Origin of the sequence: Botrimarina sp. (assembly GCF_040219535.1) — a bacterium.
In the GTDB taxonomy this organism is placed as follows: domain Bacteria; phylum Planctomycetota; class Planctomycetia; order Pirellulales; family Lacipirellulaceae; genus Botrimarina.
Genome location: NZ_JAVJSH010000037.1, coordinates 1 through 108,634, shown reverse-complemented (window position 1 = coordinate 108,634; position 108,634 = coordinate 1). Strand labels below are relative to the sequence as shown.

Below are 108,634 nucleotides of genomic sequence, written 5' to 3'. Positions count from 1 at the left end.
CCTGCAACTCGTCGAAGAACTCGTTGGGCATCCTTGAATCGGCCATCGCTGGGCCCTCCGTCGTGAGTCGTCGTACCAATAACTCACGCACGGCGCAAAACCCGTGCCGAAATCGGGTGGGGTTTTGTCTGGGCTTCTAAGTCGTTGTCGTGCAAACGCTTAACGCCGTTTTCGGCACGTTCAAGCGTGACAACGCGTTTGCGGGCGCGCCGCGTTTGTTTCAAACGAACTCGGAGCGGAAGTCAGCCTTTCCTCGAAGCACGAGCCGCCGCAAAGGGGCGCCGCAGCAGGGCCCCCCCGGGGGGGGCGCCAGCAGCCTTTGTTCCGCCGCTGCTTTGTGGTGAACTGTTGTGCGTGCCCGACGACGCCCACACCGCCGCCCTCCGCGACGCGCTCCAGCGTTACTGGGGCTTCGACGACTTCCGCCCGCTGCAGCGGCAGGCGATGGCCGCCGTCATGGAGTCGCGCGACTCGGTCGTGGTGCTGCCCACCGGCGGCGGCAAGTCGCTCTGCTTCCAGGCGCCCGCGGTGGCGATGGGCGGGATGGCGCTGGTCGTTTCGCCGCTGATCGCGTTGATGAAGGACCAGGTCGACGCGCTGCGCAACTGCGGCGTGCCGGCCGCGTACCTGAACAGCACGCTGTCGGCCGACGAGCGCCGCGAGGTGCTGGACGACGTGCGTGAGGGCCGGCTGAAGCTGCTCTACGTGGCGCCGGAGCGGCTGCTGACCGACGGCACGCTCACGCTGCTGGCGAACTCGAACGTGTCGCTCGCGGCCATCGACGAGGCCCACTGCATCAGCAGTTGGGGGCACGACTTCCGCCCCGAGTACCGCGGCCTGGCGCGGCTCAAGGAGGTCTTCCCGCATATCGGCGTGCACGCGTACACGGCCACCGCCACGCCGGAGGTCCGGCAAGACATCGCGCGGCAGCTCGGCCTGCGGGGCGAGGAGGGCGGTCCGCCGGAGGTGCTGGTCGGCTCGTTCGACCGGCCGAACCTGACCTACCGCGTGCTGCCCGCGAGCGGCAAGCTCGGCAAGATCGAGCAGGTGGTCCGCCGCCACGCGGGCGAGTCGGGCATCGTGTACTGCATCAGCCGCAAGGAGGTCGAGAAGACCGCCGACGCGCTGGCCGCTCTGGGCGTGAAAGCGAAGCCCTACCACGCGGGCCTCGACGACCAGACCCGCCGGCGCACGCAGGAAGACTTCCTGCAAGACCGGGTCGAGGTGATCGTCGCCACGGTGGCTTTCGGCATGGGGATCGACAAGCCGGACGTGCGGTTCGTGGTGCACGCGGGCATGCCCAAGTCGCTCGAGGCCTACCAGCAAGAGGCCGGCCGCGCGGGCCGCGACGGCCTGCCGGCCGAGTGCCTGCTGCTGCACTCCCGCGGCGACGTGCTCCTCTGGCGGCGGATCATCGAGTCGCCGCAGGGCGACCAGTACGGCAACGAGCCCTCGCCCGAGGCCGTCGCGGGGGCGCTCCGCGCGCTGGACGGCGTGGCCGGCTACGCGGCCGGCGTCGCGTGCCGCCACGCGGCGCTCGTGGAGCACTTCGGCCAAGAGCTCGGGGGGGACGACTGCGGCGCGTGCGACGTGTGCCTCGGCGAGCTCGACCTGGTCGACGAGCCGCTGGTGCTCGCGCAGAAGATCGTCTCGTGCGTCGCGCGGCTGGAACAACGCTTCGGCGCCGACTACACGACCAAGGTCCTCGCCGGCTCGTCCGAAGAGCGGATCCTCTCCGCGGGCCACGACCGGCTGAGCACGTACGGCCTGCTCAAGGACAGCCGCACGAGCGACATCCGCGACTGGATCGAGCAGCTCGTCGGCCAGAAGTTCCTGGTCAAGGCGGGCGAGTACGGCGTGCTGCACATCACCCCCAAGGGCCTCGCGCTGCTCAAAGGCGAGGGGCGCCCCAAGCTGCTCCGCTCGGCGAAGAAGAAGGCCGCATCGGCCGGCGGGAGCCGGCGCGACAACGAGAGCTGGGAGGGGGTCGACCGCGAGCTGTTCGAGTCGCTCCGTGCGCTGCGCAGCGAGATCGCCGCCGAGCTGAGCGTGCCCGCGTACGTCGTGTTCGGCGACGCGTCGCTAAGGGACATGGCCCGCCGCCGCCCGTCGAGCGTCGAGGGCTTCGCCGCGGTGCACGGCGTGGGCCAGAAGAAGCTGCGCGAGTACGGCGAGACCTTCCTCACCGCGATCCGCGAGCATTGCAACGAGAACGGGGTCGCCATGGACACGGCCGGCGAAGAAGCGGCGCCGACCAAGCCACGCTGGGACCCGCCGGAGAACGGCCTGCGCGCGGCGGCCGCGGCGGCGTTCCCGCTGTTCCGCGAGGGCGTCGCCATCGACGACGCGGCCAAGCGGCTCGGCCGCGCGCGCTCCACGACTATCGGCTACCTGAACGACTACCTGCGGCACGAGACCGTGACCGACCCGTCGCCGTGGGTCGAACCGGACACGGCCCGGCGGATCGAGGGGGCGATCGAAGAGGTCGGCCTCAGCGGCCTGCGGCCGATCTTCGACCAACTCGGCGGCGAGGTCGACTACGACTCGATCCGCCTGGTGGCGACGTGCGTCGCCAACCGCGAGCGCGCGTGAAGCGGGGACCTACGAGTCCTCACCGAAGGTGACGCGCCGGTAGACCTCCGCGAGCGGCAACTCGGCGTCGGCCACGTCGACGCGGATCGCGGCGCCGAGCCCCTCGGCCGAGTCGAGCGCCCAACGGCCGTCGGCCATCAGGCTGAAGCGGTCAATCCTTGGCTCGTCTTGCGCGACGAGCAGGTATTCGCGGAGGCTCGGGATTTGGCGGTAGTGATCAAACTTCCTGGTGCGGTCGTTGTTTTCGGTTGACTTGCTGAGGACCTCAACGACAAGAACGGGATTGAGGAGCATGTCTTTGTGGCCGTCTTCAAACTTCGGGTCGCCACAAGAAACGCTCGCGTCGGGGTAGGTCATCAAGCCGGTGCGCTCGACCTTCACTCGCATGTCGGATGTGTGGGTGTCGCACGGAGACTCGTCCAATGCGTTCCCGAGCAGACGGATTATCTGCGCCGAGATGGTGCTGTGAGCGAAGCTCTCCCCCGCCATGGCGAACATCTCGCCGGCGTAGAACTCGTGCTTCTGGTCGACCGACGCGCGCTCGATCCGGAGGTACTCCTGGGCGGTCAGGCGGCGGGCGGGGGCGGTGCTCATCGGGTCGCTCGGTGGGCTTAAACAGCTGTCAATGGAGTCTACCGCGCACGCCGACGGCCGCCTATTTCGCCGCCCGGCGCGGCGGGCGCCGCTAGCGGAATCGGGCCGACCCGCTTGCTAGGCGTGCGAAAGGGCGGAAAATGAGACCGCTCCGGTCCCGACTCGCGCTCAGGAGCCCCCTCCGCTATGCCCTCCCCGCACCGCCTGCCCACCGTCCTGGCTGACAAGATCGCGGCCGAAGGCCTGACGTTCGACGACGTCCTGGTCCAGCCCCGCTACAGCGCGATCATGCCGTCGGAGGTGGATGTCACCACGCGGCTCACGAAGCGGATCCCGTTGGGCGTGCCGATCCTCAGCTCGCCGATGGACACGGTGACCGAGCACCGCATGGCGATCGGCCTCGCGCAGGTCGGCGGCCTCGGGGTGATCCACAAGAACCTCCCGATCGAGGAGCAGGCCGCCGAGGTCGAGAAGGTCAAGCGCTCGGCCAACGGCATCATCACCGACCCGGTCACCCTGCCGCCGGAGGCCATGGTCGCCGAGGCCCGCGTCGCGATGGGCCAGTCGAACGTGTCGGGCGTGCCGATCACCGATGCTAGCGGCCGGCTGGTGGGCATCCTCACCCGCCGCGACCTGCGTTTTCTGGACCGCAACGACCTGCCGATCGGCGAGGTCATGACCAAGGAGCCGCTGGTCACCGCCACCGGGACCGTGACGCTTGCGGAAGCTGAAACGATCCTGATGGAGAAAAAGGTCGAGAAGCTTCTGCTGGTTGACGAAGATTACAAACTGACGGGCCTGATCACGATCAAGGACATCGACATGATGCGTCGCTTCCCGCAAGCGGCGAAGGATGATCGTGGCCGGCTCCGGGCGGGCGCCGCGGTGGGCGTGTTCGATTTCGAGCGGGCCGAGGCCCTGATCGCCAAGGAGGTGGACTTCTTGGTGGTCGACAGCGCGCACGGCCATTCCGAGAACGTCCTCCAGACCGTCAGACAAATCAAGAAACGCTGGGACATCGACGTCGTCGCCGGCAACGTCGCCACGGGCGAGGGCACGCGGGACCTGATCGACGCGGGCGCCGATGCGGTGAAGGTCGGCATCGGCCCGGGGTCGATCTGCACCACGCGCGTCATCTCCGGGATCGGCGTGCCGCAGATCACCGCGATCGCCGCCGCCGCCGAGGCCGCCGAGGGGACCGACGCGGTCGTCATCGCCGACGGCGGCATCCGCTACTCCGGAGACATCACCAAAGCCATCGCCGCTGGCGCCGACCTCGTGATGATCGGCGGCTTGCTAGCGGGACTCGACGAGAGCCCCGGCGAGCGGATCCTTTACCAAGGGCGCACCTACAAGACCTACCGCGGCATGGGGTCGATCGGCGCCATGAGCAAGGGCTCCAGCGAACGCTACCGACAAAGCGACAACGACAACCAAGCCGGCAAGCTCGTCCCCGAGGGGGTCGAAGGCCGCGTCCCCTACAAGGGCGAGCTGCACCCGTTCATCTACCAACTCGTGGGCGGCCTCCGGGCCGGCATGGGCTACTGCGGCGCCGCCACCATCCAAGAGCTGCGAAAGGATTCGCGCTTCATCCGGGTCAGCCCGGCCACGGTTAGGGAGAACCACCCCCATGACATCGCCATCACGCAAGAGGCGCCCAACTACACCACCGAGCACCTCGGCGGCGAGTCGGGCTGACGGGCGCGCGGCGGTCGCCTACCGCGCCGTCGACATGGCGACCCGCCCCGAGCGCGGGCCGCAGCTCGTGTGGCTCCCCTCCGGCTGGCTTGCCGTGGTGCTCGTGCTCACGCTCGCCGCCCAAGGCTGGGGCGCGCCGCCGACGGCCGACGGCTGGCGGCCCCGCGGCTCGGCGGCCAACGCCCAGCGATCGGCTGGGCCCTCGGGCGTGATCCGCCAGGTCGGCTACGAGGACGACATCGCCGGCCCGGCGCTGCGGACCGCGGGCCGGATCCGCCACGACCAGTACAGCGACCACGGCTACCGCGTCGCGCAGCAGCCCCAGTCGGACCCGCTCGAGGACGGCCTCCGCGAAGAGTTCGCCCAGCCGTTCGGCGTCGACACGCCCGACCCGACCGACGCCGCCGACGAGCTGTTCGACGACCAGCCCGCCGCCGCCCCGCAAGAGACCCTGCCGCCGGGCGGCTCGCTCCGGCAGCCGGAAGACCTCTTCGACGACGAGCCCGCCGACGACTCTCCGCCGCGGATCGAAGCCCCGGCGCAGTCCCCCGAGCCGCCGGCGCGTGGCTCGCTGTTCGACGACGAGCAGCCATTCGACGACGAGCCGTTCGACGACCGGCCGGCCGACGACCAGGGCGACCTGGCAGACGACCTGTCGCGGCCCTTCGCCGGGCAAGCGGGCCGCACGCGCGAAGAGTCGCAGCGCCTGGCGGTGGAGAGCTGCCAGCAGAGCCTCGCCGACCTCAAGGCGAGCCGCCTCAGCGACATCGACCTGTCGATCGAGCTGACCGGCCAGCCGGGCGAGGACTACCCGTTCAACTGCACCCTCGACGACGGCACGGTCTTCGCGCCGCGCGTGTGGTGCGACATCACCTACCACTGGAAGGCCAGCGGCCTGTGCCACAAGCCGCTGTACTTCGAGGACGTGCACCTGGAGCGCTACGGCCACTCTTGGGGCCCGTACGTGCAGCCGTTGGTTTCCGGCGCCCACTTCTTCGGCCGCCTGCCGGTGCTGCCCTACATGATGGGCCTGCAGACCCCCGACGAGTGCGTGTACACGCTCGGCCACTACCGCCCCGGCGACTGCGCGCCGTACCTGATCGACCCCATCCCGTTCACCTGGCGAGCCGCGCTGTTCCAGGCGGGCGCCACGGTCGGCGTCGCGGGGATCCTGCCCTGACCGGTCAGGCGTCAGGCTGGAGGCCGGAGGCCGGAGGGTTTAGCTTGCTCAGCGGGCAAGGGTGGCGAGCGCCATCCTCCCGCCTCTCGCCTGCAGCCTCCCGCCTGACTTGCTCGTCCGCCCCATCGAGTACGGCTCCGCCGACTACCAGGCCGCCAAGGAGCTGCGGCGGCGGTTCCTGCGCGAGCCGCTCGGGCTCGAGCTGACCGACGCCGACACGGCCGGCGAAGACCATCAGCACCACTACGGGCTGTTCGCCGCCGGCGACCCCCCCGCGCCCGACGGCTGGCTGCTGGGCGCGGCGATCGGCATGCCCGACGCGCTCGACCCGGCCACGGTCCGTATCCGCCAGGTGGTGGTGCACAGCGACTGGCGCTCGCGCGGCGCGGGGCGGCAGCTCATGGCCGAGGCCGAACGCGCGCTCGCCGCGCTCGGCTTCCAGCGGTGCGTGCTCTACGCGCGAGAGAACGCCCAGTCGTTCTACGAGCGTTGCGGGTACCGCGCGACGGGCGCGGCTAAGGAGCTGATCGGTCTGCCGCATCTGGAGTTCCAGAAGCGGTTGACCGAGAGCGCCACGAACCGCCTATGAGCAACGCCGCGGCGACGCAGCACACGAGCCCTGTCCAGCGGAGCACCGCGGCGATCAACGCCGGGCGGTCCTGCGCGTCGCGCAGCGGCTCGTTGGCAAGGGCAAGCCGCTCTCGAGATCGCCGCAGGGCCTCCGGCTCCTCTTCCAGGGGCGACCTGCCGGCGGCGCCGCGGCGGCGGTTCTCGATCAGGTAGGCCGCGTACAGCCGGTCGAAGTGATCCCGCGCTTCGTCGGCAGCCTGGCGATCCGCGTCGGACCAGAACCAGCCGGGACGAACGACCGACTCGGCCGCTGCAGCCGCCGCGATCGACACCGCGCCGACCGCTAGCAATCCTCCCGCGATGAGGCCAACGCTCCGGCCAGCTTGCGGCGACCCTCGGTCAGCCACGGCGGCGCTCGGCGGTTCCGGCCGACGCCGGTCGATCACGGACGGAAGCTGCCCACCAAGATCTCGCCCTCGACGAGTCCTTGCTCGTCGTCGATCGAGATCAAGCGCGAGTAGAGGAACACGTCGATGTCGTCGGCGAGGAACTCGACGCTCCCGTCGCAGCGGGCCGCGTTCACCCCGCCCGGGTGCAGGCTGCGGGGCGCGGCGTAGCCGCTCGTCTGCGTGCCGGTGCACGGCATGCCTTCGGCCTCGGCAACATCAGCGACGCAGTTGCGGATCCAGTCCCAACCGACCCGGTTGTCGCCCGCCTGGTTGGGGGTGTTGACACTCGACGGGTCGCTGCTCTGGAGCTTGGGCGAGTAGGCCTCGTTGAAACGCTTCGTCTGCGGCTGGTCGGCCGAAGGCTGGCAAGCAAACGTCTGAGTCGCGTTGGGGTTGTCTGGGTTTTGGCGGTGCATGTCGGCCGCGAGCAGCGTCGCCCCGGCGAGCGACAGGGCCCAAGCGCCGCGCACGTCGTTTTGGTCCTCGAGCGTGCGGACCTCGGCGATCATTAGGGTCTTGCTCACCCCGTCGGAGATCTGCGCCAGCCGGCGGGGCTCCTCGCCGATCGCGCCGCGGAACCAGCGGAGGCACTCGATGTGGACCGGCGTCACGAACGCCGCGTGGTTCCCCTTCGCGAACGGCCGGCCGTTGTTCGAGCTGACCGAGCCGAACCCGCCGCCCTCGGTCTGAAAGATTCGTCCGTCGGCCGCGTCGCTCGGGCAGAAGAGCGACTCGATGAAGGTCGCTTGCGGGTTGACCGGGTTGCCGGCTTGGTCGGTTTGGGCGTCGATCGGCTGGTCGTCGCGGATCTGGTCGGCGAGCGGTTGCTGCTCGAGGTAGGGCAGCGTCGGGATGATCCAGCTCCGCATCGCGCCGGGCCCCATCGCTGAAGCGGCTTGGCTCGGGCTGGGCACCAGATTGATACCGGCCTCCGTGAGCGGCGAGATCGGCGGCAGGCCGCCGACGGCCGACTCGAAGTTGAGCATCGCCAGCGCGTCTTGCTTGACGGCGTTCTTGCACGACGTGCGCCGCGCGGCTTCGCGGGCCGCCTGGACCGCTGGCAACAGCAGCGCGACCAGGATGCCGATGATCGCGATCACAACGAGCAGCTCGACCAGCGTGAAACCGAGCCGGTTACGGCGGTTCTCAGAGGGGGTCTCGATCCGCATTGCGCTTCCTGGGGCGACGGGCCGGGGGGCCATAGGTTGTGCGAATAGCTTGGGGAGGGGAACGGCACACCGCGACGACACACCGCCACGAGGAGTGTGGAATGCAGTCAGCGTCGGGACATCGCGCCACCGGTCGCCTGGCCTTCGGGCGTCTGGCCTCCGGGCCTAGAAGCGATGATGGCGAGGTGATCGTCGCCGCCGATTGTGCCCGCCTCCCCTGCGTGAAGTCGGTGAGCGGCCCGCCCAGCCGCTCGAAAGCACCACCCACGCGACGGCTTTCGCCGTGCGCGCGGAAAACAACGGACGGAATCCGCCCGCGGGTAGGTTGCCCTCAGTCTAGACGCCGGTCGCCGAAGCGACCCCGTTGTTAAGCGCACGCGACTCTCTCGGCCGCGAACGCCCGCAACCGATTAGCCGGCCCTGTTATTCTGGGGCCCTAAAGCCGATCGGCAAGAGCGCCGACGGGTCGGTGAAGCGGCTGGCGAGGACCGGCGTTCAAACCGCGCAAAAGGGAGGCCTCCCGTGCGCATCGCCCGTTGACGTTCCCCTGGGCGGGAACTACCGTCGCTATTGGTTGGGCCGGCGCTGCCGCATGGGGAAACTGTGCGGCTCTCGTCGCGCATTCTCGGCTTCAGGCGATCGCTCCTACCACCCACCCCCTCCGACAGCCCCCCATCGGCGGTCCCCGGCTCTGCCTGGGCGGTTCTCGGTGTCGGCTGTCCGGCTGCCACTACCCTTGACGGAGCTCCCCCATGCGAAACACGTGCGCGGCATTGGTTCTGCGCTGCAGTAGCAGCTTGGCGATTGCGGCCCTCGCGGCGAGCGTGTCGGTCGGTCAAACGATCCTCTTTGAAGACGCCTTTGACAGCGAAGTGGTCGGCACGCCAGCGGCCGGGCAGTTTGCTCCCGGGCCGGTCGGCACGACCGGCTGGAGCTTCCTGCTGGACCAGCCGAACCAGGGCGACGTCCGCTACGGCTACGACTACTCCCTGATCGGCATCCCCGAGGCGCCCAACACCGCCCCCGGCGACACCGCGACGACGGGCGTCGCGCTGCGGACCAACGTGTCGGCCGGCGCGCCGGACACCGCGGAGATCCGGTACGAGGACCCCTCGTTCACCGGGCGGTACCAGGTTCAGGTCGATATGTTCTTGAGCTGGGCCGCCGACGAGTCGCAGATCGGCACGACCGAGCACGGGGGCCTGTTCATCGGCAAGGCGTTCCCGGGTACCGAGACGCTGAATTTTCCGTCGGCCGAGGGCGCCGGGATGATCATCAGCACCGACGGGGACACCACCAACTTCGACTACGCGCTGCGCAAGAACCAGATCTACCCGACAATCCAGAGCGGCCAATACGCCGTGACCGAGTTCGGCTTCGGCACGCAGCTCGGCTGGGACAACACGGACGTCAACACCGACCCGGCGAACGGCGACCTGATCGACCTGCCGGCTCTCTTCCCCGAGAAGACGCTCGACGGCGGCGTGACGCAGTCGGCGGGCGCCGCCGGGTACCGCTGGCTGACCCTCGTGGCCGACGTCGACACCAACGCGATCGGCAACGGCGCCGGAACGGTTCCCGGCACGACGACCTTCTCGATCGAGATCGCCGAGTCGGGCGAGCGGTTCACCCTGGGAACCATCGACAACAGCGTGATCGAGGACCTGCCCGACGGCCCCGTCAACAACTGGTTGGACAGCTCGGCGACCGAGCAGGTTCCGGTGGACATGTCTGGCCGCGTCACGCTCAAGATCATTGACTTCTTCTCGTCGGTCGCTAGCGACATCAACCTGGCGACGGTTGTGTTCGACAACCTGATCGTCACGGAGCTGCCGACCGGCCTGCCCGGCGACTACAACGACGACGGCTTCGTCGACGCGGCCGACTACACGGTCTGGCGCGACGGCGACTCGCCCGACAGCAGCCAGGCCGGCTACGACCTGTGGGCGGACAACTACGGCTCGTCGGCCTCGGCGGCCGCGGGCGTGCCCGAGCCGACCGCCGCGGTGCTGCTGGCGATCGGGTCGCTCTGGCTGGCGCCCCGGCGCCGCGCGGCGTGACTTTCTACAGAAAAATTGGCATCTGCCCCACGTTGGGTGGACGTGCTTGACTACTTTGAAGTACGGCGGAGCGGAGAGGAGTAGGACACCGGCGAGCGTGGTTGGATCGCCGGCGTCGTGTGAATGACGGCTGCTGTTCCGGGCCCAACGGCCACCGGTCGTACGCCCAACCCCTTCAACTGTGGATGAGATCTCATGAAGCGGACGTTTTCTCTGGCGCTCCTCGGAGCGTGCGCCGTGGCCCTGCCGGCCTCGGCCCAATTCACTGTTCCTATCTACACCGAAGACTTCGACGACGGCCTCGCCGCCACGCGGTGGTCTGCCCCGGTCGTCGATGCCGAGAACGGCGTCTTCGACGGCTCGGTCGAGTACGCCTTCGACTACGGCGCGGTCGGCATCCCGGCCGCCCCGGGCAGTTCGTCGACGATCGGCATCCTCTTCGAGGCCAACACGACCGACCAGGGTGGCGACCAGGGCGAGGCCGTGGCGATCGTCCCGACGGTCGGCGGCACGTTGCCGGCCACCGATTACCGCCTGAGCATGCAGGCGTATTTCAACGTCGAGCGAGTCAACTCGGGCACGACCGAGTTCGGCCTGTTCGGCGTGCACGCCGCCGCGTTCAACGCCCCGGGTGACGAGGGCCTCAACGACGACGTGGCGTTCGACTTCGGTCTCAGCAACGGCAACGGCCTGACCTACCACGCGAGCGGTGACAGCGGCGCGGCGAACGACTTCCACCGCTACGAGGACCCGGGCAACGCCGGTTCGGGCTCGCAGACCGGTCTCGGCTCGTACGACGCCAGGGAGAACAACGACCCCTCGTCTTTCCCGAGCCTCGACGACCCGATCAACAATGGTCCGGACAACCAGTGGGTCGAGATCGCTATCGAGCGGGTCGGTGACCAGGTCACCTTCCTTGTCGACAGCACGGTAATCGACACGTTCGACGCTTCGGCGTTCTCCGCCGGCACGATCCTGCTGGGCTACGCCGACTACTTCAACTCGGTTGGTGTGACCACCCTCGAGGCCGGCCCGGACCCGACGCCGTTCGACGACTCGGACGGCCCCTTTGGCGACTCGATCGCGGGCTACGCCCACTTCCTCGTCATCGACAACGTGCAACTCTCGGTCGTTCCCGAGCCGACCTCGGCCGCCTTGGCCTTGCTGACGCTCTGCGGACTCGCGGCCCGTCGCCGCTGATCGATAGAGCGAGTACTCAAATGAAAGAGCCGGCGCCGGGGTTTGCCCCGGCGCCGGCTTTGTTTTTCGTAGGCAGAGGGCAGCCGGCAGAGGGCAGCCACTAGCCACCGCGCGCTAAAGACTGCCGTCCATCCCCAGCCGCATCTTGAGTTCTTCGAACTGTTCGATGTAGCGGTCGGTGGTCGAGTGCACGTGCTCGGCCTCGGTGATGAAGCGGAGCTCCTCGTCGCAGTCGACGTGGTGGTCGATCAGCACCCCCTCGTACGGTGTGAGCTCGCTGCCGTACACGATCAGCAGCTTGTGCTCGTCGAGTTGCACCTCTTGCGGCGCGCGGGGGTTCAGCACGGCCACGCCGGTGCAGCCGTCGTTGACCAGCAGGTCCTCGTAGTCCCACAGGATCGACTGCAGGATCGGCATGTCGATGTGCTCGCGGTACAGGTCGGTGTGCCCGCCGCCGGAGTGGCCGTGGCTGGTCTCGAGGACCACGTCGACCGTCGGGCCCAGGGGCTCGAGCAGGTCCATGAACGTGTCGAGCAGCTGCTCCTTGGTAGCGGCGGCCATCAGCACCGGCACGTCGCAGCGGGAGTCGTCGTCGCGGTACACGTCGTGGCGGAACCCCTGCCGCGGCACGACCTCCAGGCCGTAGCTCGGGCGGATCGCGTCGGTGAGCAAGAAGTCGCCGTACCGCGCGACCGCGAGGTGCGCCTCGAGGTCGCGCTCGGTGACGGTCTCGAAGCTGCTGGCGAGGGCGAGCGTGTCGCCGGAGTGGCCGCTTGCGGTGGCGGTGGCGGCGAGCTGCTGCTCGTCGAAGACATTGCTGAAAAAGCTTTTCAGGAAGCCCATGGCGTCGCTCGCGCTTCGGGAAGGGTCTCGGTGGCCGCTGTCGCGCGGCCCGTTGCGGGCGGGTCGGCGTAGACGCCGCCCCGTGTCCGACTCCAGGTCGGCACGCAAGCCTAGGTCACCGCGCCGCCGCGCCGGCCGCGGCCGCGCTTCCCGGGGTGATCGCCGGCGCCCGACGGCGGCAAAACCGTCACCACCCGCGGCCGGCGATATCCGCCGCGTTGCGGCCGGCCGACAAGCCGTGTTGCGTGCCCGCAACGCCCCCCCCCGCACCAGCCCCATCGGGCCGCCACGCTGGCCGCCACGCTGGCCGCTGCGGGGCACGGCCACTACGCTCTGGCGTAGCCCGTCGGCGCCACGCGACTGGCCGCCGACGAGCCCAGTCGATCGCAAAGGAACCACCCCCCGTGAAGATCTACACAAAGACCGGCGACGAAGGCGAAACCAGCCTGCTCGGCGGCCAACGCGTGCGGAAAAACCACACCCGGATCGCCGCGTACGGGGCGCTCGACGAGCTGAACGCCGTGCTCGGCGTCGCGCGAGCGGAGCTTGCGCGTCAGGCCGATTTGCCGGGAGAATTCATCGACTCGATCGACCGCTTGATCGACGAGGTCCAGAACCACCTGTTCGACCTCGGCGCCGAGCTGGCGAGCCCCTCGCCCGCGGAGAGCGGCTTGCTGCTGCTGCAAGCGGCGGACGTGGAGCGGCTCGAGGCCGCGATCGACCAGCACCAAGCGGGCCTGCCCCCCCTGAAACAGTTCATCTTGCCCGGCGGGGTAGCGGCGGCCGCCTTCCTCCACCAAGCGCGGTGCGTGTGCCGCCGAGCCGAGCGCCACGTGGTGACGCTCGCCGCGTCCGAACCGGTCCGCGAGCTGCCCGTGCGGTACGTCAACCGGCTCAGCGACTTGCTGTTCGTGCTCGCCCGCGCGGCGAACCAAGCGGCCGGCGTGGCCGACGTGCCTTGGCGGAAACCGAGCGGCTGAGCCGCTGCGAGCCAGCCGCGACACTCCGGAGGGGGTTTCCGCTCTCGCCGAGTTTGGCGGGAACCTTGGCCTTTGTCGCCGCACCTGGCCACGGGTGCTTCCGGCGGGCGAAATGTGCTACCATCCGGCCAACCCGACCGACCCGAGCGTGGCCCTCTCTTCCCCAGCGCCATGAAGAAAATCGAAGCCATCGTCCGGCACTACAAGCTGGAAGACGTCAAGAACGCCCTCACCGAGCAGGGGATCGCCGGGATGACCATCACGGAGGTCCGCGGCTTTGGTCGTCAGAAGGGCCACACGGAGATGTACCGCGGCACGGAGTACGCGGTCGACTTTGTCCCCAAGGTGAAGATCGAAGCGATCGTCGACGACGACCGAGTGCAAGCGGCGGTCGACGCGATCCTTAAGTCGGCCCACACGGGCCAGATCGGCGACGGCAAGGTGTTCGTCTCGTCGCTCGACACCGCGATCCGGATCCGCACCGGCGAGACCGGCGGCGAGGCCCTCTGAGGGCAACGCTCGGAAGGGCCCTCCGAGGGGCGTCTGCTGGCCAGCGACCCCGCCGACGGCTTCGGCCTGCCTGCCGCTGTGCCAACCGCGGTTTAGAATCGAGCGTGGCCCGACGCACGCCGCCCCGCGGGGCCGGCCGGGGGGGCGCCAAGTCGGCTAAGGGCTTTCCGCCGACAGCCGCCAGCCGCCAGCCGCCAGCCGCCAGCCGACAGCCGACAGCCACCGTCCGCTCCGGCTCCGCTGACCAACAAGGGCCAACCGCCATCTCAGTTCCCACCCGCGACGCGCACCTTTGGCTGTGAAACCCTCGGCGACCGGCGGCGAGTCCCTGCCAAGCGGTCCCCGACTGCCGCAGCACGTGGCTCGGGCGCGCGCCGACTTGGCCGAGGCGCGCCGCGACATCCGCGAGTCCCACCGCCGGGGGCTCGAGCCGATCCGCGTGGGCGCCCGCCTGTCGGCGGCCGCGGACATCGCGGTGGGCGCGTTGTGGGAGGCCGCGTTGGCCGACCTGCCGGCCGCGTCGTCGTCGGCGCTGGCCGGCGGCTGCGCGTTGGTGGCCCACGGCGGCTACGGGCGGCGGCAGCTTGCGCCGCTCTCGGACATCGACCTGATGATCCTCTACGCGCCGTCGGCCAAGGCGCCCGCGCGGGACCTGTCGCGGCGGCTGACCGGCGAGCTGTTCGACCTGGGGATGGAGGTCGGCCACAGCCTCCGCACCGTCGACGAGGCGCTCACCCTCGCGCGCCGCGACGCGGTCGTGGCCACCTCGCTGCTCGAGTCGCGGCGGCTGTTCGGCTCGCAAGACCTGTACGAGCGCTTCGCCGAAACGTTCCGCGCCGCCACCCAGCGCCGCGGCCCGTCGGCGTGCGCCGAGTTCGTCGCCGCGCGGCGCGAGGAGCGCCGCCGCTACGGCGAGACCGTCTACCTGCTCGAGCCGAACATCAAGCGCTCGCGCGGCGCGCTCCGCGACATCCACCTCACGCGGTGGCTGTGGTTCGTCCAGCACGGCGTGACCGACCTGGACCGCCTGCGGTCGCTCGGCGCGGTGTCGAAGATGGACCACCACCGGCTGACCTCGGCGCGGGACTTCCTGCTGCGGGTCCGCAACGAGCTGCACTATGGCGCTGACGTGGGGGGCGCTGACGTGGGGGGCGCCGACGTGGGGGGCGCCGATGCGGGCGCCGACCGCCCGCCGCCGGCAGGCCGCCCGCGCCGCGGCGGCGACGCGCTGCACCGCCACGAGCAGCTGCGGATCGCCGACGTGCTCGGCTACCGCGACGGCGACGGCATCCGCCCCGTCGAACGCTTCATGCGCGACTACTTCCGCCACGCGGGGTTCGTGTGGTTCCTCGCCAGCCGCCTGTCGGAGCTCACCACGCGCCGCCGCAGCGTGGTCAGGGCGCTCGAGCCGGTCCTCGCCAAGTCGATCGCCAGCGACTACCGCGTGGGCTTCGGAGAGATCTCGGCGACCGAAACGGGCAAGCAGAAGCTCGCCCGCGACACGGCCGAGCCGCTCCGCTTGCTCGACCTGGCGCGCGACCACGGCAAGCGCATCGCGCAAGACACGTGGTACGCGGTGTACCGGACCGCCTACAACCTTCCTTCGGACCTCAGCGTCGAGGCGGCACGGCGTTTCGTCGCCGCGATGACGCGCCGCGAGGGGCTGCCGCAGTACCTCCGCCGCGCGCACGACCTGACGATCCTCGAGAAGGTCCTCCCACCGTTCCGCGACGTGCGCTGCCTGCTGCAGTTCAACCAGTACCACAAGTTCACCGTCGACGAGCACAGCCTCCGCGCGGTGCAAGCGGCGGTGCAGTTCGCCGACCGCGACGACCGGCTGGGCGCGGTGTGCCGCGCGGTCAAAGACCCCGCGGTGCTGCACCTGGCGCTGCTGCTGCACGACGTCGGCAAGGCGCGGCCCGGCGACCACAGCGTCGCGGGCGAGCAGATCGCGATCGAGACCGGCCGCCGCCTGGGCCTCGGCGAGCAACGCACCGCCACGCTCGCGCTGCTGGTACGCCACCACCTGCGGATGTCGCACCTGGCCTTCCGCCGCGACACGACCCAGCCCGCCCTCGTCCGCGAGTTCGCCGAGCTGGTCGCCACGCCCGACACGCTCGGCACGCTGCTGGTGCTCACCTGCGCCGACATGGCCGCCGTCGGGCCGGGCGTGTTGAACGACTGGAAGGTCGGCGTGCTGGAGGACCTCTACCGGCGCACCTACGACCGGCTGACCGACAACACGCTGCGGATCGAAGACCGCCGCAACGCGGTGCGCACTTCGGTCTGGAAGCAACTCACGGCGGAGGAGCGCGACCGGTCCGAGCTGAAGGACCTGTTCCAGTCGTTGCCGGAGAGCTTCCTGCTGTCGCGCTCGGCGACCGCGCTGACCGGCGCGCTGCGCCGGATGGGGCGCGTGGCGACCGCCGCGCCGCCGCCGACGGGCGGGGTCGGCCGGCCGGGAGTCGACGCTTGGGGCGGCTACCACCGCGACGAGACCACCCTCGAGATGGTCGCCGCCGTGGCCGACGGCGCCGGGCGGGGGGTGTTCTCTAGTATGGCCGGCGCGCTGTCGGCCAAGGGGCTGCGGATCCTCTCGGCCGAGACCGCGTTGCTCGCCCACGGCGTGCTGCTGTTGCGCTACACGGCCGACGACCCGACCCCAGCCGCCAACGCCGCCGAGGCCAATCGCCGCGTTCAGGCGGTCGCCACCGCGATGGCCTACTCGGTCGACTCCGACGAGCCCCCCCGCCTGCCCACCGTGTGGGGCGCCGAGCGCCAGGCCGCCGAGGCGGCCCTGTCGGGCATGCCCAACGAGGTCCGTATCGACACCTCGTTGTCGGACGACTCGGCGATCGTCGAGGTCTTCACCATCGACCGCCCGGGCCTGCTGTACCGCCTGGCGCGGACGCTGCACGAGGTCGGCCTCGTGATCCGGTTCGCGAAGATCGCCACGTCGCTCGACCAGGTGGTCGACGTGTTCTACGTGACGACCCGCGACGGCGACAAACCGACCGACGACGACCAACTGGCCGAGGTCCGGCGCCGGCTGATGGCTGTCATCGACGGGGAGTCTTGAGGGCAAGACCCCACCGCACCGGTCGCATGCGAGCGGGCTTTCGCGCCTGCTTTGACACCGCCGCAATCCGCGTGGCAAAGCCGTGGCACGAGGGTGCGAATCTCAGAGCGAGTGCTCCAGGCGAAACCGGAAGTCACGCTGGATGTGTCGGCGTTGTCGGAAAGCGCCGCCCACCTCGGCTAGTGTCGTCGGCTCGGGCCCCGGGGTGAGGTGCTACGCCAAACGCTCCCGCCACTTCGCCGGATCACGGGCTGTGTGCAATACACCAGCGAAGTAGAGCACCCGCGCTTCGAGTTCGAACAGCACCACGTAAGGGAACTTCGGCACGCTCGCGTAACGGGCCTCACCCTCGAAACGAGGAAACTGCTCCGGCGCCCCCTCGACTCTTGCGACGGTGGACTTTGTCAGTCGGACAAACTCATCCCCTAGGCCAGCCGCCCGGCGGTCGTACCAATCAGCCGCTTCACGGACATCGCAGTCGAACAGCGGGTGGAACTCAACCCGCTCAGCCACGACGTGTCTCGACACGCCGCCAGACTTCATCGGCCGTCAGGTTGCCTGAGGGGTTGGCCTTCATCTCCGCCAGCCGCTGCAGGGCTTCCCGGCGGGCCCAATCCGGCAGCGGAAGGGGCTCCGATGACGCGCCGATGTCGTCCCACAGCCGCTCGACCAGTTCGAGCTTCTCCGCGATCGGCAAACCCTCAAGGCTTTCGAATTCCATCGTTGGCTAGTACTCCGATAATCGGCTCCCACCTTCTCGAGTATCGCCCAGCCCGACGCGCCGGTCAAACTCAGCCCGTGGCGACCCCCCCGGCGCCAAACTAAACTAGAGGGTTCCCCCGGGGCCCCCGACCCCCGTCCCTCGCCCCCCGTCCGCCCCGCCCCATGCTCCGCTACCAGACCGCCGGCGAATCCCACGGCCAGACCCTGATCGCGCTGGTCGATGGCTTCCCGGCCGGCGTGCCGCTCGACACCGCGCCGATCGACGCCGACCTCAAGCGGCGCCAGGGGGGCTACGGCCGCGGCGGGCGGCAACGCATCGAGACCGACAGGGTCCGGGTCCGCACCGGCATCTGGCAGGGCGTGTCGCTCGGCTCGCCGATCGCGCTGGAGGTCGTCAACAAGGACTACAAGCTCGAGCGCCTAGAAGACCTCCCCCGGCCCCGCCCCGGCCACGCGGACCTCACCGGCAGCATCAAGCACCTGGGCGGCATCCGGCCGATCCTCGAACGCTCGTCGGCGCGCGAGACCGCCGTGCGGGTCGCGGCCGGCGGGCTCGCCAAGCTGCTGCTGAAGGAGTTTGGCATCGAGGCGCTGGGCTACGTCGTCGAACTCGGCGGCGAGCGGATCGACCCGGTCGAGGGGACCGTCGAAGAGCTCCGCGCGATCCGCGACTCGAGCGAGATCTACGCGCTCAACCCCGACCGCGACGACGACATCAAAGAGCTCATCAAGAAGACCGGCAAGGCCGGCGACACGCTCGGCGGCGTGGTCGAGGTGCGCGTCACCGGGTTGCCGATCGGCCTGGGGACCCACGCCCAATGGGACCGCAAGCTCGACGGCCGGCTCGCCCAAGCCGTGATGGCCGTGCAGGCGATCAAGGGGGTCGAGATCGGCCTCGGCTTCGAGGCCGCCCGCCGGCCCGGCTCTCAGGTGCACGACCCGATCCACTACGACGCGGCCCAGAAGGACTCCCCCAACCTGGGCTACACCCGCCCCTCGAACAACGCGGGAGGGCTCGAAGGGGGCATGACCAACGGCCAGCCCCTGGTCGTCCGCGCGGCGAAGAAGCCGATCAGCACGCTCGCCAAGCCGCTGGCAAGCGTGAACCTCCAGACAAAAGAGGCGGCCGAGGCGAGCTACGAACGCTCGGACGTCTGCGCGGTCCCCGCCGCGAGCGTCATCGTCGAAGCGGTAGTCGCCTTCGAGATCGCCGCCGCCCTGGTCGATAAGTTCGGTAGCGACAGCCTCACAGAGATGAAGGCGCGCTACGAGCTCTTCCTCCAGATGGCCCGGGAAAGATAGCGATTTCGGATTTCGGATTGCGGGATCGCCCCCGGGCGGCGCCGCCACGGGATCACTCCGCATTCCGCAATCCGAACTCCGCAATCGATCGATGCTTCTCGAAAAGACCCAACGCCGCTTGTGCCGCGCGCTGTTCTTGCTCGGCTGCGTGCTGCCGACGCTAGCGGTGGCGGGCTTCGTGGTCGATCGTTGGGCGCCCGGCTACGAGCGTGAATTGCTAGCGACGCTCGGCGAGGCGCTCGAGGCCCGCGTGGAGTGCGACCGAGTGCTCACGCCCCGGCCGGGCGTGGTCGAGCTGCGCGGCGTGCGGCTCACCACGCCGACCACCGGCAAGCCGTTGGCGGATTGCACGTCGGCGATCGCCGCCCGCGACGGCGCGCGCTGGCGGCTGACGCTCGGCGAGGTCCGCGTTCCCGACGCGCCGATCGCCGCCCGCTGGCTGCAGCAACTCGTCCGCACGCCGCTGGTCGTGGACGGGCGTTGCGTGTCGCTCGAGCTGAACGGCGCCGCGCCGATCGCCAAGGCCCGGTTCAAGCTCGCTGGCGCGGCCGAGCGGAGCTTTACGCTAGCGGGGCAGGGCGCCACGCTGAGCGTCGCCCACGCCGGCGGAGCGTGGTCCGCCCGCGCGGCCACCGGCCCACTCGCCGCGCCGGCCGCTTGGCTGCCGGGCGAGCCGCTGGGCTTCGCCGCGGCGCGATCGGCTGTCTTCAACGGCGAGTGCCGATCCGATTGGTCCGACGCCGAGCCGACCCTCGCCAGCACGGCGACCGGCACGGCCCGGTTCGACGAGGTCGAGGTGGGCGGCCTCAGCGCGTCGACCGGCTCGCTACGGCTAGACGAGTTCCACTGGCGGGGCGCGCAGGTCGTGCGGCTCGCGGGGCGGCTCGACTTGCGCGACGGCAAGCTCTCGCGCGAGGTGGTGTATGGCATGCACACCGCGATGGGTTGCCAGCTCTGGGACGAGATGCACCGCCGCTACAACGACCCCAACTACGAAGCCGGGGCGCCGTTCTCGCAGTTCGCGTGCGAGGTCGAGCTCGACGCTAGCGGGCTGACGGTCGTGGCCGGTTGCGGCGAGATCGACGGCCGGTTCCGCGGCGACCGGCTGGGCCACGCGATCGCCGAGCACGACGGCGAGGCCCTCCTCCGCGAGCCGCTCACCCGCCCGCTGCCGCCCCACACGCTGGTCCGCGCGTGGCGCCCGCTCGACGCGGCCGAGCTGCCCGCCAGCCGGGCCGCGATCCACGCGGCCAGCCGCCTGCCGGACGCGAGCACGCGGTGATAGCAGCGGAAGAGGCGCTAGTTGCAAGGCGCTCGGCGCTAGTTCTTGCTGAGCAGCTCGATGCCGGCTTCAGACTGCTACCTGCCAACTAGCGCCTAGCGCCTGGCAACTAGCGCCTTCGCTTCTGTTGCCGCGGCGCTGCCGGTGCTGGTACAAGGCGGGCCCCGTCCGCTCCCAGAAGCCCCCCCTGCTAGCTCGCTATGCCGGCGCCCGGCGACCCGCTGCTGTTCTACACCGGCGCCGCGCTCTGCCTGGCGGTCGTCGGGCAAGCGACGCTCGGCTTGGTCGGTTTGCTCCGCGCGCGTGCGCAGCGACGCCAGCGATCCGACGCCGACGCGGCCGCGTTCCGCACCGAAGCGGCGGCCGCCGCCGAGTCGGCCCGCGCGCGGCTCGCGCGGCGCGTCGCTTGGGAAGGCCGCCGGCCCCTGCGGGTGTCGGCCGTGGTCGACGAGTCGCCCGGCGTGAAGTCGATCTACCTGACCGACCCGGCCGGCAACCCGCTGCCGCGGTTTTTGCCGGGCCAGTACCTCACGGTCGCGTTGCCCGCCGGCGAGGGAGGCGCCGAGGTCGTGCGTTGCTATTCCTTTTCGGACCGGCCGCGCCCCGAGTACTACCGCGTCTCCGTACGCCGGCAAGACGCGCCGAGCGACCCGCCCGGCGCGCCGGCCGGGGCGGCCAGTACGTGGCTGCACGCCAACGCGCGGGAGGGCCTTGCGCTGCTTTGCGAGGCCCCCCGCGGCGCGTTCTTCTACAACCCGGCCCAGCCCCGCGCGGCGGTGCTCGTCGGCGCCGGCGTCGGCGTGACGCCGCTCGTTGCGATGCTCGAAGCGATCCACCACGCGCGGCTCGACACTCCCACCCACGCGTTCTTCGGCTTCCGCGACGGCGCGTCGCGCTTGTGGCCCGACCGGCTGCGCGAGATCGCCGAGGCGGACCCCCGCGTGTCGGTCCACGTCTCGCTGTCGCGGCCCGCGCCGGGCGACAAGCTGGGCGAGGATTACCACGCGGCGGGGCGGCTGTCGGTCGAAACGCTGCGCCGCGCGTTGCCGTCGAGCAACTACGAGTTCTTCCTCTGCGGCCCGGGACGCATGATGCAGTCGATGGCCATCGACCTGCTCGAGTGGGGCGTGCCGGACACGGCGATCCACTTCGAGGCCTTCGGCCCTGCGAGCGTCAGCCTCGAGGCCGGCGCGATTCTCCAGAAGGCGCTCGGCAGCCCGGTCCGCTTCGCCGCCGACGCGCCGCCGCTGGTTTGGGATGGCAAGCACGCCACGCTGCTCGACCTGGCCGAAGCGACCGGCGTGCCGATCGCCGCCGGCTGCCGCGCGGGCAACTGCGGCGCGTGCCGCGTCCGCGTCGTCCAGGGGAAGGTGGCCGTGCTCCGCAAGGCGGGCGCGACGACCGCCGACGGGGAGTGCCTCGCCTGCATCAGCCTGCCCGACGGCCCCGTGTTGCTCGAAGCCTAGACCGCGTTCTCCAACGGGATGGACCCCGTGCCGATCGACCCGCGACCCCGACCCACCGCCCCCGCCCGCCTGGCCGCAGGCGGGTGGCTGCTCGCGCTAGCGGCGGGCGCCGCCGCGCAGCCGACGCAGCCCACCGGCGGCGACCCGCTGGACGCGGCCCGGGTCGTCGGCGCCGACGCGTGCACCAAGTGCCACGCGGCCGAGATGGCCCAGTGGCAGCGCACCCCCCACCACCAAACGATCGACACGCTCCACCGCAAGCCCGAAGCCGACGCGATCGCCGACCGCCTGGGCCTGCGGAGCGTCAAACGCAACGACACCTGCGTCCGCTGCCACTACACGCCTATCGAGCAAAGCGGCCGCGTGCGGATCGACTCGGGCGTGTCGTGCGAGTCTTGCCACGGGCCCGCGCGGGACTGGATCGAAGTCCACGCGGAGTACGGGCCGGGCGTCACACGCGAGACCGAGTCGCCCGAGGCCCGTCAGCGCCGCCGCCTGGCGAGCATCGGCGCGGGGATGAACAACCCTTCGAACCTGTACCTGATCGCGCGGCAGTGCCTGGACTGCCACACCACGCCCGACGAACGGCTGGTCGACGTGGGCCAGCACCCGGCGGGCAGCGGCGAGTTCGAGCTCGTGAGCTGGTCGCAAGGCATGGTGCGCCACAACTTCGTCCGCTCCGGCGGCGCCGTCAACGCGCCCAGCGCGTTGCCGCGCGTGCGGGTGATGTACGTGGTGGGCCTGATGACCGACCTGGAGTACAGCCTGCGGGCGGTCGCCCGAGCGACCGACGCGGGCCGCTTCGGCCGCACCAGCGCCGCCCGCGCAGCCGACCGCAAGCAGAAGCTGTGGGCGGTGCAGCGGCTCGTCGACGACCCGCTGGTGGCGACCGCGCTGGAGTCGGTCAGCGACCTGGAGCTGACGCTCGGCAACGCCGACGCGATCAACGCCGCCGCCGACGCGATCGGCGCCGCCGCCTACGCGTTCGCCGAACGCGCCGACGGCGCCCGCCTGGCCCCAATCGACGACCTGCTCCCGCCCCCATCGCAATACAAGTGACCCCGCTTTAGCCGAAGGCGCTAGCCTCGGGTGGCTAGCCAAACAGGCCCGAGGCTAGCGCCTACGGCTCAAGCAACTGACCGCTATTTTCCGGCAACCGCCATGCTCACTATCGCCCGCCGCCGACCCGAGCGTTGGGACAAGCCGCTCGACCCGGGCATGTCCGATCGCGCGGTGGACCGGCTGCTGCGCGTGCCGCCGTTCGTGGCGATGGACCCGGCCGCGTTCCCCCGCACGACGCCGCTGCGCGACCTGCTGAAGCACGACACGCGGCTCCTCAACCGCGAGCCGGGGCAGATCGTCGTCCGCGAGGGGGACTACGGGTCGAGCGCGTTCCTGGTGCTCGACGGTCAGGCGCGGGTCACGCTCGAGAACCTCCCGCCCGAGGCGCTCGGCCGCTCCGCGCGGCGTTCGGGCGGGCTCACACGGGCGATCGCGCGGCTCTTCAGCCAGCGGCAGACCCCCGAGGTCCGCCCCGCCGACGCCGTGCTCCCCACGCCCTCGCTGCCCGGCGGCGGCGTCTTCTTGCAAGACATGCCCGCCGTGCTCTCGTCGGCCGGCGTGGCCGCGCTGGGGCCCGGCGAGCTGTTCGGCGAGCAAGCCGCGATCACCCGCGCGCCGCACACGGCCACCGTGTTCGCCGAGACCCCGTGCGTGCTGCTAGAGATCCGCTGGCAAGGGCTCCGCGACCTGATGCGGCACACGCCCGCGCTGCGCGAGCACCTCGACACGCTTTACCGCCGCAACCACCTGAAGAACCACCTGCGAAGCACGCCGTTGCTCGCCGGCCTGACCGACGCCGCGCTGGACCGCGTGGCCGCGAGCGTGCGGTTCGCGTCGTTCGGCGAGTTCGACTGGTCGGAGCGCGCCAAGGCCGACGCCGTGCTCGACCCGGTCGAGCGCCTGCGCCGCGAGCCCCTCGTGGTTGAAGAGGGGCAGCCCGTCGAGTCCGTGGTCCTGGTGCGCAACGGCTTCGCGCGGCTAACCGTGGCCGTCGGCGAGGGGCACCGCACGATCGCGTACCTCGGCCGCGGCCGCACGCTCGGCGCGGAGGAGATCGCGCTGGCGGCCGACCGCGGCGAGGGGCCCAAGTGGCGGCGCTCCCTCCGCGCGGTCGGCCACCTCGACACGCTCCTGGTTCCGCCGGAGGCCTTCCTGAAGGAGGTCCTGCCGACGATCCCCGGCAAGCAACGCCGGCGGTGGGCCGAGCGTGCGGCGCTGCCCGACGAGGAGCACCAGCCCGCGATCGGCGCGGCCGCCGCCCGCACGCTCGACTACCTCGTCGACCAACGCCTGACCAACGGCACGCAGGCGATGGTCATCGACCTGGACCGCTGCACCCGCTGCGACGACTGCGTCCGCGCGTGCGCCGCCATGCACGACGGCAACCCGCGCTTCGTCCGCCAGGGCGACCAGCACGACACGCTGCAGTTCGCCCAGGCGTGTATGCACTGCGTCGACCCGGTCTGCATGATCGGCTGCCCTACCGGCGCGATCCACCGCGACGAAGCGACCGGCGTCGTGCGGATCAACGCCTCGACCTGCGTGGGCTGCTCGGCCTGCGCAAACAGCTGCCCCTACAGCGCGATCCAGATGGTCGAGCTCCGCGAGCCGTCCGGCGCGATCGTCGTCGACGGGGACACCGGTCAGCCGCTGTTGCGCGCGACCAAGTGCGACCTGTGCAACGGCCTGCCCTCGGGCCCGGTCTGCCAGCACGCGTGCCCGCACGACGCGCTCGTGCGGCTGGACCTCACGAACCCCAGCACGCTCGCCGCCTGGAGCCAACATTAACCGCGCGAAGCAAGTCCGCCGCCGCTACAAGAACGCCGCGTGGGCCGCCGGCGCGTTGGCCCTTTGCGCGGCGTGGGTCGCGTGGCTCGACGCGTCGCTGGCGCGGACCGCGTACGCGACCGGCTACGCGCTGTGGGCCGCGGTGCTGCTGCTGGCCGCGTACGGGCTCCGCAAGAAGCTCCCCGGCCTGCCGATCGGGGCGAGCCGCCACTGGCTGCGGTGGCACCTGGTGATCGCCGCGGTGTCGCTCGGCCTGTTCGGCTGGCACGCCGGCCTCGCCTGGCCGACCGGCGCGGTCGAGGGGGCGCTGGCCGCCCTCTACCTGGGGACGTTCGCCAGCGGCCTTGTCGGTTTCTACCTCACCCGCACGATCCCGCGGCAGCTAGCCCGCACCAGCGAGCAGTTCATCTACGAGCGGATCCCGCGACTAAAGGAAGCCGCCCGCCGCGACGCGCGGGCCGCGGTGCTCGAAGCGGTCCACGCGACCGGCGCGACCACGCTGGCCGACTTCTACGCCGACCGCGTGCACGGCTTCCTCGGCCGCCCCCGCGCGTGGCGCTACACGCTCCGCCCAACCGGCGCCGCTCGCCAGCGGCTGTTCAACGAGCTGCGCGGCGTCGACCGCTTCCTTACCGACCCGGAGCGCGACGCGGCCGACCGGTTGTTCAAGCTCGTCCGCCGCAAAGACGACCTCGACTTCCACGCGGCCCGCCAGGGCCTGCTCAAGGCGTGGCTCTTCGCCCACCTCGCGCTGACTTGGGCGCTGGTGCTGGTCGGCACGGCGCACGGCGTGCTCGCGCTCGCGTTCCGCGGGGGGCCCACGCCATGACCGCCCCCACGCCCGGCCCCGGCGGCTACGACCGCCCCAACCGCCGCTGGCAATGCGGCTGCGACGATACGCCGTGCTCGCGCGGCCCCGACCCCCACGGCCGCTGCCCCGCGCTGGGCGAGTGCGCGCCGACGCGCGACGGCGACCGCTGGCTCTGCAACCGCAGCCCGCTGCGCGGCGGCGCCTGCCCCGACGGCCCCACGCCCGACGGCCGCTGCTGCCTCGCCAAGCGATGCCGGCCGCGGCGCAGCCTGCGCGCGATCCGCGGCCGCTGGCTGCGCGGCGCGGCGGTGTTCACGCTCGGCGCCGTGTTGATGCTGCTCGGCGCCGCCGGCCGCAACGAGGTGCTCGCCCCCGGCGAGCTGACCAGCCACCACGCCCAAGTCATCGCGCGCGACGCGTGGGCCAACCGCTGCGCCGCCTGCCACCCCGGCGCCAACAACGGCCCCGGCGAGTGGCTCGCGTCCGCGATCGCCGGCGGGGGCGACGACCCGCACAACACGCAGAGCGCGCTCTGCCTCGATTGCCACAAACAGCTCGACGCCGACGGCGCCGCGCCGCTCCTCGCCCACGGCCTGCCCGCCGACACGCTGCAGCGGCGCCCGGCCTCCTGGCTCACCCCCACCGAAGCGCTGCTCGCCGCCCCGCGCGGGCGGGGCGAGGCCGATGCGCTCGCCTGCGCCGCTTGCCACCAAGAGCACCACGGCGCCGGCCACGACCTCGCCGCCATCACCGACGCGCGTTGCCAAGCCTGCCACGCCGAGCGGTTCCACAGCTTCGCGACCGACCACCCCGACTTCGGCCTGTGGCCTGTCGAGCGGCGCACCCGGATCGCTTTCAACCACGGATCGCACAGCCGCGAGCACTACGTCAAAGCGAATCGCGACTTCGACTGCCGCGCGTGCCATGTGCCTGACGCGGCGGGCGACCTCACCGCACGCGTCGACTACCACGCGGCCTGCGGCGAGTGCCACGAGGCGGACCTCAAGAACAGCTTCGGCGAGGGGGTCGACTTCCTCGCCTTGCCGATGATCGACCACGACGCGCTCGTCGACGCCGGCCACGCGCCCCCCGCGTGGCCCGACGCGCTCCGCGGCGACTTCGACGGCGGGCTCCCCCCGTTCACCAAGCTGCTCCTCGCCGCCGACCCCCGCGCGGCCGAAGCGATGACGCTGCTCGGCGAGGACTTCAGCTTCTTCGACGTCGACCCACGCGACCCGCAGCGGGTCGCCGCCGCGCAATCGCTCGCCGAGGCGCTCCGTCGGCTGCTCGACGACTTGCAAGAGGAGGGGCACGGCGCGGTCTCTTACCGGATCGGCAAGCTGTCCGGGGCCGAGCCCGACAAAGCGGCGCCGGCCAGCGAGGCCGACCTCGTCGCGCGGCTCCCGATCGAGCTGGTCGACCGCGCGCTCGCGACCTGGTTCTCCGGCGCCGAGCCGCCCGAGCCGTTCGACGCGATTGAAGACCGCCGCACCGGCGGCGCGTGGTCGCTCGACGACTCTCGGTTCACGCTCCGCTACCGCCCGTCGGGCCACGACGACCCGTGGCTCCGCGCGTGGCTCGACGCGATCGCCGCCCTCCCATCAGAGCACGCCGCCCTACAGCAAGCCTGCCTCGCCGAGTTCGCCCGCCCCGGCGCGCCGGGGGGATGTATCGAGTGCCACAGCGTCGAGCGCGACGGCGACCGCCTCACGATCAACTGGCGCGGCCGCGACCGCTTGAGCGAGCCGCGCGGCTTCACGAGGTTCAGCCACCGCCCGCACACCGCGCAGCCCGAGCTGGCCGACTGCACCGCGTGCCACCGCCTGGAAGAGCCAGCCGCCACACCGGCCACCTATGCGACGGCCGCGTACACGAGCCACGACCCGCAACAGTTCACGACCGACCTGGCGCCCATCGCCAAAGCCGCCTGCACCCCTTGCCACCGCCCCCACGCGGCCGGCGAGGGCTGCACCCAGTGCCACAACTACCACGTCGAACCCGGCGCGTTGAAAGGTCTGGCTGGGTCCGAACCCAAAGCCGCCCCAACCGTGGGAGGCCTCGCCCCACGCCGATGACGCGCCGCGCCGACTGTGGGGGGCGCCCCACGGCGGCGGAACCCGCCTGGTCGACGCGGCCCATCGTCGGAGGACCGACGGAGCGAGGGCGAGTTCAGAGAGCCACTAGCGGCCCGAGGTGAGCGGCGCCAACGCGGGCGTCGGGCGATCGGAACTCGCCGTGGTGAGCCGCGCCGCGGCGGCTTGGCAGCCTGAGAGGTGCGGCCCGACGATCCCCTGTCAGGCGTCGCTTCTCCTCGGAGGCCGTCGCGACCGCCGCGAGTCAGCCGGCCGCGTTCGGCGCCGAGGGTGAGGCACCCGCCATCTCGAACAAGAAGTCTTACTTGGGACTCACCACGTTCGTCGGCTCAACGTTGCTAGGCCGCTCAAGCCCAGCAGGACGATCGCCGTCGGCTCGGGGATGGTCATGGCTGTGGCTAGGCCCGAGTTGGTTTGCCGACCGAAGTTGTCCCGCCAGACCAAGTAGTCGGCGTCATCGATCCGGCCGTCGCGGTTGCCGTCGGCGGGGAAAAACGTGCCCGTCAGGCCAAATGTGTCTCGCCAGACGGTGTAGTCGGCGGCGTTGACGGCGCCGTCGGCGTTGTAGTCGCCGGGGATGGTAAACGTTTCGGTCAATGTCAGGCGGGCGCCGCTGCTGAGGAAATCGTCGCCCGAGAAGTCAAACGAGAAGGGGGCGCCGTCGGCCAGCACGCCCGAGAGGACCGCGTCTTGCGCGTCGTTGGTGATGAATTGGGTGGGCTGAATGAAGAGATTTGCCGGTGAGCCGTCGATCAGAAAGTCCGAGCCGAAGAGGTTCACCTCGCTGCCCGACCCGAAGAAGACCCCGTCGCCGAACGTGCCGCCGCTGATGTTCACGACGCTGTCGGACCCGGCTTCAAAATCGGGCCCGAGGTTGCCACCGGTGATGTTGACTGCGCCACCTTCGACGACGAACTCCTCAAAATCCCCGCCGTTGATGTTGACCACGCTGCCGGCCTCGGCGGTGAACTCAGTGCCGATCTGCCCGCCGCTGAAGTTGAACGTGCTGCCGCTCTGGGCCTCCGACTGGTTGCCGATCGTGCCGCCGCTGAAATTGACGACGCTGCCGGCGCCACCACTGAACGCGCGCCCCACGTCGCCGCTGCGGATGTTGACGGTGCCGTTCACCACGGCGGCATCGTCACCGAGACGGCCCCCTTCGAGGTTGAGTGTGCTGCCGTCCACCGTCTCGAAGAATTTTCCCAGCACACCGCCCTCGCGGACGGTCAGCGTCTGGCCGGCACGCAGGCCTGAGGGGCGGCCGTGGTCCGCGGTGTCGATCACCTGCGGCGTCGTGTCGAGCGTCGGCAGGGCAACCTGAGTAAGCTCCAGGCCGACGACGTCGTCGCTGCGGTTGCCGGCGAAAATAAAGGCCGAACCGTCCGCAAGCGTGCCGGTGAAGAGGTCGTCGTCGCCGACCGTGAGGGTCGATCCGGTGAAACTCTCGCCGTTCAAACGGAACTCCCCGCCGAACAACTCGGCATCGGTACCCGCTTCGAGGTCGAAGTTGAACCCGATCGCCCCGCCGGCGATATCGACTGTGCTGCCGGGCAACGCGGTGAATCGCTCTACCACGCCACCTTGGATACTGATGGTGCTTCCGGCTTGGGCTTCGAAGAAGCTGTCCAAGGTGCCGCCCATGACACTCACCACACTGCCCGAGTGGGCGTCGCTAAATCTCCCCCAGGCGCCGCCGGTGAGATTCACCACGGCACCGGCATACGCATTGGAGAAGGCGTCGACCTCGCCGCCGCTGATGTTGACCGTGCTGCGAGAGAACCCCGAGTGGTCGCCGATGAACCCGCCTTCGATGTTCACGGTTGCGTCAACGGCCTCGAAGTTGATATCCAGCTCACCACCGCTGCGCAGCGTGAGCGTTTGCCCCGCCCGCAGGCCCGAAGGGCGTACGGGCAGGGGCGTGTCGATAACGATCGGGGTGGTGTCGGCAGGGCCCGGGAGCGACGATTGCCTGAGTTGTACGTCGAGCAGGACATCGTCGACTTGGGGACTGAAGATGAAGGCCGAGCCGTCTTCCAGGACGCCGGTCAGCACGTCGTCACCGCTCAGCGAGAGGTTCAGGAGTTCCGGGGCGGTGAGGGGATTACCGTTGAGAAAGAAGTCTTGGCCGAAGACCTCAACCCCGCTCCCCGCGCGGGCTCGGAACCTCCGGCTGACGGCTCCCCCCTTTAGCAGCACGACGCTTCCAGCAAGCGCCTCGAAGCTCTGATCCACGAGGCCGCCGGTCATGGTCACGTGGCTGCCCGAGAACGCTTGAGCCGTGAAGCCGATCAGGCCGCCGCTGATATTCAGCTCGCCACCGGAACGGACGTCGAGCGACGTGTTGATCCGGCCCCCGCTGACGTTCAGCTCGGCGCCGGCGAGGACGTCGAACGAGGAGTTGATGAAGCCGCCGTCGCCCAGGTTGAGTTGGGTGGTCTGGCCGTCGCCGCCCACGCTCTGGCCGGAGCCGATATTCGGAGCGGGCGGCAGGTCGATCACCGTGTCGAACAAAGCCGGATCGGACGGGCCTGCCTCGAACACCTGGGCGCCGGCCGGAAGAGCCAGCAGCCCCGCCATGGCGATCGCCAGGCACAAGCGGGAACCGATTGCAGCGGTTTCCCGCATGAGTAGAGAAAGTTGGTTCGGCATGGTTCAGGCGGCGGGTTGGCAGCAGGCGGAGCCCAGAGAGCACAGACGATGTGGGGAGCCTGAGTCTAATCCTGCCCGCTGATTCGGATTGGACTAAGTGAGGGATTCTGTTCTTAGATGTCCCCTGGCGGCCGAACCATTGCGTGCCTGGACCAAAAAACGCCAACAACTTGACTAGGCAGAACGCCGCAAGCCAGCGTGACCACGTCTCGGCGCGACGCAGCGAGCTGATTCTTTGAGCACGGGCCAAGTGGGTACGGTTACCGCGTCGGGTGGACCACCACCAGCAAGCTCGCCGCCCCGCGAATCTGCTGAGGTCTTCCGTCGGCGAGGAGACCGCCCGCAGCTAGGCAAGTCGGTGTGAGGGTCCAGCCGTCCGTTCCGCAGCTATGGTCGGTGAACATCACGTCGTCAAGATTTTACACGCCCCAATCCGCTGAGGGGGTATCCTCCTCAACGCGTCGCGGCGGCCGACGACGTCGTGTCGGGTCGCTCCGCGCCGGCCCCCGGGCCTTACTCCTCCGCACGCTTCTTCCCCGTCAGCAGCGACACCACGACCAGCACCGCGAAGCTCAGCGGGATCGTCACCAGCCCAGGCTGGCTGAAGGGGGTCGGCGCGTCGGCGGCCGGCAGGCCGTAGACCTTCGCGTAGGTGTCGGCCGACAAGAGGATCCAAGCGAGCGAGCTGGCCATGCCGACCAGCACGCTCGCGACCACGCCCGAGCGGGTCGTCCGCGGCCAGAACAGCAGCATCACCAGCGCGGGCAGGTTGGCCGACGCGGCCACGCTGAACGCCCAGCCGACCAGGTAGCTCACGTTGAGACCCTTGAACAGCACGCCCAGCACGACCGCCGCCACCCCCACCACGACCGACGCCCCCTTGCCCACCAGGACCTGGGCCTCCTCGCTGAGCGGCTCGCGGCGGAAACTGTCGACCAGGTCGTGCGTGACCGCCCCGGCGCAAGCGAGGATCAGGCCGCTGACGGTTCCCAGCACCGTGGTGAACGCGATCGCCGAGACCACCGCGAACAGCGACTCGCCGATGCTCCGCGCCAAGAGCGGCGCCGCCATGTTGCTGTCGGTCGGGTCCATCGCGCCGGAGGTCATCGCGCCGAGGCCGATGTAGAGCGTGAGCAGGTAGAAGAAGCCGATGCACGCGATGCCGACGATCGTGCTCTTGCGCGCGGCGGCCTCGTCCTTGACCGTGTAGTAACGGATCAGGATGTGCGGCAGCGAGGCCGTGCCGCCGAACAGCGCGAGCATCAGCGACACGAAGTCGAGCTTGTCGAGCCAGTCGCCCGTGCGGATGCCAGCGAACCGCGGGTGCTCGCCGGGCCGGAGGACCTCGCTGCCGGCGGTTGGGCGCGGGTAGTAGACGGTCGACTGGCCGCCGCCGGGCTCGGCGACCACTTGGCTCCGCCACACGCGGACCTCGCTGTCGGAGACCGTGCGGAAGAACTCGATCGGTCCCAGCGGGCCGGTTTCTTCGGCGCCGTCGGGCAGCCGGCTGACCGAGCCGACCGGCTGCAAAGCGGCCTCCCCCTCGCCGCGCCCGCGCGGCAAGCCGGCGACCAGCACGCGGCCGTCGGCGGTGCGTGTGAGCAGCTGGCCCTCGTCGTAGTGGACGGCCCCGTCGGGGCCGGAGCGCCGCGCCCAAACCGAGATCCGACCGGTTGCGGGGTCGCGGGTGCGGAGGAAGTCGATCTCGGCCCAGCCGGCGTCGGCCGGCACGAGCGGTTCGTCAACCAAGTCGGAGAGCTGCTGCGAGGCCGCGGCGGGGGCGGCGGCCGAGCCGGCCAGCGGGCCGACCGTCCGCAGCTCGCCGGGCTGCGCCCTGCCGGGGGCGACCGGCGGCTCGGCGGCGAAGCCGCGCGATAGCACGATCGCCGTGAGGACCGCGCTGAACACGATCAGCAACGCGCCCTTGAGGAACTGCACCCAGGTGGTGGAGACCATGCCCGCGGTGACCACGATCAGGATCACGATCACGCCCACCAGCACCACGCCGGCCCAGTGCGGCAGCCCCAAGAGCGGCTGCACGAGCACGCCGGCGCCGACCATCTGGGGGATCAGGTAGAAGAGGCTGACCGCGAGCGTGCTGACCCCGGCGGCGAGCTTCACGCCGCGCGAGTTGAAGCGGGCGTTCAGGGCGTCGGCGAACGTGTACTTGCCCAGCCGCCGCATCGGCTCTGCCACCACGAACAGCGCGACGACCCAGCCGGCCAGGTAGCCGATCGAGTAGAGGAAGCCGTCGTACCCGTAGAACGCGATCATCCCGCAGATGCCCAGGAACGACGCGGCCGACAGGTAGTCGCCGGCGAACGCCACGCCGTTGACGGCCCACGGGATCTGGCCGTGCGCGGCGAAGTAGCCGGCCGAGGAGGTCGTGCGGCGGCCGAGCCAGAAGCTGAGGCCGAGCGTCACCGCGACGAAAACCGCGAACACCACCAGCGCCAGCGGCGAGAGGTCGTAGATCATCGCGCGCCCCCGGCCGAGGGGGCGTGGGGCGTGTCGTGCCGCTTGCCGCCGCCGCGCACGCCGTAGACCAGCGCGAGCACCAGCGCGAGCACGATCAGGCCGAAACCGCTCACGATCGCCACGTTCAACCCGGCGAAGGCCTCGCGCTCCATGACCGGCGCGGCGAACGCGCTGGTCAGCACGAAGGCCGTGTAACAGACCGCGTAAACGGCGAACAGTCGGAGCCCGAGCCGCGAGATGTTCCGCGGCGACGCGTTGTTTTCCATCGGCCCACAGCAAGAACAGGCGAGCTAGAAGCGCGGCCCCGCGTCGCCGGGGCCGGCAGCGACACAGTAGCCGCTCGGGCGGGCGGCTACAAACCCGGGGGCGCCGCCGCCGTCGCGCGCGGCTCGGCCGCAGCGGTGTGCGAAGCGGTCACAGCCCGCGCGGCCGCCGCCCCCCGCGACCCGCCTGCCGCGGCCGATCCGCCGCGCCGGCCCGCTGTGGGTACGGGCATTGCATCCTCGGTGCGGCAGGCGATTGGAAAGAAAAGCCGGCGGGCCGGGCGGCCCGCCGGCGCGGTCCCTACAGCTGGGAGGAGGTGTGCGATGACTGGCATGCTTGCGACGACGCGTCCCAACGTCCCGTCGCCACGGTTCACCCTCGGGCGTGACGTGTTCGACGACCTAGAACGCTTCGCGGCGCGGGCTTTGGGCGACCGCTTCGGCGAGTTGATCGACTCCGGGTCGATCCCGCCGATCGACGTGTCCGAGACCGACGACTCGGTCGACGTGACGATGGACCTGCCGGGCGTCGATCCGAAGCAGATCGACGTCCGCGTCAACGGCGCGACCCTCACGGTCTCTGCGCGCCGCGAAGAAGAGAAAGAAGAAGAGGGCAAGACCTTCCACCGCGTGGAGCGCCGCGTCGGCTCGTGCAGCCGCACGGTCACGCTCCCCTCCACGGTCGACGACGCAAAGGTCGAGGCCCGCTACCACGACGGCGTGCTGAGCGTGAAGCTCCCCAAGTCTGAAAAGACCAAGGCCCGCAAGATCGCCGTCCAATCGTGAATCGCTGGCGCCCGTCGCGTCACGTTCCAGCCGGTCTCGCCGACGCGGCGGGCGCGTTCTTTCGTCGGGCCCTTGGGAAGGGCCGTGCTTGGCTACGGAGGGCCGTCTTACGAGGAGGGGCTATCCGATGAACTCGCCCCATTGGCTTCTTGTTGGAGCGACCGCGGCGGCGCTGCTCGCCGCTTCGCCCGCGGTGTCGCAACGCGGCGTGGGCGAGCCGGTCGGCGTCGCCCAACAGCCGGACGCGACCGAAACGGTCTCAGTCTCTGGCGTGCTCGAGGAGGTCCGCATCGGGCCGTGCGAGCACACCACCGGCCGCTCGCCGGTCGGCGCGCACCTGATCGTCGCGCCCGACGACTCTGCTGCGGTGAACGTCCACCTCGGACCGAGCGCCGCGGTGGATCGCTACGTGCAGCGGCTGCGGGTCGGCGAGCCGATCGCCGTCGAAGGGTTCACGACGGCCCGGCTGCCCGAAGGGGAAGTCGTCGCGCAGAAGGTCTCGCAGGCCGGCACGACCTACGTGCTCCGCGACGAGAACCTCCGCCCGACCTGGGCGCGGGGGCCCGGCTGGCGGGCCACGGCCGACGCCGCGCCGCCCCGGGACGGTTACCGGTCCGGCTACGGGTACGGCTACCGCGACGCGTGCCGCTACGGCGGCCGTGGCTACTACCGCGACGGCTACGGCTATCGCCAAGGCCCGCCCCGCGGCTGGGGCCGCCGCTACTGGTGAGCCGGGCTGGCTGACCGACGACGACGAGCCGGACGCCCCAGGCGTCCGGCTCGGCTTTGCGCTACTTGATCACGCCCGCCGCGCGGGCCGCTTGGTCGTCGTCCGCGTCGTTGCCCGCGCCGCGCTTGAGCAGCTCGATCAACTCGTCGAGGTGCTCCTCGTAAACGGCCCGCGGGTCGCACCCGTGGCGCTTGCACACGCTGGCGGCCATGCCGACGACCTCGCCCATCATGCCGCACGTGCGCATCACCCGCACCGGCCCGAGCCCCTCGTGCGTGACACTGATGTCGCGCCCCGCCATGAACAGGTTGTCGACGTTGCGGCTGTACAGGCAGCGGTAGGGCGCCCAGTAGGGGCCCTTGTAGCGGAAATTGACCTTGTCTACGTGGTGGCTCGCTTGCGCGATGAACGCGTCCGGGTCCGACACGTCCGAGTAGCGCGGGTCGGGCAGGTGCAGGTCGATCTGCCACGTGCAGGGGAACGCCGCGTCGGGCCACTCGGTCTTCTGCCGGAAGTGGTCCGCGTCGAGGACGACGTCGCCCATCAGGCGGCGCGACTCGCGCTTGCCGGCGATGTACGCGGCCCACTTCAGCCGGTGGTTCGGGTACCGCCCGTCGACGTTCTTCAGCGTGTCCCACGCGCCGTACATCGCGCGGAGGTTCAGGTCGCGGACCCACTCGGCGTCGTCGATGGGGTGCTTGTTGTAGCCCGACTCCCAGAACCAACCGCCGAGGTTCTCTAGCGGGTTCTTCCGGCTGCCCCACTGCCCGGTGTGCGTCTCGCGTCCGGGGAACGGCTTGTCGGACAGGTCGACCGCCCACGGGCAGCGCGGGAAGGGCTGCGGGGTCTCGGCCGCGGTGAACGCGAGCGACAGCGGGTCGTCGTCCTCGCACAGGCAACGCAGCTCGTGCTCGTTCTGCTGGACGTCGCCGACGTTCCACAGGTTGCTCATCCCCATGTGGCCCTCGCGCGTGACCTCGTAGTCCGCGCCCACCAGCGCGCCGAGCACGCCGTCGCCGGTCGAGTCGAGGAACCACCGCGCGCGGAGGGCCGTCCGCCGCCCGCTGCGGATGTGCTGCGCGACGACCGACCGCACGCGGCCGCCGGCGAGGGTCGCGTCGTTGACGCGTTGCTCTAGCAGCAGCGTCAGGTTCGGCTCGGCGCGGGCCAGGTCGAGCTTGCGGCGGTCGTCGTAAACGGCCGCGTTCTTCGCGTTGCCGTCGCCGGGTCCCTTGGGGCGGACCAGTTCCGAGACCACATCCCCCACGCGCGGGTACGGCTCGAGGTTCGTCTGCCCCTCGGGCCACACGCGGACCTCGCTGCTGCCGTTGCCGCCAAGGACCGGCCGGTCCTGCACGAGCGCGACCGACAGACCGAGCCGCGCCGCGGTGATCGCCGCGCTCGTGCCGGCGATCCCTCCGCCGACCACCACCAAGTCGTAGGCGCCCCCGTCGCGCGGCGCGGTGTCCCAGCCGAGCAAGCCGGCGCGGAGCCCGGCGAGCGCGGCGCCGCCGTGCGGCGGCTGGTAATCGGGGTCTCTGGCGAACAGCACCGCGTCGCACCGCCCGTCGAAGCCCGTCAGGTCGTGCAGCGAGAGCTCGAAGCGCTGCGGCAGCTCGGCGGGGCCCCCGTCCTGCCAATGCCACGCTGCGCCGTCGTCGCCGAATTGGCCGATCGGCTCGCCGTCGACCAGCAGCTCGAACCGCCCCGGCGCGCCGGGCGCGTTCCAGGGGGCGACCCAGTCGCGGGTGCGGACCCACACTCGGTAGCGGCCCGCCGCGGGCAGCTCGACCCCTGTGGTGGCGTCGGCCGTGGGCACGCCGAGCCCGTGCGCGAGCAGGTACGGCGAGCCCATCAGGTCCATGAACTGCTGGTCGACGACCCACCCGCCCAGCGAGTCGAAGGCCTCGGCCTCGACCAGCACCAGCCCCTCCGGTTCGGCCGACCACGCAGCCCGCGGGATCGTCCACACGAACAGCAAGGACAAAGCCAGCACCCACCCGCCAGACCGGAGCCTCCGGCGTGAGCCTGGGTGATCTGTCGTCGTGGACTCCTCGGGCTCATGACCGAGGCTCCGGCGTGCTTCGCGGAGGCCGCCCGTTGCCGCGCGGCGCCACGTTAGTGCTCGGTTGGCCAACTTGTGCCTCCGACGATCCGTTCGGCTGTGCATGGTTCGAGAGTCATCAAGAGAAGAAGCGTCTGCCGGCGCTGCCCCGAGTTGGCGCCGTGAATTTAAGGCCGGCGAAAGCCCGCTCAGCAGAGCAGGTCAATGCCCGCGAATGACGCGAATAGGCGCGGATTGCGGATGGCTTCCGTATTTTGCTGAACCGGCCTCACCCAGCGACGACTCAACCATTCGCGCTCATTCGCGTCATTCGCGGGCCAAGACAACTTTTATAAAGGCTAGCGGCAATCTTCTAGCGCGACAGCACCTCGACGTTCTCGCCCCGCGCCACGTACACGGCGTCGACCTCGGTCAGGAACAAGCCGTGCTCGATCACGCCGGGGATCTGCTTGAGCCGGTGGGCGATCGCTTCGGGGTCGTCTATCGGGCCCAGCGGCGCGTCGAGCAGGTAGTTCCCTTGGTCGGTCGTGGCCGGCTCTCCGTCGGTGACGCGCAGCGTGGCGTCGACTCCCATCTCCTCGAGAGCTCGCTCGACCCACGCCAGCGCGAACGGCAGGACCTCGATCGGCAAGGGGAAAGCGCCGAGGCGGTCGACCGTCTTGGTGGAGTCGACCACCACGAGCATCCTGTCGGCCGCGGCCGCGACGACCTTCTCGCGCAAGAGCGCGCCGCCGCCCCCCTTGATGGCGACCAGGCGTGGGTCGACCTCGTCGGCGCCGTCGATCGCCAGGTCCAGTCGCGGCGTGGTCTGGCCGGCGAGCACGTCGATCCCGAGCGAACGGGCGAGGGCCTCGCTGGCGAGCGACGAGCCGACGGCCTCGATCCGCAGGCCGCCGGCGACGCGCTGGGCGATCGCGCGGATCGCGTGGGTGGCGGTGCTGCCGGTCCCCAGCCCGACGAGCATCCCGTCGGCGACCTCCGCCGCCACGGCCCGCTGGGCGGCGAGCGCCTTCTCGGCTTCGAGGGATGTCATGCTCATCCACGTTGAGAGGCTGGACGAAGCAGCTTGGATGTGTCTGGCAGCAACTGACAAACGTATAGGATCGATCAGCGAGCTAGACGCTGGCTATCTGGTCGGTAACCCAAGTTGATCAAAAAATGCTCTGTTTCTCTTCTTTGCAGAGTTAACCAATTGATCGAATGATATTACCTCTACGTAGGCACCAAACGTCTTGTGGTAAAAAAAATAACCCAGATGATCGCTAGTTCTTATCGCATCTTTCATCCTGCAGCGTTCTTCTACGGAGGGTGTTATGTCGCAGACGACATAACAATACCCGGGTATCTGCTTCGACTGAGGAATAGGCCTGCCAGACGCGGTCTTAACGTCGCCCTTCCGGACGCGCTGAAGATATCCAAGCGCCTGCTCGATGGGGTCCTTGTCCTCGCCCTGGGCTGCGTTGTTGCGCATCGGCCGCTTCAGTTCAACGACCACGATTGACGCCAGTGGTAGTGACGTGTCCTCAGAAACGAGAACCGGATTGTCATACACGTTTAGCGCTAGGAGATCCGGCTCTTTAGTGTCATTGCAGTCAGTTATAGGCATCGAACGAATGGGTTTGTCCGATGCTAGGTAGTTATGGAAGGCTAGGCCTTCATCGATCAACCACAGGTTGCAGCTGTCTGGATCGACTTCGTTGGAATCGGCCCGCATCGGCATGATCAATGTGTGAATCAAATCCTCGCGCGCGTAAGTGCCATCGTTTCGTTGTCGTATCGCTGCCTCTAAGAGATCAACGACTACGCGGCGGTGAGATACGTAAGCAGCTAGATCTGATTTCTTTAGGTCTTCTGCTGTCTTCAGGTATTCGCTTAGGCGATTGCGGTAATCGACAACACTTTCATCGTCCTGCGGCTGCATGTGTTCGTGCCCCTGGGAGAGCAGTTCGCTTTCCGCCTGAGCAACGTGCTTGTGAAGCAGTAAGTCGAGGTCCTTGTCGCTAATTTCTGGATCAACCCCCAGCTGCTCATCCGGTACACGGGAGAGTATGGGGCGATACTTTGGCGCCTTATGAGACACGTATTCTTCGACACGTATTCGCCCCTTTCGGCGATTCTCTGCTAAGTACTCCGAAAGATACTCTGCCGCGCGATCAGTAACGGCTTGGGTAATCTCTGCTTGTGACAGTTCGGTGCGAGTTAGTAGCTCTAACGGCTCTTCTTCGATGTCAAAGCTTGTACGCTCAGAGCGAACTCGCTCATCTAATAACGGGGAGCTTACGTAGCACTCGTAGATAAACGACGATTCGCCGGACCGCAGAGTCCCGAAAAGCCCGGGGATCTTTCCCTTCAAGCTCTCTTCTTTGACGAGCCGACTCGCGGCGCAGAATGCTAGACTGTGAGACCGTGAAGAAGTAGCGGTTAGCTGTACGTGAACTAACTCAAAATCAAATCCCTTTAGCGTGATCGTCTCGGCGGCTGACGTGGCAATCATCTGCTCGTGGTACACGACGTCCAGGTCAAGCTGTTCATCTCCGTCAATAATGTGAACCTTCGGGGCCCCACCTTCGCGTACGAAGTACCAGAGGCAGTGTTCCAATAGCTGAACGGCTATCGTGGGAGCAGTCTTCCGACACGCAGCGCGGTACTTCGCAGCGAAGCCAGTTAGTGACACGCGGGCGCCGCAGTCGGCTGATTGGGCTTCAATAAGCTTCTCATCTGAGACGCCGCGTTGGCTATCAAAAGCAAAATTTCGCCGCATTTTGGTTCCGTCGGCAGCTTGGTATACACTCTCTACGCTTGCGGATCGAAAAGCCTTCAGCCACAAGAGCCGACCTACGCCACGGCCTCCACGATTTGATTTGTGATCACTATCCAACGTCAGAAACGAACGCATATTATCGTCATCAAATCCGATTCCGTTGTCTGAGATTACGAAGCCAGTAATGTCGTTGCCAGTTGGGTTATCAACCATTGCCGAGCCATCGTCGAGAGCAAGCTCGCGCTGAGCATCACGAACGATTTCGACGGATATGCGGCCCTGTTGGAGCGGTATGGGGGCGTCCTCGATGGCGTGGATCGAGTTTGCCACCGCTTCGAATAGAGGAAGCAGCCCATGCGAATAGGGGAGCGATGTATTTCGCAATCTGCCGGCGAGATTCGTGTCGATGCTCATGCAGTGGGCACTCTCGGAGCCGTGCGTGCTGTAGGGTTCGATGCGCCGGCGTTCAGCGTAAGGTAGCGGGTACAAAAGTCCAGGCATCGGGGCGGTCGTTTGGCCAATTCCGAGGCGGCCGCCTCCGTTCGCGGCGACAATCGACAGGTTTGCCCACGAGCCGAACACGGCGCGAAACGCACCCAGAATGCACGCGGGTGGCCGCACTTTTGGCGGCGTGTAACGCTTGGCTAAGTCGTTGCTGCGTCGGCGGTTAGGTGCGGCTTGCGGGCCGCGAAGCGTTACAGTGCTATTTCGAGCGCGCAACGTAACGTTACGTTTGAAACGGCGGCGAGCCGCAGCTCCTCAGAACTTCCAGCGGTACTCGATCCGCACGCCGGCGATGTCGTCGGAGTTCTCGAGGAAGCCGACCATCGCGTCGGCCCGCACCAGGTGGGCGGTCGTGAGCCGCTTCTGCCACCGCATGCCGAGGCCGTACTGCGCGCCGGCCGCGGAGCTGGGGTCGTCGGGGTCGATCCGCGCGAGCGCGGCCGCTTCGAGGATCAGCTGCTGGTCGAACTCCGGCGACAGGAAGTCGATCCCCACCGCCGCGCCGGCCGTGTTGTTGGCCTGCGCGTCGAGCGTGGGGTAGCTCGTGAGCTGGTCGACCTGGAACAAGATGCCCGTGTTGAACAGCACGCCGCCGAACACGCCGGCGCGGACCAGCGGCTGGGGACGCTCGAATCCGGCGAACACGTTCACGTAGGGGATCGCGTTGTAGGGGTTCTTGGTGAGGAAAGAGTTCTCCACCAGCAGCAGCACGCCCTCGGCGGTCTGGAGGCCGGGGGCGTCTTGCCCGGCGTTGGCGATCACGCGGACCGAGTTGGAGATCAGGTTCGCGTAGCGGCGGGTGTAGCTGGCGCCGACGTTGTGGTAGCTGCGGCCGCCGCCGTTGTTGTCGTCGACGAAGCCGTAGCCGATCTCGAAGTAGCCGCCGCGGGCCTCGATGAACGTGGTCGCTCCGAACAGCCGGCCCCCGCCTTCCTCGAAGCCGAGCGCGCCGGTCGACAGGCGGTCGAGCCCGGTGAAGAAGGTGATGTCGTAGTTGGACCAGTCGAAGCGGGTGCTGTGCCGGGCCGGGATCGTGACCGCCGCGCCGACCACCGCGTCGAGGGCCCACACGCCGTTCTGGAACACGAGCGGGATCAGGCCCAAGGCGACCGGCGCGTCGAATGGCGCGTAGGTCCCCTCGAGCCCGCCGAGCATCGCGCCGAGGTCGCCTTCGAAGAAGAACGTGTCGGTCTCGGCTTGGAACAGGTCGAGCTCGTTGAAGAACTCGCCGTCGACGACCCGCATGAAGCGGGCGTCGCGTTGGAAGGGGCCGAGGAACGCATGGAACCGCTCGGTCGACGTGATCCAGTAGTCGAGCTCCAGGTTCAAGCGGTGGGCCAGCGTGGTCTCCTCCGAGCCGACCAGCTCCGCTTGGGTCGCGCCGATCCGGTAGTCGCCGTACACGTAGAACTTCGGGATCACGAGGTTCGTGGGCCCGAACAGCTCGCTGCCGACGGGCGTGGGGCCGGGGCCGTAGAAGGGCTGGCCCCACTCGACGAGCGGCCGCTGGGTGGCGACCTCGTGCTTGTCGTGGTACACGCCGAGCTCGTCGCAAGCGGCGTAGGGGGCGAAGAACGCGTCGGCCGAGAAGTCGCCGGTCGACGTCGGCACGCTGCCCGCGCGGGGGTCGACCAGCGGCGGGTGGTACGGGACCTCCGGCAGCGGCGGCTCGTCGGCCTTCGCGGCCTTCTTGTCTTTGCCGGGAGCGGGGTTCTCCGGGTGGTGGCCCACGTGGGGCAGCTCCGGCGCCGGCGCCGGCGGCGGTGGGAACAGGCCGAACCGCCCCACCACCGGCTGCCCCGGCGCGCTCACGCCGCGGGTCATCGCGACACGCAGGGGCCCCTCGGACCCCGCGGCGGCGGCCGGCGGGCCGAACGCCGCCTGGCCCTGCGCGCACGCGGGCCCCGCACCCGCGATCACGAGCAGCCGCAGCACGAGGCTAGCGCCGAGGGCTCTCACTTATCCGTGGTATCCGTGCGACCGGTGGTGGTGGGTGATTCGCTCCGAGGGCGGATGCCCTCGGCTCGGGTTTCAACACGCTGCTGGTCAGCGAACTTCGAACTCCACGCTCTGCGGGTGGATGTCGAGGGTCCCTTCGACCATCGCGCGGAGCATCTCGGGCGTGGCGTCGCAGAAGCGCATGAAGTACATCGGCTCGGTCCGGCTCCGCAGGCGGAAGCTCAGGCGGTAGCGGCCCGGGCGGCAGAGCAGCTCGCCGGGCACGGTGTACTTCACCCGCTTGCGACCCAGCGGGCCGATCGAGCGGCTCTCCATGCGGATGAACGGCGGGTGGTTGCTCACGGAGTAGGGGGTCGTGCCGGGGCGCAGGTGGGGCACCTGGTCGAAGTCGACGTTCACCGGCAGGAAGAACTCCCGGTCGGTCCCGGTCGCTCCGGTGATCAAGAACATCGTCTGCAGGTTGAACAGCTGCTTGTCGAACGGCAGGCGGCCGTGGCGCACGTCGACCGAGTGGATGTCGGCCAGGTCGCCGTTGGAATCGGTGTAGCCGCTCTCCCACAGCCGCCGGCCGTCGGGGCCGATCAGCACCACGTTGGCCCACAGCTGCGGCTGCGCGCCGAGCGACGCGGTCGGCAGGTTGTGGCCTTCGTTCTGGTTCGTGACCACGTACTCGAACTTCAGGTCGCGGCCCGCGGCCGGCGCGTCGCGGAAGAACGGGCCGTCGACCTTCGAGCCGTTCTCCATCACCAGCTCGCGGTAACGCCGCTTCACGGCCAGGCGCGCGAGGTTGTCTTGGATGATGTCGCGGGCGTCGTAGCGGTCGTCGGGGTCGGCCCACGGCTGCGGGAACCAGGCGGACGTGTCGACGCCGCGGTCCTCGGCCGCTTCGATCTGCTTCTCGAACGCGTCGGTCCCCCAGCCGGCCCGCCAGTCGTAAGCGAGCCACTCGTCGACGGTCCAGTCGAGCGCGTCCTTGTTCTGGGGGAAGATCCCCGGGTGCGCGATCGAGTAGCCGGGCCCGTAGAACAGATGGCTCGACTGCTTGCGGTGGTTGTTGACGGTCTTGCCGTTGAGCTCCGCGACGGGCCCGTAGTTGTAGCCGCCGGCCAGGCCGGGCACGCGGCCCATGTGGCACTCTTGGCAGGTGACCCCCTTCTTGCACGCGGGCGACGCGCGGTACTGCTCCCAGACGACCTCGAGCTTGATGCCCGGTTGCACGGCCACCTGGTGGCAGCTGGTGCACGCCTCGGCGTGGGTGAGCTGGTCGAAGAAACGCCCCTCGCTGTGGATCGACAGGCCCGGGCCCTTCTCGGCGTCGGAGGTCTTGACCTTGTAGCCGTCGCGGTCGGCGATCGCGGCGGCCACGCCGTCGCCGCCCAGGCCGCCGTAGACCGGCGCGTAGCGGTCTCCCGGCACGATCCGCCGGTCGCCGTTGCTCTTGCCCCAACGCTGGTTCACCCGGTGGCACACGATGCAGGTCACCCCTTCGCGGGCGACCAGGGCCATCTCGCCGATCGGCGTGCTGCGGGGCTCGTACATCGCCGTGGCGACCGGCGAGTGACACCGCTGGCAGAAGTGGCCGACCGTGCCCTGGCTGATGCGGGTGATCGTCTCCTCGAACTTGTGGTACATCGGCGACACGAACGCGTACGCGTGGCTCGACACGCTCCACTCGTCGTAGATCCGCTTGTGGCACTCCGCGCAGTCCAGCGCCGACGGGTAATTCTTCTTGGCGAACAGCTCCCGGTGCGACTGGTCGGCGTCGGCCTGGGAGGCCTGAGGCCTGAGGCCCGAGGCCTGAGGCTTGAGGCCGGAGGCCGGAGGGCTGTGGGGCGAAGCGACGGTGTGGGGAGCGGCCGGTTGAGCCGCCGGTCCAAAGCCTCCGGCGGAAGCCGGAGGGCCTGCGGGGGAAGCGGGAGGCGGGAAGCGGGAGGCGGGAAGCGATGGGGCCGGCGGCGGCGGGACAACTTCCTCGCTGGCCGGTTCACTCGGCGCCGTTGGCCTGGGCGTTAATTCGGTCACCTCGCTCGGCGCGGCGGCCGGCTCGCCGGGGGGCGCGGGGGGCTCTTCCCCGATCGGCGAGCCCAGCACCGGCGAGCCCAGCACCGGCGAGTCCACCACCGGCGGCGCCCCGTCGACCGCCCGGTCGCCGGCATCCCACGGGGCGGCGCCCCAGACGCCGGGCTGGGGTGCGTCGGGCTGGTCGGCGTCGAGCTGGCCAAGCTGGTCGGCTTCGGATTCGGGGGCTTCAGCCGCTGGCGGCTGGATCGGCGGCGGATCGACGGGCGTGGGGTCCGGCGCAGCCGGCGGCTCTTGCGCGGGGGGCTCTTGAGCGCGGGGCTCTGCGGCGGGGGCTTCGGTAGGGGCTTCGGTAGGGGCTTCGGTGGCGGCCGGCGCTGGCGAGGCGGCCCGCTCTTGTTGAGGCTCGCTGGCCTCGGCGGCCGGGCGGGGGTCCTCCGGCGCGTACCACTCGTCGGGGGCGACGAGCCAGCCCTCGGGCAGCGGCGTCTCGGCCGGTGGCTCGGCCGCTGGCTTGTCGGCTGCTTGGGCGACCCGGATCGGGCCGGCGACCACCGAAGGAACCGCCGACCCCCGCGAAGCCAGCCGCACGCCGGTCAGCCGGCCGCGCGGGCCGGGCGTCGGCGGCCCCGCAGCGGCTGGGGCCGCGGCGACCGAGGCCGGCAGCCACTCGTCGGGCAGCTCGTCGACGGCCGTCGGGCAGAGCCGCAGCAGAGCGGCGTACTCCTCCGGGCTCAGCCGCGCGCCGCCTGGGGATGGAGCCGGCCGGCTGCTCGTCGGCCCCGACGCTTGGGCGGCTGGGGCCGGCATCGGGTCCGCGTTCGCCGCCGGGTCCTCCGAAACCGCGGCGACCCCGCTTGGCGTCGCGGCAGACCGCATCGCTAGCCACAGCGCGCGGCCGGCGAAGACCAACGCGACCGCGCAGAGGACCGTCGCGGCTGCCCGCCGCTGCGCGGCGGCCGCGGGGCTTGGGGGCCGGTTGGGCTGGCGACCCGCGGGCTGGCGACCCATCGGCCGGCAGCCGCTGGGCTGTCGACCGCGGGGCGGGGGGCGGCGGGGCTGTCGGCGAGAACTCAACGGGCGGGCTAGCGAGGGCAGACGCAGCGAAGCGGACCGCCGCCGCCGCGCCGCGGCCAGGCTGCTATCACAGCCGGCACGGTCGCTACAAGCGGACGGTCTCCCGGAGAGGAGATCGACCGCCCAGGGGCCCGCCACCGGAAGGACCGTCATCTACCGGACGGGTCGACCCAGTCGTCAGGGCTTCCCACCGCCGGCCCGGACCTACCCCGACCGGCCCCCAGCGCAACAAAAAAGAGGCCCGCGGGCGAACCCACGGGCCTCTTTTAAACTTTCAGCAATCCGCCGACGCAAAGGCCGGCGTCAGCTCAGCGGCGGCGAGCCACGAAGCCGACCAGAGCCAAACCAGCCAGCATCGCGGTGGCGGGCTCGGGGATGAAGGTGACGGCGCCACCCTGGATCAGGCCAACCGGGAAGTTGCCACCAGGAGCGGCGACCAGCGGGTCGTCGGTGCCCGAGGTCGAACCGAAGTACCAGACCTCACCGACCGCGTCGTCGCTTAGGGTCAGGCGGGCGGTCAGGTAACCCGTGCCGTTGGGAACGTTCACGCCGGTGCCCGGGGCCCAAGCGATGTTGGCGCCGGTCGTGTCGAACAGCAGGTCCGTCGAATCGCCGGGCAGGTTCGGGGCGCCGCCGACGACCAGGGTCGCTTGCGAGCTCGAAGCCGTGGCGCCACCGACGGTGACGAACGAATCGAACGCAACCGCCGGGAACGCCGGGATCAGGGCGGCCGTCGGAGCGGTGTTGCTGCCGAAGGCGTCCTGGTACATCGTACCCTGCGACAGGGCGACGATCATCTGCTGACCGCGGAGGTTGCCCTCGAAGTCGATCAAGATGTCGTTCGACACGAAGCCGGCCGGAATACCGGCGCCCTCGGCGAGGACAGCCTGGACATTGGTCACGCCGGCGAACGCAGGCGCGGCGACTAGCAGAACAGCGAGAGAGAGGATGTTACGCATGGGAGTGTATTCCTTAGGAACTTATTTATGGGAGTTTTCTTGACGGCTTGGGCCGCCGGATCAGAAGACGCTTGCGTCGTAGGTGCCTGGCGAGAACAAACGGGCGAAAGACCGCATCTCACCACTCAATCCCATTAGCATTTCACCTCGTTTGCATACGCAGCTGTCAAGTTCACTCTCACAGCGTAAGCGGATTCAGACCTTGCGACGAGCGGCCGCACCGAGCAGACCGACCATCACCAGACCGAGGGCAGCGGGCTCGGGAACGCCAACCGCAGCGCCACCGGCCGAGGTGCCCCAAGTGTCGAGCAGAGCTGTGAGCTCCGAGTTATCGATAGCGGGCGACGTCGGCTGTGCGCCATCCCAACCAGCGGGGACCGGCGGGACCGTCGCGGCCCAGTTGTCCAAGAGCAGGGTGAGGTCGTCGTTGTCGACGTTGCCATCGCCGCTGAAGTCACCAGCGACCGGCTCAAGGCCGCCGAGAGTCAGAGTCGCCGTCAGGCCGGTGAAGTTGGCGCCGCCCTGGGCGATCAGGCCCATCACGTCGGCCGTGCCGGTGCCGGTGAAGTCCCAGAGGTCGTAGGTGCCCGGCGAGAGGACGTCCGAGCCGTAGGAGATGAAGATGTTGTTGCCGTCGACGAAGGCGCCGTTGGTCACCGTGCCGGTGAACGGGTTGTCGCCGGGGTTCGGCGTGTCAAACACCGTGTCGGCCGGCATACCCGACGCAGGCGCGATGTCGCTGCCGGTGATCGACACCTCGACAGCGACCGAGCCCATGGCGTCGACCGTGACCTGCAGGATCGACCCGTTCGTGGTAAACGACGGTTGGGCCAAGGCGGGCGCCGACATGGCGGCCACGGCGGCCAGACAAGCAAAGCTCTTCCAGGACATTCGTTTCTCTCCACCCACTTGAGAAATGAGATTCACCAGAGTTGCCGAGCGGGGAAACCTGCTCAACGCCCTGCGGTAAACTCGACGATAGGAAAACTCAATGACGTTCGCGGTAACTCTTAACTCTGAAACTCTTGACTCTGAAAATCTTGACGTGGCTGCCGTGCCGGGGCCGCTGAGCGACGACGTGGCCTAGGGAAGGCTCATCGGGGAAATTTCCCAGGGGCGGTTCGCTCGGTTGGCTCTCCGTTGGACTGGGGCCGCTCGTTAGCTGGTGGGGTTCGCTCTTCTGCTAGGAGCTTCAGAACTCGCCCGGGGTGCTTTCGTTGAGCCGTCCAGTCTGGGGCCGATTGGTTGTGTTGGTCTGCCTCCGTGGCGGGCTTTCTTGGTCTGGGGCCGGTGTTCGTCTGGGGCCGGTGTCGGACTGGTGCTGGTTCTTTGTTTGGCGGCGCCGTCTTGACGGGGACTTGCCGGCCGGCTCGGAGTCGTTCTGTCACCCGCGGGTTCCGCGGCAGGGAGCAGGAAGGTCACCGCGGAGGCGGCCGAGACTGCTCTGTGACGTATTCAACTCGGGGCAATAGGGGCTTTCAAGCGCCGGTGGCAAAAATCCTCGTTTTTGTGTCGTAATCGAGCGGTGCGTGCGCTTATGCGTGAGTTGTAGCGGGCGGCCGCTTGTGGTGGCTGGGTTAGCCGTGGTGGCTTGGATTGCAGCGTTGGCTTGGATTGCGGCGGCTTGGCTCACTCGAGACCCGCGGGGCGGATCGTAGCGGCTGATCGTTGGGATTTGATGAAGCCGCGAGCGGTGTTTCGCTTTTTTTGCTGCGGGTGCGGAACTCGTCGCGGCCGGGGCCGTCCTTGAGTCGGCAGCTTCCGGAGGCTGCGAAGGTGGCGGCCGTTGGGGTTCGGCGTGAGCAAGTCATCGCGTGCCAGTGCCGGCTAAACCGCCGGAGGCCGCTTGGTACGAGCAAGCCGAACGAATCGTTGCGAATGACAGGCTGCTGCCTTGTCAGGTCGCTGATTCACGGACCGCTGATTCACAGACCAGAGGGACGAGGTCGGCTCTCCTAGCCGGCAGTGCTGAATATGCTCCTGAGGGCTTTCGGTGTCAAGCAACGGCGGCGGTTTGTTCGGTTTTTTCCGCGCGGTGCGGCCGCTTCAGTGCTGCTAGGACTGTCGCCGCTAGCAAGGCCACGGCGGAGGGTTCGGGCGTAGCGACGGCGGTTGCCGGGGCCGTGGCGCCGTAGTTGGTCCGCCAGATTTGGTAGTCGTCTTGGTCGATGAGGCCGTCGCCGTCGCCGTCGGCGCCGGTGAGGGCCGTGACGGTGTCGCCCAGCGAGTCGCGCCACAGCGTGTAGTCGGCCGCGTCGACCAGGCCGTCGTCGTTGTAGTCGCCGGTAGCCACGCCGAACGAGAGGTTCGTGCTGACGGTCGTCGTGAAGAAGTCGGCTTGTTCGCGGGCGCCGGGCGTTTGGCTCGTGCCGATGGCCGAGAACAAGAAGCCGTCGAGCAAATCGGGCGAGCCGAACCGCGGCATCGCGTTCGGCGGGAAGCTGCCGCTGGCGACCGTGGCGGCCGTCGGGAGGGCGCCCAGGTCGCCACCCCAGGGCGAGTCTTGCACGCCGGCGAGCGTCGTGAGAAAGGGGCCCAGGGCCGTCGTGCCGGAGGGCTGGCCCGCGTAGTTCGGCGCGCCGTTCTCGAGCGTGCCGACGCCGTAAAAAACGCCTTGCTCGGTGGCGCCGCTGGGGGTGACCGCTTGGGTCGCGACGATGAACAGCCCGCCTGGTCCGATCGCGTTGGCGGTGAAGTTGGCGAAGCCGGCGTTGAGGCTGGGGCTGCTGTTCACGCGGCCGCGCGGCAATTCGTTCTGAACGCCGAGGTTCACGCCGGCCAGCGGCGCGGTGAGCGAGAACAGGCCTTGCTCGTCGGTGGCGGCCAGCAGCCGCCAGGTTCCGCCGGCCGAGGGGATGCCGCCGATGTAATTGACATCGAGCACAAGATCGATCCGCGCCGCTTGAGCGAGCGGGGCGACGAGCGCGGCGAGCGCCAGGGCGCCGAGGGCACGCGGGAGTGTCATCCGAGGGGCTCTTCTCTGAGTGGGGCGGACTCTATGGGGGGCTGACTCTGTGGGGGGCAGACCCTGTGGAGGCAGCCTCTGTGTCGGGACGGCGACGCACGCGGGGCGGAGCGGCGTCGCTCGTGGTGCGGCGCGCGGCGGCCACCGAGCGACTTAGTTTAATCGAGGTCCGGCGGACCTAGCGAGCAAACGGCGCGGCTTTCTGCGTGCGTGGGTCGGTTTTTGCCGGCCTAAATGGTCGGGCCGGATATTCGAGCCCAGTGCACGCGGCGCGCCGCGCAGGAAGGTTTCGCTGACCCGCAGGAGCCGAATTTCGCCGGCTAAAATCGGGCCGCGCCGACCCGATTTGGTCCAAAAAGCTTTGACTCGGCGATCGCCGGCCCGGTAAACCAGATCGCAGCTGAGCGGAGGCGGCGAGAGCTGGCCGGCTCACCCAGGCTCCTCGCCGAGGAGCGACGCGGCGGACGCCCTGCGGGGCCCACGCAGCGGCCACTCGGCGGGAACCTGCTCCGCTATCGACGCGTCGCAACAAGAGTGAACCCGCCGGACCGCCGCGAGCGGCCCGACGGTTTGGGTGTGAACCGTGTCATTCACAGCAACCCAGGGAGGACCCGACTGAACCGTTTGTCGTTGTCCCGTCCGTGTTCCTGCGGGTCGCGCCGTGGCTGAGGCCACCGGGGGCGACCGGCCAGAAGCGATTCGGGCGTAGCGGCGACCGTCGCGGGCTTGCCGCAGCAGCGGCCCACCGCGTTCCCCTTCCGTTGCGAGGCGCTATCCCCGGCGCCGAGGCTCGCCGAGAGAGCGGGCCCTCGCTAGCCGGGATCCAGCCGCCCGCAGGCTCAGAGCCGAAGCACGGCGCGGGGGGCTACGCAGGGCTGCGGCTTGCTCCGATAGGTTCGCCGCACGCATCCCGACAATTCAGTCTGTTCATCAAAGGAGAGCGAACTCACCACGGTCACGCCCCCGCAGAAGGGGGCCGGCCGAGCAGCTCTTAACATCCCTAATCACGGGCCAGCGGCGCGGTCTCGCGCCGCTGGCCCGTTTCTTTTTCACGTGGGGCTCGTAGAGCGCGGGTCGCCTCGGAGGGCCCGCCTGGGAGACGGTTTTGCCAGACGCCGAATGCGGCGTGGCAGCTCTGTCGGCTTGCGGCGCGTCATCGGGGTCTGGAGACCCCTCCCACAACGGAGGCGCGTCGCCCACAACGGACAGGCATCGTCCACGGAGGATGCGTCGCAACAGCCTCGGGAGAGCGCGTCGGACGCCGGACAGCCGGTTAGCGTTGCTCCAAGAACTTGCCGCACGCCGGGCACTTGGCGAACCACATCGGCACTTTGTGGCCGCACTCGCACTTCACTTGGTGGCGGATCACCGAGGAGCCGAGCAAGCTGCCGCTGGAGCTCGCGTCTTCGTGGACCGAGTCGTCGAGCACCGAGGCGGCGTGGTCCGCCGGCCCCGCGCGGTGTGCGCGGATCTCTTCGGCCACCGCGTGGCGGTAGCTGGCGTCGGTTTGCTCGGAAGTCATGATCGAGGGCACACGGACCTCGACCTGGCCGGGGCACCGCGGGCAGAGGCCTTTGCGGCCCGCGTACTTGTCCTTGACCTTGAACACGTGCCCGTTGGGACACTCGACGCGGATGCCCATAGCGAAAACTCCCCAGCGGCGGCTGCCGAAGCGGGGAGGCCCGCCTCAGGAGTCGGCCTAGACAGAAGAAAAGGATCGGTTCGGCGCGCCTCTTCGCGTCCCCGAAAGCGGCCCGGCCGTCGCCGTTGGGGGCGGTCGCCGAGCTATAGCAACGGCTCGGTAGCAACAAGGAGCCGCCGGTGTCGATAAGCTGGGGGCCCGGCGACGCTTGTCGCGCGTCGTCGGCCACTCTGACTGCAACCTAGCGATCGCAACGCGGCGATGCAACAAAAGTCGATGATGGCTTGGCTCGCATGGGGGGTGGCGCTCGGCTTTGCGCTGATCGTGGCGGGCGAGCGGGTCGGCGGCTTGTTGGCGAATTCGCTCGCCGTCTGCCTGCCGGCGGCCGCGGCGGCCCTCCTGCTGGCGGGGCCGGTGGCGGTTGTGATATCGCGGACCGAGGTCCGCGGCCGCGGACCCGCGGTCGCGCTGTTGGCCGCGATGGCCCTCGTGCCGTTGCACGTGGTCGTGGCAGGCTGGCTCGCCGCGATCGGCGACTTCGGCTGGGGCCCGGCGCTGTTCGCCGGCGACGGGCCGGTCCGCGGGTGGGTCGCCGGGCGCTCCGGCGCGGCGGCGCTGCACGCCGTGGCGGCCACGCCGCTGGCGGCCCTGTTGGGGGTGGCCGCGCTCGAATCGATCGACCGCCGGCGCGAAGAGCAGGCGCTCGTCGAGGCGCCTCGGCGGGCGGTCTTCTTCAAGGTCACGCTCTCCGAGGCCGCGCCGGCCCTGGCGGCGGCCGTGATCCTGCTGGCCGTGGTGGCGGCGACCGAGATCGCCGTGACCGACCTGTTGCGTGTGCGCACGTTCGCCGAGGAGGTCTACACGCAGGCGGCGGCCGGCACGCTGCTGGGCGTGGGGGAAGACTCGGGGGGCGCCGTGCGGCTGGCGGCCGGCGTCGCGGCGATGGCTTTAGCGGCCGCCGCGGCGGCAGCGGTCCTGGTGGGGCGGCTGGCCGCGCCGCGCGAAACCCCCGGCCGCGACGCCCGGGGGCTCGTCTTTCGGCCGGCGCCGCGGCTGCTTGCGGCTGCGGCGGCGGTCGTGCTGGTGCTGCTGTGTGCGGTCCCGGTCGGCTCGATGGTCCGCACGGCGGGGTTGGTTGTGGAGGGATCGCCGGGGCGGCCGGAGCGGGTTTGGAGGCCGGCGAAGGCCCTGGCGGCGGTCGCCGCGGCGCCTTGGCAGCAGCGGCGCGAGCTGACCGTGTCGCTCACGCTGGGGGGCGTGGTTGCTACGGCCGCTACGGCGGCCGCCGCGGGCGTCGTGTGGGGCGTGCGGCGGCGGCCGGCCGCCGAGCGGCTGGCCGCGGGGGCCCTGCTGGTCCTCGCGGCGACGCCGGGCCCGGTGGTCGGCGTGGTCGTGATCCGCTTGCTGAACCGGCCGCTCGACTCGCCGGTGTGGTGGATCGGCGAGCTGTACGGCACGTGGTTCGCGCCGGGCTTGGCTCAATTGCTTCGGATCACGCCGATCGCGGCCCTGGTGCTGTGGCCGGCGCTGCGGGCCACGCCGGACGAGCTGCTCGACGCGGCTCGCGTCGACGGCGCCGGGCGGCTGCGGCGGCTGGTGTCGATCGTCGCGCCGGGCGTGTGGCCTTCGCTGGCGGCCGCGTGGCTGACCTCGTTGGCGTTCTCGGTGGGAGAGCTCCCGGCCACGCTGCTGACGGCGCCGCCGGGCTGGTCGCCGTTGTCGGTGCGGCTGTTGTCGCTGCTGCATTACGGGGTGGAAGACCGCGTGGCGGCGATCTGCTTGGTGCTCACGCTGGGCTACGCGGCGGCCGGGTTGGCGGTCGCCCGATTGCTGCACGCCCGCGGCGATCGCCGGTAGGATGGCGGGCACGCGTGCCGCCGGTCGCCCACCGCTCCTATCTCCGCCTGTCGCCCCATGCCAGCGCCCCGACCGAACGCTTCGGCCGCCATGCGGACCCTCGCATGGCTGACGCTCGCGGCCGTGTTGGGCGTGGTCGTGTTGCAGGCGACCGGTTGCAGTTGCCGCTCGGAGACCGCCGCGGAGCGCGCCGCGCGGATCGCGAAGGAAGAGGCCGAGCGGATCGCCGAGGAAAAGAAGAAGCTCGAAGAAGAGCGGCGCCGCCAACCGATCGACCTGTCGCAGGCGCCGCGGACGCTCCCTTCGGGCGGGGAGGGGGTCTCTCTGCTGGTGAAGCCGGCGCACTGGATCGCTGTGGCCCAGTCCGCCAAGGCGAACGCCCAAGACTTCGACGGCGTGCTCACTTACGAGGTGCTCGCCAACGAGGGGCTGCGTGCGCCGGCCGCATTGCGGCTGATCAGCCGCCGGCCGCTGGTCGTTGCGCGGGAATCGGAGAAGGTCGTCGAGGCCCTGCTGTACTGCCCGCCGGTGGTGAGCGGCGTGCCGCGGCTGGAGTCGTCGGTCCGCGAGCGGCGGGGAGGGATGGTGTTGGCGCCGTCGACGATCCCGCTGCGGCCGATGCTCGACCACCAGTACCACCTCGTGGTGTTGGCCAAAGAGCCCGATCGGTACGCGTTCCTCGACGCGCTCTACTCGGTCACCGCGCCGCTGCGCGACACGGTCGACACGTCGGCGGTGAACCCGAGCCAGCTGTCGCTCGACGCTCAGAAGAACTACCGGGTCGTCGCCGTGCCGATCGACGAGCCGAGCGGCTTGGCGTTGCCAGACAACCCGCTCGCTTGGACGTCGATCGCCTACGTGCTGTGGGACGAGGTCGACCCCGAGTCGCTCCGCCCCGACCAGCGCGACGCGCTGGTCGACTGGATCAACTGGGGGGGCCAGCTGATCGTCAACGGCCCGGACTCGCTCGACCTATTGCGCGGCAGTTTCCTCGAGCCGCTGCTGCCGGCCACGTGGGGCGGGGCGCGGCAGATCCCACGGCGGGAGATCGAGCTGCTCGAGGCCAGTTGGGCGGCGGGCGACACGGGCCGGCCCCTGGCCGCCGACAGCGAGTGGACGGGCGTCGAGCTCGAGCCGGTCTCCGGCTCGGTGGCTCTGCGCGGCGCGGTCAACCTGCTCGTCGAACGGCGCGTCGGCCGCGGGCGGGTGCTCGTGTCGGGCATGCAGCTGGCCGACCGGCGGCTCGTCGCCTGGTCGCGGGGCGTGGATAACCTGTTCAACGGCGCGATCCTCCGCCGCCCGGCGCGGCGGTTCGTGCCGCGTACCACGGGCGCCGCGGTCGGCGGCGCGGGCCAGAAGGTCGCCGTGGAGTGGGCGCCGCCGCTCGAGCCGATGCGGATCGACCCCCTGCTGAACGCCAAACAGCGGTACTTCGTCCGCGACGCCCACGTCGATATGGACGCCCTGCAGCTCCGCTACCAGTCGATGGGCGTCACCTCCGGCGGGGGGCCTCCCGCTAGGCCGCCGTGGGCCCAGGGATCGGCAAACCAACCAGTCGGGGGCCCAGCAGCCGGGGGCCCAGCAGCCGGGGTTCAGGGCCCCGGCGGGCAGGGCGCGCCGTTTGGCGGCGAGTTCGGCGGCGGCGCCTTCGGCGGCGGGGCGGGCCAGCAGCCGGGCGGCTTCGTCGGCGCGAACGTCGGCGAGGAAGACTGGGTCACGCTCGCCCCGGCCGCCGTGCCGGGCGGGGTGGGCGCGATGAACGACTTCAACCTGGCCGCCACGGCCGCCCGCGAGCGGCTCAGCGACTCGGCCGGCGTGTCGGTGCCCGGCTCGGGCTTCGTGGTCGCTTGCCTGGCGGCCTACCTGTTCTTCCTCGCGCCGGCCAACTGGGCCTTCTTCGCGGCGATCCGGCGTGTGGAGCTCGCTTGGGTCGCCGCGCCGGTCATCGCGGTCGTCGGCGCCTGGGTGGTGATCCAGCAGGCGCGGCTGGATATCGGGTTCGTGCGGTCGCGGGTGGAGGTCGGCGTGCTCGAGCTGCAGCCCGACACGCCGCGCGGGCTGCTCACACGCTTCACGGCGTTGTACACGTCGTTGTCGACGACCTACGACATGGAGTTCGACGGAGCGGCGGTCGCCGCGCCGTTCCCCCGTTCGGCGGAGGGTCCGTCGAACCCGATCGGCGAGCCCCAAGCGGTTGCGTATGAGCGTATGGAGAAGACCCGCTTACGCGACATCGCGGTCTCTTCGGCGACGACCGAGTACATCCGCAGCGAGCAGGTGATCGACGTCGGCGCGTACGGCTTGCCCGGCTCGAGCGTGCCCGGGTCGATCCGGCTGGAGCCCCGCCCCGGCGGCGGCGAGCGGGTCGTCAACCGCACCGCGTGGCGCCTGGACGACGTGGTCGTCGTCGAACGCCCCGACGGTCTAGCGGGGCCGGCGCGGCTGCGGGGCTGTTGGCTCGGCGACCTCGAGCCCGGCTCGGCCGCCAGCGTGGCGTTCCTGGCGCTGCCCGCGCCGCCGGAGGGGGACGGCCAAGCGCCGCCTATCCCGTTCGCCGAAGAACGCGAAGCGGCCGCGCAGTTGCGTCGCGACGAGCAAGAGCCGATGCGGCTAGACGACCTGCTCCGTTTGGCGCTCGACGCGTCGCGGTACGAGCCGGGCGAGCGGCGCGTGGTGGCGCGGGTCTCGCAAGTGATGCCGGGGCTGACGATCGAGCCGGCCGCGTCGCAGCAGGCGGGCGCCACGCTGGTGGTGGCCCACCTGGGCTACGGCCCCCCGCCGCCGCCGCAGTCGGACGTCAACGGCCCGATGGATGTGCGGTGAGGGAAGAGGGAAGAGATCCGCGGTAAACACACAAGCCAACGCATGATCGACGTCCGCAACTTCGGCAAGACCTACGGCGACTTCGTCGCGGTCGACAACCTCAGCCTCCAGATCGAGGAGGGGGAGCTGTTCGGCTTCATCGGCCCGAACGGCGCCGGCAAGAGCACCACGATCCGCTTCCTCGCCACGCTGCTGAGGGCGTCGCACGGTCAGGCGACGGTCAACGGCCACAGCGTGGTCGACGACCCGATCGCCGTGCGGCGGAGCATCGGCTACATGCCCGACGTGTTCGGCGTGTACGACGGCATGAAGGTGTGGGAGTTCCTCGACTTCTTCGCCGTCGCTTACGAGGTGCCGCGCAACCAGCGGAAGGCCATCATCGGCGACGTGCTCGAGCTGCTGGACCTCACGCACAAGCGCGACGACTACGTGAACGGCTTGTCGCGCGGCATGAAGCAGCGGCTCTGCCTGGCCAAAACGCTCGTGCACGACCCGCCCGTGCTGATCCTCGACGAGCCGGCCAGCGGCCTCGACCCGCGCGCGCGGCTAGAGGTGAAGGCCCTCTTGAAGGAGCTCCGCAAGATGGGCAAGACGATCCTCATCAGCAGCCACATCCTCACCGAGCTGGCCGACATCTGCACGTCGATCGGCATCATCGAACGCGGCAAGCTGCTGCTGCACGGCCCGATCGACAAGGTCTACCGCAAGATCCAGCAGCACCGCCGGCTCGAGCTGCGCTTCGCGGGCGACACGACCGCCGGCGTGAGCCTGGTGCGGAGCGACCCTCACACGCGCAACGTGCAAGACAACCCCCGCGGCGTGACCGTCGAGTACGCCGGCGGCGACGCCGACGCGGCCCGCCTGCTGCACCAACTGGTCGCGGGCAAGGTGGGCCTGGTGTCGTTCGCGGAGAAAGAGCCGACGCTGGAGGACGTGTTTATGATGGTGACCAAGGGGCTGGTGACCTGATTGCGGAGTTGGGATTGCAGAGTGCGGAGTTTCCGGCAGGGAGCGACGCGGATCGCGTCCGGCATGGCTTAGAGCTGCAGGACGAGATAATGGCTGGTTCCAATCCGGGCGAGATGCGACCCGAATACGACCTAGAGGCGATGGGTCAGCCGGTCGTCGCAAAGCACTATGAGAAGTACCGCCGCTACTTGCGGACGATCCAGCTCGACGAACGCCTGGCGGAACGCTTCCCCGACGAGAGTTCGATCGTGGCGGCGCTGAACGAGGTGGCGGACCAAGAAAAAGCGGCAGGCAGTTGAAGAGGAACGGCTGCGCCGAAGGCGGGGCGCCCCAGCACAAGCGGCGAAGCGGATCGCCTCCTGTCGGGGCGCGACTCCCACAATCGCTCGGGAGAGCGGGGCGGCTGGCTTTCGCCCCTGCCGCTCCACAATGGCGCCGAGCGCTCAGTGAGTAGGTCAGGCTGTGCCTGACGCCGATGGCGAGAGGCGGTAGGGCGCGATGAGATCCACGTCAGGCACAGCCTGACCTACACAACTGAGCGTTTTTCGTTCGTCAGCAAGAGTTGCCGTATGCCGCTAACAGGCAATGAAAAGACCGTCGCCAAGCGTCGAATCATGAAACTTGCGACGACGCCGATACTCGATCTTGGCTTCACACTTGCTGCCGGCGGTAAAACAAACGGCACGTTCAAACTGAGTGACGAAGAAGGAAACGTGCTCGTCGTGCTACTTGATGTTCCGACGTTCGACACATTCTTCCGGATGGCCGCACATTGGAAAACACCAGATGGAACCGTTGTTGGCAGTGGCCTATATTCGCTGCCATTCGAGTGTCCAAACCATCCCGGAAATCGTCGATACACTTTTCGTTTTCATCGAGATTCTGAATCGCAACAACGATGCGCCGAAAACATCGTGGACTGGTTTCGCGACGTTGCAGTTGATTGGTTTCGCAACAAAACTGCCGGGAGGTGGACCAACCCGAGTGTCATCCGCACATGAACCGACAATGCTGACGAACCATACGGTGAACGGGAGCCGCTGATTACGCGGGTTTTGAAACCGTTTTGAAACCATAGTTTCTTGGCGGCGGCCCCGTTGCCGCCGTTGTTCGGCAGGTAGTCGGCGCCTCCAGCGAACAGCGGTGTGCCCAACCTCAGCGGCTTGGAGCCCAGTTCCTCGACGCGTAGGCGTGAAACCTCGACGCACCATACACGGCCGCTAGCGCCCCGCGAGCCGCCCACCTCCACGGCCTCTCACTTCGCAACGCGACCCGCGCCGACCGCCCCTAAACCCGGCGCGTCCCGCCGGCTACGCTTTCGCGATCGCCGCCCCCCTCGGGCGCGTGCCCCTCGGTTGCTGGCCGGTCGCGTATGCTCCTGCTGTTTGTCGTTCTTTACCTGCTCGCGTCGATCGCCGTCGGGCTCTGGTTCGCCCGGCGCGTGCGCGGGACGGCCGACTACGCGCTGGCCGGTAGGGCGCTGCCGCTGTCGGTCGTCATCGGCACCACGTTCGCCACCTGGTTCGGGTCGGAGACCGTCATCGGCATCCCCGCTAAGCTCCTCGAAGGGGGCATGAGCGAGACCGCCGAGGACCCCTGGGGCGCCGCGCTGTGCCTGATCCTCGTGGGCCTCTTCTTCGCGCGGCCCCTCTACCGGCTCTCGCTGCTCACGATCAACGACTACTACCGCGACCGGTACGGCGTGGGCGTGGAGCTGTTCTGCTCGGTCGTGAGCATCCTCTCGTACCTGGGCTGGGTCGCCGCGCAGATCTCCGCGCTGGGGATCGTGTTCTCGCTGCTGTCGGGCAGCGTGGTGTCGCCGCTGGCTGGCACGCTGATCGGCGCGGCGGTCGTGCTGCTCTACACGCTCTTCGGCGGCATGTGGTCGGTGGCCGTGACCGACTTCTTGCAGATGATCGTGATCGTGGTTTGCCTCACGGCGATCGCGGTGATCGCGGCGGACCTGGCCGGGGGGCCCGCGGTCGTGCTCAAGGAGGCCCACGCACGCGACCTGCTGAACTTCCTGCCCCCGCCGGACGTGAAGCGCTGGCTCTTCTTCCTCGGGGCGGGCGTGACGATCATGCTCGGCTCGATCCCGCAGCAAGACATCTTCCAGCGCGTGATGTCCGCCAAGAGCGAGCGGATCGCCGTCATCGGGCCGCTGGTCGGCGGGGCCGCTTACTTGGTCTTCTCGTTCCTGCCGATGTTCATCGTGGCCAGCGCATGGGTGCTGATGCCCGAGGAGCTGCCCGCGTTGCTCGAGCACGACCCGCAGCACGTGCTGCCCACGCTCGTCATGGAGCACATGCCGCCGGTCGCCCGGGTGCTGTTCTTCGGCGCGCTACTGTCGGCGATCCTGTCGACCGCCAGCTCGACGGTGCTCGCGCCGTCGACGGTGCTGGTCGAGAACGTGCTGAAGCACGTGTGGCCGGCGATGAGCGACCGCGAGGAGCTGCGCCTGATGCGCGCGACGGTGCTGGTGTTCACGCTGTTGGTGCTCGGCTACTCGCTGGCGATGCACGGCACGAGCGTGTACGACCTGGTCGCTAGCAGCTACCAGCTGCCGCTGGTCGGCGCGTTCGTGCCGCTCGCGGCGGGGCTCTACTGGCCCAGAGCGACCAACCGCGGCGCGGTCACGTCGATCGCGCTGGGCGTGGGGGGCTGGCTGGTGTTCATGACCACGCCGCTCGGCGAGCACTTCCCCCAGCAGCTCGCCGGCCTCGCGCTGGCGGCGCTGGGCATGTGGCTCGGCTCGGTGCTCACGCCGGCCGGGGCCCGCGCGGTCACACGCCCGCGGTGATCTTCTCGCCGAGCGAGAAGCCCTCGGCGCTACGGTTCACGCGGCGGTAGAGCGTGTCGCGTTCGATCGGCTCGCGGCCCGCTTCGCGGATCACGTGCTCGATGTCCGACACGCTCATCACCTCCGGCGTGGTCGCGCCGGCGTCGTGGTAGATCAGCTCGTGGCGGACCGTGCCGTCGATGTCGTCGGCGCCGTAGGACAAGGCCAACTGGGCTGTCTGGATGCCGAGCATGATCCAGTACGCCTTCACGTGGTCGACGTTGTCGAGCATCAGCCGCCCGATGGCCATCTGCCGCAGGTCCATCACGGAGGAGGGCTTCTTGATCTTCCGCTCGATCCCGAGCTTGTTGTTCTCTGGGTGGAACGCGAGCGGGATGTAGGTCTGCAGGCCGCCCGTTTCGTCCTGGAGGTCACGCAAGCGGACGAGGTGGTCGATCCGGTGGCGCGGCTCCTCGATGTGGCCGTACAGCATCGTGCAGTTGCTGCGCAGGCCGAGCTCGTGCGCGGTGCGGTGGGTCTCGAACCAGCGGTGCGTGTCGGCCTTGTGCTCGCAGATCTGCCGGCGGACCTCCGGGTGGAAGATCTCGGCGCCGCCGCCGGGGAGCGAGCCGAGGCCCGCTTCGATCATGTCCTGGAGCACCCAGCGGATCGGCTTCTTGGTGAGCCGGGCGAACCAGTCGATCTCGACGGGCGTCCACGCCTTGAGGTGCAGCGTGGGGTAGTTGTCGTGCAGCAGGCTGACGACCTTGCGGTACCAGTCGTACTTCGCCTGGTGGTGCAGGCCGCCGACGATGTGCATCTCGGTGCAGCCGTTGGCGACGGCCTCCGCCCCCCGGGCGAGGACGTCGTCGTCCTGCATCCAGTAGCCCTTGGCGTCGCGCAGGTCGGAGCGGAACGCGCAGAAGCTGCACCGGTACACGCAGATGTTGGTCGCGTTCAGGTGCGTGTTGATGTTGTAGTAGCCGGCGGCGCCGTTCTTCCGCTCGCGCACGAGGTTCGCCAGCTCGCCCAGCTCGGGCAGCGGGACCCCGGGCGACTCCAGCAGCAGGCCGTCGTCGAACGACAAGCGCTCGCCGGCTTCGACCTTTTCGCGGATGGGCGTCAGAATCTCGGACGACGTTCGCAACATCTTCTCAAGTCCAGTCGATAAAGGCCTCACGCAAAGGCGCGAAGGCGCAAAGGATTGGTATTCTCGAGTTCTTCGCGGCTTTGCGCCTCCGCGTGAGGCTTGTTCAGTCGGTGTTCAAATCAAGAGATCAGCCGTTCCAACCGCCAGCAGGCCGACGCTGATCACCGCGTTCACGTGGAAGAACGCCAGGTTGACGCGGTCGAGGTTGAAGTTGTCATCGTCCGGGCGCACGAGGGCGTGCTCGTACACGAGCAGCCCGGCCACCGCGGCGACGCCCGCCCAGTAGACCACGCCAAACGGTGGGTAGACCAGCGGCAGGACGGCCAGCAGCACGACGGCGACCGCGTGGCTAGCCGCCGCCACGCGCAGCGCGCCGCGGAGGCCGAGCTTCGCGGGCAGGCTGTGGAGGCCGACCGACTTGTCGTACTCGTAGTCCTGGCACGCGTAGAGCACGTCGAACCCTCCGACCCAAGCCAGCACCGCCGCGCCGAGCACCGCCGCCGGGAGCAGGTCGGCCGGATCGGCAAGGACCGCCTCGCCGCGGATGGCGATCCAGGCGGCCACCGGCGAGAGCCCCAGCGCCGCCCCGAGCCAGTAATGGGCGAGCGACGTGAACCGCTTCGCGTAGCTGTACCCCAGCAGCCACAGCAGCACCGGCACGCTGAGCGCGAGCGGCAGCCAGTTCGGCAGGAACAAGCACGTGCTGGCGATGAAACCCGTCGCGCTGAGCAGCGTGAACACGGTGACCGTGCCGACCGAGAGCGTCCCCGCCGGCAAGTGCCGCCCGGCGGTGCGTGGGTTCTTCGCGTCGATCCGCCGGTCGACCAGCCGGTTGAACGCCATCGCGGCCGACCGGGCAAAGACCATGCAGAGCAGGATGCCGAGGAGTTCTTGCCAACGCCACGCTCCGGCGAAATCGAGGAACTCAATCTTCATAGAGGTTTCCCCAGTGCCGATCGTGAAGTCGTAGAGGCCGATGCCGCCAGGCAGCTCGATGGTGTCGATTCTTGGCAAATCTTCGGCGCGCAACCGCCACGCCATCAACGCCGCGAGCAGCGCGAACGGCAGCGCGAACAGCGTGTGGCTGAACCGGATGAGCGAGAGAAGATCGGCCAGCGTCTTCAACAAGGCGAACTTCCCCGCTTTGCGAATGCGGAAATGGGAAATCGGAATGCGGAATGCCCGCCGGCAAACCTCCGTCGCGCTCCATTCCGCATTCCGCATTCCCAATTCCGCATTCAGTCCTTCCCCCAGCGTTTCATGAGGGCGTTGTGCACGCCGAGTTGGTCGCAGATCCTGGCCACCACGAAATCGACCAGATCCGCCAGCTCGCTCACCCCGTGGTACCAGCCCGGCGCGGCCGGCAGCACGACGGCGCCGGCCTCCGTGGCCTTCCGCATGTTGTCGATGTGCGTGAGCGAGACCGGCGTTTCCCTCGGCACGAGGACCAGCGGCCGGCGCTCCTTGAGCTGCACCTCGGCGGCGCGTTGGATCAGGTTCCCGGCGGCCCCCGCGGCGATCGCCGAGAGGGTCGTGCCGCTGCACGGCACGAGGGCCATCCCCGCGGTGAGGAACGAGCCGCTCGCCATCGGGGCCATGAAGTCGGTGTGGCGGTAGTAGCGGAGCTTGCCGGCGGGTCCACCCCCGACTGACGTCGAGGGCTCGCGGCTGGAGAGGAAGGGGACTCCTTTGGGATTCAGCGATTCGGGGTCGAACTTGTCGAGGTCGACGTCGAGGCCCAGCTCTTGCTTGATCACCGCCGCGCCGCTGGGGCTGATCGACAGGTGGACCTCCCGCCCCGCGCGCAAGAGCACATCGACCAGCCGCACGGCGTAAGCCGCGCCGCTGGCGCCGGTGATTCCGACAATGATGGGTTGGTCATTCATCGGTTTTGGAACCACGAAGGCACGAAGAGCACGAAGAAGTGACTAGTGATAAGTCTCTAGGCCTGTCGACCATCAAGCTTCTTCGTGTCCTTCGTGCCTTCGTGGTTCAGTTCTTCTTCCCCACGTAGAGCGTCGCGATGCCGAGGGTCAGTGGGTGGTAGCGCACGTTCGTCAGGCCGGCGGCTCGCATCCGCTCGGTGAGCTCTTCGTACTCGTAGAACGCGCCGACGCTCTCCGGCAGGTACTCGTACGCGGCCGAGTTGTTGCGCATGACGGTCTGGCCGATCCGCGGCAGCACGTTGCGGAAGTACCAGCCGTAAAACCCCTTCAGCGGCTGCCACCGCGGGGTGGTGAACTCCAGCACGGCGACCTTGCCGCCGGGGCGGGCGACGCGCGTCATCTCGCGCAGCCCCGCGTCGGTGTCGGCCACGTTCCGCAGGCCGAACGCCGCGGTCACGAGCTGGTAAGTGTCCGAAGCGAAGGGCAGGGCGGTGGCGTCCGCCTCGACCCACTCGATCCGGTCGTTGCGGCCTTGCCGGGCGCCCTTTTGTTCGCCGAGGGCGAGCATCTGCGGGCAGAAGTCGGCGGCCGTGATCCTCAGCTTGCCGCGGGCTGCTTTGTCGTAGGCGATCGCCAGGTCGCCCGTGCCGGTGCACAGGTCGAGGATCGGCGCTCCCGCGAGCGGGCCGGCGGTGACCGGCGGCACGACCCGCGTGGTGCGCCAGCGCCAGTAGCGGTCGACGTTGCCCGACAGCAGGTGGTTGAGCAGGTCGTACCGCGGGGCGATCTCGCCGAACATCCGCTTCACGCGCTCGCCCGACTTGTCGACGGGGGGGGCGGCGGGTCGTGGCGCGGCGGGTTCGGTAGTGGCGGGTGGAGCGGTCATCGCTGGCGAGTGGCGGGTAGCGGCCTACCGTACTCGGGCCGCCCATGGGCGAACCGCGGCGGCATGGCGATGATAAACCCGGCCCCCAACACGCATTAGCCCCCGGTCGCTGTTGCCGCCGGTCATCGACCGGAGGCAAACCAGATCCCTGCCACAAAGCTCAACATGCCCAAGTCCCTCGAAGCCCACTTCCTGCCCCAATTCGTCGCCGAAGCGGACCTGGCTGGCGACACGGTCGTCGTGATCGACCTGCTGAGGGCGAGCACGACGATCTGCATGGCGCTGGCGTCGGGGGCCGAGGACGTGACCGCCTTCCTCGAAGTGGGGGACGTGGTGCGGGCGGCCGAAGCAGCGGGCGACGACCGCGAGCGGCTGATCCTCGGCGGCGAGCGGGGCGGGAAGCTGATCGAGGGCTTCGACCTGGGCAACTCGCCGGGCGAGTACATGCCGGACGAGGTCTTCGGCCGGCGTGTCTTCTTCACGACCACCAACGGCACGGTCGCCCTGCAGCACGCGCGGCTGGCGAGCCGCGTGGTGGTCGGCTGCGTGGCCAACCTCTCGGCGGTGGCCGCCGATATCGCGGGCGACGAGCGCGTCCACCTGCTGTGCGCCGGCACGGCCGGGCACGTGACGCGCGAGGACCAGCTCGCGGCCGGGGCGATCGCCCACGAGCTGCTGGCGCTGGGCCCGCGCGACGCGAACGACGCCGCGCGGGCCGTGCTGGGCGAGTGGCAAGAGCTGCTGACGACCGCCAGGGCGCTGGGCCGCACGCCGAGCGAGCAACTGGCCGTCGAGCTGCGCGGCACGCAGGGGGGCAAGAACCTGATCGCGATCGGGATGGAGTCGGACTTGCCCCGCTGCGCGAACATCGACGAGCTAGACGTCGTCCCCGTGTACGACCCGGCCACCCGGCGGGTGACGCTGCGGTGAAGCAGGCGGGAGGCTGGAGGCCGGAAGACGGGAGGGTTCGTGCGTCGGACCTGTCCTCTCTGCCGCCTGCCCCTTTCCGCCTGCCGGCTTCCGGCCCCGGCCCTACAGGCCGGACCGGGCCATGAGCTAGACTTCCTGCCCCGACGACCCTCCCGCCTCCCGCCTACAGCCTGCAGCCTGCCATGGAAATGGAGAAGCTGGTTTCGCTCTGCCGCCGCCGCGGCTTTCTCTTTCAGTCGAGCGAGATCTACGGCGGGCTGAACGGCTTCTGGGACTACGGCCCGCTGGGCGTGGAGCTGAAGCGCAACGTCAAGGACGCGTGGTGGCGCGACATGGTCACCGCCCACGACGACCTAGACGCCCCGCCCGGCGCCCCCAGCGCGTACGACATGACGGGCCTCGACTGCACGATCATCATGCACCCGCAGGTGTGGAAGTGCTCGGGGCACTTCGACTTGTTCGCGGACATGCTTGTCGAGTGCAAAGAATCAAAAAAGCGGTACCGCTACGACCAGGTGCGATGCCGTTGGGTGGACGGAACTGGGATGCAAATTCCCGGTTCTGACAATCAATACGCGTCTCAGCCGACGAGATACCTGATCACGACAGTCGCGGAAAACGAAGCGGAGGAGCTGGAGAAACGAGCCCTCAAACTGCTTAAGGTGCGTGCGAAGGACAGGGAAAGCCTCAAGTGGGACGGACCTGTCGTGACGCTAGACACCGTAGATACAGCGGATTTCGACAAAGCATTGGCGCCCGAAGCGACGAAGCCCGGAACCTTCGGCGAACCGCGGCCGTTCAACTTGATGTTCGAAAGCTACGCGGGGGCTATTCAGGACGAGAAAAACAAGGTCTTCCTCCGCCCCGAGACCGCGCAGGGGATCTTCGTCAACTTCAAGAACGTGATCGACTCGAGCCGCGTGAAGGTGCCCGTCGGCATCGCGCAGATCGGCAAGAGCTTCCGCAACGAGATCACGCCGCGGAATTTCACGTTCCGCTCGCGCGAGTTCGAGCAGATGGAGATCGAGTTCTTCTGCCACCCGAGCCAGTCGCAGGCGTGGTACAAGTACTGGCGCGACCGGCGGATGAAGTGGTGGCAGGATTTGGGGCTCGCCGGCGAGCGGCTGATCCTGCGGGACCACGATGCGGACGAGCTGTCGCACTACTCGACCGGCACGGCCGACATCGAGTACGCGTTCCCGTTCTTGCCCGAGGGCGAGTACGGCGAGCTCGAGGGGATCGCCCACCGCGGCGACTTCGACCTGCGTAGCCACATGGAGGGGAAGCTCGACCCGAACTCCAACCCGCTCACCGTACAGCTCGGCGAGGACGGCAAGCCGCTGCACAAGGGCTCCGGCCGCGACCTCACGTACCGGGACGACGTCACCAACGAGCGGTTCACCCCGCACGTGATCGAGCCCTCCGCGGGCGCCGACCGGGGCACACTTGCCCTCTTGTGCGAGGCCTACACCGAGGACACCGCGCCGGACGACAAGGGCAAGGAGCAGACGCGTGTCGTCATGAAGTTCCACCCGAGGGTCGCGCCGATCAAGGCGGCCGTGTTCCCGCTGGTGAAGAAGGACGGCATGCCCGAGATCGCCAAGGACCTCTACCGCGCGCTGAAGAAGAAGTTCCCCGCGTTCTACGACGAGAAGGGCGCCGTGGGCCGCCGCTACCGCCGCCAAGACGAGGCCGGCACGCCCTACTGCCTGACCGTCGACGGCGAGACCGTCCAGCACGGCACGGTCACCCTCCGCGACCGTGACTCGCTCGAGCAGGTGCGTATCAAGCTGGACGACGTGGTCGAAGAGATCGAGCGCCGGGTCACCGGGCCGTGATTTCGTATTGGCCGCAGATGAACGCTGATGGACACGGATGTCGTCTGGCGGGGCAGAGCCCGCGCGCCAAAACGCATCCGTGTTTATCTGTGTTCATCAGTGGCTAATCCTCGTTGGCTAGCCGGCGCGCAGCCGCGAGGCCAAGCGGTCGAGCTGGCCTCGCAGGTTGCCTAGCAGGCGCTCCGGCGGGGCGTCGCGGGCGAGGTCGGCGTAGAAGCCGGCCGCGCTGGCGTGGTGGCGGCCGGCCGATTCGTCGGCCAGGCGCCGCAGCCGGCGGAGCTCGTCGTGCACCTGGGCCAGCTTCACCGTGGCGTGGCGGGCCGCCCGGGAGAGCGACGCCAGCAGCTGCACCAAGCCGAGGATCATCAGGCCTTGGCCGCCCAGCGTGAGCGCAAGGGCAAGGTCCCACAGGTCGGGCCGCGCGCCCAGCAGCGACCACGCGCCGACCCCGACGCCCACGCCCAGCGCCGCCGCGCCGAGCGTGGCGCTCAGCCACGCCGGCAGTTGGCCCCGGGGCGCCGGCGGCGCGACGCTCGGGCGCGAGGCCGTGGCGTGGCGGGGCGGCCGCCGGTCGGGCGAGGGCCGCCGCTGGTGGTAGGCCTCGGCGAGCGGCGTTTCGGGTAGGTCGTAGCGCAGCGTGCGGGCAGCTTCGCCGGCCGAGAGCGTCGCGTGCGCCGAACGGAGCGAGCGGTAGATCGCGCGGCGGGCCTCGTCGGCGTCGTCAAGCGGCGAGGGGGCCGTCGCGGCGGTGGCCGCCGCGGGTTCGGTCGGCGTGGTCCGGCCGCAGCGGCCGCAGCGCGGCCCGACGGCGCTGGGCGGGCCGAGGGCGGGCGTCTGTTGCTGGCAGTGGCGGCACCACATGGGCGGGTGGCTCGGTGAGGCAGGCGGCCCCGTCGGTCTGGCGGCGCGGTCGCGGCGCGGAGCGGACGGCAGGGTCATCGGATAACTTCGGACCCGGCCGCCGCGCGACTTTAACGCCTGCGCGGATTACGCCGACGCGCTCAGCCCGCGGCGAGCTGCTTCGCCACCACCGCCAGCACGGCCGCACGGGCCTCGTCGACCGACCCGCGGTAGCGCACGCCGGCCGCCTTGGCGTGGCCGCCGCCGCCGAAGTGCTCGGCCACGGGCCGCACGTCGACCGCGGTGCGGCTGCGGAGGCTGACCTTCGTGAGCCCCGGCTCCATCGCGGCGAAGAGGGCCGCGACCTCGACTCCCTCGACGCTCAAGAGCCGGTTCACCACATCCTCCGTGTCGGCCTGGTCGGCGCCGGTCTGGTCGAAGTCGCCGAGGGTCGCCGTGCCCACGGCGAAGCGGCCGTCGACCTCCAGCCGCAGGCTCTCCATCACCCGGCCGTGCAGCCGCACGCGGGCGGCCGTGTTGCGGTCGTAGAGCCGCTGGAAGATGGCGGCGGGCCGCACGCCGGCGGCCACCAGGCGGGCGATCGCGGTGAACGTGGCGGGCGAGACCGACGGGAAGCGGAACCAGCCGGTGTCGGTGGCGATCGCCGTGAAGAGCGGCACGGCCATCTTCTCGGTCAGCTCGACGCCCAGCGCGTCGATCGCGCCGAGGACCAGCCGGCCGGTCGCCTCGGCGGCGGGGTCCTTGAGCATCGTGGCGCCCAGGTCGTCGCTGCTCTGGTGGTGGTCCAGCACCAAGCGGCGGGCGGGGGTGTCGCGGAACACGTCGGCCATCTCGCCGAGCTGGCCCCACGCGCTGGTGTCGAGGATCAGGTGCGCGTCGGCCGCGTGGGCGTCGGCCACGCTGGCCGACTCGCCGAGCACCTCGACGCGCCCCTCCGCGTCGAGGAAGCGGATGTGCGCCGGCGGCGCGTCGGCGTTGACGATGCGGCACCGCTTGCCGCGCGCCTCGAGGGCGTAGAGCATGCCGAGCTGGCTGCCGATCGCGTCGCAGTCGGCGCGGGTGTGGCTGGTGAGTACGAACGAGTCGCACTCGTCGACCAGGCTGACCAGCGGCGTGTAGTCGAGGCTCATAGCGGCTGTCTTCTCGGCGGGAGGCTCGATCGGGGAGAGGGGCGTGTCGCCGCGACGCGCCGGCGCCGATGAATCCGTCCTCCCGAGCTATCCGGCGTCCCGTGCTATCCCGCGTCCAAGTGCGATCGCCCGATCCGCTCGGCCGCCTCCACGTCGCGACGCACCCTCGCAACGAGCTCTTGAGGGGAATCGAACGTCCGAACCTCCCGCAGGCGGTCGAGGAAGTCAACCTCCAGCGGTCGGCCGTAGATGGCCTCGTGGCAGCCGATCAGGTGGACTTCCAGCTTCGCAGCGGCGTCGTGGAACGTGGGGTTGGGGCCGATGTTGATCGCGGCGGGCCAGAGGGCCTCCGGTTCGGTGCGTCCCATCGCGCGCCCCACGCCGGCGTACACGCCGTGCGCGGGGAGAAGGGTGTCGACGCCCTCGAGGTTCGCCGTGGGGAAGCCGAGGGCCGCGCCGCGGCCCGCGCCGTGGGTGACGATCCCGCGGATTCGGTACGGGGCGGTGAGCATGCCCGCGGCGGCGGCGACCTGGCCCTCGTGGCCGATCAACCGACGGATCCGCGAGCTAGAGATCAGCGCGCCGCCGTCGGAGGAGGGCTCGACCACGTCGAGCGACATGCCGGCTTCGTGGGCCAGGTGCTCGAGCAACTGGACGTCGCCTTCGCGGTTGTGGCCAAAGAAGAAATTGGGGCCTTCGACCAGCGCCCGGGCGGCGAGCGTGTCGCGGAGCAAGAGCGTGAAGAAGTCGCGCGCCGAAAGCCGCAGCAGCGCCTCGTCGGTCGGGTACGCGACCACGTGGTCGACGCCAAGCCCGGCGAGCAGCTCCGCCTTCCGCTCGAGCCACGTGAGCGGCGGCGGGCACTCGGCCGGCCGCAGCAGGCGCACGGGGTGGGGGTCGAACGTGAACACCACCGCCGGCCCGCCGACCTCGTCGGCGCGGGCCCTCAGCCGCTCGACGAGCCGCGCGTGGCCGCGGTGCACGCCGTCGAAGTTGCCGATCGACACGGCGCCCCCGCGTGCGTCGGCGGGCAGGTCGGCGGCTTGTCGGTGGATCTGCAAGAGCGGACTTGGCTCGGAGGGGGCGCCGCTGGGGGTCGCCCCGCTGCGGTCTATTGCGCCTGCCGCCAGGCGTCGGGCAGGCAGTCGATCACGTCGGTGGCGATCATGCCGATCTGCCCCAGCTTCTCCGCGGCGAGGTCGCCCGCCAAGCCGTGCACGTAGGCGCCCAAGCGGGCCGCCTCAAACGGCTCGAGCCCCTGCCCCAGGAGCGACGCCACGACGCCCGTCAGCACGTCGCCCGTGCCGCCGGTCGCCATGCCGGGGTTTCCTGTCGGGTTGACCGCGAAACGGCGGCCGTCGGTCACAACCGTCCGCGCGCCTTTGAGCACCACCACGGTCTCGCCCGTCGGATCGCGCCGCGCGAGCTCGGCCGCTTTTTCGCGGCGCTCGGGGTCGTCGGACGGGTCGTTGAGGGGCTCGCCGTACAGCCGCGCGAACTCGCCCGGGTGGGGCGTCAGGACCCGCGGTCCGCCGGGCTCGGTGAGGGCGCCGGGGCTTTGTGAGAGGGCGTTCAGCCCGTCGGCGTCGACCACCAGCGGCCGATCGGCCTCTCGGTAGAGCCGGACGAGCAGGTCCGTGAGCACGTCGTCGCGGCCGACGCCCGGCCCCACCGCGCCCGCGTCGGCGTCGGCCAGCAGGCGCCGGAGGGCTTCGCCGGCGGTCGCGGCGAATCGTCCTGCGTAGTCCTCCAGCGCGTGGGTCATCAAGGCCGGGCAGAACGCGGCCGCGGTCGCCTGCACGCAGCGCGGCGTGGCGAGGCTGACCAGCCCGGAGCCGCTCCGCAGGCACGCCAGCGCGGCCATCGCGGGGGCGCCGGCCATGCCGAGCGATCCCCCCGCCACGAGCACGCGGCCGTAGCTCCCCTTGTGCGAGTGCGCGTCGCGAGCGGGTGGCCTGGGGAGCGGGGTGTCGGTCTCGTCGGTCATCGAGCGGCCGCCCTCGCGGCGATGATCCCGGCCAGGTAGCCCCCTTTGAAGCCCGCGTCGATGTTGACCACGGCCACGTTCGACGCGCAGCTGTTGAGCATCGAGAGCAACGCGGCCATCCCGCCGAGGTTCGCGCCGTAACCGACGCTCGTCGGCACGGCGATCACCGGGCAAGCGACATAGCCGCCCAGCACGCTCGGCAAGGCGCCCTCCATCCCCGCGACGACCACCACCGCGTCGGCCGACTCGAAGTCCGCCAGGCGCTCGCGCAGGCGGTGCGGGCCGGCGACGCCGACGTCGTTAACGCGCGTGACCGCGGCGCCCATCCAGTCGAGTGTTTCGGCCGCCTCTTCGGCGACCGGCAGGTCGGTCGTGCCGGCCGTCACGACGGCGACCAGGCCGCGCCGCTCGACGGGGTGCGACCCCTCGGGTGCGACCCGCACGGTCCGCGCCAGCGCGTTGTAGCGGGCCGAGGGGAGCCGCAGCGCGATCCGCTCGGCCGCGTCCGCGGCGACACGCGTGGCGAGGCCCTGCTCGCCGCGGGCGAGCTGCGCGGCGAGGATCTCGGCGATCGTCTCGGCGGATTTGCCCTCGCCGTAGACCACCTCCGGATAACCACAGCGGCGGCGGCGGTCGGCGTCGAGCGTCACGGCGCCGTCGGCGAGCGGTTGGCTGAGCGGCTCTTGCATACGAGCGAGTGTAGTCGCTCACAGCCGCACGCGTCACGGACCGACGCGCGCGAAACCCCGGGGGTCGCCGAGAGAACCGAGCCGCCGGCGCTAGCCGCGGGCGAGCGAAGCGGGGCGAACCCCAGCGCCGACCCCCCCGCGTCGATCGCCCGAGCCCTGCAGGTGCCCTGGCGCTCGTGACGACTCGGCGGCCCCGCGAGCCGGGCCTAAGGGGCGCCGAGGGCGACCAGTTCGCGGTGGACCGACTCGAGCTCCGCCGCGCCGATCTCTGGCTTGCGTTCCGCGAAGCCCACGACCAACGCCAGGTCGCACAGCCGGTCGATCCGCCGCGCGTAGCCGCCGGTCAGCGCGAAGGCTTGCTGGAGGCCCTCGCCGGTGAACAGCTCGCGCTCCGCGCCGGCGGCCAACAACCGATGGCGGATGTACGCGCCGGTCTCCTCGGCGGTGAAGCCGCGGAGGAGCGTCTTCACGTCGAGGCGCTCGTCGAGCGTGGGCCGGCGGCCAACGGCCGACAGCAGCCCCATCTGCCCGACCAGCAGCAGCGTGAACGCCGGCTTGCCGCCCGAGCGGAAGTTCGTCACGAGGCGCAGCGTCTCTAGCGCGCCGCAGTCTTCCAGCAGGTGGGCCTCGTCGATGACCACTACCGGACGCTGCTTGCGCCCCGCGTTCGCGTCGGCGAGCGCTTCCAAACGGCGGACCGATTCTTCGATCGAGCCCGGCGCGTGAGAGTCGGTCGCCGGGGCGCCCAGGCGCTCGGCCAGGTAGGCGAGCAGGTCGCGGCTGCTCATCTCGGGGAAGACCAAGTGGATGACCGTGGCGGGCTCTTCTTCGGCGCCCAGTTGGCGCGTGAGGCGGTTGACCAGCAGGGTCTTGCCCACGCCGCTGGGGCCGGCGAGCGCGGCCGCGCCGCGCCCCTCGCGGACCGCGTACAGCAGCTTCGAGAGCGCCCCCTCGGCCGACTCGCCCGGGTAATAGAAGGCCGTGTCGGCGGGCATCGGCTCGAACGGCTTCGCGGCGAGCTGCCAGTATTCCAAGTACATCGGGCGGGCGCCTAAGAGACGGTCTGGGTGGGTCGGGATGAGCCGGCGCGTTGTTTAGGGGGCGGCGGCCGTGGTCGGTGCGTCGATGAGCGTTTCCACCACGCCCAGCGGCGCCGCGTCGGCGGCGGCGAGCCACTCCACCGCGGCGCGGCGGGCGGCCTGGTCGCCGGCCGCGTCGACCAGCAGCGTGGCCGCGCCGGCGTGCGACGCGGCGATCGTGGTCCAAGCGTTGATCGACTCGGCCAGGCCGCCGTCGACCAGCACCAGGTCGTGCGTCGCCGCGAGCCGGTCGATCGCCGCCACGGCGAACGCCCCCGGTTCGTTGACGCCGGCCGCGAGCAAACAGGTCGAGCACTCGCGGCTGACCACGAGGTTGTCGTCGACGACCTCTGCGGTCGCCGAGGAAGGCAGCGGGGCGGCGCGGCGGACCCCCAACTGCGCGGCGGCGCCGCCTCGGCCCGCATCGATGATCGCCACCCGGCCGCCGACCTTCGCCAGCAAGCGGGCGATCGCCAAGAGGGTGGTCGTGCAGCCCACGCCCTGCCGCGCGGCGACCATCGTGACGACCGGCGACTCCGACGCCTGACCCTGGCGGGTCGCGCTGGCGACCAGCTCGAGAAGCTCCTTGCGCGCCGACGCGATCAGGTTGTCGACGATCGCCGGCCAGACGAGCGTATGAACCTCCACCCCGGCGCGGAGCGGCGTGTCGACCGCCGGCGCGTGGGTCGCGGCGCGGCGCCGGGCCAGGTGCTCCGACAGCGGCGCCTTCTCGCCGGCGGGCGGCTTGTCGGCCGCGGCCGAGCGCGGGCCGCCTAGGCCGCTGGTGACCGCCGCGTCGAGGCGCCGGCGTGGCTCGCTCGACGCGGGCTGCGCGGCCGCTGGCCACGCGGCCTCGGACTGTTGGAACGCCGCGATGAACGCGCGATCGGTGGTGGACATCGCTCAGGCCTAGCGGAGTTGGATCGAAGCGTCGGGCGCCTCGGCGACTTCGGCCGCCGGGGCGAAAGGATGCGTGAGCTCCGGCCGGGCGGTGGCCGGGTAGGCCGACGGCGGACCGCTCGACGACGGCGGCGGCGGCGACCCGGCCAGCGTGGTCGGGGCGACCGGCGCGGTCGGCCGGGCGGCGGCCCGGGGCGCGGTGTTCTCGCCGGGCCCGATCTCGACGAGCGAATGGCTCGTCGGCCCGATATCGACCTGCGGCGCGCCGGCCGGCGCGATGACCGGCTCCGGACCGCTCTGCAGCAACACGGCGGTCAGCCCCAACGCGGCGATCACCGCCGCCAGAGCGATCCACCGAGAATACGGCTGGATCGTCGCTTCGAGGTCGAGCAGCCATCCCCCGGCGGCTTGGCTGGCCTCGACCGACTCGGCCGGCTGGGAAAGCGTTGGCGACGCGGCAATCGGCGGAGCGGCGGACGGCTGCGCGGGCGCTCCGTCGGCCGTGGGCGGAGCGCCGGCGTCGATCCGGATCGACGCGAACTTGTTGTTCGCTGCGGCCGTGTCGGCCGGCGGCGCGGCCGCCGGCTGCGGCGGCACGCCCAGGTGCGACGCGGGCGGCTCCGGCTCGGGGTCGTCGCAGCGATGGATCGGGGGCGCCTTCGGCTGGGGCTCCACACGCGGCAGCCGCGCCAAGACCGGCGCCGCGCCCGCGGCAGCCGGGCCGGCCGAGCGGACGGCCGCGTCGTACTCGGCGCCGACAGTCAGGGTGTCGAAGGAAACGTACGGCTCGGTCATGGCGGGCGTCCAGCACACGGCGGTGGCGGGTAGGGCGCACCGCGGGCGGCGCGTCCTCTCTCTTTTGATCGGGTCCGGTCGGCGCGACCTTGAGGATTGATCGGATCGCACCAATCACGCCGGCGCCGCTAGCAAGCCCCGAGCGAGTCCGCTACACGGACCGCCTCAGCCGTCGGCAGAAGCCGACAGGTTGCCGCGCACCGGCCGCCGCGCGGTCGGCTTGCCCGACATGAAGCCGCTCCGGCAGAGCAGGCCGCGCGTCGTGGCGACGAAGCCCGCCTTCGTGAGCGGCCCGGCTATGGCCGAAGCGATCGCCGACCCGCCGTCGACCTTCGTCAGCAGGATCGACCGCTGCTCGCGCGCCCGGCGAGCGAGCGCGGCGGCCAAGCGGGCGGCTTGCTTGGAGCGTTCCGGCTCGGCTTCGGGGAGGAAGGTCAGCAGCGACTGGCCGGTCTTGTTGAGGTAGCCCAGCAGCGCGCCGTCGCACAGCACCACCCGGCACCCGGCCGCCCGCTGAGGCCGTCCCGATTCCTCGCCCGGGTCGCCCGAGGGGGGCCACGCGAGCGCGACGCCGTACGGGTTGGCCGGGTCGGTGGCGGCCAGCACGTGGGTTGGCGGCTCGTCGTCGCGGGAGCGGGCGCGGAGCAGCTCGTCGGCGCCGCCGGCGGCGAATTGCGCGCCCCCTTGGCCGTCGACGAAGTAGCCGCGGCGGACCTTGCCGGACTCCTCCATGGCCTTGAGCACGGGGTAGACGGCCGAGAAGCCCCCCTCGATCTGCTCGCGCGCGATCTGGTCGCGGGTGAGCACGCCGTGCCGCTCGACGAGCTGCGCGGCGAGCGCGGCCAGGCGCTCGGTCGGCGTGACGCCGCCGTGGAAGCGCTCCAAGAGCGACCACCGCCCGTCGGCGCCCGGCAGCCTCGTGCGGCGGCGCGAGCGGAACCCCTGCCGCCGCCCCCGCCGCGTGGCCGCGCCGACCGCTTCGCGCGATTCGCCGCCGGCCTGGGCGATCAGCGCGCGGAGCGGCGCCAGCGTGTCGTTCGTCGCTTCGCCGCGCCACACCAGGCGCCAGAGGGCGGCGAGCACGTCGTTGGGGAACTCGCCGGTAGAGCGAGCGACCTCGTCGAAGAACAGTGCGCCGCGCTCGGCGAGCAGCTCGCGGACCTGTCGCTCCAGCGCGTCCTCGTCGCCGGCGAGCGGGCCGGGCAGGCGGCCGATCAGCGGGAACTGGTCGGTCAGGTAGAGGGCGATCCGGCCGTCGTTCTGCCCGAGGCTGTCGACGCCCTGCCACACGACCTCGCCGGCGAGCATCAGCTCGTCGAGCAAGCCGGGGCCGTATTCCTTGACCCGTGACGGGAGGATTTCTTTCTCGAGGTCGCTAGCGGGGAGCGGCGCGCCTTGGAGCTGCTCGATCGCATCGAGCACGCCGTCGAGCCTCTTGCGAGGTTGGGCGACGCCCTGCCACACCGGCAAGAACCGGGCGAGCGCCTCGGCCGGCACGGCCTCGACCTGCTTGCGGAGTTTGGCGAGCGAGCGGCGCTTGATCGTCCGCAGGACGGACACGTCGCACCACTCGCGGCCGCGCCGGCCGGGTACGAACTCTCCTTCGACCACGCGCCCCGCGTCGCGCAGCCGCTCCAGCGCGCCACGCACGACGGCCTCGCCAAGCCCGAGCCGCCGCGCCGCATCGGCCGCGGGGAACGGGGCGTGCGTGCGGGCATAGCGGGAGACCAGGTCGCCGAGCGGGTCGGCTACTTGCTCGAGGAACGCGCCCGGCAGCCCCGGCGGCGGGTTCACGCCGAGCGCGTCGCGCAGCCGCGCGGCGTCTTCGGTGGCCGCGTAGCGGAGCTCGCCGCCGATCCGCACCTGGATCGCGCGGCGGGCGTCGACCAGCTCGTCGAGCCAAGCGTCGGCGTCCGCGTGCGTGACCGCCTCGCGGTCGCAGCGGGCGAAGAGTTCTTCGGCCGTGAGGTCGCCCAGCGAAAGCAACAGGTCGTGCGCGGCGTCGGCGTGGCGGCAGTACGGGTCGGCCAGCTTCTGCAGTTCGAGGCCGAGCTGGTCGATGACCTCGCCGTCGAGCAGCTCGCGCAGCTCGGCCCCGCCGAGCAGCTCGCGCAGCTGAGCGTGGTCCAGCGCGAGCGCCTGCGCGCGGCGCTCGGCGAGCGGAGCATCGCCCTCGTAGATGAAGTTTCCGACGTAGTTGAACAGCAGCGACGACGCGAACGGCGACGGTTGCTGCGACTCGACCGTCTCGACACGCACGACGCGCTTCTCGATGTCGCGCAGCAGCGACACGAGCCCCGGCAGGTCGAACACGTCGCGCAGGCACTCGCGGTACGTCTCGAGCAAGATCGGGAAGCTCGGGTAGCGCGAAGCGACCGCCAGCAGGTCGGCCGCCCGCCGGCGCTGCATCCACAACGGTTGGCGGCGGCCCGGTTGGCGTTTGGGCAACAGCAGCGCCCGGGCCGCGTTCTCCCGGAACCGCGCGGCGAACATCGCCGTGGAGCCGAGCTGCGAGGTGACCCGGTCTTCGACCTCCTCGGCCTTCGGCAGGAACAGCTCGGCCGGCGGCGGCTGGGGCGACTCGGGCAGGCGGAAGATCATGCCGTCGTCGGTCCACGAGTAGTCGACCTCGCCGAGCTCCTCCTCGCGCAGCCGCGCGGCGACCGCCATCGCCCACGGCGCGTGCACCCGCGTGCCGAACGGCGAGAGCACGCAGATCCGCCAGTCGCCGATCTCGTCGAGGAACGACTCGATGATGATCGACCGGTCGGACGGCGGCTCGCCGGTCGCGTCGGCTTGGTCCTCCAGGTAACGCAGGAGCGTGCCGGCCGCGCCGGCGTCGAGCGCGTGGCGGTCGGTCAGCCGGGCGGCGACCGCCTCTTCGCCGTCGGACCGGAGACCGTGCGTGAGCTCGCGGGCCAGCTCGCCGATCGCCTTGCCGAACTCCAGCGGCCGGCCCGGCCCCTCGCCGCGCCAGAAGGGCATCTTGCCCGGCTCGCCGGGCGCGGGGGCGACCAGGACCTTGTCCTTGGTGATGTCCAGCACCCGCCAGCTGCTCGCCCCCAGCAGGAAGACATCGCCCGGGTGGGTCTCGAAGACCATCTCCTCGTCGAGTTCGCCCACGCGGCTCCCGCCGGCCCCGTCCGGCCCGTCGCCCACGAGGAACACGCCGTACAGGCCGCGGTCGGGGATCGTGCCGCCGTTGAGGATGGCGATCCGCTGCGAGCCTTTGCGCGGCGAGATCGTCCCCGCGACGCGGTCCCACGTGAGCCGCGGCCGCAGCTCGGCGAACTCGTCGGACGGGTACCGGCCGGAGAGCAAGTCGAGCACGCCGTCGAACGAGCCGCGCGGCAGGTCGGCGTACGGCGCGGCGCCACGCACCGTGGCGTACAGCTCGTCGACCGGCATGTTGTCGCGGGTGACGATCGCCACGAGCTGCTGCGCGAGCAGGTCGAGCGGGTTCCGCGGGTAGAAGGTCTCCTCCACGTGCCCCTTGAGCATCCGCCCCGTCGCGCCGGCGCAAGCCAACAGGTCGCCGCGGTACTTCGGGAAGATGACGCCGTTGGACAGCAGATCGACGCCGCGACCCGAGCGGCCGATCCGCTGGATGCCCGACGCGATCGTCGGCGGGGCCTCGATCTGGATCACCAGGTCGACCGCGCCCATGTCGATGCCCAGTTCCAAAGAACTCGTGGCGACGATCGCCGGCAACAGGCCGCGCTTCAGGCGGTCCTCGATGTCGGCGCGGGCCTCCTTGCTGATGCTGCCGTGGTGGGCGAGGCAGACCTCGATCGGCGTGTGCTGCTCGCGCGGGGCGCCGTTCGCGTCCGGCTCGTCGGCTTCGGCGCGGGCGGCCTCGGCCTCTTCGTTGGCCAGCTCGTTGATCGCCGCGGCCAGCCGCTCCGCGAGGCGACGGCTGTTGACGAAGATCATCGTCGAGCGGTGCGCGCGGATCAGCTCCAAGAGCCGCGGGTGGATCGCCGGCCAGATGCTCGGCGAGGAGGGGCCCATCGCCGTGTTGCCGAAGGCTTCGGGGGGCTGGAAGGTCTCCTCGGCCGGAACCGGGGGACCTTCTAAGCCGTTGAGCTCGTGCAGGGCTTCGGAATCGGCCGCCAAGCCGGGCCACGCGTCGTCGGCGCCGCCGACGCTGCCGCCGAGCGGCTTGTGCCTCTCGACCAGCTCCTTGGCGAGCTCCTCGACCGGCATCTCGACGCGCAGTTGGAACCGCTTCGGCTCGCTCGCGTCGACGATCTCGACCGGCCGCGGCCGGACCGGCGTGTCCGGGTCGGCCGTGGCCTCGGCGCCTCCGAGCAGCCGGGCGATCTCTTCCAGCGGCCGCTGCGTGGCCGACAGGCCGATCCGCTGCAGCGGTGGGCAGTCGCCGCCGGCCGCTTCTTTTCGCAGTTGCTCCAGACGCTCGAGCGTCAGGAACAGGTGGGCGCCGCGCTTGGTCGGGACCATCACGTGGATCTCGTCGACGATGACCGTCTCGACCCGCTCGAGGATCTCGCTCGCGCGGCTCGTGAGCATCAGGTAGAGCGACTCGGGCGTGGTGATCAGCACGTCCGGCGGGTCGCGGAGGATCCGCTGCCGCTCGCGCTGGTCCGTGTCGCCGGTGCGGATCGCGACCGAGGGCTCGTGGTAGTCGCACCCCAAACGACCCGCGACCGCGCGCATGCCAGCGATCGGCGCGCGGAGGTTGCGGTCGATATCGACGCCGAGCGCCTTGAGCGGGCTGATGTAGAGGACCCGCACGTGGTTCTTGGCTTTCTTGCGCTGGCGCTCCGAGGGCTTATGCCCTCGGCTCCGGTTGGCGCTTCGTTTGGGTACGGCCGTGTGCGGAGCTCCGACTCCGGAGCCGAGGGCATCAGCCCTCGGAGCAAACATCAGTTTGTCGAGCGACGCCAGGAACGCGGCGAGCGTCTTGCCCGAGCCGGTCGGCGCCAGCAGCAGCGTGCTCTTGCCCGACGCGATCTCCGGCCACGCGGAGCGCTGCGCTTTGGTGGGGCCGGAGAACGCCTCGGCGAACCACGTGCGGGTCGGCTCGTGGAACGCGGTGAGCGCGGCGGCAATTGTTTGTTTGTTCACCACAAAGGCACAGAGAGCACAGAGGAGCCGAGGAGGGAAGCCTTCGGGCTTTATCGCTCGGCCAGCCGCAGCCGGATCGGTCCCTTCGCTTTGCGCGGGTCGACGACTTGGCCCCGCTGGGTGACCTCCAGCCGCCCTGCGTCGGCCAGGTCGGTCGCTACCCGGCGGGTTGCTTCCATCAGCGGCCGCCAGTCGGCGGGCCGCACGCGGCGCGCCGCTTCGGACGGGCAGATGGTCTTCCGCGCGCCGCGCTGGGCGAGCAGGTCGAAGATCGCTCGCTCGATCGCTTCGCGCTGGTCCAAGCAACTACTCCTGGCATTCGGGGCACGCGAAGACCTTCCTGGCGGCCAGCTCCCACTGCTGAATCGCCCCGCCGCAGTCGGGGCAGTGAGGCTTCTTGTAGACCCGCAAACGCTCGTCGCGTGTCATCCGGCCGCGTGGTTTCCCGACGTCGGCCGGGTCGGCGATGATGATCCGGTTGTGCTTCACGCCGACGGCCATCAGCTCGGCGAGGCTCGCCCAGAGGGCGTCGAACTCTGCGCGGTCGACCTCGCGGCCGGCCCGCTCCGGGTGGATGCCGAGCAAGTGCAGCGCCTCGCAGCGGTAGATGTTCCCCACGCCGGCGAGCACCTCTTGGTTCATCAGCAACGCGCCGATCGGCGCGCGGCTGCGGCTGATGCGGCGCCAGGCGCGCTCCGGGTCGGCGTCGGGACGGAGCGGGTCGGGGCCCAGGCGGCCCAGTTGCCGCTGGTAGCCCTCCGGGTCGAGCAGCTCGCAGCGGTTGGGTCCGTTGAGGTCGAACGCGGCTCGCTCCCCTTCGATCCGCAGCCGCACCGCGCCGCGCGGCTCAGGCCACGCCCCCTGGTTGCGGGTCCTGTGCAGGCGGAACTTGCCGTACAGGCCGAGGTGGATGTGGAGCACGTCCGATCGCTTGGAGCGTCCCTTCGGCGCCCAGTGGTAGAAGAGGTGCTTGCCGAACGCCTCGACGCGGTCGACCTCCCGCCCCGAGAGCCGCCGCGCGTCGTCGGCGAACCGCCCCTGCGGGCTGCTAGCAACCAGCGGCGCGCCGACGAACAGCCGTCCGTGGTCGCGGGCGACGCGGTGCAGGGTATGGCCTTCGGGCATACGGAGAGGGGTGAGGGGTGAGGGGTGAGAGGGGGAGGGACGCGGGCGCCAGCCACCGCGTAACACCATTGCCAGCAACGCTTTATCGACAACCGCAGCGATTCGGATGTGAAAACCGGCGTGACAGTTACACTGGGAATCCAGCCCTGTACGGGCGGAGCCTCTGTCTATGCTTTGCCGCAGCCGGATGAGTCAATCGGGATCGCTCGCCGCTGATTTGCTCGCCGAAGCCCGGCAAGGTTCCGAGGCTTCCTTGGGCAAGCTGATGCAGCTGCACGCCAACTACTTGAAGCTGGTCGTGGCGTCGCAGCTCGACGACCGGCTGCGGACCCGCGTCAGCTCGTCCGACGTGGTCCAGGAGACCTTCTACGAGGCCCACCGCGACTTCCCCGCCTTCCGCGGCGCCACGCCCGAGGAGTTCCTCGGCTGGCTGCGGCGGATCTTGATGAACAACCTGCTGCGTGCGGTGGAGCAGCACGTCAAAGCGGCCAAGCGCGACGTGCGCCGGGAGGTTTCGATCGACCGCGCGAACGAGGGGGGCGACCGCTCGGTCGCGGGGATGGCGTCGCTTTTGCCGCACGGCGGCGACAGCCCGTCGGCCTCGATGCACCGCCGCGAAGACGCGCAGACCCTCGCTGAGCTGCTCGCCGAGCTGCCCGAGGACTACCGCGAGGTGCTCCGGCTCCGCCACCACGAGGGGCTCGACTTCACAGCCATCGCCGAGAGGATGGGCCGCACGTCCGGGGCGGTTCGCATGCTGTGGCTGCGGAGCGTGAAGCGGCTGCGCAGCCTGTACGGAGAAGGAGCTTCGTCATGAGCCCAACCCCACCAAACGACTCGCGCAGCGCGCTGCTCGACGCGACCCGTTCTTTCGCCAGCCTCGGCGACCGGCCGCCCGGCGCGCACGACGAGCGGCTCATCGCGGCCCTCGACGAGTACGTTGCGGCGCTGGAGCGTGGCGACGCCGAGCCGGTCGAAGCCTACGCCCGCCGGCGCCCCGAGCTGGGCGAGGAGCTCCTGGAGTGCCTCAAGGGGGTGCGCGCCATCCACGACGCCGTGCAGGCGGCCAAGCAGGCGCCGGGCGCCCCGGCGGCGGGCGATCTGAGCGCCACCGACGGCTTCGACCTGCCGGCCGAGACGCCCCACGGCGCGCCGGCCACGATCGGCGACTACCGGCTGATCCGTGAGATCGGCCGGGGCGGGATGGGCGTGGTGTACGAGGCCGAGGAGCAGTCGCTCCGGCGGCGCGTCGCGCTGAAGGTCCTGCCGTTCGCGGCGGTGCTGGACCAGCGGCAGATCGCCCGCTTCCGCAACGAGGCCCAAGCGGCCGCCGGCCTGCACCACACGAACATCGTCCCGGTGTTCGCGATCGGCCAAGAACGGGGCGTCCACTTCTACGCGATGCAGCACATCGAGGGACGCTCCCTCGCCGAGGCGATCGCCGAGCTCCGCGGCGGCGCCGGCGCCGCGCCGAGCGCGTCGCCGAACGCGACGACCCAGGCCCTCGGCGACGCTCCCCCCGCCACGCCCGCCAGCGGCAAGGCCGCACGCCGCAGCGCGCCCAGCCAGGGCGAATCCCCCACCGCGGCCCCGACCCTGGGGCCGAACAACCGCTCTTCGAGTTACTTCCGGGCCGCCGCGCGGATGGCGGCCGACGCGGCCGACGCGCTGCAGCACGCGCACGAGCTGGGCGTGGTGCACCGCGACATCAAGCCCTCCAACCTGCTGATCGACACCCGCGGCAAGGTCTGGGTGGCCGACTTCGGTCTGGCGCGGATGCAGACCGACCTGGGCGTCACCGCGACGGGCGACGTCGTCGGCACGCTCCGCTACATGAGCCCCGAGCAAGCCCGCGGCCGCGCCGACCAGGTCGACGGGCGGACCGACGTGTACGCGCTGGGCGCCACGCTGTACGAGCTGCTCACGCTGCGGCCGGCCCACGGGGGCAACGACCGGCGGCGGCTGCTGGACCGACTCGAGCGGACCGACCCGACCCCCCCACGCAAGCTCAACCCGGCCCTCCCCGCGGACCTCGAGAACATCGTCATGAAGGCGATGGAGAAGGACCGCGACGCCCGCTACGCGTCGGCCGGCGACCTGCGCGACGACCTGCGGCGGTACCTCGAGGGCCTCCCGACGATCGCCCGCCCGCCGGGCGTGGCGGACCGGGTGGGCAAGTGGATGCGGCGCCGCCGGCGGATGGTGGCCACCGCGGCGGTTGCGTCGGCGCTGGTGGCGGTCGTGTCGCTCGCCGCGTTGGTGGTCGTCAACCAAGCGCGCGGGCGGGCGGAGCAGGCGTTGGCGGAGCTCGGTTCGCAGCGTCAGCTTTCCGAGTCGCTCGCCGAAGAGGCGCGCGACCTGCTCCACCACTTCGGGGTCGAGTTGACCGACCGCTTGGCGCCGCTGCCCGGCAGCGAGGCGATCCGCGCCAAAGCGTTGGTCGACACGCTCGCCTACTACGAGAAGTTCCTCCGGAAGTCGGGCGACCAGGCCGACCACGACGGCGACGCCGACGCCGCGCGGGTGCGCGTCCGGGCGGCCGCCGTCGCCGAGCGGCTCGGCCGCCGCGACCATGCGAACCGACTCTACGAGCGGTCCGCGGTCGCCCTCGAGCAGGCCCTCCGCGACGACGCCGACGACACCGACGCCGCGTGGTGGCTGGCCCGTTGCCTGCACAACCACGCGCTGCTGCTGGGCTCGGAGGGCCAGGCCGACCCCGCGCGCGACGCCATCGCCCGATCGGTCGAGTTGTGGCGCGGCTTGCTCGCCGAGTCGCCCGACGACGCCGAGCGGATCGCCGACCTCGCCGCCGCGGTCGCCGACCAAGCGGTCTTGGCGGCCGACCAGAGCCCCGCCGGCGCCGCCGGCCTGCAGGAAGCCATCACGCTGTTGGCCCGGGCGCAGCGGGTCGCGCCGGACGACGAGAACCTCTCTCGCCGCATGGCGAACGCGTACAGCTCGCTGGCCAAGCGCATGCGGGGCGTCGATCCGGGCCGCGCCGCGGAGGCGGCCGACCAAGCGGTCGGGCTGCTCCGCGACCTGGTGCGCGAGGCCCCCGACGTCGAAGCCTACCGGGCCGACCTGGCGATGGCGCTCACCTGCCGGGGCGCGGTGGCGAACGACCGATCGAACCCGCAACGGGCCGAATCGGCGTACGCCCAGGCCGCCGACGAGCTCGCCTGGCTGGTCCAGCGGTCGCCGCTGGTCCCGCGGCACCGCAGCGAGCTGGCGGTCGCCCTGGCGAGCCGCGGGGCGGCCCTGGCGCGGCTGGGCCGCTACGACGAGTCGGACGACGCGTTCCGCCTCGCCGAACGCACGCTAGCGGGCCTGGTCCGCGACTTCCCCGACGAGCCCCGCTACCGCCGCAGCCACGCCGCGTTGTGGAACAACCTGGGGGTCGCGTTGCGCGACAGCGACCGCCTGGACGAGGCGGCCGACGCGTTCGCCCGCTCGATTGATCTAGAAGAAAAACGCCTGGCGAGTTTGAATAAGCCGGGGCCAACCCTGCTCGCGCAGCATTACACTAACTACGCACGCGTGCTCCACCGCCTCGACCGCTTCGACGAGGCGGCCGCCATCGAGACCAAGCGACGCACCCTGCTCCAAAAGGCGTCGTCGGTCGCGTCGACCCCCCCTCCTCAGCAACCATGAGCCACCGCCGCCGCTGCCGCCGAAGCGTCGCCCGACGCGGCCGCTCGCTCCGCCTGGAGCGGTGCGAGTCGCGCCTGGTGCTCAGCGCTGCGCACGGCGAGGGCTTGCCCGACTCGGCGATCTTGCCGCAGCCGGACGGCGCCGCGGCTTTGACGGCCAGCGCCGTCCCCAACCCGGTGGTGAGCGTCGCGTCGGCACTAGCGGGAGTCGACTCCGCGGCATGGTCGGCCTCCGCGTCGGGCCTGCGCCTGCTCCGACCCAACGCCCTGAGCGGCTGGACGCCGATCGACGCCGACACGGACCTCACCGCGATCGCCGGCTTCCAGAACAGCGTCATCGACGCGTCCGGCGCGCCGGTGGTGATCGTGCCGGGCATTGCGGCCGGTCCTAACTCGGGCGCCGCCGGCGGCCTTGGGGAGCTCTTGCCCAGCGTGATCGGCGCCCCGACGGCGGCGCGTGACGCTGTCACGAACTGGCAGCTGAACCCGTACCCGAACCTGGAGCGATACGCCGGGGCCGTAGGGGGCGTGTTCGACTGGTCGTCCGACGGCGTCCCGTTCTCCGACTACGACTTCACGCCCGACGCGCCGGGCGAGCCGTCCGAGCCGCTTTCCTCTTGGAACGACGACGGCGAAACCGACCCGGCGGTGAGCACGCCGCTCGAGCCGCGGCAGGCCGAGTCGCTCCCGCTGACCGGCTTGCCCCAAGCGGACCTGGCGCCGCAGGCCCGCCACGGCGTGGCGGCGATCGTTGGCGGCTCGTCCGACCGCGGGACCGCGTACCCCGCGCCGGGGTCCCCCGCTACCGACTTCGTCGGGCCGTCCGGACCGATCTTCACCAGCGAGACGCCCGGCGCCGGCACGGTCAACGTGGAGGTCGACTCGCCGCTGGTCGGCCCCACGACGCCCGCGCCGCCGGACCGCGGCGGGGCCGAGGCGGTCGTGGTCCCGCCGTCGGCCCTTGAGCCCGACGCGATCGGCAACGCCACCGACTCGGACCGGAGCAGCCAGGTCGACGGTTTCGAACTCCCTGACGCCGACTCCGACTCCGACACCACTGACCGGGCGGCCCAATCGACCGCGTCGCGCCGGCGCCAGCGGCTCGCCGCCGGAGAGCCCGCCGACGAGCAGCAGCCCGAAGGGCAGCTGGCCGACGGGCGCGCGCCGGCCGAACAGCAACGGACCGAGGGCGAGATCGACCTCGGCTTGCTGCTCGCGACCGCCGACGAGCCGCTCGCGCCGTACCAAGTGGTCAGCGCCGAACAGGCCGCGGCCCACGCCCAACGCGACCCGGCCCTCGCCGCCCGCGACGCCGCGCTCGCGATCGACCCCTGGGCGCGGCCCGTGGCGCTGCGGCAGGTGGTCAACGCGACGGGCGTCGCAGGGTCGCCGACGGGCGGCGTCGCCGACGCCGCGTCGGAGGCCGAGGGCGAGCGGGCCGCGGCGGCCGACGCGGCGTCCCCGACGCTCGACGCCGAGCCGACCGAGCCGACTGTCCCGCCCGATGCGGCCGCCGCGCGGGTCACCGAGCCGCGCCAGTCGATCTGGGCGTACGCGCTCTCGACCCTCTTCGGCGGCGCGGTGGTTTGGGGGCTGCGGCGGGCCGAAACCCCGGGCAGTGCCCCCTGCGTCGAGCGACCCTTGCCGTCGCGACAACCCTCCCGCCGCGCCCCCGAGTGGCGCGCCGGAGCGGCCGATTCGCCGTCACGGCGTGATTCGGCCTGACGCGTTCGGTTAGACTGGCAGGGTGCGTTTCTCCTCCCGCCCCGTCGCCGGCATGGCCCATCGATCCCTGTTGATCGTCGCCCTCGGGACGGCGTGCGCGGTCGCCGCGCCGGCCCCCGGCGCCGAAACACGCGCCGCCGCGGTCGATTTCAACGAGCAGGTGCGGCCGGTCTTCGTGAAGCACTGCCTCGCGTGCCACGGCGGGGTGAAGCAGGCGGGCGGGCTGTCGCTCGTGTGGAGAGAGACCGCGCTGCGGCCGAGCGATTCGGGCGCCGCGCCGATCACGCCGGGCGACTCGGCGGGCTCGTACTTGATCGACCGGGTCGCCGACCCCGACGACGACTTCCGCATGCCCCCCGCGGAGCACGGGCGGCGGCTCTCGGAGGACGAGGTCGCGGTGCTGCGGCGCTGGATCGACGAGGGCGCGCGGTGGGCGCCGCCGTGGTCGTTCACCGCACCGAGCGCGGCCGAGCCGCCGCCGGCCAGCGATTCGTCGTGGCCGGAGTCGCCGATCGACCGGTTTGTGCTCGCGCGGCTGCGGGCCGAGGGCCTCGGGCCGTCGCCCGAGGCCGACCGCCGCCAGTGGCTCCGCCGCGTGTCGCTGGACCTTGTGGGCTTGCCGCCGACCGAGCAAGAGGCCGACGTGTTCCTCGCCGACTCGGCCGAGGGGGCCCACGAGCGGGTCGTCGACCGGCTGCTCGCTTCGCCGCACTACGGCGAGCGCTGGGCGAGCGTGTGGCTCGACCTGGCGCGCTACGCGGACTCGATGGGATTCGAGAAAGACGCCCAGCGCACCATCTGGCCCTACCGGGATTGGGTGGTCGACGCGCTGAACGCCGACCTGCCTTACGACCGGTTCTTGCTCAAGCAGTACGCGGGCGACCTCCTCCCCGGCGCCACGCTGGCGGACCACATCGCCACCGGCCTGCACCGCAACACGAAGACCAACACCGAGGGCGGCGCCGACGACGAGGAGTTCCGGTGGGCCGCGGTGGTCGATCGGGTCGACACGACCGGTCAGGCCGTGTTGGGGTTGTCGATCGGCTGCGCTCGGTGCCACGACCACCCGTACGACCCGATCCGGCAACGCGATTACTACGCGTTAGCCGCGTACCTCAACAACACACGCGACGCCGACCTCGCCGAGGACTGGCCGCGCGTGCCGGCTCCGCGCGACGCCGATCGCCGCGATGAAGTAGCCGCCAAGCTCACCGAGCTACGCGCCGCAAGTGAGAGCCTGCACCGCCTGGGCGTAGCGGCCCGATCGGCGACCGCCGACTGGGCGCCGCTGGGGTTCGACGCGGCCGAGTCGACGCTCCAGACGCGGCTCGCCGTCCGCGGGCCGGAGGTCCGCGCCGAGGGGACCGTCAGCGACCGCTCCCACTTCACGCTCGCCGCTCCGGCGCCCGGCGGCCGGGTCACCGCGTTGCTGGTGGAGGCCCTGCCGGAGGACCCCGAGCGAGCGGCGAAGCTGCCGGAGACGGGCTTCGTGCTGTCGCGCTTGCGCGTGTTCGTCGAGCGCTCCGCGGAGGGCAGGTCCTCGGACCAGCAGGTCGCGCTACGCAAAGAGAGTGAGCCGGCGCCCGACGCGACCGCGCCGATGTCAGAAGAAGTGTTCCTGGCCGAGGTGTTCGCCGACGAAGCCGACGGCTTCTTCCGGCCGATCGACTCGATCCGCGACAACGCCGAAGGGTGGGGCGCGTACACGCGGATGCGGCGGGGCAGGTGGGCGGTCTTCGTGCCCGACGAGCCGCTCGACCTGGCCGACGGCGACCGCCTGCGGCTGGAGCTGAAACACGGCAAGGTGACCGACGGCCAAGGGCCGTTGGTGATCCGGCGGCTGCGTGTGTCGACGACGACCGACCCGCGCTGGGCCGCCCTCGTCGACGACCCCCAGCGGGCCGCCACGCGCGAGCGAGAAGAGCGGCTGGTCGCCGACCTCAAAGCGATCCCGTCCACCTCGACGCTCGTGTTGCAAGAGCTGCCCGAAGGGCGCCGCCGCACGACCTACGTGCTCCAGCGCGGCGACTGGCAAGCGCCAACCGAAGCGGTCGCGCCCGCCACCCCCGCCGCGCTCCCGCCCGCGGGGGAAAGCCGGCTGGACCTGGCCCGCTGGCTCGGCGCCGACGAGAACCCGCTCACCGCGCGGGTGATGGCCAACCGCGTCTGGGCCGCGTTGTTCGGCCGCGGGCTGGTGGCGACCCTCGACGACTTCGGCTCCACCGGCGCCCGGGCCTCGCACCCCGAGCTGCTCGACTGGCTCGCGGTGCGTTTGCGCGACACGCACGGCTGGCGGCTGAAGCCGCTGCTGCGCGAGGTCGTGCTGTCGGCCACCTACCGGCAAGACGCGCGCGCCGCCGCCGACGCGACCCGGCGCGCCCCAGAGAACCGGCTGCTCGCCCGCGGCCCGCGCAACCGCCTCACGGCCGAGATGGTGCGCGATCAGGCGCTCGTGCTGGCCGGCAAGCTCAACCCGCAGGTCGGCGGCCCCCCGGTCATGCCCTACCAGCCCGACGGGATCTGGCAGAGCGTGTACACCAACAAGCGGTGGGAGACCGACGAGGGGCCCAACCGCTTCCGCCGCGCGCTGTACACCTACTGGAAGCGGACCGCCGCGTACCCGAGCCTCGTCGCGTTCGACGTGCCGCAGCGCGACCAATGCACCCCCCAGCGCCCCACGACCAACACGCCGCTGCAGGCGCTGGTGACCCTCAACGACCCGGCCTTCGTCGAGCTGGCCGAGGGCCTCGCCGACAGGATGCTCCGCCGCGCAGGCGAATCGCCGCGCGAGCGGATCGCTTGGGCCGCACGCCTGGCGACCGGCGATGACTTGGCCGAAGAGAGCCTCGCCGAGCTCGTCGACTTGTACGAAGAGACGGCCGCCGAAGCGGACGACCGCTTCGCGATGGGGGTCGTCGCCAACACGATCCTCAACCTCGACGCGACGCTGACCAAATGATTGGCTTGTTGGCCCCTGGGCCGTTCGCTCCCCGGGCTGGCGCCCCGGGGCTCCCCGGTTCCTAGAGCGCGGGCCGACCGACTCGGAGACACCGAACAGCAGCGGCAGGACAAGCAGCAACAACGCACCCAACCAATTGGCGCCTGAGCCGAGGGCATAAGCCCTCGGAGGATGAGCGAACCCCCATGAACCCGGCCGACGAACTCCGACAGCTAGGCGCCCAGCGGCACACGCGCCGCCACTTCTTGCAGGGTGGCATGGCGGGGCTGGGCGCGTTGTGGCTCGGCGCGCAGCGGGCGGCCGGCGCCGCCGGCGGCGGGCCGATCGCGATCGACCCGTCGCGCCCGTGGGCGCCGCGCGAGCCGCACTTCGCCGCGAAGGCCAAGCGGGTGATCTTCCTGCACATGGCCGGCGCGCCGAGCCAGTTCGAGCTGTTCGACTACAAGCCGGAGCTCGTGCGTCGCGACGGCCAGACCTGCCCGGCGGAGCTGATCGCCGGCGAGCGGTTCGCGTTCCTGCGCGGCGAGCCGCAGCTGCTCGGGTCGCCGTTCGAGTTCGAGCGGGCCGGCCAGTCGGGCCAGTGGGTCAGCAGCTTGCTGCCGGAGTTCAAGAAGTCGGTCGACCGGGTCGCGTTCGTCCGCACGATGGCGACCGACCAATTCAACCACGCCCCCGCGCAGCTGCTGGTGCACACCGGCTCCGCGCGCGCCGGGGGCGCGTCGATCGGCTCTTGGGTGACTTACGGCCTCGGCAGCGAGAACCAGAACCTGCCCGGCTACGTGGTGCTGCTCTCCGGCGGCAAGACCCCCAGCGTGGGCCACGCGGGGTGGGGCAGCGGCTTCTTGCCGAGCGTGTACCAAGGGGTCCAGTGCCGCGGCGCGGGCGACCCGGTGTTGTTCCTCTCGAACCCGGAGGGCTACAGCCAGCGGCTCCGCCGGCGCACCGTCGACGCGATCAACCGCATCAACGAGCAGACCCACGCCGAGTGGGGCGACCCGGAGACCGTCACGCGGATCGCCCAGTACGAGATGGCGTGCCGCATGCAGCTCGAGGCGTCCGACGCGATGGACCTCGCCCACGAATCGGCCGACACGCTCGCCGCGTACGGCGTCGAGGCCGGCGGCGAGAGCTTCGCCAAGAACTGCCTGCTCGCCCGCCGCCTGTGCGAGCGGGGCGTGCGCTACGTGCAGCTCTTCGACTGGGGCTGGGACACCCACGGCACCCGCGAAGACAGCTCGATCGACAAGGGCCTCGCGCTCAAGGCGAGCCAGATCGACCGCCCGGTCCACGCGCTGCTGACCGACCTGGAACAGCGCGGCCTGCTCGAGGAAACGCTCGTCGTGTGGGGCGGGGAGTTCGGCCGCACGCCGATGCGCGAGAACCGCGGCGGCGTCGAGATGACCTACAAGGGCCGCGACCACCACGCCAAGGCGTTCACCATCTGGCTCGCCGGCGGCGGCGTCAAGCAAGGCTTCTCTTACGGCGAGACCGACCCGATCGGCTTCGGCCCCGTGACCGAGTCGGTCAACGTGCGCGACCTGCACGCGACGCTCCTGAGGCTCCTCGGCTTCGACCACGAGCGGCTTGTTTACCCGCTCCGCGGGCTGGATCAGAAGCTGACCGGCGTCGAGCCGGCGCGGGTCGTCGAGGAGCTGATCGCCTGAGCCGACGGCGCTAGCCGCGGGCGAACGGAGGGCGGCGGCCGGCGCTCCGCTGGCCCGACGCTAGCGCGTTCGGCTCAAGCGCGCCGCGCCCTGCCGGTGGGTCCGCAGCGCTTGAGACGACGGCGCTAGCCGCGGGCGAACGAAGGGCGGGGGCCGGCGCTCCGCTCGCCCGACGTCAGCTCGTTCGGCTCAAGCGCGCCGCGTCCTGCCGGTGGGTCCGCAGCGCTTGACCCGACGGCGCTAGCCGCGGGCGAACGGAGGGCGGGGGCCGGCGCTCCGCGCGCCCAACGCTAGCGCGTTCGGCCCGAGCGCGAGGCTTAACAAAAGCTTAACGCCACTCCTCTGCGGCGGTCATTGCCGAAGCGACGCGAGTCGCTTAGTGTCGCGATCACTTTCCCCAACCTTCCTCGCCGAATTACACCTGATGACGCGACTGACTTGCTTGCTGGTGTTTATCGCCGCCTCCCCGGCCCTCGCCCACGAGGGGCACGAAGAGGTCGAGGTCCCCAAAGCCGATTTCCCGTCGGCGATGGTCCTCCCCGCGATCGAGGGCCCCCGTCCGTGGTCGGACAAGCCGCTGCTGAACGACCCGGACCGGTTCCAGATCGCGATCATGACCGACCGCACCGGCGGACACCGGCCGGGCGTGTGGATGGACGCGGTGCGCAAGCTCAACCTGCTGCGGCCGGAGTTCGTCGTGTCGGTCGGCGACCTGATCGAGGGCTACACCGACGACCCGCGGCAGGCCGACCGCGAGTGGGAAGAGTTCCTCGGCTTCATCGACCAGCTCCAGATGCGGTTCTTCTTCGTGGCGGGCAACCACGACCTCACCAACCCGATGCTGCACCGCAAGTGGCGCGAGCGGTTCGGCCGCGAGTGGTACTCGTTCGACTACCGCGGCGTGCACTTCCTCTGCCTGTGCAGCGAGGACCCGGTCCAGCAGCACATCAGCCAGGAGCAGATCGAGTTCGTCCGCAAAGACCTGGCCGACCACGCCGACGCCCGCTGGACGCTCGTGTTCCTGCACAAGCCGCTGTGGACCTACGCCGAGCGCGGCCTCGCCAACGACGGCGTCGACCCCACGAACTGGAAGGAGGTCGAGCGGCTGCTCGTCGACCGGCCCCACACGATCTTCGCCGGCCACGTGCACCACTACGTGCAGTACCAACGCAACGGGCGCGAGTACTACTCGCTGGCGACCACCGGCGGCGGCTCGCTGTTAAGGGGGAACGAGTACGGGGAGTTCGACCACGTCACGTGGCTCACCATGGAGCACGACGGCCCGCACGTGGCGAACCTCCGCCTCGACGGGATCCTGCGGCCCGACGTGGTGACCGAGGAGTCCGCCGAGCGCTTCAACCGCTTCCTGCGGATGGTGACCGTCGAGGTCGCGCCGATCCTCATCGACGACGAGTCGGGCTTCGTCGAGGGCGAACTCAGCGTGCGGCTCACGAACGAGCTGGGCGCGATGGTCACGGCGACCGGCCGGGTCGACGGCCTGCCGCTCCGCGGCCTCACGGTCGACCCGGCCGAGTTCAAGCTCGCCGCCGGGCCGGTCGGCACGGCCGAGCAGACGGTGCGAGTCCGCTTCGACGAGCCGATCGCTTTCGACCGCCTCCGCAGGGGCACGTTCACCGCGAAGGTCCAGACCGTTCCCGAGGCCGACGGCGAGGCGCCCCTCCGCGCCGAGCGGACCGTGCCGATCGTGATCGACTACCGCTACCTGTGCCCCCGAGCGAAGGAGCCCTTGGCCATCGACGGCGACCTCGAGCGCTGGCCCGAGAAGACCTACGGCCCGGGCGAGGAGCCCCTCATCCTCGGCGCGGCGCGGGAGTGGAACGGCCCGCAGGACGCCGACTTCCGCGTCGCCACCGCGCACGACGACCGCTTCCTGTACGTCCGCGCCCGGGTGACCGACGAGCGCGTCGTGGCCGGGGAGGACCGCCTGACCTTCGTGTTCGACGGCCGGCCGAGCGTTCAGCGCGACGCCGACCGGCAGCTCCGGCGCGGCACGTTCGTCATCTCGGTCCCCGCGCCCGCCGAGGGGCAGGGCGGCGAGGTCGCGGCGGGGCCCGGCTGGCGCAACCGCCCTATCGAGGGCGTGAAGGCCGCCGCGCTGCGGACCGAGTCGGGCTACGACCTCGAGCTGGCCGTGCCCGTCGAGCGGCTCGCCCGCACGCAGGGCGGCGACTGGAGCGACTTCCAACTTTCGGCCGTGCTCCGCGACGTGGACGACCCGGCGCGCGACGCGGCCGAAGTCGTGTGGCGCGGCACGCGGAGTTACAAAGACAGCAACATGAACTTCGCGCGGTTCACCCGCGGTGATTGACCGCGAATGACTTAGCCCCGGGTCAGTGACCCGGGGCTAACGTTTGGTGACCCGGGGCTAAGACCCCGCCGGCTCCAAGAAACGCAAGTGGTGCTGCGCGTGCACCACCATCAGCTCGCGCCATTGCTCGACGCTCAGCCCGTCGGCCAGCGGGTAGGGAGGCAACGGGCCGGCGAAGTCGCGGGCCTCGGCGAGGGTCGCTTCGAGCCGGTCGATCTTCGCCGGGTCGTCCGCTTCCAGCGCGGGCGGCGTGAGCTGCGGCAGCGTGCCGAGCCCCGACGGCATCCACCGCGACCGCCGCGCGAGCCAAAGAACCGAGCCGGTGACCTTCCGCAGCGGCCACGCCAGCCGCGGCTCGCCGCCGTCCATGCCCACGCGCATCGTGCCGCACAGGTGGTCGGCCATCTGCGACAGGTTCCACTTGCCGTGCGCCACGTAACCATCGGCGCGCAAGCGTCGGACCTCGGCGATCACGTCGTCGAGGGAGCGGAGGTCGAGCCGGCGGCGGCGGGGCATGGGAGGCTGTCGGCTATCGGCTGTCGGCTATCGGCTGACGGTCTGGCGCCAGCACCTAGCCCTTAGGTTGGAACGCTCTTTAACGCGGGTCACTGGAGAATTTCCTAGTCGGGTCGCAGCGTCAAGGCGGCGCCCCGTCGCACAGCTAAGCCCCGCCGCCGACAGCCGATAGCCGAAAGCCGATAGCCGACAGCCCTCGCTCCGTTTACGCTCCAGGGCATGGCCGCCCGCCTCATCCGCCGCGCCGACCAAGCCGTGATCGCGTTGCTCACGGCGATTTTGCTTGCCGGCGCGGCCGCGTGGTGGGTCCGCGCCGGGGGGCTGCGGGGCGAGCTGGTCGACATCGACCGCGCGGCGCCGCTGGGCTACGAGTTCTTGGTCGACGTGAACCGGGCCGATTGGCCCGAGCTCGCCCAGCTGCCGGGCATCGGCCCGGTGCTCGCCAAGCGGATCGTCGCTACCCGAAGCCGAGAAGGAGGCTACCGTACCCCGGACGACCTCCGCCGCGTGCCGGGAATCGGCCCGCGGAAGCTCGAAGCGATCCGCCGCCACCTGCTGCCGCTGCCCGACGACACGCAGGTGGCCGAGGAAGAATGGGGCGCCGATCGACGCGGTTCGAGCGGCTAGAATGTCGGGTTGGTATCGTGTTAAGCAGACCCCGCAAGATCTCGATATGTCGCACGAAGCGCAGGACTTTATAGCCGGTTTCGACTCCCTGCCGGCGCCGTCGCAGCACGAGGTCGCTGTTTCGATCTTGCGCCGGTTCCAGTTTGCCGACACGCCGGCGACCGGCGACGAGGAACTCGTGCAAATCGCCGACGAGGTGTTCCTAGCAATGGACCGCGACGAGCAATCCGATGGATCCTGACCGTCGCGGCCAGGTGTGGCTCGTCGATCTTGGCTACGTGGCCAAGGTGCGACCCTGCTTGGTGCTGAGTGTCCCGCTGACCGAGGCCGACCGCGCGCTGGTGACCCTCGTGCCCCACACCACAAGCCCACAAGGCGCACGCTTCGAGACTCCGTCGCAGGAACGCTTTCTCAAGACCGGCGTGTTCGACGCGCAGAGTCTCGTGACGATCCCACAAGCAAAACTGATCCGCCGCTTGGGCTCTTTGCCGCCGGATCGATTGCTGCAAGTCGAGGCCTCTGTCCGAAGCTGGCTAGGCCTGTAAACCGTCTACCGCTATGCGTATCACCTTGCTCGACGGCCACCCGCGCGGAGGCAGCCTCGGCGCCGCGCTAGCCGACGCCTACGCCCGCGGCGCGGAGGCCGGCGGGCACGAGCTGCGGCGCCTGACGCCGCGCGACATGGCGTTCGACCCGGTGCACCGCGGCTACAAGGAGGCCGCGCCGCTCGAGCCGGACCTGGCCGCCGCGCAAGCCGACATCGCTTGGTGCGAGCACCTGGTGGTCGTGCACCCGGTCTGGTGGGGCTCGATGCCGGCCCAGCTCAAGGGCTTCTTCGACCGCACCTTCACGCCCGGCTGGGCGTTCAAGTTCCACGAGGGGAAGATCTGGTGGGACCGGCTGCTCGCGGGGCGCAGCGCGCGGGTGATCCAGACGTCGGCCACGCCGAAGATCGCCATGCGGTTGGCGTACTTCAACTGCGCGCCGATCGCCGTGAAGGACAGCACGCTGGCGTTCTGCGGATTCAAGCCGGTCCGCCTGACGCAATTCGGCGGCGTCGGCGGCGGCTTCAAGCCGGAGAAGGCGCGGCCGTGGCTGGCCAAGTGCGAGCGGCTCGGCCAGCGCGGCGTGTGAGCGGCGCCGCCGCGGTCGCTCAGTCCTCGAACGCCCCCTCCCCGAAACGCCCACTCTCCGCAACCCAGTCCTCGGTCGCTCAGTCCTCGAACACCGTGTCCGGCACGCGCCCCTCGTCGCCCACGGCGGCCAAGCGGTCGAAGTACTCTTGGTCGATGTCGTAGCCGAGCGCGTGCACGCTGCCGTCGAGGAACGCGAAGTGGGCGATCTGGTTGTGCTCGCTGCCGAAGTGGCCGCGGTAGGTCTCGTCGCGCGACTCGGGGAAGCCGGCCGAGCTCCGTCGCACCGCGCCGTGGCGGTTATCTCCCGCAAAGAAGGCGGTGTCGCCGCGCCGCGCGTGCTCGGTGCCGGGCTCCGCGTCGGGGATCTCTGGCGGCAGGTGCTTCTCGCCGAGGCCGAAGGTCTTCGACAAGCCGTCGATGACCCGCCGCGCGGCGATCTTCGAGTTGGTGTAGATCGGGCCGAAGGTCTCCGCGTCGAACTCGTCTTGGCCGAACTGCTCCATCCCGTTCCGCGTGCTCAGCCCCGCGTTGCCGGCGAAGTCCCCGCCCGCCGCTACGCCACGCACCAGGGCGGGCTGGTCGTCGTTGTCGAAGTCCCGATCGGCCGCCGGCGAGCGCCGCGACGGGCAGTAGAAGACCGACACGGGCGTACGCATCGCCACGGCGTTCGCTTCGGAGTCGACGCGCTCGGCCGGGACCCACGCATCGTAGATCGCTTGCTCTTCGACGAACGGCAGCATGAAGAACGCCCACGAAACGGCGTGTTGCTCGTTCCCCTCCGGGTAACGCGGCGAACCGGCCCGCCCCGGCGGGAAGTGGCCGTTGGTATCGTGGAACGTCTGCAACGCGAGCGCCTGTTGCCGCAGGCGGCTCTTGCACTCGGTCCGCCGCGCGGCCTCGCGCGCGGCTTGCACCGCCGGCAGCAGCAGCGCAACCAGGATGCCGATGATCGCGATCACGACCAGCAGCTCGACGAGGGTAAAAGCGGCGGCGCGGCGGGTTCTCATTGGGCTCCAGCAGGAATCGGATGCGGGGTGGTTTATGCTTGGCGTCGCGCAATTTTAGGCGAACGAATCTGGAAGACAACCACCCTTGATGCGCCTGTCCGCAGGTCGAGGCTTTTCTATGCCCATTCGCAGACCGCGACGCTCCTGGTTTCTTCTCGCTTTGCTCCTGTCAGCCGCGCCAGCAGCGGCCGCCGCACCGTCGGTCATCGTGATCTTGGCCGACGACCTCGGATGGGGCGACCTCGGACAGAATGGCAACCCGGCGATCGAAACGCCGCACCTGGACCGCTTAGCGAGCGACGGCGCGTCGTTCTCTCGTTTCACCGTGCAGCCCGTTTGCAGCCCGACCCGCGCCGAGCTGCTCACCGGCCGCTGGGCGCCGCGCGGCGGGGTGACGGGCGTCACGGCCGGCGGCGAGCGCCTGGCCGCCGACACGCCGACCCTCGCCGACGCGTTCCAAGCGGCTGGCTACCGCACCGCGGCGATCGGCAAGTGGCACAACGGCACGCAGGCGCCCTACCACCCGCTCTGCCGCGGGTTCGACGCGTTCTACGGCTTCACCTCCGGCCACTGGGCCGACTACTTCGGCCCGCTGCTAGACCGCGACGGCGAGCTCACCCGAGGCCGGGGCTACCTGCCCGACGACCTCACCAACGAGGCGATCCGCTTCCTCCAATCGGCGCCCGACGAGCCCGCCTTCCTGTGGCTCGCGTACAACACGCCGCACTCGCCGATGCAGGTCCCCGACCGCTGGTGGGACCGCCGCGCGGGGCTGCCCGAGCCGCCGCCAGCGACCAACGCGCCAAAGGAAAACCGCCAACACACCCGCGCCGCGCTAGCGATGGTCGAGAACCTCGACTGGAACGTCGGCCGGTTGCTCGCCGCGCTCGACCAATCGGGCCGAGACGACGACACGATCGTCGTGTTCCTGACCGACAACGGCCCCAACGGCCACCGCTACAACGCGGGCCTGCGGGGAATCAAAGGCGCGACCGACCTGGGCGGCGTGCGCTCGCCGCTGCTGGTTCGGTGGCCCGGCCGGATCGAAGCACGGCGCGCCGTCGACACGCCAGCCGCCGCGGTCGACCTCGCGCCGACCCTCGCCGAGCTGGCCGGCGTCTCGCTGGCCGAGGGCCCGCCGCTCGACGGCCAGAGCCTCGCCCGCGTGCTCCGCGCGGACGGCCCGCCGCCGCCCGAGCGAACCCTCTTCGCGCACTGGGGCGGGCGCGTGTCGGCGCGGCGGGGGGCGCTCATCTTGGACCACGACGGGCGGCTCTACGACCTCGACGCCGACATCGCCCAAACGCGCGACCTAGCCGCCCAGCGCCCCGCCGAAACGGCCCGCCTCCGCGCCGACATCGAAGCCTTCCGCCGCGACGCGCTTGGCGACCACCAGAGCCGCCCTTTCACCGTCGGCCACCCCGCGCTCCCCCTCACGCAGCTCCCCGCGCGCGACGCGACCACCGTCGGCGGCGTGCGGCACTCGAGCGTCCACAAGAACTGCACCTACCTGACCGGCTGGCGGTCGCCGGACGACGCCGTCGTGTGGGACATCGACGTCCTCCAGCCGGGCCGCTTCGAAGCGACCCTCTACTACACGTGCCCGCCCGCCGACGTGGGCGCGACCGTCGCCCTCACGTTCCGCGACGCGTCGGTGAGCGCCCAAGTCGAGCCCCCCCACGACCCGCCGCTGACCGCCAGCCGGCGCGACCGGGTCCCCCGCTCCGAGGGCGACATGAAACGCTTCGCGCCGCTCGAGCTGGGCCAGATCCAGCTCCCCGAAGGCCGCGGCAAGCTGCGCCTGCAAGCGACCGAAGTCGCCGGCGACACGGTCATGGACCTGCGGCTGCTCACGCTGCGGCGCGTCGATTGACGAGGGACGGGGGACGGGGGACGAGGCACGAGGGACGGGGGACGAGGGACGGGGGACGAGGGAAAGGAGCCCCGTGGCGTCAGCCCGGGGAGAGAAGCGACAAGCCGCCCACGTAGCGCTTGAGCCGAACGCGCTAGCGTCGGGCGACCCCAAGTTGCGGTGGGCCAATCGAGGAAACGGGTATCGGGGAGGACCTCCGCCCAGCGCCGCTGCCTCACACGCCGCCGCCGGCGCCTTCGGCGCCCCGCAACGCGCCGGGGCTGACCCCCCAGCCGCCGATCCGATCCAATGGATCGCGATCGACCTCCCGCCTCCCGCCTCCGGCCTCCCGCCTCTGCACGTGCCCCAGTTCCAGCTCACCAGCGAATTCCAACCCGCCGGCGACCAGCCGGAGGCGATCCGCGCGCTCGTCGACGGCCTCAAGTCGGGCAAGAAAGAGCAGTGCCTGATGGGCGTGACGGGGTCGGGCAAGACGTTCACCATGGCGAACGTCATCCAAGAGCTGCAGCGGCCGGCGCTCGTGCTCTCGCACAACAAGACCCTCGCCGCGCAGCTCTACAGCGAGTTCAAGGAGTTCTTCCCGAAGAACGCGGTGAGCTACTTCGTCAGCTACTACGACTACTACCAGCCCGAGGCCTACATCCCCCAGCGGGACATCTACATCGAGAAGGACGCGTCGATCAACGAAGAGATCGACCGCATGCGCCTGGCCACCACCAGCTCGCTCGTGAGCCGCAGGGATGTCATCGTGGTGGCGAGCGTCAGCTGCATCTACGGCCTCGGCTCGCCGGAGGACTACAAGCAGATGATGGTCGGCCTGGCGGTGGGCGACATCGTCGACCGCGACGAAGTCCTCGCCAAGCTGATCGACATCCAGTACGACCGCAACGACATGGACCCCGAGCGTGGCAGGTTCCGCGTACGCGGCGACTCGGTCGAGGTCTGGCCCGCGTACGAGGAGTTCGCCTACCGCCTGGAGTTCTGGGGCGACGAGGTCGAGAAGCTCTCGATCATCAACCCCACCAGCGGCCAAGCGATCGACCACCTGCAAGAGGTCTACATCTACCCGGCCAAGCACTTCGTGCTCCCCGAGGAGCGGATCGCCAAGGCGATCGACCAGATCAAGCTCGAGCTCTCCGGCCGGCTGGAGTACTTCAAAACCGAGGGCAAGCTGCTCGAGGCCCAGCGCCTGTCCGCGCGCACGCGGTACGACATCGAGATGATGCTCGAGATGGGCTACTGCCCGGGGATCGAGAACTACTCCGCGCCGCTGTCCGGCAAGTCGCCCGGCGAGCCGCCCAACACGCTGTTCGACTTCTTCCCGGAAGACTACCTGCTGTTCGTCGACGAGAGCCACGCCACGGTGAGCCAGGTCGGCGCGATGTACAACGGCGACCGAGCGCGCAAGACCACGCTCGTCGAGCACGGCTTCCGCCTGCCCAGCGCGCTAGACAACCGGCCGCTGAAGTTCGAGGAGTGGAGGGAGCGCATCAACCAGTGCGTGTACGTCAGCGCCACGCCGGCCGAGTACGAGCTCACCCAGTGCGGCGGCGAGGTGATCGAGCAGATCGTCCGCCCGACCGGCCTCCTGGACCCGGTCATCGAGCTCTCCCCCGCGCGCGGCCAGGTGCCGCACCTGCTCGGGCAGATCAAGGAGCGCGCGGCCGCCGGCGAGCGTGTGCTCGTGACCACGCTCACTAAACGCTTGGCGGAGGACCTGGCGAGCTACCTCACCGAGCAGGGCGTGCAGTGCAAGTGGCTCCACTCGGAGCTCGACGCGTTCGAGCGCGTCGAGCTGCTCCGCGACTTGCGGCAAGGCAAGTTCGAGTGCCTGGTCGGCGTGAACCTGCTGCGCGAGGGGCTCGACCTGCCGGAGGTCTCCATGGTCGCGATCCTCGACGCGGACAAGGAGGGCTTCCTGCGCAGCGAGACCTCCCTCATGCAGACGATCGGCCGGGCCGCGCGGAACGTGAACGCGAAGGTGATCCTCTACGCAGACAAGGTCACCGGCAGCATGCAACGGGCGATCGACGAGACCGAGCGCCGCCGCAAGCTGCAACAAGAGTACAACCGCGAGCACGGCATCACGCCCGAGACCATCAAGAAGGCGATCCGCCGCGGCATCGAGGCCGACGCGGCCGCCCACGCGCACGCGAACGCCGCGGTGGGCCAGGGCGACGAGACCCAGTACGTCACGCAGGAGTACATCAACGAGCTCGAGAAGGAGATGTACGACGCGGCCGACCAGATGGAGTTCGAGCGGGCCGCGATCCTCCGCGACCGGATCGAGAAGATGCGCGAGAGTATCGGCCAGAGCATCAAGTCGGTCGAAGCCGGCCTGAAGAAGTCGGCCGGCAAGCGAGGCAAAGGACGCCGCGGAACGAAGAAAGCCAAGGTCCCCCGCCCAAAGCGGAACGTCTAGCCGAGGACCCTCACCAACCCCCCACCGGAGCCTCGGGCATCAGCCCGGGGAGCACCGACCGAACCGGCTCGCCGACGGATCGAGGTCTCGCGCAGAGGCGCAGAGCCGCAGAGCTGGCGTGGCGCCAGCGCCCTTCGGTCGGCTAGCCTGCGCGGCCCCCGCTCTGGTGGCTTGCTTCGCGGCTTCGCGGGAGACCCTTCCACGGTTGGCGTCGTGGGCACTTTCAGGTCGGCGGGGCGGGTCTTTGCGTGGTCGCGTTTCTGCGGGGTAGAATTGGGGCATGCTCAGCCAGGAACAACTCGAAGAGTACCGCCGGATGACGCCGAGTGAGCGGTTGTCACTCTCGTTACGCATGCTCCGCGAGCAATGGCCATCGTTGATGAGTGGCGGCGACGAGCGTGTCGATCGCAAGTTCGAGTTGCTCAATCGCCAGAACGAGCAGCGGAATCGCGCTCTGCTTGCCGGCATGGCCCACTTGCCGAAGACGCGATGACGCCTGTCGAGAAACTCCTTCGCGACCTGGTCGGCTTGCTCGAAGAGCTGGGCGAACCCTACGCCGTCATGGGTGGCTGGGCCGTTCGTGCACATGGGCTCCCAAGGCCGACCTACGATGTCGACGTGACCGTCGCGATCGATCGGGAGAAGCTGCCAGCACTCTTCCAACGGATTGACGCGCTCGGATACGACGTCGGCGAGCAGTACCTCGGGGGCTGGCTCGATTCGGTCGCCGACATGCCGCTCTTCAAGGCTTCGACATTCGTCGACGGCCGCACGCTAGTCGCCGACATCTTCATCGCCGAGAACGAATTTCAGGAAGCGATCATCGCGCGACGGCAACGAGGCTCGATCGACGGAATCCCCACTTGGCTCGTCACGCCGGAGGACCTGATCCTGCTGAAGCTCGTCGCCGACCGAGTGCGTGACAGGGCGGATGTGCTCGACGTGTTGACGATGAACGTCAAGCTCGACGACGTCTACCTCGACCACTGGGCCGAGCGGCTCGGCGTCACCGAGAAACTCGCCGCGGCGCGAAAAGAGTTCGGCGAAAGCGGGTGACATCGGCGCCACCCCGCCGATGGGCTCGCCAGCCCTTGAGGGGTCTGACGCCAAGCCGCCGAGCTGCCAAGCCGCCAAGCCGCGAAGCTGGCGTGGCGCCGGCGCCCTTTGGTCGGCTAGCCTCCGTAGCGCCGCTCCCGGTTCTCACGGATGATTCTCACGGAAGAGAAGCCCCATGCTCCGCCCGCTGCTGCTCGCCACGCTCGCTATCCCGTGCACGCTCGCCGACGCCGGCCTCGTCTCACGCGACCTGTTCGAGCCCGGCGACGGGCTGCTGACGTATGACCCGGTCAGCGGGAAAGAGTGGCTCGACTTCAGCGTGTCGAGCGCGTTGCTAGCCGAGACCGATTGGGCGCGTTTGGAACTACCGCCCGAGCTATCCGAGTTTCGTGTCGCTGCGCTCGGCGATGTCGAAGCGTTAATGGTCTCCGCGCAGATCGAGCTATTCGAGCCATGGAATATTCCTAATAGGCAAGGTGACCCAGCCGATCGGCTTATTCAGATGCTTGGCGCCACCGGGCAATACTCCAGATGGGGGATGGCTGGCTTCACGTTGTCTGGCGGCTTCGTTGCTGATGAAGAGACTGGAGAGATAGCGAAGAGAGTCGAAGACGCCGTTGCGGTGGTGATTGCTTCGTTTAGGTTTGGAGGTCTTCTCGGAGGCTTAGATTTACGGTTTAAGGTGGTTGGCAACGGGGGTTACTACCGACTCCCTACGGCCCTGTACCCATTCGTCGACGGCCCCTTAGAAATTTTCAGCACGCCCGATCCGTCGGTCGATGTCGTGCTTGGGGGACAAATTGTCCCCATTTACGCTGATTTGGACGGCGACGGAGTTATCGACGACGACGAAATCGCCGCTACGTTCATCGACTACGCAGACCCATACGAATACGACCCGTACTTAATTTCCTTTCAGGGCTTCCCCGCCTACTGGCTCTACCGCGATGCGGCCCCCGTGCCAGAGCCGGCCGGCGCGGCGCTCGTCGTGGCGGCCTGCCTTGGGGCTTTGCGCCTTCGCGGCTTGGCGTGAGGCTCATCGAAGCGGCTGGCCGATGGCTCGGCTTAGGGCCCTCCCGCGGGTGGCGGTGGCCAAAATTGGCCGGCGGGAAGGGGAATTGGCCGGGGATAATGGCGGGTTTGCCCGTCCGCTTTCCCTCGGCCCCCCGCTTGTCGCCCCCCACAGGAGCCCGCATGGCCCGCCCTACGAAGCTCACCCCCCACCGCCGCGAGCGGCTGCTGTGCCGCTTGCGGGCGGGCGAGTCGATCGCCGCCGCGTCGAAGCGGCTCGGCGTGAGCCGCCAAGCGGTCCACCGCCTGGCGCGGCAGGACCCGGCGTTCGCGGACCAGCTCGATGCGGCCCGCCAAGTCGGCGGCTGCCTACGCGGCGTCGCGCCGCGGCGCCCGCCCGACCCGACTTTGGAGCTGCTCGACCGAGCGCAACGCCGCTTGATGGCTTACTGTAACGAAACGCCAACCCCAGACGGCCAGACGACTTAGCCGGGGTTTCGTGACAGGTTTCGTTACTTTCGCGCGAGCGCGCGGCGGGTGTCGCGTTTGTAACGAAAAGCGCTCGTGGTCCGTGGTCCGTGGTCCGTGGCCAGTGGTCGGGAAGCTCGAGCCGACAGCCGATGGCCGATGGCCGATGGCAAACCTCACCGCACCGCGCGTTGCTGGTACAGCGGCAGGTGCCGGTAGTAGACCTCGAGCGTGTAGATCGACAGCGCGGTCATGTAGAGCCGACCGCCGCTTGTGCCCCACGCGTCGAGCGACGGGTCCCAGCTCCCTCGCTCGGGGCCTTGCTGCTCCTGGTGCTTCGGCAACAGCTCACGCATCACCCGGTTCCACACCGGCCACTGCCGCCCGCCTGCGTGCAGGCAGGCCTGGGTCGCGTAGTACCAGTAGTACACGTCGACCTTGCCGCGGCGCCACTCGGGCGGGTGCTCGTAGGCGATGAAGTCGAGCCCCTTGTCGATCTCGGGCTTCTCGCCGGGCCAACCGAGGTATTCGCGGCAGAGCAGGCCGGTGGCCGTCATCGTGGGGACCGCTTCGCGGATGAACTGGGAGGAGGGCTCGTAGACATACCGCGAATCGTCGGGCGAGCCGGCGGGCGTGTCGGAGCGGCCGACCTCGTCGAGGAACTCCTCGATCCGGGTGAACACCGGCGAGGGGACCTCGATGCCGGCCAAGCGGCCGCTCTTGAGGGCCATCAGCACCCAGCCGGTGACCGACAGGTCGCTGCGGCTGGCGGCGTTGTACTTCCAACCGCCGGCCTTGCCTTGGGAGCGGATCAGGTGGTTGATCGCGTCGGTCGCCGGCTGGCGGTACTGCTGATCGCCGGTCATGGCGAGCAGCTCGCACACGGCGATCGTGCAGAGCGCGTCGGTGTAGAAGCGGTGGTTGCTCGCGCCGTGGCGGAAGAACGAGCCGTCGGGTTGCTGCTGCGCGAGCAGGTACCGCCAGCCCTTCAGCACGTTGCGGCCGAAGTCCTCGCGGCGCGGCGAGGGGAGCTTGCCGGCGCCTTGGAACGCGACGAGGGCCATGGCGGTGGCCGCCTCGCGGTTCTCGACCACGCCGCCGTCGGCGTAGGGGCCGATGAGGCTCCAGCCGCCGTCGGGGAGTTGGCGCCGCGCGAGCCAACGCAGCCCCTCCTCGACGGCCGACTGCGTCGCGGCGGTGCCGCCCAGTTGCTTCAGGAGCGCGTCTTGGCTGGCCGGGTCGCGGCCCGAGAGCGCCGCTCCGGGCGTGACCGACGGCGGCAGCGGCACGGCGACCGGGCCGACCGCTTCGCTCGGCGTGACCTCGGGCACGGGGATCGGGTCCAGCGGCAGCGGCGGCGCGTCGGCGGCGAGCTCGGGCGTGTCGAGGTCCAGCTCGGCGGCGGCCAGGTCGAGCGGCTCGTCGAGGTCGTCCTCGCCGGCGTCCTCGGCGATGCCGGCCGTGAGGCTGATCGGCGGGTCGCTCGCCGCGCCGTAAGCGAACAACGCGACCAGGATCAACAGGGCCAGGTGCAACAACGCGCTGGCGAGCCACGCCGGGGCGTCCTCGAGCCACCAGCCCAGCGCCGACGGCAGCCGATCGGACGCCGCGCGGCCCGGCGGGTCGGCACGTGCGGCGTCGCTGGGGGTGTCGGCCGGTGGGTGGGTCGGCGACAGCGTGGGCACGACCGATCGCCTCGCGGTCAGGTGAGGGAGGGGAGGGCGGCCGCCGTCGGCGGGCGCGAGCCGCGGCCCGGCCCTACCCCGACGGTATCGGCCGCTGCCGGCCGGGGCAATCAACCGGCCGTGCGGCGCGGTGGGAAAACGCTGGAGGCGACCACCTTGCCGAGCCGATTCGCCCCGGATAGGATCGAGTATTCACCACCGCGGGGTGGAGCAGCCAGGTAGCTCGCGAGGCTCATAACCTCGAGGTCGTCGGTTCGAATCCGGCCCCCGCCACTTTTTCTAAGTGTAGCTGAAACCTAACGTTAGGTTACCTGCCGGCGGTCGGCAGTGCGGCTTGGAGCCGTTGCAAAAGGGTAACGCTAAGGGGTAACCCCCTAGCGTCTTACCCTTTTGGCTCTCCAAGAGAGACCCAAAACGGGTCCCTCCGCACCATGCCCCGACTCTTTCACCGCCCCCCCAAGTACTGCCTCCACCGCGGCACCAAGCAGGCCGTCGTCTCCCTTGCTGGACAGCGTGTCTACCTCGGCCCCTACGGCTCCGAGCAGAGCCACGAGAAGTACCGCCAGGTGCTCCAAGACTGGCATCGGCGCCGCCATGAGCAGACTCCCGGCGGCCAGCAGCCGCCGTCCGAAGAGCGTCTGGCGACGGTCGTCACCCCCGCCGCGCTCCGCTCGAAGTGGCGGAGCGGCGTGGCCGTCTCGATCGACGAGCTCGTCTTCGTCTACCGGCGGCACGCCCGCGAGTACTACGTAAAGAACGGCAAGAAGACCCGCGAGGCCGAGCTGGTTGTCGAAGTGACTGGCCACCTCGGCAAGCAGCACGGCCGGACCAAGGTCGAGGAGTTCGGGCCGGTCGAGCTCGACGCCTTCCGCGAGTCCCTGATCGACGAGCTGGATTGGTCACGCGACTACCTGAACAAGCAGGTCAGCCGGCTGGTGACGATGTTTAAGTGGTGCGTCAAGAAAGAGATCTGCTCGCCTCGCGTCTACGAGCAGCTCAAGGCGCTCGGCGGGCTCAAGAAGGGCCGCACTCGCGCGCGGGAGAGCGAGGGGGTCGTCCCGGTCGAAGACGCCCTGGTCGACGAGACGCTGCCCGCGCTGCCGGAGATCGTCGCCGCGATGGTCCGCTTCCAGCGGCTGACCGGCATGCGGCCGGGTGAGGTGTGCGAGCTTCGGCCGTGCGACCTGGACCGCAGCGGCGTGGTCTGTTTCTACCGCCCCTGGTCGCACAAGACCGAGCATCATGAGCGCGACCGAGTCGCGGCTGTCGGCCCCAAAGCGCAGTCCGTGCTGGGGCCATTCCTCGACCGCACCGAGCAGTCGTACTGCTTCTCCCCCTCCGAGTCGGTCGAGCGGGCCCGCAAGCGGGCCGAGGCGAACCGCCGAACGCCGCGCTCCTGCGGCAATCGTCGAGGCGCCAACCGAAAGGAGTCGCCCCGGCGCACCGCCGGCGACTGCTACCAGGTCTCTAGCTACCGCAACGCCATCCGCCGAGCGTGCAACAAGCTCGGTCTCGAAGTCTGGACGCCCAACCAGCTACGCCACACGGCAGCGACCGAGATCCGCCAGAGGTACGGCCTCGAAGCGGCCCAGGTCGTCTGCGGGCACGCCAGGGCGGACGTCACGCAGGTGTACGCCGAGCGTGACCTGCGACTGGCGACCAAGGTGGCTGAAGAGATCGGGTGATGCCGGGTGGGTCGCCTGATGGCCGGAGTGCGGCTTGGCGCTTTCCGCCCGTCGCCGCGGGGGAAAAGGGAGACCCGCGCGAACCTCCGGCTAAGCAGGCATGTCTACTCCCGCACCTAGCAGCTTCTACCGACAAACAGGAGGTGTCCCATGCGAAGGCACTCCCCCGAAGAGTCGTCCTTTTGAGCGGATGAGCAAGCGCCGGCGGGGTTACCCGTCCGAGACACAGGTCAGAGTTGGCGTCCGGGTCGTCCACGTCGCCGACGACCTCCCGCCGAAAGAACTCGCCGAGAAGCTCGGCCGCAACGACCTCTGCCCGTGTGGCAGCGGCAAGCGTTTCAAGCGGTGCTGCCTGAAGCGGGGCCGATTTTGACGGGTCTCTACGGGACCACTACTTTTAGAGACGAGTGACAAGAGCCACGCGAGGCCCGCGCCCGAGCGGTGCGGGCCTCGCTTTGCGAACCGACCCAGCCAGACCGCCACCAGCGAACCGCCGTGCGAAGCAGAACCGGGATGAAGCCATGGGCAGTTCACACGGCGATTTCGTCAAGTACCCGCGTACACCGCACCTGTTCGGTTCGCGTGGCACGGCCGACGACAAGCACCTGGGCGAACGGGAGTCGCTTGCCTTCCTAGCCGATCCCTCGCTCATCGTCGAAGAGAAGATCGACGGCACGAACGTCGGCATCCACTTCGCCGACGGCGAGCTCGTGCTGCAGTGCCGCGGCCACCTCATCACCGAGGGGATGCACCCGCAGTACGACCTGTTCAAGCAATGGGCCGTCGTCAAGCAGGGCGTCCTCGAGGAGACGCTCGCTGAGCGGTACATCCTGTTCGGCGAGTGGGTCTACGCGAAGCACTCGGTCCACTACCGGAGCCTGTCGCACTACTTCTTCGAATTCGACATCTACGACAAGACCGAGCAGGCGTTCATCAGCCTGGAGCGTCGCCAAGGACTGCTCGCAGGGACCGGCGTCGAGACGGTCCCGGTGGTTCACGGGGGGTCGCTCTCACGAGAGGCGCTTCACTCGCTCATCGGGCCGTCAAGGTTCGACAGCGAGTTCGACAACCCGCTCACGGGACGCGTCGACAACCTAATGGAAGGACTCTACCTGCGAACCGAGGCCGACGGCGTCGTCACTGGGCGATCGAAGGTCGTTCGCCCGGAGTTCGTCGAGAAAATCAAGCAGAGCACCCACTGGCAACACAAGCAGATGGAGCCGAACGGGCTCGCCGACGGAGCGGATATCTGGTCATGAACTGGTCGGACCTCGAAAACGCGAATAGCAGCAAGCTCGTCGAATGGGCTGAGGAGCAGCCTTGGGCCCAGGCGATGCGCGACTGCACACAGGACGCCGACTGGCACGCCGAGGGAGACGTCTGGACCCACTCGAAGATGGTGCTCTCGGAAGTCGAGAAGCTCGACGAGTGGGATGACCTCTCGCCGCGTGAGCGGACCATCCTGCAGTTCACCGCGCTGTTGCACGACGCGGCCAAACCGCTCACGACGCGGGTCGATCCTGTGACCGGCCATACGACTTCGCCGAAGCACGCCGTGAAGGGTGAGCACCTCGCCCGCGACGTGCTCCGAGAGCTGGGTTGCGAGCTATCGCTGCGCGAGGAGATTGCGCGGATGGTTCGCTACCACGGACGCCCGACCTTTCTGCTGGAGCGTGCCGAGCCGGCCCACGAGGTGGTGCGGATGTCGTGGTACGTCTCGAACAAGCTGCTGCACCTGTTCGCCGTCGCCGACACGCGGGGCCGCACGACGGCCGAGATGTCGCGGCCTGAAGAGAACGTGCACCTGTGGAAGATGCTAGCCGAGGAGCAAGGCTGCCTCGACGAACCGTATCCGTTTGGCAACGACCACGCCCGATTCGTGTTCTTTCGCTCGCGTGAGCCCAACCTGCACTACGTGCCGCACGAGGAGTACTCGTGCACCGCGACCGTGATGTCGGGCCTGCCGGGTAGCGGCAAAGACCGCTGGCTGTCGCGGAACCTCACCGACACTCCTGTCGTGTCGATCGACGATTTGCGGGACGACATGGGGGTCGATCCGACAGAGAACCAGGGGACGGTCATTCAGGCCGCGCAGGAGCGGTGCCGCGAGCTGCTGCGGTCGAAGACCTCGTTCGCGTTCAACGCCACGAACGTGGTTCGGCAGACGCGGACGCGGTGGATGGATCTATTCGCGGACTACCACGCCCACATCGAGCTGGTCTACGTCGAGCCACCGATGGATGCGATTCTCAGCCAGAACGCCGGACGCCCCGACCCGGTCCCCGAAGCGGTCATCCGCCGCCTGGCGGGCAAGACCGATGTGCCGACCTGGGCGGAGTGCCACCGGCTGGTTCTTGCCAAATGAACGAAGGTTGGGGCAAGGAACACTTGCTATGACACGCAGGCCTGATCGGTGTGGTGTGCGGCAAGAACGAACGCTTTGGGTAGGGCGCTTTTACTCGCCGTAGAGAATCCGGCGTAGCTCCTCGGCGTGCCGCGTCTCGTCGCGCGCAGCGGTGATGCCGGCGAGGAACTCGCTGAGCGCCGCGTGCGACGTGTAGCGCACGCCCCCAATCAAACGCGTTGGTAGGACGCGTCCCCGCGTCCCTTTCGTGGCCCAGCGGTAGACGGTCGAGTAGTGGACCTTCTTCCCGCGGCGTTTGGGCATCCGCGCGGGCACCTCGGCGAGCGCGATCAGTTGCTCGGGGTCGGTATCTGCCATGGCGTTGTGTCTCGAATGGCGTCTATCCGAGGAAAGGGGTCTCGCCGCACCCCGGGCACGACAGACGTTGCTGCTGCAGTTGGTAGGCACGCTGCATGGCCTGGTCCCGCTTCGACGGTGGCAGGAACCCATAGAACTTGCCGCAGACGCGGCAGACGACTCGCGGCTTGCCGCCGGCCGGGTCGATCGTCCACGACCCGGTCGGCCGGCCGTCGCCATCCAAAGCGTGGTGGGTGTGGTCGCAGTCGCTGGACTGAGCTGGCGCAAGCGTCACGGCCGCCTGGGCGGCGCCAGTCGCAGCCGGCGCCTCCGCCTGCGCGAGTTCGAACAGCCACTCGTAAGCAAGGTCGAGCGCGAGCCGGATAGCGGGGAGGTCCTCGTGGGCGAACCGCGAGGACTCCTTCCACTGGCGGCCGTCGCGGTACAGACGCGTGATCCCGACCGAGCAGGGAGAGGCGGCGCTGCGCCGCCAGACGCTCGCCTTGATCGTGCCTACGCGGACTTCATGCAGGGGTTGAGACATACGTACGACCTTGCTTTCGTTGTCGTCTCGGCGGCGGTCCCATGGCTTCGAGGCGACGGCGCCAAGCAGGCGTGTGGAGCCGCAGCGTGGGCATCGCTCAACTTGGACCGGCGAGAACCACTTCGCCGAGCAAGCCAGGCAAGCCTGGTAGGGGGACGGCCACTTGGTCATTGGGCCACGGAGACAGTTGTTCGAGGTGAGTAAGAAGGACTGAGGCGGCGTACGCCGCCCCAGCCCAAGGGTTACGAGACGCTCGGTCTCGCTAGCCGCGATTGCGGCCGAATCGGTTCGACGACGCGGTACTCCCGAGCATGCTCGACCAGCTCACCGTCGATTCGCTCGGCGCGTCGTGGTCTTGCAGGCTGGCCGAATGAACCACGACCATCATCACCAACCCGAGCGTATCCACCGCGACGTGCCGCTTGCGGCCGGTGATCTTCTTCGTGCGCGTCGTAGCCGCGTTGTTCTCCCCCCTCACCGGTACGGACCGACTGGC

83 protein-coding genes, 1 tRNA gene and 1 pseudogene are annotated in these 108,634 nt (G+C 70.1%); 47 read left to right on the top strand and 38 right to left on the bottom strand.

What is annotated here, in order from left to right; genetic code table 11:
* The first annotated feature begins 354 nt into the window (after positions 1-354).
* A complete protein-coding gene (gene recQ, locus RIC11_RS20640; protein WP_350214292.1) occupies positions 355-2,592 on the top strand; it encodes a DNA helicase RecQ in 2,238 nt (745 codons plus the stop codon).
* A gap of 9 nt (positions 2,593-2,601) precedes the next feature.
* On the opposite strand, the gene RIC11_RS20635 is transcribed toward recQ, so the two are convergent.
* On the bottom strand, positions 2,602-3,186 hold the full coding sequence (locus RIC11_RS20635) for a Uma2 family endonuclease (RefSeq protein ID WP_350214291.1): 585 nt from the start codon (positions 3,184-3,186) through the stop codon (positions 2,602-2,604).
* A gap of 186 nt (positions 3,187-3,372) precedes the next feature.
* On the opposite strand from RIC11_RS20635, the gene guaB reads away from it, so the two are divergent.
* The 3 genes from guaB to RIC11_RS20620 all read left to right on the top strand — a co-directional run bounded on the left by guaB (position 3,373) and on the right by RIC11_RS20620 (position 6,653).
* Positions 3,373-4,884, top strand: a complete 1,512-nt coding sequence (gene guaB / locus RIC11_RS20630; protein ID WP_350214290.1) for an IMP dehydrogenase — start codon at positions 3,373-3,375, stop codon at positions 4,882-4,884.
* Positions 4,885-4,918: 34 nt separating this feature from the next.
* Positions 4,919-6,064 (top strand): hypothetical protein, encoded by a 1,146-nt coding sequence (locus RIC11_RS20625; protein WP_350214289.1) that lies wholly within the window; start codon positions 4,919-4,921, stop codon positions 6,062-6,064.
* Between the two features lie 109 nt (positions 6,065-6,173).
* A complete protein-coding gene (locus tag RIC11_RS20620; protein WP_350214288.1) occupies positions 6,174-6,653 on the top strand; it encodes a GNAT family N-acetyltransferase in 480 nt (159 codons plus the stop codon).
* 423 nt (positions 6,654-7,076) lie between these two features.
* Here the strand turns inward: RIC11_RS20620 and RIC11_RS20615 are convergent, their stop codons facing one another.
* Complete coding sequence (locus RIC11_RS20615; protein ID WP_350214287.1) at positions 7,077-8,252, bottom strand: DUF1559 family PulG-like putative transporter; 1,176 nt, start codon at positions 8,250-8,252, stop codon at positions 7,077-7,079.
* A gap of 752 nt (positions 8,253-9,004) precedes the next feature.
* Between RIC11_RS20615 and RIC11_RS20610 the strand changes: the two genes are divergently transcribed.
* Both RIC11_RS20610 and RIC11_RS20605 read left to right on the top strand, forming a co-directional pair.
* A complete protein-coding gene (locus tag RIC11_RS20610) occupies positions 9,005-10,312 on the top strand; it encodes a hypothetical protein (RefSeq protein ID WP_350214286.1) in 1,308 nt (435 codons plus the stop codon).
* 195 nt (positions 10,313-10,507) lie between these two features.
* On the top strand, positions 10,508-11,512 hold the full coding sequence (locus tag RIC11_RS20605; RefSeq protein ID WP_350214285.1) for a hypothetical protein: 1,005 nt from the start codon (positions 10,508-10,510) through the stop codon (positions 11,510-11,512).
* A gap of 114 nt (positions 11,513-11,626) precedes the next feature.
* Here the strand turns inward: RIC11_RS20605 and RIC11_RS20600 are convergent, their stop codons facing one another.
* A complete protein-coding gene (locus RIC11_RS20600) occupies positions 11,627-12,355 on the bottom strand; it encodes a hypothetical protein (protein ID WP_350214284.1) in 729 nt (242 codons plus the stop codon).
* Positions 12,356-12,759: 404 nt separating this feature from the next.
* Between RIC11_RS20600 and RIC11_RS20595 the strand changes: the two genes are divergently transcribed.
* From RIC11_RS20595 to RIC11_RS20585, 3 genes are all read left to right on the top strand, one after another.
* Complete coding sequence (locus RIC11_RS20595; protein ID WP_350214283.1) at positions 12,760-13,335, top strand: cob(I)yrinic acid a,c-diamide adenosyltransferase; 576 nt, start codon at positions 12,760-12,762, stop codon at positions 13,333-13,335.
* Between the two features lie 171 nt (positions 13,336-13,506).
* A complete protein-coding gene (locus tag RIC11_RS20590; protein ID WP_350214282.1) occupies positions 13,507-13,845 on the top strand; it encodes a P-II family nitrogen regulator in 339 nt (112 codons plus the stop codon).
* A 298-nt stretch (positions 13,846-14,143) separates the two neighbouring features.
* The gene (locus tag RIC11_RS20585; protein WP_350214294.1) at positions 14,144-16,924 is read left to right on the top strand and encodes a [protein-PII] uridylyltransferase family protein; all 2,781 of its coding nucleotides are present in this window, start codon (positions 14,144-14,146) and stop codon (positions 16,922-16,924) included.
* 213 nt (positions 16,925-17,137) lie between these two features.
* On the opposite strand, the gene RIC11_RS20580 is transcribed toward RIC11_RS20585, so the two are convergent.
* Both RIC11_RS20580 and RIC11_RS20575 read right to left on the bottom strand, forming a co-directional pair.
* Entirely contained in the window at positions 17,138-17,437 is a 300-nt protein-coding gene (locus tag RIC11_RS20580; RefSeq protein WP_350214281.1) for a type II toxin-antitoxin system RelE/ParE family toxin, read from the bottom strand.
* The gene (locus tag RIC11_RS20575) at positions 17,430-17,645 is read right to left on the bottom strand and encodes an addiction module protein (RefSeq protein ID WP_350214280.1); all 216 of its coding nucleotides are present in this window, start codon (positions 17,643-17,645) and stop codon (positions 17,430-17,432) included. Before RIC11_RS20575 ends, RIC11_RS20580 begins: the two co-directional genes overlap by 8 nt.
* A gap of 164 nt (positions 17,646-17,809) precedes the next feature.
* Between RIC11_RS20575 and aroC the strand changes: the two genes are divergently transcribed.
* The 7 genes from aroC (at position 17,810) to RIC11_RS20540 (ending at position 27,433) form a co-directional block, all read left to right on the top strand.
* Positions 17,810-18,949, top strand: a complete 1,140-nt coding sequence (aroC, locus tag RIC11_RS20570) for a chorismate synthase (RefSeq protein WP_350214279.1) — start codon at positions 17,810-17,812, stop codon at positions 18,947-18,949.
* Positions 18,950-19,040: 91 nt separating this feature from the next.
* Positions 19,041-20,231 carry a hypothetical protein gene (locus tag RIC11_RS20565; protein WP_350214278.1) on the top strand — a complete coding sequence of 397 codons (1,191 nt, stop codon included), beginning with the start codon at positions 19,041-19,043 and terminating at the stop codon, positions 20,229-20,231.
* 200 nt (positions 20,232-20,431) lie between these two features.
* Positions 20,432-21,697, top strand: a complete 1,266-nt coding sequence (locus RIC11_RS20560; RefSeq protein ID WP_350214277.1) for a 2Fe-2S iron-sulfur cluster-binding protein — start codon at positions 20,432-20,434, stop codon at positions 21,695-21,697.
* A gap of 27 nt (positions 21,698-21,724) precedes the next feature.
* The gene (locus tag RIC11_RS20555; protein ID WP_350214276.1) at positions 21,725-22,756 is read left to right on the top strand and encodes a cytochrome c family protein; all 1,032 of its coding nucleotides are present in this window, start codon (positions 21,725-21,727) and stop codon (positions 22,754-22,756) included.
* 102 nt (positions 22,757-22,858) lie between these two features.
* On the top strand, positions 22,859-24,547 hold the full coding sequence (locus tag RIC11_RS20550; protein ID WP_350214275.1) for a cyclic nucleotide-binding domain-containing protein: 1,689 nt from the start codon (positions 22,859-22,861) through the stop codon (positions 24,545-24,547).
* 55 nt (positions 24,548-24,602) lie between these two features.
* Positions 24,603-25,376: a hypothetical protein gene (locus RIC11_RS20545; RefSeq protein WP_350214274.1), complete on the top strand. Its 774-nt coding sequence runs from the start codon at positions 24,603-24,605 to the stop codon at positions 25,374-25,376.
* A complete protein-coding gene (locus tag RIC11_RS20540) occupies positions 25,373-27,433 on the top strand; it encodes a hypothetical protein (RefSeq protein WP_350214273.1) in 2,061 nt (686 codons plus the stop codon). The genes RIC11_RS20545 and RIC11_RS20540 overlap by 4 nt, the downstream gene beginning before the upstream one ends.
* A 330-nt stretch (positions 27,434-27,763) precedes the next feature.
* Here the strand turns inward: RIC11_RS20540 and RIC11_RS20535 are convergent, their stop codons facing one another.
* The 3 genes from RIC11_RS20535 to RIC11_RS20525 form a co-directional block, all read right to left on the bottom strand.
* Entirely contained in the window at positions 27,764-30,100 is a 2,337-nt protein-coding gene (locus tag RIC11_RS20535) for a hypothetical protein (RefSeq protein ID WP_350214272.1), read from the bottom strand.
* 513 nt (positions 30,101-30,613) lie between these two features.
* Positions 30,614-32,578 (bottom strand): sodium/solute symporter, encoded by a 1,965-nt coding sequence (locus RIC11_RS20530; RefSeq protein WP_350214271.1) that lies wholly within the window; start codon positions 32,576-32,578, stop codon positions 30,614-30,616.
* Positions 32,575-32,844, bottom strand: coding sequence for a DUF485 domain-containing protein (locus tag RIC11_RS20525; RefSeq protein ID WP_350214270.1), 270 nt, complete (start codon positions 32,842-32,844; stop codon positions 32,575-32,577). The genes RIC11_RS20530 and RIC11_RS20525 overlap by 4 nt, the downstream gene beginning before the upstream one ends.
* A 321-nt stretch (positions 32,845-33,165) precedes the next feature.
* Between RIC11_RS20525 and RIC11_RS20520 the strand changes: the two genes are divergently transcribed.
* Together RIC11_RS20520 and RIC11_RS20515 are read left to right on the top strand one after the other, a co-directional pair.
* Positions 33,166-33,627 carry an Hsp20/alpha crystallin family protein gene (locus tag RIC11_RS20520; RefSeq protein WP_350214269.1) on the top strand — a complete coding sequence of 154 codons (462 nt, stop codon included), beginning with the start codon at positions 33,166-33,168 and terminating at the stop codon, positions 33,625-33,627.
* A gap of 127 nt (positions 33,628-33,754) precedes the next feature.
* Positions 33,755-34,357 carry a hypothetical protein gene (locus RIC11_RS20515; RefSeq protein WP_350214268.1) on the top strand — a complete coding sequence of 201 codons (603 nt, stop codon included), beginning with the start codon at positions 33,755-33,757 and terminating at the stop codon, positions 34,355-34,357.
* A gap of 61 nt (positions 34,358-34,418) precedes the next feature.
* Here the strand turns inward: RIC11_RS20515 and RIC11_RS20510 are convergent, their stop codons facing one another.
* From RIC11_RS20510 to RIC11_RS20470, 9 genes are all read right to left on the bottom strand, one after another.
* Complete coding sequence (locus tag RIC11_RS20510) at positions 34,419-36,353, bottom strand: FAD-dependent oxidoreductase (protein ID WP_350214267.1); 1,935 nt, start codon at positions 36,351-36,353, stop codon at positions 34,419-34,421.
* Positions 36,354-36,774: 421 nt separating this feature from the next.
* Positions 36,775-37,455 (bottom strand): ribose-5-phosphate isomerase RpiA, encoded by a 681-nt coding sequence (gene rpiA / locus RIC11_RS20505; protein WP_350214266.1) that lies wholly within the window; start codon positions 37,453-37,455, stop codon positions 36,775-36,777.
* 93 nt (positions 37,456-37,548) lie between these two features.
* Positions 37,549-39,597 (bottom strand): ATP-binding protein, encoded by a 2,049-nt coding sequence (locus RIC11_RS20500; protein ID WP_350214265.1) that lies wholly within the window; start codon positions 39,595-39,597, stop codon positions 37,549-37,551.
* Positions 39,598-39,942: 345 nt separating this feature from the next.
* Positions 39,943-41,646 (bottom strand): hypothetical protein, encoded by a 1,704-nt coding sequence (locus RIC11_RS20495; RefSeq protein ID WP_350214264.1) that lies wholly within the window; start codon positions 41,644-41,646, stop codon positions 39,943-39,945.
* A gap of 87 nt (positions 41,647-41,733) precedes the next feature.
* Complete coding sequence (locus RIC11_RS20490; protein WP_350214263.1) at positions 41,734-44,676, bottom strand: multiheme c-type cytochrome; 2,943 nt, start codon at positions 44,674-44,676, stop codon at positions 41,734-41,736.
* Positions 44,677-45,050: 374 nt separating this feature from the next.
* A complete protein-coding gene (locus RIC11_RS20485; RefSeq protein WP_350214262.1) occupies positions 45,051-45,701 on the bottom strand; it encodes a PEP-CTERM sorting domain-containing protein in 651 nt (216 codons plus the stop codon).
* Between the two features lie 195 nt (positions 45,702-45,896).
* On the bottom strand, positions 45,897-46,592 hold the full coding sequence (locus RIC11_RS20480) for a PEP-CTERM sorting domain-containing protein (RefSeq protein WP_350214261.1): 696 nt from the start codon (positions 46,590-46,592) through the stop codon (positions 45,897-45,899).
* Positions 46,593-47,697: 1,105 nt separating this feature from the next.
* Entirely contained in the window at positions 47,698-48,666 is a 969-nt protein-coding gene (locus RIC11_RS20475) for a hypothetical protein (protein WP_350214260.1), read from the bottom strand.
* A 1,273-nt stretch (positions 48,667-49,939) separates the two neighbouring features.
* Positions 49,940-50,308: a hypothetical protein gene (locus RIC11_RS20470; RefSeq protein ID WP_350214259.1), complete on the bottom strand. Its 369-nt coding sequence runs from the start codon at positions 50,306-50,308 to the stop codon at positions 49,940-49,942.
* A gap of 261 nt (positions 50,309-50,569) precedes the next feature.
* Between RIC11_RS20470 and RIC11_RS20465 the strand changes: the two genes are divergently transcribed.
* The 6 genes from RIC11_RS20465 (at position 50,570) to RIC11_RS20440 (ending at position 58,757) form a co-directional block, all read left to right on the top strand.
* Positions 50,570-52,165 (top strand): ABC transporter permease subunit, encoded by a 1,596-nt coding sequence (locus RIC11_RS20465; protein WP_350214258.1) that lies wholly within the window; start codon positions 50,570-50,572, stop codon positions 52,163-52,165.
* 57 nt (positions 52,166-52,222) lie between these two features.
* Positions 52,223-54,988, top strand: coding sequence for a hypothetical protein (locus tag RIC11_RS20460; protein WP_350214257.1), 2,766 nt, complete (start codon positions 52,223-52,225; stop codon positions 54,986-54,988).
* 42 nt (positions 54,989-55,030) lie between these two features.
* Positions 55,031-55,957 (top strand): ABC transporter ATP-binding protein, encoded by a 927-nt coding sequence (locus tag RIC11_RS20455; RefSeq protein WP_350214256.1) that lies wholly within the window; start codon positions 55,031-55,033, stop codon positions 55,955-55,957.
* Between the two features lie 89 nt (positions 55,958-56,046).
* The gene (locus tag RIC11_RS20450; RefSeq protein ID WP_350214255.1) at positions 56,047-56,256 is read left to right on the top strand and encodes a hypothetical protein; all 210 of its coding nucleotides are present in this window, start codon (positions 56,047-56,049) and stop codon (positions 56,254-56,256) included.
* Positions 56,257-56,526: 270 nt separating this feature from the next.
* Positions 56,527-56,958 (top strand): hypothetical protein, encoded by a 432-nt coding sequence (locus RIC11_RS20445; protein WP_350214254.1) that lies wholly within the window; start codon positions 56,527-56,529, stop codon positions 56,956-56,958.
* Between the two features lie 371 nt (positions 56,959-57,329).
* On the top strand, positions 57,330-58,757 hold the full coding sequence (locus RIC11_RS20440; protein ID WP_350214253.1) for a high affinity choline transporter 1: 1,428 nt from the start codon (positions 57,330-57,332) through the stop codon (positions 58,755-58,757).
* On the opposite strand, the gene mqnE is transcribed toward RIC11_RS20440, so the two are convergent.
* From mqnE to ubiE, 4 genes are all read right to left on the bottom strand, one after another.
* Positions 58,741-59,886, bottom strand: coding sequence for an aminofutalosine synthase MqnE (gene mqnE, locus RIC11_RS20435; RefSeq protein WP_350214252.1), 1,146 nt, complete (start codon positions 59,884-59,886; stop codon positions 58,741-58,743). The genes RIC11_RS20440 and mqnE overlap by 17 nt on opposite strands.
* A gap of 114 nt (positions 59,887-60,000) precedes the next feature.
* On the bottom strand, positions 60,001-61,011 hold the full coding sequence (locus RIC11_RS20430; protein ID WP_502879407.1) for a UbiA-like polyprenyltransferase: 1,011 nt from the start codon (positions 61,009-61,011) through the stop codon (positions 60,001-60,003).
* 113 nt (positions 61,012-61,124) lie between these two features.
* Positions 61,125-61,772: a UbiX family flavin prenyltransferase gene (locus tag RIC11_RS20425; RefSeq protein WP_350214250.1), complete on the bottom strand. Its 648-nt coding sequence runs from the start codon at positions 61,770-61,772 to the stop codon at positions 61,125-61,127.
* 106 nt (positions 61,773-61,878) lie between these two features.
* On the bottom strand, positions 61,879-62,658 hold the full coding sequence (gene ubiE, locus RIC11_RS20420) for a bifunctional demethylmenaquinone methyltransferase/2-methoxy-6-polyprenyl-1,4-benzoquinol methylase UbiE (protein ID WP_350214249.1): 780 nt from the start codon (positions 62,656-62,658) through the stop codon (positions 61,879-61,881).
* Positions 62,659-62,823: 165 nt separating this feature from the next.
* On the opposite strand from ubiE, the gene RIC11_RS20415 reads away from it, so the two are divergent.
* Together RIC11_RS20415 and RIC11_RS20410 are read left to right on the top strand one after the other, a co-directional pair.
* A complete protein-coding gene (locus tag RIC11_RS20415) occupies positions 62,824-63,588 on the top strand; it encodes a 2-phosphosulfolactate phosphatase (protein WP_350214248.1) in 765 nt (254 codons plus the stop codon).
* 188 nt (positions 63,589-63,776) lie between these two features.
* Positions 63,777-65,426 (top strand): glycine--tRNA ligase, encoded by a 1,650-nt coding sequence (locus RIC11_RS20410; protein WP_350214293.1) that lies wholly within the window; start codon positions 63,777-63,779, stop codon positions 65,424-65,426.
* 117 nt (positions 65,427-65,543) lie between these two features.
* Here RIC11_RS20410 and RIC11_RS20405 read toward each other — a convergent pair whose 3' ends face one another.
* The 11 genes from RIC11_RS20405 to RIC11_RS20355 form a co-directional block, all read right to left on the bottom strand.
* Positions 65,544-66,287, bottom strand: coding sequence for a hypothetical protein (locus tag RIC11_RS20405; protein WP_350214247.1), 744 nt, complete (start codon positions 66,285-66,287; stop codon positions 65,544-65,546).
* Positions 66,288-66,427: 140 nt separating this feature from the next.
* Positions 66,428-67,417 (bottom strand): DHH family phosphoesterase, encoded by a 990-nt coding sequence (locus RIC11_RS20400; protein WP_350214246.1) that lies wholly within the window; start codon positions 67,415-67,417, stop codon positions 66,428-66,430.
* A 104-nt stretch (positions 67,418-67,521) separates the two neighbouring features.
* A complete protein-coding gene (locus RIC11_RS20395; RefSeq protein ID WP_350214245.1) occupies positions 67,522-68,478 on the bottom strand; it encodes a bifunctional riboflavin kinase/FAD synthetase in 957 nt (318 codons plus the stop codon).
* A gap of 50 nt (positions 68,479-68,528) precedes the next feature.
* The gene (locus tag RIC11_RS20390; RefSeq protein ID WP_350214244.1) at positions 68,529-69,404 is read right to left on the bottom strand and encodes an NAD(P)H-hydrate dehydratase; all 876 of its coding nucleotides are present in this window, start codon (positions 69,402-69,404) and stop codon (positions 68,529-68,531) included.
* Positions 69,401-70,093, bottom strand: a complete 693-nt coding sequence (gene larB / locus RIC11_RS20385) for a nickel pincer cofactor biosynthesis protein LarB (protein WP_350214243.1) — start codon at positions 70,091-70,093, stop codon at positions 69,401-69,403. Before larB ends, RIC11_RS20390 begins: the two co-directional genes overlap by 4 nt.
* Before the next feature lie 206 nt (positions 70,094-70,299).
* Positions 70,300-71,133 (bottom strand): ExeA family protein, encoded by an 834-nt coding sequence (locus RIC11_RS20380; protein ID WP_350214242.1) that lies wholly within the window; start codon positions 71,131-71,133, stop codon positions 70,300-70,302.
* Positions 71,134-71,187: 54 nt separating this feature from the next.
* The gene (locus tag RIC11_RS20375; protein ID WP_350214241.1) at positions 71,188-72,072 is read right to left on the bottom strand and encodes a CpaE/TadZ family protein; all 885 of its coding nucleotides are present in this window, start codon (positions 72,070-72,072) and stop codon (positions 71,188-71,190) included.
* A 9-nt stretch (positions 72,073-72,081) separates the two neighbouring features.
* Positions 72,082-72,867, bottom strand: a complete 786-nt coding sequence (locus RIC11_RS20370) for a hypothetical protein (RefSeq protein ID WP_350214240.1) — start codon at positions 72,865-72,867, stop codon at positions 72,082-72,084.
* 165 nt (positions 72,868-73,032) lie between these two features.
* Complete coding sequence (locus RIC11_RS20365) at positions 73,033-77,955, bottom strand: Lhr family ATP-dependent helicase (RefSeq protein ID WP_350214239.1); 4,923 nt, start codon at positions 77,953-77,955, stop codon at positions 73,033-73,035.
* A 50-nt stretch (positions 77,956-78,005) separates the two neighbouring features.
* A complete protein-coding gene (locus tag RIC11_RS20360) occupies positions 78,006-78,257 on the bottom strand; it encodes a DUF3253 domain-containing protein (RefSeq protein WP_350214238.1) in 252 nt (83 codons plus the stop codon).
* A 4-nt stretch (positions 78,258-78,261) separates the two neighbouring features.
* Positions 78,262-79,080 carry an Fpg/Nei family DNA glycosylase gene (locus tag RIC11_RS20355; RefSeq protein ID WP_350214237.1) on the bottom strand — a complete coding sequence of 273 codons (819 nt, stop codon included), beginning with the start codon at positions 79,078-79,080 and terminating at the stop codon, positions 78,262-78,264.
* Positions 79,081-79,249: 169 nt separating this feature from the next.
* Here RIC11_RS20355 and RIC11_RS20350 point away from each other — a divergent pair, with 169 nt between their 5' ends.
* The 6 genes from RIC11_RS20350 (at position 79,250) to RIC11_RS20325 (ending at position 91,407) form a co-directional block, all read left to right on the top strand.
* Complete coding sequence (locus RIC11_RS20350; RefSeq protein WP_350214236.1) at positions 79,250-79,897, top strand: sigma-70 family RNA polymerase sigma factor; 648 nt, start codon at positions 79,250-79,252, stop codon at positions 79,895-79,897.
* Positions 79,894-82,731, top strand: coding sequence for a protein kinase domain-containing protein (locus RIC11_RS20345; RefSeq protein ID WP_350214235.1), 2,838 nt, complete (start codon positions 79,894-79,896; stop codon positions 82,729-82,731). Before RIC11_RS20350 ends, RIC11_RS20345 begins: the two co-directional genes overlap by 4 nt.
* Positions 82,728-84,455 carry a hypothetical protein gene (locus RIC11_RS20340; RefSeq protein ID WP_350214234.1) on the top strand — a complete coding sequence of 576 codons (1,728 nt, stop codon included), beginning with the start codon at positions 82,728-82,730 and terminating at the stop codon, positions 84,453-84,455. Before RIC11_RS20345 ends, RIC11_RS20340 begins: the two co-directional genes overlap by 4 nt.
* Before the next feature lie 52 nt (positions 84,456-84,507).
* A complete protein-coding gene (locus RIC11_RS20335; protein ID WP_350214233.1) occupies positions 84,508-87,414 on the top strand; it encodes a DUF1553 domain-containing protein in 2,907 nt (968 codons plus the stop codon).
* Between the two features lie 185 nt (positions 87,415-87,599).
* Positions 87,600-89,078 carry a DUF1501 domain-containing protein gene (locus RIC11_RS20330; protein WP_350214232.1) on the top strand — a complete coding sequence of 493 codons (1,479 nt, stop codon included), beginning with the start codon at positions 87,600-87,602 and terminating at the stop codon, positions 89,076-89,078.
* A 424-nt stretch (positions 89,079-89,502) separates the two neighbouring features.
* Positions 89,503-91,407: a metallophosphoesterase gene (locus RIC11_RS20325; protein ID WP_350214231.1), complete on the top strand. Its 1,905-nt coding sequence runs from the start codon at positions 89,503-89,505 to the stop codon at positions 91,405-91,407.
* Between the two features lie 57 nt (positions 91,408-91,464).
* Here the strand turns inward: RIC11_RS20325 and RIC11_RS20320 are convergent, their stop codons facing one another.
* Positions 91,465-91,923, bottom strand: coding sequence for a DUF1569 domain-containing protein (locus tag RIC11_RS20320; protein ID WP_350214230.1), 459 nt, complete (start codon positions 91,921-91,923; stop codon positions 91,465-91,467).
* Between the two features lie 219 nt (positions 91,924-92,142).
* Between RIC11_RS20320 and RIC11_RS20315 the strand changes: the two genes are divergently transcribed.
* The 4 genes from RIC11_RS20315 to RIC11_RS20300 are packed head-to-tail and all read left to right on the top strand — an operon-like array spanning position 92,143 to position 93,684.
* The gene (locus tag RIC11_RS20315; RefSeq protein ID WP_350214229.1) at positions 92,143-92,550 is read left to right on the top strand and encodes a ComEA family DNA-binding protein; all 408 of its coding nucleotides are present in this window, start codon (positions 92,143-92,145) and stop codon (positions 92,548-92,550) included.
* 46 nt (positions 92,551-92,596) lie between these two features.
* Positions 92,597-92,791 carry a hypothetical protein gene (locus tag RIC11_RS20310; RefSeq protein WP_350214228.1) on the top strand — a complete coding sequence of 65 codons (195 nt, stop codon included), beginning with the start codon at positions 92,597-92,599 and terminating at the stop codon, positions 92,789-92,791.
* Entirely contained in the window at positions 92,781-93,095 is a 315-nt protein-coding gene (locus RIC11_RS20305; RefSeq protein ID WP_350214227.1) for a type II toxin-antitoxin system PemK/MazF family toxin, read from the top strand. Before RIC11_RS20310 ends, RIC11_RS20305 begins: the two co-directional genes overlap by 11 nt.
* 13 nt (positions 93,096-93,108) lie before the next feature.
* Positions 93,109-93,684, top strand: coding sequence for an NAD(P)H-dependent oxidoreductase (locus RIC11_RS20300; RefSeq protein WP_350214226.1), 576 nt, complete (start codon positions 93,109-93,111; stop codon positions 93,682-93,684).
* A gap of 79 nt (positions 93,685-93,763) precedes the next feature.
* Here the strand turns inward: RIC11_RS20300 and RIC11_RS20295 are convergent, their stop codons facing one another.
* Positions 93,764-94,693 (bottom strand): DUF1559 family PulG-like putative transporter, encoded by a 930-nt coding sequence (locus tag RIC11_RS20295; protein WP_350214225.1) that lies wholly within the window; start codon positions 94,691-94,693, stop codon positions 93,764-93,766.
* Between the two features lie 160 nt (positions 94,694-94,853).
* Between RIC11_RS20295 and RIC11_RS20290 the strand changes: the two genes are divergently transcribed.
* From RIC11_RS20290 to RIC11_RS20265, 6 genes are all read left to right on the top strand, one after another.
* Positions 94,854-96,566, top strand: a complete 1,713-nt coding sequence (locus RIC11_RS20290; RefSeq protein WP_350214224.1) for a sulfatase-like hydrolase/transferase — start codon at positions 94,854-94,856, stop codon at positions 96,564-96,566.
* Between the two features lie 340 nt (positions 96,567-96,906).
* A complete protein-coding gene (uvrB, locus tag RIC11_RS20285) occupies positions 96,907-98,988 on the top strand; it encodes an excinuclease ABC subunit UvrB (RefSeq protein ID WP_350214223.1) in 2,082 nt (693 codons plus the stop codon).
* Positions 98,989-99,268: 280 nt separating this feature from the next.
* The gene (locus RIC11_RS20280) at positions 99,269-99,481 is read left to right on the top strand and encodes a hypothetical protein (RefSeq protein ID WP_350214222.1); all 213 of its coding nucleotides are present in this window, start codon (positions 99,269-99,271) and stop codon (positions 99,479-99,481) included.
* Positions 99,478-100,044 (top strand): hypothetical protein, encoded by a 567-nt coding sequence (locus RIC11_RS20275; protein ID WP_350214221.1) that lies wholly within the window; start codon positions 99,478-99,480, stop codon positions 100,042-100,044. The genes RIC11_RS20280 and RIC11_RS20275 overlap by 4 nt, the downstream gene beginning before the upstream one ends.
* 175 nt (positions 100,045-100,219) lie before the next feature.
* Positions 100,220-101,077 (top strand): hypothetical protein, encoded by an 858-nt coding sequence (locus tag RIC11_RS20270; RefSeq protein ID WP_350214220.1) that lies wholly within the window; start codon positions 100,220-100,222, stop codon positions 101,075-101,077.
* A 161-nt stretch (positions 101,078-101,238) separates the two neighbouring features.
* Positions 101,239-101,544, top strand: a complete 306-nt coding sequence (locus tag RIC11_RS20265; protein ID WP_350214219.1) for a hypothetical protein — start codon at positions 101,239-101,241, stop codon at positions 101,542-101,544.
* A 155-nt stretch (positions 101,545-101,699) separates the two neighbouring features.
* Here RIC11_RS20265 and RIC11_RS20260 read toward each other — a convergent pair whose 3' ends face one another.
* Complete coding sequence (locus RIC11_RS20260) at positions 101,700-103,208, bottom strand: prenyltransferase/squalene oxidase repeat-containing protein (protein ID WP_350214218.1); 1,509 nt, start codon at positions 103,206-103,208, stop codon at positions 101,700-101,702.
* A gap of 199 nt (positions 103,209-103,407) precedes the next feature.
* On the opposite strand from RIC11_RS20260, the gene RIC11_RS20255 reads away from it, so the two are divergent.
* The 5 genes from RIC11_RS20255 (at position 103,408) to RIC11_RS20235 (ending at position 107,258) form a co-directional block, all read left to right on the top strand.
* Positions 103,408-103,481: transfer RNA gene (locus RIC11_RS20255), tRNA-Met, on the top strand.
* Positions 103,482-103,639: 158 nt separating this feature from the next.
* Complete coding sequence (locus RIC11_RS20250) at positions 103,640-104,893, top strand: tyrosine-type recombinase/integrase (RefSeq protein ID WP_350214217.1); 1,254 nt, start codon at positions 103,640-103,642, stop codon at positions 104,891-104,893.
* A 190-nt stretch (positions 104,894-105,083) separates the two neighbouring features.
* Complete coding sequence (locus RIC11_RS20245) at positions 105,084-105,266, top strand: SEC-C metal-binding domain-containing protein (RefSeq protein ID WP_350214216.1); 183 nt, start codon at positions 105,084-105,086, stop codon at positions 105,264-105,266.
* A 148-nt stretch (positions 105,267-105,414) separates the two neighbouring features.
* Complete coding sequence (locus RIC11_RS20240) at positions 105,415-106,152, top strand: RNA ligase family protein (protein WP_350214215.1); 738 nt, start codon at positions 105,415-105,417, stop codon at positions 106,150-106,152.
* On the top strand, positions 106,149-107,258 hold the full coding sequence (locus RIC11_RS20235; RefSeq protein ID WP_350214214.1) for an AAA family ATPase: 1,110 nt from the start codon (positions 106,149-106,151) through the stop codon (positions 107,256-107,258). The genes RIC11_RS20240 and RIC11_RS20235 overlap by 4 nt, the downstream gene beginning before the upstream one ends.
* A gap of 90 nt (positions 107,259-107,348) precedes the next feature.
* On the opposite strand, the gene RIC11_RS20230 is transcribed toward RIC11_RS20235, so the two are convergent.
* From RIC11_RS20230 to RIC11_RS20220, 3 genes and pseudogenes are all read right to left on the bottom strand, one after another.
* Positions 107,349-107,615 carry a DUF1580 domain-containing protein gene (locus RIC11_RS20230; protein ID WP_350214213.1) on the bottom strand — a complete coding sequence of 89 codons (267 nt, stop codon included), beginning with the start codon at positions 107,613-107,615 and terminating at the stop codon, positions 107,349-107,351.
* A 22-nt stretch (positions 107,616-107,637) separates the two neighbouring features.
* Positions 107,638-108,138 carry a hypothetical protein gene (locus RIC11_RS20225; RefSeq protein ID WP_350214212.1) on the bottom strand — a complete coding sequence of 167 codons (501 nt, stop codon included), beginning with the start codon at positions 108,136-108,138 and terminating at the stop codon, positions 107,638-107,640.
* A 346-nt stretch (positions 108,139-108,484) separates the two neighbouring features.
* A pseudogene (locus RIC11_RS20220) lies at positions 108,485-108,634 on the bottom strand (transposase); the annotation flags it as partial.

Coding starts and splice junctions, on each gene's coding strand:
- RIC11_RS20460 (WP_350214257.1), top strand. CDS start 52,223: ATGCCAGCGCCCCGACCGAACGCTTCGGCCGCCATGCGGACCCTCGCA.
- RIC11_RS20270 (WP_350214220.1), top strand. CDS start 100,220: ATGCTCCGCCCGCTGCTGCTCGCCACGCTCGCTATCCCGTGCACGCTC.
- RIC11_RS20265 (WP_350214219.1), top strand. CDS start 101,239: ATGGCCCGCCCTACGAAGCTCACCCCCCACCGCCGCGAGCGGCTGCTG.
- RIC11_RS20380 (WP_350214242.1), bottom strand. CDS start 71,133: ATGTACTTGGAATACTGGCAGCTCGCCGCGAAGCCGTTCGAGCCGATG.
- RIC11_RS20550 (WP_350214275.1), top strand. CDS start 22,859: ATGCTCACTATCGCCCGCCGCCGACCCGAGCGTTGGGACAAGCCGCTC.
- RIC11_RS20490 (WP_350214263.1), bottom strand. CDS start 44,676: ATGGGTCGCCAGCCCGCGGGTCGCCAGCCCAACCGGCCCCCAAGCCCC.
- RIC11_RS20445 (WP_350214254.1), top strand. CDS start 56,527: ATGCCGCTAACAGGCAATGAAAAGACCGTCGCCAAGCGTCGAATCATG.
- RIC11_RS20410 (WP_350214293.1), top strand. CDS start 63,777: ATGGAGAAGCTGGTTTCGCTCTGCCGCCGCCGCGGCTTTCTCTTTCAG.
- RIC11_RS20305 (WP_350214227.1), top strand. CDS start 92,781: ATGGATCCTGACCGTCGCGGCCAGGTGTGGCTCGTCGATCTTGGCTAC.
- RIC11_RS20575 (WP_350214280.1), bottom strand. CDS start 17,645: ATGGAATTCGAAAGCCTTGAGGGTTTGCCGATCGCGGAGAAGCTCGAA.
- RIC11_RS20520 (WP_350214269.1), top strand. CDS start 33,166: ATGACTGGCATGCTTGCGACGACGCGTCCCAACGTCCCGTCGCCACGG.
- RIC11_RS20370 (WP_350214240.1), bottom strand. CDS start 72,867: ATGACCGAGCCGTACGTTTCCTTCGACACCCTGACTGTCGGCGCCGAG.
- RIC11_RS20525 (WP_350214270.1), bottom strand. CDS start 32,844: ATGGAAAACAACGCGTCGCCGCGGAACATCTCGCGGCTCGGGCTCCGA.
- RIC11_RS20450 (WP_350214255.1), top strand. CDS start 56,047: ATGGCTGGTTCCAATCCGGGCGAGATGCGACCCGAATACGACCTAGAG.
- RIC11_RS20425 (WP_350214250.1), bottom strand. CDS start 61,772: ATGAATGACCAACCCATCATTGTCGGAATCACCGGCGCCAGCGGCGCG.
- RIC11_RS20330 (WP_350214232.1), top strand. CDS start 87,600: ATGAACCCGGCCGACGAACTCCGACAGCTAGGCGCCCAGCGGCACACG.
- RIC11_RS20335 (WP_350214233.1), top strand. CDS start 84,508: ATGGCCCATCGATCCCTGTTGATCGTCGCCCTCGGGACGGCGTGCGCG.
- RIC11_RS20340 (WP_350214234.1), top strand. CDS start 82,728: ATGAGCCACCGCCGCCGCTGCCGCCGAAGCGTCGCCCGACGCGGCCGC.
- RIC11_RS20530 (WP_350214271.1), bottom strand. CDS start 32,578: ATGATCTACGACCTCTCGCCGCTGGCGCTGGTGGTGTTCGCGGTTTTC.
- RIC11_RS20535 (WP_350214272.1), bottom strand. CDS start 30,100: ATGCCGAACCAACTTTCTCTACTCATGCGGGAAACCGCTGCAATCGGT.
- RIC11_RS20295 (WP_350214225.1), bottom strand. CDS start 94,693: ATGAGAACCCGCCGCGCCGCCGCTTTTACCCTCGTCGAGCTGCTGGTC.
- RIC11_RS20310 (WP_350214228.1), top strand. CDS start 92,597: ATGTCGCACGAAGCGCAGGACTTTATAGCCGGTTTCGACTCCCTGCCG.
- RIC11_RS20300 (WP_350214226.1), top strand. CDS start 93,109: ATGCGTATCACCTTGCTCGACGGCCACCCGCGCGGAGGCAGCCTCGGC.
- RIC11_RS20475 (WP_350214260.1), bottom strand. CDS start 48,666: ATGACACTCCCGCGTGCCCTCGGCGCCCTGGCGCTCGCCGCGCTCGTC.
- RIC11_RS20325 (WP_350214231.1), top strand. CDS start 89,503: ATGACGCGACTGACTTGCTTGCTGGTGTTTATCGCCGCCTCCCCGGCC.
- RIC11_RS20405 (WP_350214247.1), bottom strand. CDS start 66,287: ATGTGGTGCCGCCACTGCCAGCAACAGACGCCCGCCCTCGGCCCGCCC.
- RIC11_RS20540 (WP_350214273.1), top strand. CDS start 25,373: ATGACCGCCCCCACGCCCGGCCCCGGCGGCTACGACCGCCCCAACCGC.
- RIC11_RS20390 (WP_350214244.1), bottom strand. CDS start 69,404: ATGACCGACGAGACCGACACCCCGCTCCCCAGGCCACCCGCTCGCGAC.
- RIC11_RS20485 (WP_350214262.1), bottom strand. CDS start 45,701: ATGCGTAACATCCTCTCTCTCGCTGTTCTGCTAGTCGCCGCGCCTGCG.
- RIC11_RS20500 (WP_350214265.1), bottom strand. CDS start 39,597: ATGAGCATCGACACGAATCTCGCCGGCAGATTGCGAAATACATCGCTC.
- RIC11_RS20245 (WP_350214216.1), top strand. CDS start 105,084: ATGAGCAAGCGCCGGCGGGGTTACCCGTCCGAGACACAGGTCAGAGTT.
- RIC11_RS20470 (WP_350214259.1), bottom strand. CDS start 50,308: ATGGGCATCCGCGTCGAGTGTCCCAACGGGCACGTGTTCAAGGTCAAG.
- RIC11_RS20440 (WP_350214253.1), top strand. CDS start 57,330: ATGCTCCTGCTGTTTGTCGTTCTTTACCTGCTCGCGTCGATCGCCGTC.
- RIC11_RS20235 (WP_350214214.1), top strand. CDS start 106,149: ATGAACTGGTCGGACCTCGAAAACGCGAATAGCAGCAAGCTCGTCGAA.
- RIC11_RS20225 (WP_350214212.1), bottom strand. CDS start 108,138: ATGTCTCAACCCCTGCATGAAGTCCGCGTAGGCACGATCAAGGCGAGC.
- RIC11_RS20635 (WP_350214291.1), bottom strand. CDS start 3,186: ATGAGCACCGCCCCCGCCCGCCGCCTGACCGCCCAGGAGTACCTCCGG.
- RIC11_RS20515 (WP_350214268.1), top strand. CDS start 33,755: ATGAACTCGCCCCATTGGCTTCTTGTTGGAGCGACCGCGGCGGCGCTG.
- RIC11_RS20610 (WP_350214286.1), top strand. CDS start 9,005: ATGCGAAACACGTGCGCGGCATTGGTTCTGCGCTGCAGTAGCAGCTTG.
- ubiE (WP_350214249.1), bottom strand. CDS start 62,658: ATGACCGCTCCACCCGCCACTACCGAACCCGCCGCGCCACGACCCGCC.
- RIC11_RS20320 (WP_350214230.1), bottom strand. CDS start 91,923: ATGCCCCGCCGCCGCCGGCTCGACCTCCGCTCCCTCGACGACGTGATC.
- RIC11_RS20480 (WP_350214261.1), bottom strand. CDS start 46,592: ATGTCCTGGAAGAGCTTTGCTTGTCTGGCCGCCGTGGCCGCCATGTCG.
- RIC11_RS20560 (WP_350214277.1), top strand. CDS start 20,432: ATGCCGGCGCCCGGCGACCCGCTGCTGTTCTACACCGGCGCCGCGCTC.
- RIC11_RS20345 (WP_350214235.1), top strand. CDS start 79,894: ATGAGCCCAACCCCACCAAACGACTCGCGCAGCGCGCTGCTCGACGCG.
- RIC11_RS20280 (WP_350214222.1), top strand. CDS start 99,269: ATGCTCAGCCAGGAACAACTCGAAGAGTACCGCCGGATGACGCCGAGT.
- RIC11_RS20250 (WP_350214217.1), top strand. CDS start 103,640: ATGCCCCGACTCTTTCACCGCCCCCCCAAGTACTGCCTCCACCGCGGC.
- guaB (WP_350214290.1), top strand. CDS start 3,373: ATGCCCTCCCCGCACCGCCTGCCCACCGTCCTGGCTGACAAGATCGCG.
- aroC (WP_350214279.1), top strand. CDS start 17,810: ATGCTCCGCTACCAGACCGCCGGCGAATCCCACGGCCAGACCCTGATC.
- RIC11_RS20240 (WP_350214215.1), top strand. CDS start 105,415: ATGGGCAGTTCACACGGCGATTTCGTCAAGTACCCGCGTACACCGCAC.
- RIC11_RS20230 (WP_350214213.1), bottom strand. CDS start 107,615: ATGGCAGATACCGACCCCGAGCAACTGATCGCGCTCGCCGAGGTGCCC.
- RIC11_RS20600 (WP_350214284.1), bottom strand. CDS start 12,355: ATGGGCTTCCTGAAAAGCTTTTTCAGCAATGTCTTCGACGAGCAGCAG.
- mqnE (WP_350214252.1), bottom strand. CDS start 59,886: ATGTTGCGAACGTCGTCCGAGATTCTGACGCCCATCCGCGAAAAGGTC.
- RIC11_RS20590 (WP_350214282.1), top strand. CDS start 13,507: ATGAAGAAAATCGAAGCCATCGTCCGGCACTACAAGCTGGAAGACGTC.
- RIC11_RS20455 (WP_350214256.1), top strand. CDS start 55,031: ATGATCGACGTCCGCAACTTCGGCAAGACCTACGGCGACTTCGTCGCG.
- RIC11_RS20355 (WP_350214237.1), bottom strand. CDS start 79,080: ATGCCCGAAGGCCATACCCTGCACCGCGTCGCCCGCGACCACGGACGG.
- RIC11_RS20625 (WP_350214289.1), top strand. CDS start 4,919: ATGGCGACCCGCCCCGAGCGCGGGCCGCAGCTCGTGTGGCTCCCCTCC.
- larB (WP_350214243.1), bottom strand. CDS start 70,093: ATGCAAGAGCCGCTCAGCCAACCGCTCGCCGACGGCGCCGTGACGCTC.
- rpiA (WP_350214266.1), bottom strand. CDS start 37,455: ATGACATCCCTCGAAGCCGAGAAGGCGCTCGCCGCCCAGCGGGCCGTG.
- RIC11_RS20565 (WP_350214278.1), top strand. CDS start 19,041: ATGCTTCTCGAAAAGACCCAACGCCGCTTGTGCCGCGCGCTGTTCTTG.
- RIC11_RS20375 (WP_350214241.1), bottom strand. CDS start 72,072: ATGTCCACCACCGATCGCGCGTTCATCGCGGCGTTCCAACAGTCCGAG.
- RIC11_RS20350 (WP_350214236.1), top strand. CDS start 79,250: ATGCTTTGCCGCAGCCGGATGAGTCAATCGGGATCGCTCGCCGCTGAT.
- RIC11_RS20415 (WP_350214248.1), top strand. CDS start 62,824: ATGCCCAAGTCCCTCGAAGCCCACTTCCTGCCCCAATTCGTCGCCGAA.
- RIC11_RS20605 (WP_350214285.1), top strand. CDS start 10,508: ATGAAGCGGACGTTTTCTCTGGCGCTCCTCGGAGCGTGCGCCGTGGCC.
- RIC11_RS20615 (WP_350214287.1), bottom strand. CDS start 8,252: ATGCGGATCGAGACCCCCTCTGAGAACCGCCGTAACCGGCTCGGTTTC.
- RIC11_RS20400 (WP_350214246.1), bottom strand. CDS start 67,417: ATGAGCCTCGACTACACGCCGCTGGTCAGCCTGGTCGACGAGTGCGAC.
- RIC11_RS20275 (WP_350214221.1), top strand. CDS start 99,478: ATGACGCCTGTCGAGAAACTCCTTCGCGACCTGGTCGGCTTGCTCGAA.
- RIC11_RS20465 (WP_350214258.1), top strand. CDS start 50,570: ATGCAACAAAAGTCGATGATGGCTTGGCTCGCATGGGGGGTGGCGCTC.
- RIC11_RS20315 (WP_350214229.1), top strand. CDS start 92,143: ATGGCCGCCCGCCTCATCCGCCGCGCCGACCAAGCCGTGATCGCGTTG.